We start from the raw sequence: 115343 nt of genomic DNA, 5'->3' as shown, positions 1-115343 counted from the left end.
CCGACCAAGGCATCGCAGGTCTTCTCCACCGCAGATGACAATCAATCGGCGGTAACGGTGCACGTGCTCCAGGGTGAGCGCAAGCAGGCGGCGCAGAACAAGTCGCTGGGCCAGTTCAACCTGGAAGGCATCCCGCCGGCGGCGCGCGGTGTGCCGCAGATCGAAGTGACCTTCGATATCGACGCCAACGGTATTCTGCACGTGAGCGCGAAAGACAAGGCCACCGGCAAGGAGCAATCGATTCAGGTGAAAGCCTCTTCCGGGCTCTCGGATGAAGAGATCGAACAGATGGTGCGCGATGCCGAAGCACACGCGGACGAAGACAAGAAATTCGAAGAGCTGGTGCAGGCGCGCAACCAGGGCGATCACCTGATTCACGCCACACGCAAGACGCTGGAAGAAGCCGGCGACAAGGCCACCGATGACGAGAAAGCAGCCATCAACACTGCCATCTCCGAGCTGGAAGCCGTATTGCAGGGCAATGACAAGGAAGCCATCGAAGCGAAAACGAAAGCGCTTACCGAAGCATCCGGCACTCTGGCGCAGCGTTTGTATACCGAGGCGGCCCAGCAGCAGGGGGGCGCCGAGGGCGGGCAAGCCGCTGGCGATCAGGACAGCGATGTCGTGGACGCCGAATACGAAGAAGTGAACGACGACACCGACAAGAAATAAGCGGTGCCGAAAACAGCGCAGCGGACGCGTGGCGCCGGGCATTGCCCGGCGTCAAGCCGTCTGGGCGGTGCTCGCCGGGGAGCGCAGATGCCGGCAATCATGGCGTGATATCCGGTGGCTGTCGGTAGTCGTTTGGCGAAGTGGCGCGAACAGCGCAGACAACGAACGCAGACAACGCAGACAACGAAAGCAACGAAGGCTCAACCATGTCAAAGCGGGATTACTACGAAGTGCTGGGCGTCGAACGCAATGCCGACGCACAGGACATCAAGAAAGCCTACCGGCGGTTGGCCATGAAATATCATCCGGATCGCAACCCGGGCGATGAGGTGGCAGAGGAAAACTTCAAGGAAGCCAAAGAAGCCTATGAAGTGCTTTCCGACACCGAGAAGCGTGCCGCGTACGATCAGTTCGGCCACGCCGGCGTCAACAATCAGGGTGGCTTTGGCGGTGGCGGTGCAGCAGGCGCCGGCTTCTCGGATATCTTTGGCGATATTTTTGGCGATATTTTCGGTGGCGGTGCAGGTGGCCGGCGCCGGGGGCCAGCCCGTGGCGCAGACCTGCGCTACACGCTGGAGCTCACGCTTGAACAAGCGGTGCGTGGCACCGAAGAAAAGATTCGCGTGCCCACCTGGGCCGCGTGCGATACCTGTCACGGCAGCGGCGCGAAGAATGGCGAAAAGCCGGTCACGTGTACCACCTGTGGTGGCATGGGCCAGGTGCGCATGCAGCAGGGTTTTTTCACCGTGCAGCAGCCGTGCCCGGCGTGCGGCGGCAACGGCCAGGTGATTCGCAACCCCTGTGGCAGTTGCCATGGCCAGGGGCGCGTGCAATCCACCAAGACGTTGTCGGTGAAGATTCCGGCGGGTGTCGATACCGGTGATCGCATTCGTCTGGCAGGGGAAGGCGAGGCCGGTGCCAATGGCGCGCCGGCGGGCGATCTGTATGTGCAAGTGAGCGTGCGCGAGCACGATATCTTCCAGCGTGACGGCACCGATCTGTATTGCGAAGTGCCGTTGGCATTTGTCGATGCCACCCTTGGCGGCGAGCTGGAAGTGCCGACCCTCAGCGGCAAGGTGAAATTGAAAGTGCCGCCCGAGACACAGACCGGCAAGCTGTTCCGGTTGCGCGGCAAGGGCGTGACCTCGGTGCGTGGTGGCCCGCCTGGCGATCTGCTGTGCCGGGTGGTGATCGAAACGCCGGTCAGCCTGACCAGCGAGCAGAAGGATCTGCTGCGCCAGTTCCAGGCATCGCTGGAGAAGGGCGGCAAGCGCCACAACCCGCGCAACACAAGCTGGTTCGAAGGCGTGAAACGGTTCTTCGACGGGCTGTGAGCCGGCCAGCAAGAGCCATGCTCAACGACGGCGCCAGAGGGCGCCGTCGTGCTTTTACCGGGCTAGCTCCGGCTGTTAAAGATTAAATATGTATTAAAAAATTCCCCTTTGTGCGATAGCGTTATATGCGATAAAGTGCGCAGGCATCGTTTCCCGCAGGCCGTCATGATATGAATCAATCACCGGCTTGCGGATGACGGGTTCGCCCGCTATTTCTTTTGTCGCGCGTCGCGCGCGCCCATATGCCTTGGCGGCATGGGGCTTCGGGGCTACCCGCTGAAAGGGTCACGCAGACCCACCATCCGACATGTGAACAGACAACCGTAGGCTCCCTCGCCTGGAACAGGGGGTGCTGGTGCCGAGGGTGTGGAAATCCCGTTGTCTGGTAGTTGCGCCAAACGGTGTGCTGCCGAAAAGCAGAGAGAGGCCGAATGTCGCTGGTTCTGATCGTACTTTTGCCCTTCATTGGTAGCTGTCTGGCGGCGCTGTTGCCGGCCAACGCCCGTAACTGGGAAGCCTGGCTCGCCGGGTTGATAGCGCTCGCCTGCGTAGCGTTGTCGTTGTCACATCTCGGCGTTATCTCCGAAGGCGAGGTGGTGCGTTATCAGCTGGCCTGGGCGCCGGAGTACGGCCTCGATCTCTCCTTCAGAATGGATGCCTTTGCCTGGCTGTTCTCGCTGCTGGTGTCCGGCATCGGTGTGCTGGTGGTGCTTTATGCCCGCTATTACATGTCGCCGGAAGATCCGGTGCCGCGCTTCTTTTCGTTTCTGCTCGCGTTCATGGGCGCCATGCTCGGTGTGGTGCTCTCCGGCAATCTGATTCAGCTGGTGCTGTTCTGGGAACTGACCAGCCTCACCTCGTTCATGCTGATCGGTTACTGGCATCACCGTGCCGATGCTCGCCGTGGTGCCCGCATGGCGTTTACCGTCACCGCCACTGGCGGCCTGGCGCTGTTTGCCGGCATGGTGATTCTCGGCCAGGTGGTGGGCAGCTACGAGCTGGATGATGTGCTGGCGGCGGGTGATCTGGTGCGAGCCCACAGCAGCTATCACTGGATTCTCGGCCTGGTGGCGCTGGGCGCGCTGACCAAAAGTGCGCAGTTCCCGTTCCACTTCTGGCTGCCCCGTGCGATGGCGGCACCGACGCCGGTTTCGGCTTACCTGCACTCGGCGACGATGGTGAAGGCTGGCGTATTTCTACTGGTGCGTTTCTGGCCGGTGCTGGCGGGCACCGAAGCCTGGTCGCTCATTATCGGCGGAGCCGGGCTGGCAACCCTGGTGATCGGTTCGTTTCTTGCCATCTTCCAGCACGACCTCAAGGGGCTGCTGGCGTACTCCACCATCAGCCACCTTGGCTTGATTACGCTGCTACTGGGCATCGGCACACCGCTTGCCGCCGGCGCGGCCATCTTCCACATTCTCAACCATGCCACCTTCAAGGCGTCATTGTTCATGGCGGCGGGCATCATCGATCACGAAACCGGCACCCGGGATCTGCGCCTGCTCGGCGGCCTGTGGCGATCCATGCCGATCACCGCTTCGCTGGCAATGGTGGCGGCCGGTGCCATGGCGGGCGTGCCGCTGCTGAACGGTTTTCTTTCCAAGGAAATGTTTTTCGCCGAAACAGTGCAAGTCAGCGGCGGGCTGAACTGGGGCCTGCCGCTGTTGGCAACGCTGGCGGCTTTGTTCACGGTGATTTATTCGCTGCGTTTCATCCACCAGCTGTTTTTCGGCACGCTGTCGCCGGAGCTGCCGCGCACGCCGCACGAGCCGCCGCACTGGATGCGCCTGCCGATCGAGTTGCTGGTGCTAGTGTGCCTGGTGGTGGGGGTGCTGCCCGCACTCACGGTTGGCGCACCGTTGCATCTGGCGGTGGTGTCGGTGCTGGGCGATGCCACGCCGGATTACAGTTTGTCCGTGTGGCACGGGTTTAACCTGCCATTGATAATGAGCCTGATCGCGCTCGGGGGCGGCGTGCTGGTATACGGGTTACTGGAACGTTTTCGCCCCATCAATACGCTCGAAAAAGTGCCGTTGCTGCATCGGTTTGATGGCCAGCGCGGCTTCGAGCGAGTGCTGATGGGGCTGACCGCACTGGCCGGGCGCATCAATCGCCGGCTGACCAGCCGCCGGTTGCAGGTACAGCTCATGTGGCTGGTGCTGGCGGCACTGGTGGCCGGGTTGCTGCCCTCCTTGCGGGGCGTGGCCAATTTTCGCGAGCTGCCGATCGCGATTGATCCGGCCTTTGCCATGTTGTGGCTGATCGGCGGTGTGTGTGCCGTAGCGGCTGCCTATCAGGCGAAATACCATCGCCTTGCGGCACTCGCGCTGCTCGGTGGCGCCGGGCTGGTAACGTGCGTGACCTTCGCCTGGTTCTCCGCGCCCGATCTGGCGCTGACGCAACTGGCGGTGGAAGTGGTGACCACGGTGCTGATTCTGCTCGGGCTGCGCTGGCTGCCGCGGCGGCTGGAGCCGCAGGAGCTGGGCATCCGCGCCTCCCTGCGGGATCGTGTGCGCCGCTTCAGAGATTTTCTGATCGCGCTCGCCACGGGTGGCGGCATGGCGCTGTTGGCCTATCTGGTGCTGACGCGGGAAACCGGCGACAGCATTGCCGAATTCTTCCTGCAACGGGCACTGCCCGAGGGCGGCGGCACCAACGTGGTGAATGTGATTCTGGTGGATTTCCGTGGCTTCGATACGCTGGGGGAAATCGCCGTGCTGGGGATTGTTGCGCTCACGGTATATGCCTTGCTGCGCCGCTTTCGTCCGGCACCGGAAAGCATTCTTCTCCCACAACAAAAAGACGACCCGGATACTTATACACCGGCCGAGGATGCCTTGCGCGGCGACACGATGGTGCCGGGCCTGTTCATGCGTGCGCTGATGCCGGTGTTGATGGTGATGGCGATTTATCTGTTCATGCGCGGCCACAACCTGCCGGGTGGCGGCTTTGTCGCCGGGCTGGTGATGTCGGTGGCGATCATCCTGCAATACATGGTCGGCGGCACCGTCTGGGTGGAAGAAAACCTGCCCATCCGGCCGCACATATGGATCGGCAGCGGCCTGCTGCTGGCGCTGTTCACCGGCCTGGGCGCCTGGGTGTTCGGGTTCCCGTTCCTGACCAGCCACTCGCCACATCCGGTGCTGCCGCTGCTGGGTGAGGTGCCGCTGCCCAGTGCTTTCCTGTTCGATCTGGGCGTGTTCCTGCTGGTGGTCGGCGCTACTGTGTTGATGCTGATTGCGCTGGGGCACCAGTCGGTGCGCAGCCATCGCACCTGGCTCACATTGAAGGCCAGTGAAGGCGCCGCCGACAACAACCGAAAAGGAGCCCTGCCATGGAACTGATTCTGGCCCTGGCTATTGGCGTGCTGGCGGGCGCCGGCATCTGGTTGCTGCTGCGGCCACGCACCTTTCAGGTAATCATGGGGCTGTCACTGCTGTCCTATGCGGTCAACCTGTTCATTTTTTCCATGGGGCGATTGAACCAGAACATGGCGCCGGTGATTGTTGATGGCGTGTTGCTGGAAGTGGCCGAATATGCCGACCCGCTGCCACAGGCACTGGTGCTCACCGCCATCGTGATCAGCTTTGCCATGACCGCGCTGTTTCTGGTGGTGCTGCTTGCGGCCCGTGGCCTGACCGGCACTGATCACGTGGATGGCGAGGAGGGCAGCGACGGATGAGTGGCTGGCTCCAGCATCTGATAATCATGCCGATCTTGCTGCCCCTGCTGATCGGGGCGGCGCTGGCGCCGGTGGATGAACAGCGCCGTGGGCTGAAGCTCGGCATCGGCCTGGTCGGTACGGTAGGGCTTTTGGTGATCGCGATTGGCCTGTTGTGGCAGGCCGATCAGGTGAGCGGCGCGGCACCCAGTGCCACTTACCTGCTGAGCAATTGGCCGCTGCCGTTCGGCATCGCCCTGGCGGCGGATCGGCTGGCAGCGCTGATGCTGCTGCTGACTGCCGTGTTGGCCTGCGCAACGCTGCTGTTTGCCGCGGCACGCTGGGATCGCGTCGGGGTGCATTTCCATGCGCTGTTCCAGTTTTTGCTGATGGGCGTGAACGGCGCCTTCCTGACCAACGACCTGTTCAATCTGTTTGTGTTTTTCGAGGTGATGCTGGCGGCGTCCTACGGCTTGCTGCTGCACGGCTCCGGCAAGCAGCGGGTGCGTGCCGGCTTGCATTATGTGGCGGTGAACCTGGCGGCATCGTCGGTGTTTCTGGTGGGGGTGGCGCTGATTTATGCCGCCTCCGGTTCGTTGTCGATGGCTGATATCGCGCTGCGTATCCCGGCCATGTCGCCGGCGGACACACATTTGCTGGAGACGGGCGCGGCTATTCTCGCTGTAGCCTTTCTGGTGAAAAGCGCCATCTGGCCGCTGAACTTCTGGCTGCCGGCCAGCTACGGCGCGGCCACGCCACCCGTGGCGGCGATGTTCGCGATCATGACCAAAGTGGGCATCTATGTGATCCTGCGGCTGTGGCTGCTGCTGTTCTCCGACGAGGCGGGCGCCTCGGCCGGGTTCGGCACACACTGGTTGCTGTACGGCGGGCTGGTGACGCTGGGCATCGCCAGCCTGGGGATGCTGGCGGCACAGGATTTCCGCAAGCTCGCCGGCCATAGCGTGATTGCGTCCTGTGGCACGTTGCTGGCCGGCATGGCCATCGGCGGCACCGGTGCCACCGCAGCGATGCTGTATTACTTGCTCGGTTCCACGCTGGCACTGGCGGCATTTTATCTGCTCACCGATCTGCTGGATCGCATCCGCGATTTCGGTGCCGATCTGCTGGCCGTCACTGTCGAAGCGTTCGAGGCCGAAGGCATGGTACTGCCGGAGCCGGAAGAGATCGGCGTCATCATTCCTGCTGCGCTGGCGTTTCTTGGGCTGAGCTTTGTCGCCTGTACGCTGATGTTGACGGGTATGCCGCCGCTGGCCGGTTTCGTGGGCAAGTTCGCGCTGATGGCGGCGGCGCTGGAGCAGGGTGCGCTGGCAGAGGTGCCCTGGAGCACCTGGGTACTGGTGGCGTTGCTGATCTTGTCCGGGCTGGCGGGCGTGGTGGCATTGATGCGCCTGGGCATCCGTCTTTTCTGGGTGCCGGAGCAGCACCGCACGCCGCGCCTGCGGGTGATCGAGGCGGCACCGATTGCCGGCTTGCTGTTGTGCTGCATCCTGCTGACAGTGTATGCCGGGCCGGTGCTGGATTATTTACAGCGCACCGCCGAGGCGCTGCTGCACGGCCCGGCCTTTGCCGAGGGCATATTATCCTCCGAGCCGGTCTTGAGGGAGGGCCACTGATGAAACGCTGGTTGCCCTTCCCGATCATCTCGGCGCTGCTGCTGATCATGTGGCTGCTGTTGAACGAAACGCTGGCGCTGGGCCATTGGCTGCTGGGTGGCTTGCTGGCCTGGGGCGTGCCCTATGCGACGCGGCGGATGCAGCCGCTGCGTGCAAAGAAAGTGCGCCGGCCCTTGATGGCGGCGCGGCTGGTCGGTGTAGTGCTGGTGGATATCTGCAAATCCTGTTATCAGGTCAGCAAGGTGATTCTGGGCGGCGCGCACCGGCGCCGCAATTCCGGTTTCATGATGGTGCCGCTGGATATCAAGGCGCCACACGGGCTGGCGGTACTGGCATGCATCATTACGTCGACGCCGGGCACGGCCTGGGTCGAGCTGAGCGCGGACCGCCGTTGGCTGATGATCCACGTGCTGGATATTCACGATGAGCAGTGGTGGATAGATACCATCAAAGGCCGCTATGAAACTCCACTGAAGGCGATTTTCGAATGATGACGATATCCATCGCCCCGGTACTGACGTTTGCCTTGCTGAGCATTTGCCTGGGCATGTTGCTGGCGCTGCTGCGCCTGTTGCGCGGGCCGACCGCGCAGGATCGCGTGATCGCGCTGGACATGATCTATGTCAGCGCCATGCTGCTGATGCTGGTGCAGGGGATGCGCTACGGCAACACGCTGTATTTCGATATTGCACTGCTGATCGCGCTGCTGGGCTTTATCGGCTCGGTGGCGATGGCGAAGTTCCTGCTGCGCGGCGAGGTGATCGAATGAGCCCGATGGAGCAGGTGCCGTTGTGGCTGGCGATTCCGGTATCCGCCTTGTTGATCCTGGGCAGTTTCCTGTGCGTTACCGGCGCACTTGGCCTGTTGCGGCTGTCGAATTTTTTCCAGCGCGTGCACGGCCCCTCGCTGATCAATACGCTCGGCGCCGGCTGTATGCTGATCGCCTCCATGCTGTTTTTCAGCGTGATGCAATCGCGGCTGGTGATCCATGAGCTGCTGATCACACTGGCGGTGTTGTTGACGGCGCCGGTCACCACCATGATGCTGACCCGAGCAGCGCTGGCACGGGATCGCCGCTCTGGCCGGCCGGATGTGCCGCCCCGTGCCGGCGAGAAGGGCGGCGACGTACACACCGGTGATCGGATCGAGTAACCCCGGGCGGCTTTGCCCGCCTTGCCGTTTCCCTGTAGCCTTCCCAGCCCATCAATCTGCAACGGAACCCTGTCCATGAAAGTAGGCATCATCGGCGCCGCCGGGCGCATGGGGCGCACCCTGATCGAAGCGGTGCAGGCGTTTGACGGCCTCGTTCTCGGCGCCGCGGTCGATGTGCCCGGCAGTTCGCTGATCGGTGCCGATGCCGGTGAACTGGTAGGGCAGGGCAAGCTGGGCGTGTTGCTGGCGGACGACATCAACAAGGTCATCAACGACGCGGATGTGTTTATCGACTTCACCATTCCGGAAGCAACCATGGTGAATATTCGCGCCTGCCGCGCTGCCGGGCGCCGCCTGGTGATCGGCACCACCGGCCTGACAGACGAGCAGAAGGCGGAGCTGCACGCCGCTGGCGCGGATATCGCCATCTGCTTTGCTGCCAACTATTCAGTGGGCGTGACGCTATGCCTGAAGCTGCTCGACACCGCAGCCCGCGTGCTGGGCGACGAGGTGGATATCGAAGTGATCGAGGCGCACCACCGACACAAGATCGATGCGCCGTCCGGCACCGCCCTGGCGATGGGCGAAGTGGTGGCCAGTGCGCTCGGCCGCGATCTCAAGGATTGTGCTGTTTATGGCCGCGAAGGCCGCACCGGCGCCCGTGATCGGAAGACGATCGGCTTCGAGACCATCCGTGCCGGCGATATCGTCGGCGAGCACACGGTGATGTTTGCCGGCGAAGGCGAGCGCATCGAGATTACCCACAAGGCCAGCAGCCGCATGAATTTCGCCCGCGGTGCAGTGCGTGCCGCCGCCTGGCTGGCAGAGCGTGAGCGCGGCGTATTCGACATGCAGGACGTGCTTGGCTTACGGGACTGACGTCTCGTATTTCAGCCCGATGCCCTGCCAGTGTGTCCTTGCGCTGGCGCCCGGCGGCGATTGCCCCTAAAATACCGCGATCCTGAAGGGCCGGTGACGCGGCTGGCGGCCAAATGAGCCGAATTCGAGCGAGATGGATCACTCCATCTCGCTTTTTTGCGCACGCGATGCACGGTGCGGGCCCTTTCCCGCAAGACACAGTAATGAATTCTGGAGGTTGCGTTGACGGTACCGGCCATACTGGCGCTGGAAGACGGCAGCATCTTCCGGGGCGTCGCACTCGGCGCGTCCGGCAAGACCGTTGGCGAGGTGGTGTTTAATACAGCGCTCACCGGCTATCAGGAGATCCTGACCGATCCTTCCTATGCCCAGCAAATTGTCACCCTCACCTATCCGCATATTGGCAACACCGGCATCAATGCGGAAGATAATGAATCCTCCAAGGTATGGGCTGCGGGTCTGGTTATCCGCGATCTGGCCCAGACGGTCAGCAACTGGCGTGCCGAGCAAAGCCTGCCCGAGTACCTGCGCCAGCAAAATATCGTCGCCATTGCCGAGATTGATACCCGCCGCCTGACCCGCATCCTGCGGGAAAAAGGCGCCCAGAGCGGCTGCATCATCGCTGGCGAAGGCGTCTCGGAAGACGACGCCCTGGCCGCCGCACGCAGCTTTTCCGGGCTGGCGGGCAAAGATCTGGCCCGCGAAGTCAGCACCAAAGAAGCCTACAGCTGGACAGAAGGCACCTGGCGGCTGGGCGAAGGCTACCGCGAGCAGGCCGACGCCCGCTTCCATGTGGTGGCCTACGATTTTGGCGCCAAGCGCAACATCCTGCGCCTGCTTGCCGAACGCGGCTGCAAGCTCACCGTGGTGCCGGCGCAGACGCCGGCCAGCGAAGTGCTGGCGATGAAGCCTGATGGCGTGTTTCTTTCCAACGGCCCCGGCGACCCCGAGCCGTGCGATTACGCCATCCAGGCGATCCGGGAAATTCTGGATACCGGGCTGCCGATGTTCGGCATCTGCCTTGGCCATCAACTGCTGGCGCTGGCCTGTGGTGCCAAAACGCGCAAGATGAAGTTCGGCCACCACGGCGCCAACCATCCGGTGAAAGATCTGCAACACAGTACCGTGATGATCACCAGCCAGAACCATGGCTTCGAGGTGGATGGCGACTCGTTGCCGGCAACGCTGCGAGCTACTCATGTCTCGCTGTTCGATGGCTCACAGCAAGGCGTTCATCACACGGAAAAGCCGGCCTTCAGTTTTCAGGGCCACCCGGAAGCCAGCCCAGGGCCGCACGACCCTGCCTCGCTGTTCGATTACTTCGTCGAGCTGATGGCGGCTCGCGAGGCGAAGTGATCCCGGTAAAGCCGGTAAAAGGAAAGCACCGCGCCGGCGGGCCAACAGGGCCGCCAGCGCCACGTCCGGCGTTTGACGCCAGACGCTAAACTCTCAGTGGGCCAGGGCGGCACGCCCCCGCGGCGTCCGAAATTCGACGTCCGGCCCAGTAGCAAGCACCCATGCGGACGGTTACTCGACCATGCCAAAACGCACAGACATACAAAGCATCCTCATCATCGGCGCAGGGCCTATCGTGATCGGCCAGGCCTGCGAGTTCGACTACTCCGGTGCCCAGGCCTGTAAAGCGCTGCGCGAAGAGGGATACCGCGTCATCCTGGTGAATTCCAATCCCGCCACCATCATGACCGATCCGGCCATGGCCGATGCCACCTATATCGAGCCGATCACCTGGGAAACCGTCGAACGCATCATCGCCAAGGAGCGCCCTGACGCGCTGCTGCCCACCATGGGCGGCCAGACCGCGCTGAACTGCGCGCTGGATCTGGAACGCCACGGTGTCCTGAAAAAATACAACGTGGAAATGATCGGCGCCAACGCCGATGCCATCGACAAGGCAGAAGACCGCAGCCGCTTCGATCAGGCGATGCGCAAGATCGGCCTGGAATGCCCGCGCTCAGCGCTGGCGCACTCCATGGAAGAAGCCTTCGCAGTGCTGGAAGATATCGGCTTCCCCTGCATCATCCGCCCCAGCTTTACCATGGGTGGGTCAGGTGGCGGCATCGCGTACAACCGCGAAGAGTTTCAGGAAATCTGCGAGCGCGGCCTGGATCTTTCACCCACCAAAGAGCTGCTGATCGATGAATCACTGCTCGGCTGGAAAGAATTTGAAACCGAAGTGGTGCGTGACAAGAACGACAACTGCATCATTGTCTGCACCATCGAAAACCTTGATCCGATGGGCGTGCATACAGGTGATTCCATCACCGTCGCGCCGGCGCAAACGCTGACCGACAAGGAATACCAGATCATGCGCGACGCCTCCATCGCGGTGCTGCGCGAGATCGGCGTCGAGACCGGTGGTTCCAACGTGCAGTTCGGCATCTGCCCGCAAACGGGCCGCATGGTCGTTATCGAAATGAACCCGCGCGTCTCCCGTTCGTCCGCACTGGCCTCCAAGGCAACCGGTTTCCCGATTGCAAAAATCGCCGCCAAGCTGGCCGTTGGTTATACGCTGGACGAGTTGCAGAACGACATTACCGGCGGCAAGACGCCGGCCTCGTTCGAACCCTCCATTGATTACGTTGTTACCAAGATTCCGCGTTTCAACTTCGAGAAATTCAGCGCTGCTGATCCGGTGCTCACCACGCAGATGAAATCCGTGGGCGAAGTAATGGCGATCGGCCGCAACTTTCAAGAGTCGCTGCACAAGGCACTGCGGGGCCTGGAAACAGATTCCTGCGGTTTTGATCCGAAGCTCGATCCGAAAGATGGCGATCTGCGCCAGCAAGTGATCGAATCGCTGGCTTCGCCAGGCCCGGATCGTATCTGGGTGCTGGGCGATGCGTTCCGCGCCGGCCTCACCGTGGAGGAACTGTATCGCTTGACCAAGATCGACCACTGGTTCCTGGTGCAGATCGAAGACCTGATTCGTGACGAGCAGCGCCTGGCCGACATCACTTTTACCGGCCTGGATCGCGACACCTTGTATCGCCTCAAGCGCAAGGGCTTTTCCGATGCGCGGCTGGCACGCCTGCTGGGCGTGAAAGAGGCCGATGTGCGTGGCAAGCGCCATGAATTCAATATCCGGCCCGTGTACAAGCGCGTCGATACCTGCGCGGCAGAATTTGCCACCAGCACCGCCTATATGTATTCCACATACGACGAAGAGTGCGAGTCGCTGCCGTCGGATCGTGAAAAAATCATGGTGATAGGCGGCGGCCCGAACCGGATCGGTCAGGGCATCGAATTCGACTATTGCTGCGTGCACGCCGCGCTGGCAATGCGCGAAGACGGTTACGAAACCATCATGGTCAACTGTAACCCGGAGACCGTCTCCACCGATTACGACACATCAGACCGCCTCTATTTCGAGCCGGTGACACTGGAAGACGTGCTCGAAATCGTTGCCAAGGAAAAACCGAAAGGCGTGATCGTGCAGTACGGCGGTCAGACACCGCTGAAACTGGCCCGCGCACTTCAGGGCGCTGGCGTGCCGATCATCGGCACCAGCCCGGATGCCATCGATGAAGCCGAGGATCGCGAGCGCTTCCAGCAGATGGTCAACAAGCTTGGCCTGAAGCAGCCGCCGAACCGTACCGCACGCAGCATTGAAGATGGTGTGCGGCTGGCCGCCGAAATCGGCTATCCGCTAGTGGTACGGCCTTCGTATGTGCTTGGTGGCCGCGCCATGGAAGTGGTGTTCAACGAAGACGAACTGCGCAGCTACATGAAAAACGCAGTGTCCGTTTCCAATGAATCGCCGGTGCTGCTGGATCGCTTTCTTGACGATGCCATCGAAACCGATGTGGACGCCGTATGCGACGGTGAAGACGTGGTGATCGGCGGCATCATGCAGCATATCGAGCAAGCTGGCGTGCACTCCGGTGACTCGGCCTGCTCCCTGCCGCCATACAACCTGCCGGACGATGTGCAGAACGTGATGCGTGAGCAGTCGGCGGCGATGGCCAAAGAGCTGGGCGTGATCGGCCTGATGAACGTGCAGTTTGCCGTCAAGGATGGCGACGTGTACGTGCTGGAAGTGAACCCGCGTGCCTCGCGCACGGTGCCCTATGTGTCCAAGGCAATCGGCGTGTCGCTAGCTGCCGTGGCGGCCCGCTGCATGGCCGGCACCTCGCTGAAGTCACAAGGTTTTACGCGAGAGATCGTGCCACAACATTACTATGTAAAAGAGGCGGTGTTCCCGTTCGCCAAGTTCACCAAGGTCGATCCGATCCTGGGCCCGGAAATGAAATCCACCGGTGAGGTGATGGGCGTCGGTGCAACCTTTGCCGAAGCGTATGGCAAGGCGGCGCTGGCGGCCGGCGAGCGCTTGCCGCGTGAAGGCACGATCTTCATTTCCGTGCGCGAAGCGGATAAAGAGCCGGCGGTGGAAGTGGCGCGCAAGCTGGTTGCGCTCGGCTTCAATCTGGTCGCCACCGACGGCACCGCGAAACGTATCGACGCGGCGGGGATTCCTGTCACGCGAGTGAATAAAGTGATGGAAGGCCGCCCGCACGTGGTGGACATGATCAAGAACGATGAAATCGCCATGATCATCAACACCACCGAAGGCAAGCAGGCGGTGCGCGATTCGTTCGCCATCCGGCGTTCGGCATTGCAGCACAAGGTGTATTACACCACCACCATCAGCGCCGCCTGGGCAGTGTGCCAGACACTGAAACTGGAGGACGACTTGCAGGTACGACGCCTGCAGGATCTGCATGCGGCACTTGAAAATGCCGTTAATGGAGGTAACTGATGCAGCGATTCCCGATGACTGTCGAGGGTGCTGAAGCGCTGCGCGCAGAATTGCAGCGTTTGAAAATGGTCGAGCGCCCGCGCATTGTGCAGGCGATTGCCGAAGCCCGCGAGCACGGCGATCTGAAAGAAAACGCAGAGTACCACGCGGCGCGTGAAGAGCAGGGCTTTTGTGAAGGCCGGATCAACGAGATCGAATCTCGGCTGGCAGCAGCACAGATTATCGATGTGAGAGAAATTCAGCCCACCGGCAAGGTGTTGTTCGGTACGACCGTGACCATCATCAACGTCGATACCGACGAAGAGCGAGTCTACAAGATCGTGGGTGATGACGAAGCGGATATCAAACAGCAGAAAATTTCGGTCAATTCTCCCATTGCCCGTGGCCTGATCGGCAAGGAAGAGGGCGACGTGGTGCAGATCGAAACACCCGGCGGGGTGGTCGAGTACGAAATCGACAAAGTGGAGCATCTGTAACAAGGCGAGCCTTTGAGGCGCGCACCCCGCCGCTCCCTTTTTTAGTGGCGAAGCGAGCCGGGCGCAGAGGTGCGCCTGGTGAAGGGTCAGGTAGAAAGAACAGTGTAGAAAGAACAGGCCAGCCGCCGTGCCTGGCCGCGCCGCGTCAGGCTTCGCTAGTGCAGGCCGGTTAATGCAGGCCCGCTCACAGGTCTGCTAATGAAGAATGGCGCCGCCGGGCTCAGCCCTGTTGGGCGCGCAGAATGTTGGAGAGCTTGGGGTTGGGCTTTTTCGCGGCCCGGTAAAGCAGCGCGACGTTACCGACTCGCTGCACCAGCTCGGCAGCAGAAGCCTCCAGCAGGGCCGCGATTACCGCGTTGCGATCATCCCGGTTTTCGGCATTGATGCGTACCTTGATGAGCTCATGGTCCTCCAGTCGGGCATCCAGCTCGCTGGTGAAGGCATCGCTCAGGCCGTTGCCCCCGAAAATCAGGATCGGCTTGAGATGATGGCCGATAGCGCGGAAGCGGCGAGTGTCCTGGGCGGAAAGAGGCATGGCGGATCTCCGGAAAAGGGCGCACATTCTAACCGGATCTGCGCCCGCTCGCGAGCAGTGGCGCCCGTAGCAAGCAAGGCAGGTCAAAAGCAGATGGCACGATCAAAAAGCAGCGGCCGCTGGTTGCAGGAGCATTTCAACGATCCCTGGGTGGCCAAGGCGCAGGCCGAGGGTTATCGCTCCCGCGCCAGCTACAAGCTGCTGGAAATACACGAAAAGGACAAACTGTTCCGGCCCGGCATGCGGGTGCTGGATCTCGGTGCCGCCCCCGGCGGCTGGTCACAGGTGGCCGCCCGGCTGGTGGGCAGCAGCGGCCGGGTGGTAGCCAGCGACATCTTGCCGATGGACGCGATCCCCGATGTAACCTTCATTCAGGGCGATTTTCACGACGAAAGCGTGTTCGAGGCGATCCTCGAAGCGCTGGGCGGGAACAAGGTTGACCTTGTAATGTCCGACATGGCCCCCAATATGAGTGGTAACCGGGCGGTGGATCAGCCACGCGCCATGTATCTGGCGGAGTTGGCGCTGGATATGGCACGGCGAGTGCTGTCCCGCGAGGGCCGTTTCCTGACCAAGATATTTCAGGGCGAAGGGGTGGATGAGTACCGGCGCGAGCTCCAGCAGGGGTTCGACAAGCTGGTTACCCGCAAGCCTGCGGCCAGCCGCCCGCGCTCCCCGGAGACATACCTGCTGGGGACCGGCCTGAAAATGGTGTAAGTTCTATGGTGTGTGGCGAAATGCCATGCACGCAAATCGGCGTCAACGGGAAGAGGTGTCCCTTGAACGACATGACCAAGAATATCGTGCTCTGGTTGGTGATTGCCGGCGTCTTGTACGTAGTCGCCCAGGGCATCAGCCACGAGCCCGCCGTGCAGACGGTGGAATACTCCGAGTTCATCAAGCGCGTGGAGCGCGGCGATGTGGCCCGCGTACAGGTGCAGGATTACCGGATTCGCGGCGAAGACCGCCAGGGCAACGGCTTTGAAACCGTGAAGCCGGCGCTGCCCGATCTCGACCTGATGCCGACGCTGATCCAGAACAACGTGCGCGTGGAGGGCAAGGAGCCGGAGCGGCAGGGCTTCATGACCCAGCTGCTGCTGTCGATCCTGCCGATCCTGCTGATCCTCGCCATTTTCATCTTTTTCATGCGCCAGATGCAGGGCGGTGGCAAAGGTGGCGGCGGGCCGATGACATTCGGCAAAAGCAAAGCGCGGCTGCTCTCCGAAGACCAGATCAAGACCACCTTCGCCGATGTGGCCGGCGTGGAAGAGGCCAAGGAAGAAGTGCAGGAGCTGGTGGAATTCCTGCGTGATCCGGGCAAATTCCAGCGCCTTGGCGGGCGTATTCCCCGTGGCGTGCTGATGGTCGGCTCGCCCGGTACAGGTAAAACCCTGCTGGCCAAAGCGATTGCCGGCGAGGCGCGGGTGCCGTTTTTCTCCATCTCCGGCTCCGATTTTGTGGAAATGTTTGTCGGCGTGGGCGCCTCCCGCGTGCGCGATATGTTCGAGCAGGCAAAAAAACACGCGCCCTGCATCATCTTTATTGATGAAATCGACGCCGTGGGCCGCAGCCGTGGTGCCGGCCTGGGCGGCGGGCACGATGAGCGTGAACAAACGCTGAACCAGCTGCTGGTGGAAATGGACGGCTTTGGTGCCAACGACGGCATCATCGTCATCGCCGCCACCAACCGCCCGGATGTGCTCGATGCGGCGCTGCTGCGGCCGGGCCGTTTTGACCGTCAGGTGGTGGTGCCGCTGCCCGACGTACGTGGCCGCGAGCAGATCATCAAGGTACACATGCGCAACGTGCCGGTGGCCGATGATGTCAACCCGAGCCTGATTGCCCGTGGCACACCCGGTTTCTCCGGTGCTGATCTGGCCAACCTGGTGAACGAAGCGGCGCTGTTTGCGGCGCGGGGCAACAAGCGCCTGGTGAGCATGGAAGAATTCGAACGCGCCAAGGACAAGATCCTGATGGGCGCGGAGCGGCGCTCCATGGTGATGAGCGAAAAAGAGAAGCTCAACACCGCGTACCACGAAGCCGGCCACGCGATCATCGGCCGCATCGTGCCGGAGCATGATCCGGTGTACAAAGTGTCGATCATTCCCCGTGGCCGCGCCCTGGGTGTGACCATGTACCTGCCCACCGAAGACAAATACAGCCAGTCCAAGCGGGCGCTGGAAAGCATGATCTGCTCGTTGTTCGGTGGCCGTATTGCCGAAGAAATGATCAATGGCTTCGATGGCGTCACCACCGGCGCCTCCAACGATATCGAGCGTGCCACCAAGCTGGCGCGGGCGATGGTGACCAAATGGGGTCTGTCGGAAAAGCTCGGGCCGTTGGCCTACGAGGAAGAAGAAGGTGAAGTCTTCCTCGGCAAGACCATGTCTCAGACCAAGCATGTGTCGGAAGAAATTGCCCAGGAAATCGACCGCGAAGTGCGCGCCATCATCGACAGCTGCTATGCGCGTGCAAAACAGATTCTCGAGGACAATCGCGACAAGCTGGAAGCCATGGCACAGGCGCTGATGCAATACGAAACCATCGACGCCGAACAGATCGAAGACATCATGAGTGGCCGTCAGCCGCGGCCGCCGAAAGACTGGCAGGACCCCGGCCCCGGCAGCGGCTCGCCGGCCAGCGAAGGCGGCTCCGAGCCGGCCGGCCCACGGAGCGAAGGCCCGATCGGCGGGCCAGCCAACACCCACTGACTATGGCAAGCGATTACCTACTGCAATGCGGGGCGCGGACACTGGCACTGTCCGCGCCTGTCGTTATGGGCGTGCTGAACGTCACGCCCGACTCCTTCTCCGACGGCGGCAAATATGTGCAGCGCGACGCAGCGCTGGCGCAGGCACGGCGCATGGTGGAAGAAGGCGCGAGCATCATCGATATCGGTGGCGAATCCACCCGGCCAGGTGCGGCCCCCGTCACCGTCGAGCAGGAGCTTGAACGAGTGGTGCCGGTGGTCGAGGCCATCGCCGCCGAGCTGGATGTGGTGATCTCACTGGATACCAGCACGCCGGACGTAATGCGCGAAGGTGCCCGCGCTGGCGCCGGGCTGATCAACGACGTGCGTGCGCTCACCCGCCCCGGCGCGCTGGCGGCGGCGGTGGACACCGGGCTGGCCGTATGCCTGATGCACATGAACGGCGAGCCGGGCGTGATGCAGCAGCAACCCAGCTACCCCGATGATGATGTGATCAGCGCCGTGGAAAATTACCTGCGCGAGCGTGTCGAGGCGTGCCTGGCGGCGGGTATTCCCCGGCAGCGGCTGGTAATCGATCCCGGCTTCGGTTTTGGCAAGACCCTGGCGCATAATCTGCGCCTGCTGCGTGAAATGAACCGTTTGCAGGCATTCGAGCTGCCGATCCTCGCCGGTATGTCGCGCAAATCCATGATCGGCCACGCCCTCGGGCGGCCGGTGGATCAGCGGCTGGCGGCGGGATTGGCGCTTCATGTCATGGCATTCGAGCGCGGCGCGCATATTATTCGCGCCCACGATGTGCGTGAAACCGCGGATGCATTGAACATCGCCCAGGCGGTGCTGAGCGCCTAGGCGCACGCAACGTCGCCGGCGTTACCCGCCGGCGGCCGGCAAAGGGCAAGAAAGAGGACGAGACAGGATGACCCGCAAATACTTCGGCACGGATGGCGTACGCGGCACCGTCGGGCAGTTTCCGATCACCCCGGATTTTGTACTGAAGCTGGGCTGGGCCGCCGGCAGCGTGCTGGCCGAATCCGGCCAGAGCAAGATTCTGATCGGCAAAGACACCCGCATCTCGGGTTACATGTTCGAATCCGCCCTGGAAGCAGGCATCTCCGCCGCCGGCGTGGATGTGCTGCTACTCGGGCCCATGCCGACGCCAGCCATCGCTTATCTGACGCACACCTTCCATGCCCAGGCCGGCATCGTGATCTCCGCCTCGCATAACCCTTACACCGACAACGGCATCAAGTTCTTCGGCGCCAATGGCCGTAAGCTGCCCGATCATATCGAAAGTGAAATCGAGGCGCGTCTTGATGAGCCGATGCAAATGGCAAACGCCGATTCGCTCGGCAAGGTGCGCCGCATCGTGGACGCACGCGGGCGCTATATCGAATTCTGCAAAAGCACCGTGCTCGGCCGCCTGAGCCTCAGAGGCATGAAAGTCGTGGTGGATTGCGCCAATGGCGCCGCTTATCACATCGCGCCGGACGTACTGGAAGAGCTCGGCGCAGATGTGATCGAGCTGGGCACCGAGCCGGACGGCGTGAATATCAACCTGAACTGCGGCAGCACGCACCCGGAAGCCTTGCAGCGCGCTGTTGTCGAGCATGGCGCCGATCTCGGCATCGCGCTGGATGGTGATGCTGATCGAGTGCTGATGGTTGACGATCAGGGCAACCTGGTGGACGGCGATCAGCTGCTGTATATCCTCGCCATGGATCGCCACCTGCGCGGCACGCTTCAGGGCGGCGCTGTCGGCACGCTGATGTCGAACTTTGGCCTGGAGCTGGCGTTGAAGGCGGTGGATATTCCGTTTTGCCGCGCCAAGGTCGGCGACCGCTACGTGATCGAAAAACTCGATCATCACAGCTGGCAGCTCGGCGGCGAATCCTCCGGCCACATCATTTGCCTGGATTGCACCACCACCGGCGACGGTATCATTGCCGCCCTGCAAGTGCTGGCGGCGTTGCAGCATCGTCAATGCACATTGCGCGACGCCTGCGCCGGCATGCAGAAATTACCGCAGACAATGATCAATGTACGTGGCGAGCGCCGCGACGGCGTTGCCGAGCGCGACGACGTGAAACAGGCCATCAGCGCCGCCGAAGCGCGTCTGGCCGGCAAAGGGCGCGTATTGCTGCGCCCTTCCGGCACCGAGCCGCTGATCCGCGTGATGGTGGAAGGCGAAGACGAAGCGCTGGTGGCGCAGGTATGCGGCGAGCTGGCTGAAACCGTCCAGAGCGCCATCGCCTGAAAAGCGGCAACTCTGAACCACACGGGCAAGTGCGCGCCACTTGCCCGAAAGAAGGCGCCTGACCTGTTCCCGGCCCAGGCCGAGCCATCCGAGAATTGAAAAAAGGCAGACGAACCATGTCCACCCCTCGTACCCCCCTGATCGCTGGTAACTGGAAAATGAACGGCCGCCTGACCATGGCCCGAGAATTGGCCAGCGCCATTGCCAAAGGCGCCCCAGCTGGCGTCGAGGTGCTCGTGTGCCCGCCGTTTCCTTATCTTGCGCCGGTGGCGGTGACACTCCAGGGCAGCGCCGTGCATCTCGGCGCACAGGATCTGGCAGCCAGCGAAGACGGCGCTTTTACAGGCGAAGTCTCCGGCGAAATGCTGGGTGATCTGCAATGTGGCTATGTGCTGGTGGGCCATTCCGAGCGCCGCACCGTGTATGGCGAGAGCGATGACGTAGTCGTCGCCAAGTTCCAGCGCGCCCAGGCGGCTGGCCTTGTGCCAGTATTGTGTGTGGGCGAAACTCAGGCTGAGCGCGAGGCCGGCGAAACGGAAGCGGTGGTCGGGCGGCAGCTGGATGCAGTGGTTAAAGCCGCAGGAATACAGGCACTTGAGCAAGCTGTGGTGGCATATGAACCGGTCTGGGCCATCGGCACCGGGCTCACCGCAAGCCCCGCCCAGGCGCAAGCCGTGCACCATTTTATCCGTGCGCGCCTCGCCGCTATCGACGCGAAAATCGCAACCGGCATTCGTATCCTTTACGGCGGCAGTGTAAAGGCGGATAATGCCGCCTCCCTGCTGGCCGAGAGTGACATTGATGGCGCTCTGATCGGAGGGGCGTCACTGGACGCGGACAGTTTTCTCGCCATTTGTCAGGCGGCAACAGCGCAATAAGCGGACGTTATGGATATTGTTCTTCACGTTGTTCATGTGTTGACGGCACTGGCCCTGATTGGCCTGGTGTTGATTCAGCACGGCAAAGGCGCCGATGCCGGTGCATCCTTTGGCGGTGGCGCATCAGCCTCGCAAAGTGTGTTCGGCAGCAGCGGCTCCGGTTCTTTCCTGACCCGGGCCACCGCGATCCTGGCGACCGTCTTCATGCTGACCAGCCTCGGCCTGGCCTGGTATGCCCGTCAGGCGGTGGACAACATCGGCAGCTTGCCGGTGCTTGAGCGCCTCCAGCGTGAAGAGTCCGATGTGCCCGGCTGGTCGAACGACCTGGTGATCCCGCAAGCGCAGGACGCCGAAGCGGGCGATGTGCCGCAGCCGATGGAAAACACTTCTGAGGTGCCGGCAGGTGATGTAGAATCGCCGGCCCCGGCCGAGGACGTTCCGGAAGCGCCGTAAGGCACGCAAAAATCAGCCGAAGTGGTGGAATTGGTAGACACGCTATCTTGAGGGGGTAGTGAGCCTAGCTCGTGCGGGTTCAAGTCCCGCCTTCGGCACCAATTAGTGAAAGGGCTGGCGCCCGCTTTTGTATCTCGGGCGGGCCTGCCGGCCAGCGCCGGGACGCGGCGAGCGATATCTCGCCGCTGCGCTGGCGCGAGAAGCGGGGCTTCTCGCCCCGCCTTCGGCGCTAATCAAGGAAAGAGCTAGCACCGTTCTTGTGCCTCAGGCGGGCTTGTGTGCGGTGCAAATTTCAGCAAATAGTTTATTTCGCGCAATGCGGGAAATTGGTTTGACAAAAAGCACTTAGGTGCGTAGGATTTGCGGCCAGTTTTGGTGTGATTGAAAGGCTTCAGGCAACAAGGCGAAGCGGCAATTACAACCGCAAAGGAAGCGACGAGCTTCTCGGTAGCGCAGCCAAACGTAGGGCTTAAAACAACGTAAGATTTGGTTGCGACTGAAGTGCTTTTTAAAATTGAGCTTTCAGACGTAACAAGCCGAAGGGAGTCCAGACGACCTTCGGGTTGTGAGCCCAGTGCCGGGGTTTACAACGGGCATAAAGGTTTAGTTGCGGGGTGGAGCAGTCTGGTAGCTCGTCGGGCTCATAACCCGAAGGTCGTAGGTTCGAATCCTGCCCCCGCTACCACAGAGAAGAATCTACGGCTGCTCGTGGATTCTGTAACAAAAAGCCCCTCTAGCAGGGGCTTTTTGTTTGGTGCGCCAGTACCCTGAGAGGGCTGGCAACTGACAGGCCACTCTCTTGAGGGGGCGGCCGGAGCTGAGGTTACGATGCGTAAAGCCGATCAGCTGGAGGCGCTACTGGCGCCAACAGTGGAGAGCATGGGATTCATGTTCTGGGGCCTGGAATATATTCAGGGCCGCGGCGCTGTGCTACGCGTTTTCATCGACCACGAAGAAGGCATCACCGTGGATGACTGCGCCGACGTCAGTCACCAGATCAGCGGGGTGCTGGATGTGGAAGATCCGATCACGGGCGAGTACACGCTTGAGGTGTCTTCCCCCGGTATGGATCGCCCACTGTTTACGCTGGAACAATGGCAGCTCTACATTGGCGAGCAGGCGCAAGTGCGGCTGTTGGCGCCGGTGGAGAACCGCCGCAGAATGACGGCTGAGATTACAGCTGTAGACGGCGACAACCTGCATCTGACCGTGGATGGTCAGACTCTGGTGGTCCCATTCGCGCAGGTTGATCGCGCCAATGTGGTGCCACAGTTCGATTGAGCCGCTCGCGGCCGCGCACTGTGTTCAACCTGAAAACTGAATTTTTGTCTTTGTAAAGGCCTGGCCATGAACAAAGAGATCCTGCTGGTTGCGGAAACCGTATCCAACGAAAAAGGCGTCAGCCGCGAAGTGATTTTCGAGGCGATCGAGCTGGCTTTGGCCGCTGCGACCAAAAAGCGCTTCAAGGAAGATGACGTCGAAGTGCGGGTTCACATCGACCGGGTGACTGGCGACTACCGCACCTATCGGGTGTGGCATGTGGTGCCGGACGAAGAGCTGTACGAATTCGGCCGCCAGCTGACTCTGGACGAAGCACACGAGCAGGATCCGTCGCTGCAAATTGGCGACACCTGGGCCGAGGAAGTGGAGTCGGTAGCGTTCGGCCGCATTGCGGCGCAGACCGCCAAGCAGGTGATCGTGCAGAAAGTGCGCGAAGCCGAGCGCGCCCAGATCATCGAAGAATACCGTGATCGCATCGGTGAGCTGATCAGTGGCAGCGTCAAGAAAGCCACCCGTGACACCATCATTCTGGATCTGGGCGGCAATGCCGAAGCGTTGATTACACGCGAGCACATGATCCCGCGTGAAACAGTACGCCAGAACGATCGCATCCGTGCTTACCTCTCCGGCGTCAACCCGGAGAACCGTGGCCCGCAACTGTTTGCCAGCCGCGCCGCACCGGAAATGCTGATCGAGCTGTTCAAGATTGAAGTGCCGGAGATCGGTGAAGAGCTGATCGAGATCAAAGGCGCTGCCCGCGACCCCGGCTCGCGCGCCAAGATCGCCGTAAAAACCAACGACCAGCGCATCGACCCCGTCGGCGCTTGTGTCGGTATGCGTGGCGCACGCGTGCAAGCAGTCTCCAACGAACTCGGTGGCGAGCGCATCGATATCGTGCTGTGGGACGACAACCCGGCGCAGCTGGTGATCAACGCCATGCAGCCCGCAGAAGTGGCCTCCATTGTTGTGGACGAAGAGCGCCACGCGATGGATATCGCGGTGGAAGATGAATCCGCGCTGGCCCAGGCAATCGGGCGCGGCGGCCAGAATATCCGGCTGGCTTCCGAGCTGACAGGCTGGGAGCTCAACGTGATGACGCTCGAAGCCGCACAGGAAAAACAGCAAGCGGAAACCCAAGAGGCGCTGGAGCGCTTCATGAACGATCTGGATGTCGATGAAGATATCGCCGTTGTGCTGGTAGAAGAAGGCTTCAGCACACTGGAAGAAGTGGCTTACGTACCGATGGAAGAAATGCTCGCCATCGATGGCTTTGATGAAGATATCGTCGAAGCCCTGCGCCAGCGCGCCAAGGATGCGCTGTTGGCGCGTGCCTTGAGTGGCGGCGAATCGGAGCATGCCCCGGCAGAAGATCTGCTGAACATGGAGGGTATGGATCGCGCCCTGGCCATGCAGCTGGCCGCTCGTGGTGTGGTGACCATGGAAGATCTCGCCGAGCAGGCGGTAGATGAGCTGCTCGATCTCGAAGGCGTGGACGAGGAGCGCGCAGCGCAGTTGATCATGACTGCACGTGCGCCCTGGTTTGCCGACGAGGCTTGAACAAGACAAACGCTGAACGGCCCTGCGGGGCTGTTTCAGTACCAGGCGCCGGGCATAACGACAAGGCCCACGACAGGCGCCGAAACAGGGCAGGTGGGCTCAAGGCCAGCCTGCAGGCAGGCAAAGCTTGCCAGGCGAGGTGCGCCACCAGCATGGCGCCTCGCAAGAGCGGACAGGAGAAAGGTTGGCTGACATGGCAGATACGACCGTTAAGAAACTCGCGGATATCGTCGGAACCCCCGTCGATACGCTGCTGAAGCAGATGAAAGAAGCGGGCCTGAACCACCAGGGCGCGGATGATCCCGTGTCGGCGGAACAGCGCCAGCAGTTGCTCGACCACATCAACCGCACCACCGCCGCCGCCCCTGGCAAAATTACCCTCAGCCGCAAAAGTACCGGCACCCTGAAGACTACCGGTGCATCTGGCAAGGCCAGAACAGTCGCGGTGGAAGTGCGCAAGAAACGCACCTATGTAAAGCGTTCGGTGATCGAAGAACAGGAGCGCGAGCGTCAGGAAGCCGAGCGCCTGGAGGCGGAGCGCCTGGCAGCCGAAGAGGCAGCACGCAAAGCGGCCGAGGAAGCTGCACGCAAGGCAGCTGAAGAAGAGGCTATTCGCAAGCGTGAAGCCGAGCTTGCCGCACGCGCCGAAGCCGAGCGCAAGGCGGCCGAAGCGGCCGGTGGCGACGCGGACGACGACAAGAAGTCCGCCGAAGACAAAGCCAGGCGCTTGTCGGTGCCGAAAGGCGGCGTCAGGAAAGCCGATGCCGTGAAAGAGGAAACGGCAGAAGAACGCGCCAAGCGGGAAGAGGAAGAGCGCCGCAAGCGCGAAGCCGAAGAAGCCCGCCGCAAGCAGGAGGCCGAAGCCCGCAAGAAAGCGGAAGAAGAAGCTGCACGCCGCACAGCAGAAGAAGCGCGCCGTATCGCCGAGGAGCTGGAGCGCCGTGGCGGCGAGCAGCCGGCCAGTACCGGCAGCGAAGAGATCGAAACCAGTTCGGGCATCGTGTCCGAAGCGATGGAGGCCAGCTGGCGAGACGAAGAGCGCACCACCAAGCGCCGCCGTCGCCGCCCGCAGGCGCAGGTGCGCAATGTCGTGGCGCACGGCCAGATGAAGAGCTCCTTCCATAAAGAACACGGCTTCAAGAGCCCGACTGAAAAAATGGTATATGACGTGGAAGTGCCTGAGACAATCACCGTCGGTGATCTGGCTCAGCGCATGAACATCAAGTCGCGTGAAGTGATGCGCACCTTGATGAAAATGGGTGAGATGGCCACCGTCAATCAGCATATCGATCAGGAAACGGCGATGCTGCTGGTAGAAGAAATGGGCCACAAACCGCGTGCCGTGAAAGGCCAGGAAGAAACCTTTGCCGACGATCTGGCCAGCCTGGTGCAGTACACCGCCGAGCCTCAGCCGCGCCCGCCGGTGGTGACCATCATGGGCCACGTTGACCACGGTAAAACATCACTGCTGGATCACATTCGCCGCGCCAAGGTAGCTGCGGGCGAAGCGGGTGGTATCACCCAGCACATCGGCGCCTACCACGTGGAAACCGAGAAAGGCATCATCACCTTCCTCGATACCCCAGGCCACGCCGCCTTCACGGCGATGCGTGCCCGTGGTGCCCAGGCGACGGATATCGTCGTGATCGTGGTGGCCTCCGACGACGGCGTCATGCCGCAGACCGAAGAAGCCATCAACCACGCCAAAGCGGCCGGCGTGCCGCTGATCATTGCCGTCACCAAGATGGACAAAGAGCAGGCCGACCCGGAGCGCGTGAAAAACGAACTGTCGCAGCGCGACGTCATTTCCGAAGAATGGGGCGGCGACTATCAGTTCTGCTACGTGTCGGCACACACTGGCATGGGCATCGATGAGCTGCTGGATTCGATCCTGCTGCAAGCCGAATTGCTGGAGCTGAAAGCCGCACCAGAAGGCCCGGCGCGTGGTGTGGTGATCGAATCACGCATCGAAAAAGGCCGTGGCCCGGTGACCTCCGTGCTGATCCAGGAAGGCCGCCTGAACGTGGGCGACATGATGCTGGCCGGCGCCAACTTCGGCCGCACCCGCGCCATGGTGGACGAGAACGGCAAGCCGATCGATACCGCCGGCCCGTCGATCCCGGTAGAGATTCTTGGTCTTGACGGTGCGCCGGAATCCGGCGAGCAGTTCCTGATCGTGGCGGATGAGAAAAAGGCGCGTGAAGTGGCCGAGTTCCGTCAGCACCGCGATCGTGACCTCAAGCTCAAGCGCGCACAGGCGTCGAAACTGGAAAACCTGTTCGAGACCATGGGCGAGAAAGAAGCCAGCCAGGTCAATATCGTGCTCAAGACCGATGTGCGCGGCTCACTGGAGGCATTGATCGGCTCGTTGAACGAACTCGCCACCGATGAAGTGAAAGTGAACATCGTCACCTCCGGTGTGGGCGCGATCAACGAATCCGACGTGAACCTGGCGATGACATCCGAAGCCGTCATCCTCGGCTTCAACGTGCGTGCCGATTCCGGAGCAAAGAAACTGTGCGAGCGCGAAGGCATTGATCTGCGCTACTACAGCGTCATCTACGAATTGATCGATGACGTGAAAGCCGCCATGAGTGGCCGGCTGGAACCGGAGCGCCGCGAAGAGATCGTCGGCGTGGCGGAAGTGCGCGACGTGTTCCGCAGCTCCAAGTTCGGTGCCGTGGCCGGTTGTATGGTGGTCGAAGGCACATTGCGCCGGAACCTGCCCATCCGCGTGCTGCGCGACGATGTGGTTATCTTTGAGGGCCAGCTCGAATCGCTGCGCCGCTTCAAGGAAGACGTGCAGGAAGTGCGCAACGGCATGGAGTGTGGCCTGGCAGTGAAGAGCTACAACGACGTCAAAGCCGGCGACAAGATCGAAGTGTTCGAAGTGCGCGTTGTGGCGCGGACTCTCTGACGGGTTTTTGACGAACCCCGAGCAGGTCTGAGTAGAGACGCCCCGCAGCCTGCCTTGCCCCACCGCAAGGCAGGCTGAATACAAAGAGGTTTGGTGTTGCAAACAAACGACGCTTGGCGCATCGCCTGTGCCAGTGAGTTTCTCTGGCACAGCCAGAGGCTGCTACCACAACGCCGGCTGGTGAATCGCCGGCGTGGCAATGCCGCAGCCGATGCGCTGAATGCGCCCCATGCAGCCAGAGGCTACGCATCATGACCAGACATCGCCGCCCGCAGGGCTTTCAGCGCACCGACCGGATCGCAGATCACATCCAGCGCGAGCTGGCCTCGCTGATCCGCTTCGGCATGAAAGACCCGCGTTTGGGCATGGTCACCATTCAGGCCGTGCGTGTCGCACGCGATCTGTCCTGGGCCGATGTCTATTTCACGTTGCTGGGCGAGGGCGAAGAAGCGGGCCGCGAAGCGGAAGAAGTGCTGCGTAACGCAGCCGGCTTTCTGCGCAGCCAGCTGGCCAAGGATCTGAACACGCGCACCACACCCAAACTGCGGTTCCATTATGACAAGCTGCCGGAAGAGGCCAGCCGCCTCTCCGCGCTGATCGACCAGGCGCGAGCGGAAGACCGCGACCTGCTCGGCGACGACAACGACGGCACGGACAGCCAGTAACGATTCAGGAGCACGCACAGTGGCCAAGCGCCGTCATCGCGGGCGGGATATCAACGGTATCCTGCTGCTGAACAAACCCGCCGGCATCACCAGCAATGGCGCCTTGCAGATCGTCAAGCGGCTGTTTGCCGCCGCCAAGGCAGGCCACACCGGCAGCCTCGATCCGCTGGCGACCGGCATGTTGCCGATCTGCTTTGGCGAAGCCACCAAATTCAGCCAGTTCCTGCTGGATGCGGACAAAAGCTATCGCGTTACCGCCCGGCTCGGCATCACCACCGAAACCGGCGACGCCGATGGCGAGGTGGTGGAAACCCGCCCGGTGAATGCCACCGAAGCGCAGATCGAAGCCGCGCTGATGGGCTTCCTCGGCGCCATCGAGCAGGTGCCGTCGATGTACTCCGCCATCAAGCACGAAGGCCAACCGCTGTACAAACTGGCGCGGCAGGGCATCACCGTCGAGCGCAAACCGCGCCAGGTGACCATCCACCGCCTGGAGCTGCTTGGTGTCGAAGGCGAGGATGTCACCTTCGAGGTAGACTGCACCAAAGGCACTTATGTGCGCTCGTTGGTGGAAGATCTCGGCGCCGCGCTGGGCTGCGGTGGCCATGTGATCGCCCTGCACCGGCTCTCCGCCGGGCCGTATCCGGCCGGGCAGATGCTGACCCTGGACGAACTCGGTGCCTTGAAAGACGAAGGCGGCTTCGATGCCATCGATAAAAAGCTCTTGCCTTTGTACACCGCCGTGGCAGACTGGCCGCGCGTGGAGCTGGGGCAAGATGCCAGCTATTATCTGCAACAGGGCCAGCCGGTCATGGCCACTCAGCGGCCGAAAGAAGGCTGGGTCACGCTGTATCGCACCGATACCGAGGAATTTCTGGGTGTCGGAGAGGTCCAGGAAGACGGTATGATAGCCCCCCGTCGCCTGGTAACGGCCCACTGAGGCCGGAGTTTACCGGGGCTTGAACTGGCGGCAGCTATAAATATGCATGGCTGACCGCGTCATCAATCGCGCATATTGGAGAGCAATACCATGGCACTGAGCCCGCAAGAGAAAGCACAGATTCTGAAAGATTATGGCCTGAAAGACGGTGATACCGGTTCCCCGGAAGTTCAGGTGGCCCTGCTGACCGCCAACATCAACGGCCTGCAAGACCACTTCAAGGCCCACAAGAAAGATCACCACGGCCGCCGCGGGCTGATCCGCATGGTAAACCAGCGCCGCAAGCTGCTGGACTATCTGGCCAAGAAAGATCAGAGCCGCTATGCACAACTGATCGAGCGTCTGGGCCTGCGTCGCTAAACGCGCCGGATCGCCGCAACATGCTCAATGCAACAGAAGCTCGGTAGCACCGGGCTTCTGTTGTTTTGGCGTTTCTGCGCCAGAGCCAGCGGCGGCACGCAATATTGTTGTTGAGAAGAGAGAAGAGACGAGAGATATGTTCAATACTGTACGCAAAGAATTCCAGTATGGCCGCGACACCGTCGTGCTTGAAACCGGCCGCATCGCCCGCCAGGCCTCCGGCGCAGTCATGGTCACCATCGGCGAAACCGCCGTACTGGTCACCGCAGTAGGCAAGAAAGAAGCCGACCCGAACAAAGGCTTCTTCCCCCTGACCGTCAACTACCAGGAGCGCACCTACGCAGCCGGCCGCATCCCGGGCGGTTTCTTCAAGCGCGAAGGCCGCCCGTCCGAGAAAGAAACCCTGACCAGCCGGCTGATCGACCGCCCGATCCGCCCGCTGTTCCCCGAAGGCTTCATGAACGAAGTGCAGGTCATCGCCACCGTCATGTCCGCCGACAAAGACAATGATCCGGATATCGCCGCACTGCTGGGCACCTCCGCCGCACTGGCCATCTCCGGTATTCCGTTCGCTGGCCCGCTGGGTGCTGCGCGTGTCGGTTTCATCGACGACATGTACATCCTCAACCCGCGCTACTCCGAGCTGAAAGATTCCGCACTGGATCTGGTGGTTGCCGGCACCGAAGGCGCCGTGCTGATGGTAGAATCCGAAGCCAAAGAGCTGACCGAAGACCAGATGCTGGGCGCGGTGCTGTTCGGCCATATGGAACTGCAAGCTGCCGTCAAAGCCATCGGTGAATTTGCCGCCGAAGCCGGCAAGCCGCAGTGGGAATGGCAGGCCGCCGAAACCAATAACGCGCTTTACGGTGAAATCCAATCCCGCTTCGGCGCCGGTGTGGCAGAAGCCTACACCATCACCGACAAGCAGCAGCGCTACACCCGCCTGGGCGAACTGAAAGCCGAAGCCATCGAAGCGCTCGCCACCGGCGAAGAAGGTGCGCCGGAGAAAGCGGAAGTGGCCAGCCTGTTCGGCAGCCTGGAAAAAGCAACCGTGCGCGAAGCCGTTGTTTCCGGCAAGCCGCGTATCGATGGCCGTGCGCTGAACACCGTGCGCCCGATCAACATCGAAACCAGCTGCTTGCCCAAAGCCCACGGTTCAGCCCTGTTCACCCGTGGTGAAACCCAGGCCATCGTCGCTGCCACCCTCGGCGGCATGCGCGACGCACAGCTGATCGACGCCCTGGAAGGTTCACGCCAGGATCGCTTCATGCTGCACTACAACTTCCCCCCGTACTGCGTGGGTGAAACCGGCATGGTCGGCTCACCAAAGCGCCGTGAAATCGGCCACGGCCGTCTGGCCCGCCGCGGTGTGCAAGCAGTGCTGCCAACCGAACAGGAATTCCCGTACGCTATCCGCGTGGTCTCGGAAATCACCGAATCCAACGGCTCTTCTTCCATGGCCTCCGTGTGCGGCACCTCGCTGGCACTGATGGACGCCGGTGTGCCGATCAAAGCGCCGGTGGCCGGTATCGCCATGGGCCTGGTGAAAGAAGAAGACGGCCGCTTCGCCGTACTCTCCGACATCCTCGGTGATGAAGACCACCTCGGCGACATGGACTTCAAAGTAGCCGGCACCGAGAAAGGCGTGACCGCCCTGCAAATGGATATCAAGATCCAGGGCATCACCGAAGAAATCATGGAAGCCGCGCTGAACCAGGCACGCGAAGGCCGCCTGCACATCCTCGGCGAAATGAACAAGGTCATCAGCCAGCCGCGTGCGGAGCTTTCTGCCAACGCACCGACCCTGATCACCCTGAAAATCAACCCGGATAAAATCCGCGACGTCATCGGTAAAGGCGGTGCTACCATTCGCGCCCTGTGCGAAGAATTCAGCGCCAACATCGATATCGAAGACGACGGCTCCGTCAAAGTGTATGCCGAAACCCGCGACCTGGCCGCTGCCGCAGCTGCCAAGATCGAAGGCATCACCGCCGAGCCGGAAGTGGGCGAAATTTACCAAGGCAAAGTGACCCGCACCGTCGATTTCGGCGCCTTCGTCGAAATCTTCCCCGGCACCGAAGGCCTGCTGCACATTTCGCAAATCGCGCAAGAGCGCGTCGAGAAAGTCACCGACTACGTGAAAGAAGGCGACGTGATCAAAGTGAAAGTGCTGGACGTGGATCAGCGTGGCCGCATCAAGCTGTCCATGAAGGAAGCTGTTGAAGCGTAAGTGACGCTTTGATGGGTTGCAGAGACGCCACCTTCGGGTGGCGTTTTTGTTGGTGGCTGGCGTTAAATGGCGGATTCCCTGCTCAGAAGTAGAGCACGGTAAAAGTCATAGTGATGACATGAACTAATTTTCTTGGAGGCCTGGGATGAATTTTTCGACGCATGACAAAAACGTACCGCACGCGGTATCTGTGAAATGCACGGATACCAAACTCATCGTGTCTCTGGTGGACGGAAGAGAGCTGTCCGTGCCGCTGGCCTGGTTCCCCCGGCTGGAAAAGGCAACCGATGGGCAGCGCGCAAGCTACGAGTTGCTCGGCGAAGGGCAGGGCATTCATTGGCCTGAGCTGGATGAAGATGTTTCTGTGGAAGGGCTATTGCATGGTCGGCGGGCTGCCCATTGAGCAAGGCGGGTATCTACTTGTGACTGGTTTGGGAGATCGATCAATGAAAGCGAGAGCCCGGTATCAATAGCGGCTGGCCGCTTTCAGAGCTTCTGTTCATATCTCATTCATCCCACCTATGCCCGGTAGACTTGCACCCGAAATGTGAACTGTGCACACTCTGTGCCATCACAAAATAAAAAGGGAACACATCAGGCCAAGGATCATGGCTGCGCCGGCGCTGCAGCATATCCTCTGAGTCTGTTCCCACTAATGGCATATCAATTTAAGTGGCTGTTTACTTCGGCGCGCGTGCGCTTTGGCTATCCGTTCGCGTTGCCTCCGGGGTTTTGAAAAACAACAGGTTACTGGGGATTCCATTTTTATTCTGGTTTTCCCGTTATTAAATCGAGACTTTTTTGACGTTAAGCGAGCTGTTTTCGTTTGAGAATTGTTCGCGTTTGACGGGGCGGTAGCGTGCCTGGTGAATAGTGGTGCTGGCCTCGGGGTGCGATGGGACGGCCGCTGATAGAAGGCATGAATGTGTCTATCAGTCAGTTTTGCACTGACTTGGCCCGTCCACTGGCTTTTACTGCCCCGCTGAGTGCGATGCCGCAGGCCAGCTTGGTCTCTGGCCGAGTTGGGCCAGCTTGGGCCGTGTTGTCGGATTGGGGAAAGAAGAAGTCACGCGAACAGGATCTGGTAAATCAGGCCTCTTCCTAACTCCTTGATAGTTATGGCTTATTTTAAACCGATGTCGTGATAGGTCGCGTGCGTCGTTATTGGATATAAGCGCGTGCGTCCTAATCTCTGTTATAGATAAAAATGGGAGTACCCACTTGGCTGTACCTGACTTTCAATCATTGATGTTGCCATTGCTCAAGTTTTCCGCTGATGGAAAAGAGCATACGATGCAAGAAGCGCGTGATGGGCTCGCTAAGGTAATGGGCCTTTCCGAAGACGATCTACGGGAAAGGCTGCCAAGTGGTCGGCAAACGACATACGCAAATCGCGTGGCATGGGCAAAGGTCTACCTCACACAGGCAGGTGTCTTGGAGTCACCAAAGCGGGGGCGCTTTCATATTTCTGAGCGAGGCCGAAAAATTCTCGCCGAAGCACCTGAAAAAATTGACATTAAATATCTGGAACGGTTCGAAGAGTTTCAAGAATTTCGGCAGGCGAGCAGCAAGAACAGAACCGAGAAAGTTACCAGCAATCCTGAGGGCGGGCCGTCATCCGCGACCCCTGAAGAAACATTAGAGCAAGCATATCAGCAATTGAGAGATGAAGTGGCGAATGAGTTACTTCATCTGATTAAAGGCAACACGCCGGAATTCTTCGAGAAATTAGTCGTCCATCTCATTGTTGCAATGGGATATGGCGGTTCTGTTAAAGAGGCTGGCAAAGCCACGAGAAAAACCGCAGATGAAGGTATTGATGGCGTCATAAAAGAAGATCGCCTGGGCTTGGATGCAATCTATTTGCAGGCCAAACGATGGGAGGCTGTTGTTGGCAGACCAGAGATCCAGAAGTTCGTTGGCGCTCTTCACGGACAGCGTGCCAAGAAGGGAGTTTTCATTACAACCAGCCGGTTTTCAAAAGAAGCTTTAGACTATGTGGGGCAGATTGACCCTAAAGTGGTTTTGATCGACGGTACCGATTTAGTCCAGCTAATGATTGATCATGGTGTCGGTGTGAGTTCTGCGGCGGTATACGAGGTTAAAAAAGTAGATACAGACTTCTTCATTGAAGATTGACCGTAAGACCTATAACAACCGGCTACACAGCGACTGGGTTTCCGCCGCGTCGCGGCTCCAAACCGGCGCGTGAGCCGGGCGTTAGGCAATAAAACACAGGAGTTTATAGTAAGTGTCATCATTAACTGACTGGATTATCGCCGGCTCAAGTATCATTACGGCGGCTGGTGTTGTCTTTGTGGCGTTTCAGGCCCTCTTGGCTCAAAAGTCTTTAAAAGCAGATCATGAAAGATCCAGAAGAGAAAAGGCTATCAAGCTCCTTATGCATATGGATGTTATTAGACAAAGGCAATCTTCCATTGCTAGGAAATTTGCGGAAACACTAAGTTTTGAACAGTCAAAAGCCCTTTTGAATCAGGAGAGCTTTACGGTGGACTCGAAGCATAAGGAATTATTGCTGGGTTGCGTTTCGAAAGAATCGAGCCTCCACGAGTCCTCCAAAAATTCAAACGGCCCAATTGAAATCCCAGTATCAGACTGTGCTGATATCAGGTGGCAGATCGTATCTTATCTAAACAATCTTGAAAGTACGCTCTCAGCTTGGAGACACAACGTGGCTGATAGAGATATGTTAGAGGAACAATATCACTTTTTGGTTTCCCCATCAGATGGTCACTACCTGCTTAAAGAGTTCCGTAAAGCTGCAGGTGGGCCAAGGCACTTTCCATCAATAGAAGAATTTGTGTTGCATATCCAGAATAAATCAAAAAATAGCAGTGGAAAGGCACAGGTTGCCTAACAAGGCATTGCAGCGGACAAGCCGCTGAATGCGGCGTTAGGGCGAGTTCAGAATCATGCCATACATGGGGCAGATCATCGAAAAGGAGCGCTTATGCCTAGTATCATTAGCGAGATTGCGTGGGATTCCTGTCAGTTCTGCTCAATGCAAAGGATTGAGATAGCCAAGATCATTGCTGATTCTGAAAGGTGGAAGGAAATACCGATCCAGTACAAATGTGCATGGGACAGAGTTTGCCAGGTTGGATTTGGCCGATTCCGAAAAAAGAAGATATGGAAAGACCTATGTAAGTATAGGGGCGAACAGAATAACTTGCCTTCGTCAGAACCATATCAGGAATCCGAGTGGCTCGAGACAGAATGCGAGTGCTATAAGAAGGCCAAGAAGGAAATCGGCCTTTAAGTTTGCTCATGGTAACTTTTGGCCCTAACAAGAAAATTAACTTCGCGCTTGCGGCGCCGGACGCAGCAAAGCTGCGCCGGTTATTTAGGCGTTAGGCATCACGCAAAGATTGGAGTATTACTAGGATAATGGGAAACATTTCTTTTCTAACTGGAAGCAATCAAAGCCCGTCCAAGTCCATTGGTGAATCCATTTATCAGCTAGAAAATACTTCAGTGGTCTTTCTCAACGCTTGGCAGAGAGTAACTCCAGACTTTCAGCGGGCTGCACGTGCCAGCCAAGAGGCGATGCTTCATCTGGACCATATCGTTAATGAAATAATGAGAAATCGAGATCAATTGCAAGCCGATGGAACCTACGCAGGCTCGCAACTAGAAAGCCAGCTCAATATACCAAGAGCCGTATCGGTATCGCCGGTAACACGTACAGAGCAAGATGATCTTGCGAGCCAAGGCCCTGGTAACGGAGTACTCCCGTCTGCGGGCTCTTTTATCTCTATGGAAAAGCTTCTAAATAAAATAAAACATCGAAGAACTAATTCCTCCAATTTTAGAGTCGGTGCTTCCGGAGAACACATTTTTCTAATTGGCGTTGATAAGCCAAATCGGCAGCCTGATTCCATTGTTGAATTTGTTGTTGGCGATTTTTGTCAGCACTGTAGTGATATAGCAGCACTAATTTAAAAATGCCTAACAAGTCAATCAACTTCGCGCCTTTCAGGCGCCGGACGCAGCAAAGCTGCGCCGGTTATTGAGTCGTTAGTTCTTAAGCCCATATTCACTTAGTTGCCCAAACTAAAATAAAGGAATTGAATTAAACAATGAACGTTCGTAAAGAGATTACCGAGGTATTCACACCGAGACAGGGAGAGGTGAATACAGAGATGTACGTTGATAGGCCTCTACATGAGAAATCCTTAGCTAGGTCCTTGAAAAGAAATTCCCATACGCTGCTTTTCGGCGACAGTGGAAACGGAAAATCATGGCTTTACAAAAAAGTTATGAAAGAGAATGAGATCCCGTATGTCGTTGCAAACTGCGCTAATGCATCTAGGCTGAAGTCAATTACGCAGGAAATATGCAATTGCTTGATAGAACCAGGAACGGTTACAAAATTAGGGTTCAGCGAAGAGAAGGCAGCGGAGGTAAGCGCATATTTTGCCAAAGGAGGCTTGAAGCACAGTGGCAACTATAATGTTAGCCAAGAAGAACCTTTGCTAAAAGCGTTTAAGATGTTTGCTGACACTACACCAGATAGAAAAATAATTGTTCTAGACAACCTCGAATCCATATTTTACTCAAAGGAGCTAATGGATGAACTGGCTGATATCGTCATATTGTTAGATGATGACCGCTACGCGGCATGTAATATAAATATTCTTATCGTAGGTGTTCCCAACGGTGTCCTTCAATACTTCAGTGAAACGAAAAATCTAGAATCGGTCTCCAACCGAATACAGGAGGTCGAAAAAGTTGCTAGCCTAGACTCTGGGCAAGTCATGGAAATTATAAGGAAAGGCTTCGATCAGTTATCTATCAAGATCACCGGGCAAACATTGATAGATCTGTCGGATCATGTGTGGGATGTAACCTTGGGCATTGCTCAGCGCGTTCATGAATACTGTGAATGCCTAGCTTATGAGGTAGAGGATAATGAATGGAAGTTTGAAAAAGCACTTTTACAATATGCTGACTTGTCGTGGTTGAAGCAAGGTCTTCGGCAAAGTTACCAGGTAATAGAGGCTCACCTCAACAGCAGGGAAACAGCCGTCGCAAGAAGAAATCAGGTTATCTACTGTATCGCAAAGATCCGACAGCATCAGTTTGACTCTAACGACATCGATGCACTAATACGAAAGGAGTTTCCTTCGACTATCCCAGTAACAAACATGGGTATTGGATCGATATTGGGAGAGCTGGCAAAAGGGGGTTCTCCGCTATTAAATAGGAATGAAAAGAACAATTCATATTCGATACGAGACCCCCGCTATCTAATGTGCATTAGAGTCGCCTTGTATAAAGATCAGGTTTCCGAAAGGGTTATTAAGAAGCAATTTTCGAGATAATGAACTAACAAGTCAAAGCACGCGGACGCAAAAAAGCTGCGCCGGTGTTTGAGGCGTTATGCCTCAAAGGAATCGAAGTGCGTGATCAACTGAAAGGCCTTACCGAAAAACAATACTGGGTCTATGGCATCACAGAATCCGACTTTGATCATGCAGTCGAGCTAGTCAGAGAGATGATTGATGCTCGAACCGAGCAATATGAAAAAGAGGCAGCAAAGGTAAGAAAAGAAAGCCCAGACGTAGCGGACGATATTCTCGATGATGTAGCTTACTACCGATATACGGACAACCAGTATCTGTGGCAATTCGCTCTGTGGCGACTGCAAGGACTAATTGAGGCTGTAATAGCTCATCAGCTAATAATTGACGGAAAGAAGTTGTTCGGTTTGAAGGCGAAGCTAGAAGCCCTTCAAGCGGGCGGCTACACCATTGAGCCTAAAGAAATACAAGAACTTCTGTTGTGGGCCAATCTACGAAATGCTCTCTCACACGCGCCTCCAGAACAGTTTAGGCCGGCACCGTTAAGGGAAGAGGATATAGTGGATTACTTGGCATTTGTAAAGGGGCTTTATCTTCGGTGGGAAAAGGAGAGGCGAAATGCTCCAAAGGCATAACCAGGCGCACCAATACGCCGCCACAAGTGGCGGCAGGACGCTCGCAAGCTCGCGCCTTTGTGCGCGGCGTTAAATTCCTAATTCAAGTTTTGAGTAAGTTCACGAAGGAAAGATCATGTCTCATGGAGTAACTCCTCCTCATCCCGAAAAGTTTTTAGAAGTAAGGTGCCAACAATATGAGGCTGAACCTTGGTTAGTTGCAATGTGTGCGGGATATGAACTTGGGGAGTGGAGAGGTGAGCAACTTGCAGAGCATGTAATGGAATGGTTGCCTGAATTTGCTTTGAAATATAGTGAATGGAAATCACTTGGCCCAAGCAACGCTGTAAAATTGATTAAGAAGGCGGCAAAAGCAATATATAAAACAGAGAAATATGGAAGTAGAGGTGAATTTGGTGAACTACTTCTTCACATTGTTATACGCCATGTATTTAGAACATTTCCCGCTATAAGTAAGATGCATTATAAAGATTCAAGGAATGACACAGTAAAAGGATTTGATTGTGTTCATACAATTGCAAAAGAAGATAAGCTGGAGCTTTGGCTAGGAGAGGTTAAATTTTATAAGGATATTGGGAGTGCAATTCGAGATGTCATAAAAGAATTAAATGACCATACGAAGCGTGACTATCTAAGAGATGAATTTTCAGCTATTACAAATAAAATAGATAAAAGCTGGCCTAGCTCAGATAAATTAAGCAAGCTTTTAGATAATAATACTTCACTAGATGAGATATTTGATTCAGTCACCATTCCTGTTCTTTTGTCGTATGATAGTGGCACTGTAAACAGCTATGATCGAGTTACAGATGACTTCAAGCGGGACTTTGCGTCTGAAGTAAACGAGCACTGGAATACTTTTAGAAGTAAAAACCTCCCAAAATCAGTCAACATAGTTCTAATTTTATTGCCCCTGAAGTCAAAGAAAGACCTCCAGGATAAACTTCATGGAGAGCTTCAAAGATGGAACTAGTAGAAGTTGAAAATCATCTTAAAGATGACGACTATATTTCACGAAACTCATTCGAGCTTGCAAAAAATCTTTGTACTTTATACAACAATGCGGACTCCCAATCAGTGAGTAAAGTGCAAAATTTAGTGATAAGGTCGTTAGAAAAATATGAGTTGTTCGGTTCAAGCAAAATAATAATTGATAATTTGTTGAGGGAGTTAAAGCTATTCCCATACTTAAATTCAGATGAATTATCCCTTGCGGATGCATTAGCGTACTTTGCACATACAACAGACATTGGAAATGACTCAGAAGCTGTACTGCATGGCCCTCAGGCTGAAATTTTCTACAAGCTTTTGTCTGGAGTTAGTGTTGTTCTTAGTGCTCCAACAAGTTTTGGTAAAAGCTTGATCATTGATGCGGTAATAGCGAGTCAAAAGTTTAGCAATATAGTAGTTGTTGTTCCTACTATATCTCTAATAGATGAAACAAGACGCCGGCTTTCAAAGTTCAAAGAAAACTATAAGGTGATTACCCATTCCTTACAGGAAGCGTCTGACAAAAATATATATGTTCTAACTCAAGAGCGAGTGATAGAAGAAGATTTTGTTGGTGATGTTGATTTTTTTGTGATTGATGAGTTTTATAAATTAAGTACTTGGGCCGACAGTGGAAATAGGTGTGCATTGCTCAATGAGGCTTTTTACAGGCTTTATAAAAAATGCGAGCATTTTTATATGTTAGGGCCAAACATAAATGGTGTGGCTGGTGAATTTGTTGAAAATGTAAAGTTTGAATTTGTCAAATACAATTACAATACAGTTGTTACTGAGATACATGACTTCACAGGCTCTGATAAAGAGGGCTCACTAATTGACATATGTGAAAAAGTCGAAGGGCCAACTATTGTCTTCTCAAGTTCACCTGATAGAGCAAACAAAGCAGCTGAGTTAATCTATGAGAATATTAGAAAAGAACCAGGCAATAAAGCTAGGGAGCTAGCGGCATGGGTTTCTGAAAATTATCATGAAGAGTGGATTCTTACCAAAGCACTAAAAAATGGTGTAGGCATTCACCATGCGAGAATTCCAAGAGGAATTTCTCAGTATATTGTTGATTTATTTAACTCGGGTGAAATCAAATATTTAGTATGCACGTCAACGCTTATTGAAGGTGTTAATACATCAGCAAAAAACATAGTCTGTTATGATGATTCGATTAACAGGAAGAAGCTAGATATATTTACATTTAATAATATCTCAGGAAGAAGTGGTCGAATGTTTAAGCATTTCGTTGGAAATGTGTATATATTATCTCCACCTCCAATAGATCAGCTCCCCCTTGTAGAGCTGCCTTTATACAATCAAGATGAGAATACACCTGACTCTTTGCTATTAAATATTGATGAAAATGACCTCACTGAAAAAGGCAAAGAGAAGATCAAGAAATACTACGAGCAAGATTATTTGTCGCTTGAAACAATAAGATTAAATAAGACGATAGATCCAAGTGATCAAGTCAACTTTGCTAAAGCTCTTGAGACAAATTTTCAGAACTGGAGTCATATGCTGCTCTGGAGGGGATACCCTGACTATGAGCAGTTGTCCTTCATCTGTACACTGATTTGGAACAACTTTAATGGTAAAAGTCTTGGTAACAGAAGTATTAGCTCAGCTAAACAGCTTGCTTTCAAAATAAACCAGTTAATGTCTAAGCCCACTATCCATAACATAGTTAATGACAGGCTCAATTATAATGCAGACTCAGATATTACAAGCATAATTACGAAAGAGCTCGATTTTAAAAGGCTTTGGGCGAATTTTCACTTCCCTAGAATAATACGAGCAATTGAAACTATCACGAATGAGTACTTGAGAAAGCACAAAATTGATTACGAGTGCGAATACACAGCTTATGCCTCCTCAGTTGAGAACTATTTCTATGACTCATCCATAGTCGCTCTAGAAGAGTATGGGCTTCCAATAGAAATATCTGCATTAATTGAGGATTATCTGTCCACCGATGGAGACTTAGATGAAGCTCTAAATCGCCTATCAGCGGTTGACACTTCAAAAATAGAAGATCCTGTAATCAAAAGCTTCTTAGAGAGAGCCGCATACGGAATATAACAAGTGCATCCAGGTGACGCTTACGGCGCACCTGATGCAGGCGTTATGCAATCAAACCAACGGAGAAACACCCATGAAAAAAGTAATATTAGCAATATCGGCAGTAGTAGCATTTTCAGGCGTAGCGCAAGCGCAAGACTATTTACATGGTCAGTCTGGCACTACATATCAAAATATTGGTAACACCACTTACGGGTCCAATGGCTCTACTTCGCAACAAATTGGAAACACCACATACGGCAGCAATGGCTCAACATCGCAACGTATTGGTAACACTACATACAACTCAGACGGTTCCACATCTCAGCAAATAGGCAACACGCTATACAACTCTGACGGGAGTACTGTTCAGCGTATAGGCAATACAACCTATGGCTCTGATGGCACAACTTGCCAAAAAATTGGCAGCCAAACTTACTGCAACTAAATGCATAACAAGGCCAGCCAGAGGGGCACGAAAACCGCCGCTTCGCTTTGGTTTTCGTGCCCCTGCTGGCAGCGTTAAGCGAGCAGTAACTATGACTGAGACAAGCCCACCCACCGTTGCCCCGCCTTTTCAGTGCATTTTTTGCAGTGGCTTGGGACCATTCGTTTCAGAAGAACATATTGTGCCTCATTCCCTTGGGAATGACCTCTTGGTACTTGCTCCGGGCTGGGTCTGCGAGGAATGTAACAACACTTGCTCGGGCTTCGAATCTAGAGTATTGAACAGTTCGATTCTTGGCTTAGAACGTTGCCGATTGGGTGTTGTCACGAAGAAGCGTAAACCTGCCCGTTCAGATGTGCACAGAATTACTTGGTTCTCGGAGTCTGACCTTCCATCCAACATTTTGTCAGCTGAGGCTGAGTGGGGAAAGATTCCTATGCTCCTTTCCCCCGATGGGAGTTCAGGCAAGATTGTGTTTCCTCTTCATGACGATTCCTGCTATGCCATAGCCCGCTTGTTGCTAAAGATGGGCGTCGAGATTATGGCTCCGTGCCAACCGTCAGGCTCAATTGCATTCCAAGCTGCCTCACAACACGTCCTTGGGATTGAGTCAGATCCTTGGCCTTACTTCGTGGTTCGATCTGAGGCTGTGGATAACCACCTTGTCAGTGTGCTTGCTTCGCTACCAGAGGAGCACAAATATGCTTTGTCCTGCGGCTTCGATGTATTCATTCTAGAAGTGGAAGAGGAGGTTGTGTTCTTCTTCCGCTATGGCAATTTCAGGGTAGGAATTTGCCTTTCCTCAAGGAGCACCGACTGGCGGCACGTTCTTGTTGATTGGGATGTTCCCCATGTGGGCTGTCCTATCGAGTTTTCGAAAGAGAGCGCTTAACAATGCCATGCACGCGACTGGCGCGTGATGGCCGGCGTTAGCTGGCACACATTGAGCTGCGCAGGAGGCCGCCGCTAGATTGCAAATGAGGCTTGCAATTCCTGGTTGAAATGAATACTATGAGTAGCATTTGGCTCATGGGAAAAACATGTCTACTGCTGATCAAGCCGTTTCGGTATCACGCTACTCTTCCGTCACGGAGGACAAGTCTGCTGGTGCCACCTATACTCCGAAGTTGCTGGCGGATTTTGTAGCCAAGCAGATCGTCCAGGGTGTCGGGAAGCTTTCCGGTAAGGGGACCCTTCGAATTCTTGATCCGGCCGTAGGGCATGGAGAGCTACTTGTAAGCTTGTTAGAACAATTGCCGTCCCAAAGAGCTTTAAAGCTCGAAGTTTATGGCTTTGAGACAGACCTAAACGCGCTCAATATCGCAGCCGAGCGACTTCAGAAGAAATTCCCCTTAGTATCATTCCATTTTGAATCAGTTAGCTTCCTAGATTATGTGCTCGAGAATTTTGGGATTCACGACTATGGGGATCTTTTTAGCCCTTCTGTCCCTGAGGCCTACGATCTTATTATTGCCAATCCACCCTATGTCCGCACTCAAATTCTGGGGGCAAAGCAGGCAAAGCTTCTAGCAAGTCAGTTCGGCCTTTCTGGTCGTTTAGATTTGTACTACGCCTTCATTCTTGGCATGTCACGAGTTTTGAAACCAAAGGGTGTTGCTGGACTTATTGTTTCTAACCGCTTTATGACCACAAAGTCGGGCGCCTCTATTCGCCAAGCTATTTTCGACCGTTTCAATATTCGGCACGCTTGGGATTTTGGTGATACCAAGCTATTTGAAGCGGCTGTGCTTCCTGCGGTTCTTCTCGTAGAAGGGAAGAACGGCCATAGTGACGTTAAGCCTGCGTTTTCTACGATTTACGAGACCAAAAATCAGGAAACTGATGAGGCTTCAAATCCAATCGAAGCGCTTTCTAAAAAAGGGATCATTAAGATCAATGATGGGCGGCGTTTCCATGTTCAACACGGAAAGCTCCATACCAATGATACCCCAGATGGGGTTTGGCGCGTTGCTACAGAAGCTGTTGATTCATGGTTAAAGAAAGTAAATTCTCATACTTGGGGGACCTTTCGCGATATTGGAAAAATTCGTGTTGGGGTGAAAACCTGCGCAGATAAAGTGTTCATCCGGAAAGACTGGGAGAACTTGTCTTTAGAGGATCGCCCCGAGCTGCTCAAACCCCTGACCACTCATCATATAGCGCACCGTTTCAAGCCTCGCGAACTCGCCCAGAAAACGGAAATCCTTTACCCTCATGAAATCGCACAGGGGCGTCGGCGCGCAGTAAATTTAGATAATTATCCGCAAAGTCAAGCCTATCTTGAAAAATACCGAGATACCCTAGAAGGGCGCAAATATGTGATTGAATCTGGGAGGGAATGGTACGAAATATGGGTTCCCCAAGACCCTAGCTCCTGGGATCAACCTAAGCTTGTCTTCCGAGATATTGCCGAGGAACCTACCTTCTGGATTGACTTGAGTGGCTCAGTTGTTAATGGCGATTGTTACTGGCTCATATGCGAAAAAATAGATCAGACAGATCTTTTGTGGCTGGCATGTGCTGTCGGCAACTCCACTTTTATTGAAAAATTTTACGACCTTAGCTTTAACAATAAACTTTATGCAGGCCGCCGCCGCTTCATTACTCAATATGTTGAAAAGTTTCCTATTCCAGATCCATACAGCCATCTCGGACAAAAAATTATAAATTTGGCAAAGCAAGTATATGATTGCAGCCCTTCGCCAGAAGCTGAGCAGCTAGTAGAAAAGTTGGACGCCTTGGTATGGGGCGCCCTTACAGGTGATGAAGAAGGTTGACGTGGAATACTATTTCCAGTTAATCGAGGAGTGGCAGCATTCCTAATCGTCGAAAAATCCAGCAGGGAGAGGTATCTGAAGTTTTTTGTTAAGCACTTTCCCTTGAAATTGCGGAAAGCGGGTAAAAAAGTCTTCGCCAGTAGTCAGGAACAACTTTGTTAATGTGACGTCTTGGCCGTTCGTGAACGCATAAAATAGGGCATAACGCACATCACAGTGTCGGATTTGTCTTCCCTCGATCATCGGGACATCCAAAGCTTCAGTGCTATTCGGACAGACTAGACCAAGGTCAATGGTCGGTGAAGTTTGCAGCTTAACTTCTAAAAGCTGATGGCGAACGTCGGGGAACTGCCCATCATCCCGATAGTCTGCGTACCCTAAGCTTTGACAAACAAGTCGGTGGAGCGCTGCTCCTCGATTGCGCTCTTGGTCATAGCCGCTATCAGCAAAGCTTTTTCCAACCAGTGATTTTAGCCGATCGAATATTTCCCCAATAGGCAGCAGCTGATCCGCCTGTGGCTGATTGACCGGGCTAGCTACGGCGGCTAGATCCAATGTCGGCCGAACAAATCCGCGAAGGAGTTCTGTGTCCTTGTTGCTGATGAGTTCTAACTCGGTCTCTCCGGGGTTTAGCCTAGCTTGGTATTTTTGTGTCAAAGTTCCAGTGGTATCCAGCATGGCCAGCGTGTCACCCGTCACAACTTTTACCTTGACGACAATATCTTCGTCATTTAAACGAATGATTACATAGCGCCGCGAAGGCGCAAGCTCTTCGTTCCAAACCTGAAGGTTGTTAGATTTTTGAACATACGTGTCGAAGAACTGACCTTGAAATCTTGGCTGCGTCTTTTTAAAGCTGGCGGGGACAGGATATCCAAGAGCCCGACAAACATGTTCTTTCACTACCTTTGAGCGTGTTCGAAGAGGTAGGCCAGTAAGGGAAAGTCCCTGCATTGCAGTGTTGAGTAAATGCTCCAGCTCTGGTGTTGGAATCCAAAGATCAGGATCACCAATTTCAATGGCATCATAAATCGTTAGGCCGCTCTCTTTTATCATGGTAGCGTAATGATTCGGCTCAAGAGAGTCATACTTCATCGCTTATATCTCGCTTACTCAATAGTTCTATGATGCTAACGTCGAGGGCTAAGGCCAAAGTTTCCAGCGTGCTCAGGGTTACATTTCTCTCGCCTCTTTCCACTGAGCCGATGTATGTTCGGTGTAACCCACAGCGCTCGGCTAGCTCCTCTTGAGAAAGCCTCTTGGCGTGTCGAAAGCCACGGACATTTGCTGCAAGCATTTGCATCAAACCGTCACTGGGTTTTCTCAAGCTGCTTTGTTTCATATCAATTGCAACCGATCATGGAAACATGCTACTTGTACGTCAAAGATGATTATGAGTCGACCGACTATAAGTAGCATTTTTATCGATCGCCTAGTGGAGGGTGAGTGGGGAGAGGCAAGCCAGCTAACAAAAGCGTCAACACGGACCGGCTTTTCCGCTGGCGCTCCAAAGCCGGCCGGTTACGCTAAGCGTTATGCGCTTTCGCGAGTAAATAAGGGACACCCACCAATTTCAGGGGCGTTATTCGCCGAGACTTACAAGTGGCTAGTTCGATATCTTAGTGAATTGGTGGGTGTCCCCGATCTATCATCCTGGCGCTGGCTGGGCACGGTGTTCAATATCCAGAACTGACACAAAGCAGGCAACCCAATGGCCACAATCATCCCCAACCTAAGCACCATCCGAAACATGACTAGCGGCGAGCGCCGGCTGGGTCGTCGTTTGGAAAGTCTACTAGAGGATGATTACACCGTCTGGTACGACATTCCGCTGGGCAAACAGCGGCGGTATCCTGATTTTATCGTGCTGCATCCAGGGCGAGGTCTGCTGTTTCTGGAAGTAAAGGATTGGAAGCTCGATACCGTCAAGAGCATCAATCCTCAGTCGGTGGTAATTGAGACGAGCTCGGGTAGGAAAACGGTCAGTAACCCGTTGGAGCAGGTGCGGCAGTATGCTTACGTGGCCGTGAATCAGCTATGCCGCGATCAGCAGCTTGTTCACGCAGCGGGGCGTTACCAGGGGCAGCTGTGCTTCCCTTACGGGTATGGTGTTGTGTTTCCTAACATCACCCGGAAGCAGTGGAACGAGGCGATCTCTGAGGGAGATCAAGAGCTGGTGCTGCCGCCGCACCGCGTGATCTGCAAGGATGAAATGACGTCGGTTACAGATCCAGAGACATTTCAGACTTGCCTGTGGGATATGTTCGAATACGCCTTTGGAAGCAAGCTGAGCGTGCCGCAAATTGATCGCATTCGTTGGCAATTGTTTCCCGAAGTCAGAATCAACCCGTCGCAGGGCGGCCTGTTCGGTGCAGAGGAAGACGAGCCAGATCAGGAGCGCGCGCAGATAGCCTCCTATGCTGCGATACCGGATATCGTGAAGGTCATGGATCTTCAGCAGGAGCAGATGGCCAAAAGCATGGGCGATGGCCATCGGGTCATTCATGGTGTGGCTGGTTCCGGGAAAACTCTTATCCTCGGATATCGCTGCCTTCACCTGGCACATGCGGTGCAAAAGCCGATACTGGTGTTGTGCTTCAACGTGACGTTGGCCGCCAGGCTGCGTGGTTTCATTGCTGAAAAAGGGATTGCAGAGAACGTCAAAGTGCATCATTTTCATGAATGGTGCAGCCTGCAACGGAAGACCTACAACGTCAGTTTGTTGCCGGGCGATCAGCCTGTCTGGGAGCGCGAAGTGCTCAGCGTTATCGAGGCGGTGGACAAGGGGCGAATTCCGAGGGCTCAGTACGGCGCGCTGATGATCGATGAGGGCCACGATTTTGAGCAAGAGTGGTTGAAGTTGGTGGTACAGATGGTCGATCCAGACACCAACTCCCTCCTGTTGCTCTACGACGATGCGCAATCTATATATAAGCGAAAGTCGCTGAAGTTTCCGCTGTCCAGCGCGGGAATACAGGCTCGTGGCCGTACGACGATCCTGAAACTGAACTACAGAAATACACGCGAGATTCTCGGCTTTGCCTATGAATTCGCCAGTGACTTCCTCAAGGCAGAAGAGGCGGATGAAGATAACGTGCCGCTCATTGCGCCGGAAGTCGCTGGTGCGAGCGGGCCGGCGCCTGCGTTTCGGAAGTTCGCCACGGCAGATCAAGAAGTGAGCTATATCGCCCGCTGCATTCTAAAATGGCGCGCACAAGGTTACCCAATGAGCGATATCGCCGTGGTTTATGTGTACAGCTGGCAAGGCGATAAAATTCAGAGCGAGCTGACTGCCGCCGGCATTCCGTGTGCTTGGCTTAAAGGGAAAGAAGCCAAGAGAGCCTATAACCCCAGCGACGACAAAGTAACTATTCTGACGCGACAAAGTAGCAAGGGCCTTGAGTTCGATACGGTAATACTCGCTGGCGTGGGCGGCATCAAAGGCGATCCGGAAAACCGGGACCAGGAAGTGCGCTTGCTCTATGTGGGTATGACGCGGGCCAAGAAGCAGCTGCTGATCACTGGAAGTGGTGCCAACTGGTTTACGGAACGCTTGGAGGCTGTGGCGAGCTAAGCTGGGTATCCCGATAACAAAGACCCGTGGCAAGATTAATTTGTCACGGGTTTTTTATTTCCTCAAGCCTATTTAGAATCAGTAATTGCTTTTTTGGAATCCACATTGAAAGGTTTTAAACGTCTGCGCGGTCTCCGTTTATCTGATGCCGGAATTTTTGATTTGCATCTTGACGGTAAGATAATCGAGCCGAAAGTTCGCAGGTTATAAGTATGATAAGTTTATTTGTCCCTTAGTTATCGACGCCGACGCGGCTTTCCTTGATACACTCCCAAACTAGCATTTGATAGAGAAGACTGAGCCCTTCCGAAGACGGATCTTCTGAGTACATCTCTGCGAATTCTAGTACGCTTTCTGCGGCCTGTCCCGGCGTCTGCTCTTCGATCGGGAATCCCAATTTTTTAAAGTACTGCGAGTACTGGCGGTCTAACCTAGCGACTCGTCTTTCAATCTCAGTGCGAGACAGTGATGACGCTACGCTTTCCTTTGATAGGAGGTCGACCACTTTCTTGGCCGTAATTTGGCACAAGCCGAACACCGTATTGGTATAAAAGGCTCCTGATGCGTCTCTGCTCTGGTCATAAGCTGAAATCGGGAGCGGGAGAGTTAAGAACAGAAACAAAATTATATTTTTCATGGCCTATATTCTCCGATTTCTGTGCTTATACAGTATGTGCCAATTAGCGAACCATATTCTTGGGAAGGCATGTGGGCGGCTCGATACTCTTCGTAAAGGGAGGCCGCCTGACTCTCCAGCTCATGGTTGAAAGGACGCCCATGTGCTTGCCAAAAAAACTGCATCGCACGCATAAAACTATGCATATCCTCGCTTATATACTCTGAGATTGTACTTTCGAACGCTCGGCAGAGAGAGGTTAGTTTTTTTAAATCCTCGGCCCGCTTTATTCGTGCTCGAATATTGTTGCAATCCTGCTCAGGAAGCAAAAATACATTTGGCATGTTCCCTGTGAGGATCTGAAAGGCTGCCGCGGCCTCGCTTTGCGATGCCAAACGCGCGGTGACTTTTACGAGTTCTTCATATTGTGCCAAGTCTGAAAGGTATTCGGAGACAAGCAAATCGTAATCCTGGCCGACCCTAGCGAGGATGGCGGTGGCAATGGCCGCCCTGATATGCGTGGCTTTTGCTCGCGTCGTCAGGCGGAACTCGGCTTCTTTGCTAGCTTCTTGGGCAGCGTAGGTCATGTAATCGCACTGAAGCGGTCGATGTTGGGCATGTGCGAAGGAGGCGACTGTCACAAGGAGCATTCCCAGCGCGACGCGGAGTACGTTAAGACTTACCATCCTTGACGCTCCATTTCATCAATTAGTGTCCGGAACTGCTGTCGCGGTTCATCTTTCCGTTCTTCCAGCATCACAATTGTCGAGCCCATGCTGAAAACAAAAAAGAGAGTTACGCATAGCCCAGCCCATAGGCGCTTGCGGTAGCCGTATTGATGGCGTTTCCAAGCATAGAGTGGGTAGGCGATACCCCAGATCAGGCATGTTGCAAGGAACCAGACGAACGGGTGCGTGCCTTTAGCGGATGGCTGTAGAGCGCGGGCTTTTCGAGCCTCCAGAGCAATGAAGAGGGCTGTGAGCCCGAGACAGAGGAAGATCATTGTGTTGGCAAGTATTAGCCCGGCTTCAATATCTGGCAGGCCGCTGACGATGACCAGGGAGATCAATCCGATGATGATGGGAGTAAACAGTATGCTCCCACCAAGACCTTTCGTTATTGTCACTGGTGAATCCAGTGACGAACCGCAATGTTTGCATTTTTGCGCGACAGCGAGGATTTCCTCGCCACAGAAATGACAGGATTTGGTTTCTTTGCTCATTCTTCCCTCTCGTTCCTTCGAATTAGCGACTCCGGCGCGGTGTCTTGGCACCGCTTTTCTCGGGTGTGGTATACCTGAAGCTGCGAAGTATCGTATTGCTGTACTTGCAAAGTCAACATAGCCCGTACGACACAGGTCTGGCATTTCCTTAGCTTGGCGGGGTGAATACCTTGTTGAGGCTCCCAATGTCAGGATTTCCAGAGCGTTTGAAGGCGGCTCGGCTCCGCCTTGGGATGACCCAAGAGCAATTGGGGTTTGAGCTGAATGTCACTAAAGCGTCGGTGTCGGCGTGGGAGAATGGTCGCGAGGCGCCTGGGTTCCGTCTGTTGCCGAAGCTACGGGAGGTGGTGGGGGTATCGCTGGATGAACTGCTTTGTGGTGCTGACTCTGCCGGAGCGCTGGCTGAGCCGTACCACGCATACGGCGCTGAGGTGCGCAGTGAGACAGAGGCTGCTTTACTGCGGGCATTTCGCCGATTGTCAGTCAAGCGTCGTCAAGGGTTGCTCGACTTGATCGAGTAGCGGTCGCCGCTCTGCCATCTAAAGAATGCATAGGTGCTGCGGGATGCACTGACTGTTTAGCCAGCACATCCGCACAGCACTGCAATCAACTCTCCAATCACCTCTCCGGCACCACCCGCCAGATCGTATTCGACAAATCATCCGCCACAATCACCGCGCCACGTGGATCGACGGTCACGCCTACGGGACGGCCGCGTGTGGTGCCGTCGTCGTCGCGAAAGCCGTACACGAAATCCACTGGCGGGCCGGAGGGCATGCCGTTGCTGAAGGGCACGAAGATTACCTTGTAGCCCACCGGGTCTTTGCGGTTCCAGCTGCCGTGTTCGCCCACAAATGCACCGTCGGCGAATTCCGCGCCCATCGCCGGGTTGGAGAAGTCGACGCCGAGGGCGGCGACGTGGGAGCCCAGCGCGTAATCCGGGGTGATGGTGGCGGCTACTTTCTCCGGGTTTTGCGGGCGCACGCGCTCATCTACTCGTTGATCCCAGTAGGCGTAGGGCCAGCCGTAGAAGCCGCCGTCGCGCACGGAGGTGAGGTAGTCGGGCACCAGGTTGGGGCCGAGTTCGTCGCGTTCGTTGACGACGGCCCAGAGTTGCTCGGTGTCCGGGTTGATGGCGAGTGCGGTGGGGTTGCGCAGGCCGGTGGCATAGGGGCGGTAGGCGCGGGTTTCGGGGTTGATTTCCCAGACCATGGCGCGATTCACTTCGGCCTCCATGCCGCGCTCGGTGATGTTGCTGTTGGAGCCGATGCCCACATAGAGCAGGCGCCCGTCGGCGCTGGCGGTGAGGGCTTTGGTCCAGTGGTGGTTGATCATCGAGGGCAGCTCGACGATTGTTTCCGGTGCGCCGCTGGCCTGGGTCTGGCCTTCTTGATAGTCGAAGCGCACCAGTGCGTCCTGGTTGGCCACGTAGAGATTATTATCGACCAGTGCCAGGCCGTAGGGCGCGTTGAGGTCTTCTGCGAATACGGTTTGCAGTTCGTAGACGCCGTCGCCGTCGCTGTCGCGCAGCAGCGTGAGCCGGTTGCCGCTCTCGACGGAGGTGGTGCCTCGGGCCTTGATGAAGCCGGCGATGATGTCTTTCGGTTTCAGTGCCGATGCGCTGCCGCCTCGGCCTTCGGCCACGAGGATATCGCCGTTGGGCAGTACCAGTGTCTGGCGCGGAATTTTCAGATCGGTGGCGATGGCGCTGACGCTATAACCTTCCGGCACGATGGGGAGCCGGTCGCCCCATTCGGAAGGCTGGGCGATGGTCATGTCGGGGAGCAGGCCGCGATAGGGTTCGGGCAGCTCCGGGTTGGCGCCGTATTGTGTCGGGTCCGGATCGCTACCACATGCGCTCAGCAGGGCAGTGGAAAGTGCGATGATGGCGAGTGCGCTTGAGTGTTTCATTGTGCACCTCCTGCGCGGGGGCTACAGAAACCGAAGGCGGTGGCCGCGCAGGCGAGCACGGCGACGATAACGGACAGCACCAGGGCGGTCGGCATGATCGCCCACGCATCGCGGGCGTGCACCAGCGCATTGAAGAAGCCGAGTACCCAGGTGGCCAGCAACAGCAGGAAAGAAAACGTGGCATGCCGCTCGCGACGTTCGCTGCGGATCAGCCCGATCAGGCCGCACAGCAGCGCAAACCCGGCCAGCACAAGCGCGCCGGCAAGGAGCCAGGAGGCGAAATTGCTCCACTGAATCTGGTAACTTGAGGCGTAGGCGATATCGCTGAGCAGTGCGCCCAGGAAGAGCGGGAGAGACCCGGCAAGCAAGATCGCATGAACCGGGTGAAGCGTCCTTGAATAGATTCTTTCAACAGTGACAGCCACGACGGTTTCCTCGTTGTTGATGGTATGAGGCCCCTTTTTGCTGGCTTCGGCGCGCCAAACGATAGAGGGTAGTCCGATCCTAGCACTTATCAGGAGGGTCACACCCCATGCTTTATACCTGCTTTTACAAGTGCCGATCGCGAACAGAGCCGTGGCTCGCAAGCAGGTTGCACGCCAAAATGAATGCTGATTCGGAAGCAGGGCCTCGATGATTCAACTGAACGTGACGCAGAAATTGTTCCGGCAGCTGCCGCTGGACCAGTTCGGCCAACTGGCGCCCACGCCGGCCACCAAGGCGTTTTATGGGCAGCCAGCGCAGGGCGGCAATCCACTGAGCGGGTGGCACGCTAATCTGATCGCGTTGGAGCATTATAGCTGCCTGTTGTTTGCCCATGACCGCACGCGCTTTCCGTTAGTCATGCTGTGGGCGGGCACGCCTGATTTTGCTCAGTTGAATTATTACTTTGTCGATGCGCTGATGAACGTGTTGCTTGAATGCGGCGCTAATGAGGTGCAGCTGGAGGCCGCTCAGCGCTATCTGCGGCCGCTGCAAGTCGGCTCCCGGTGCGATCGCTCCACGCTGGGCACCTTGAACCAGATGAAGGACGAGCTGGAGCAGTTGTTGTGGTACGAGCGGTGAAGCGTGAGCGAGTTGGATGGTTACGGGGCTGCTGCCTGGCTATCTGAGTCGCCGCGTGCGGTCAGAGGCCAGCAGGGCTTGTGGCCAAGGAAGGAAATGCTGGGGATATTGACGAAGCTGGCGGATGAATAACGAAATTGCTGCCTCGCAAAAGGCTGCGGTGTGAGGGCTGCTGATCTGCCGCAGGAGTGGCTGATGGGATCGGGAGGAAGGCGGGCTTGTTTGGCCCGCCTGCTGCGACTGCGATCGTGCTTGTTACTGCGGCAGTCAGCGGGCCACTTGTTTCAGGGTATCCAGATATTGTTGGCCGGCACTGCGCACGGTAGCAGGGTCGGACGTTTCTGACGCAACGTGCACCGCTTCCAGTGCTTCGGCGGCGGCTTCCAGTTCGTTGCGCAGGGTTTCCAGTGCGTTTTCCAGGGTGTAAGTCAGCTGATGCACGGCGTGCATGGATTGCGGATCGAGCGTTTCTTGCTGGATCAGCTCGGCCAAGCGTGGGTTATGTTCGGCCAGATTGCTCAGTGCGATATCGAGGGTCGGTGCGGCTTCGCCCTTGAAATGCGCGACACGGTCGGCCTGCGCCAAAGGTGCGCCTGCGACCAGCAACAGGCTGAACACACCAGCGATCAGGTGACGGCTCATAGGGATCTTCCTACGGGTAAGAGGATAGGTGTGTCGATGTTAATGTAAATCAATATCATTGGGAAGGATGGACCGCGGATCTGCGCTCGGGCGGTGGTGGGGTATGGTCGGCCGGTCTTGCCGGGGCAGGCGTGCTCTGATCTGAGGTGGTTGCGGCTCGTGCTGGCTGGGCTCCCGCACAGCTGGGCCGGCCGGTGGCCATGCTGGGCAAGCCAAGTAGGGTAAGCCAAGTAGGGTAAGCCAAGTAGGGTAAGTCTCGCGGGGCAGGCGGGGTAGAGTGTATCCGGCAGGGCGAGGCAGGGAGATGGATTCTGGCGCGTATGGGAAGGAGCTGGGCGCGGGCGGCTGAAGCTGGCACATGGCGGGTGACGGGTCGTCTGGTGCTGAAACCGGCACCGGAGCTGGCCAGCTTTGCTGGCCGACGAAGGGAGGTATGGCCTATTCGATTGCGCGACTGCGAAGCAGGGCGGGCGCTCAAGTATATTCCCCACCTCTCGGCACTGGCGCTATTATCTCCCTTGACTGGCCGTTTCCGTTTATTCATCTGAGAAGGATTTTTCCAATGGCCCTTTATCGCTTGCTTGCCATATTTGGCGCTGGTCTGTTTTTGCTGGGTGGTTGTGCGACGAATCTGCCGACCACAACGGAAGAGATCACCTGGAATATCAAGAATAATTATCGACAGTCGATCATGGTGGAATTTTATTCCCAGCATCGCAATGCGGCCTGGCCCGGCGGTGGCCGGGCTTATGTGCTGGAGGCGGGGGAAAGTGGCAGTTACGACTTGCCGTGCCGCTCAACGGAAAAAATTTGCTATGGCGCCTGGGTGCGGGCTGATTCCAATATTTATTGGGGCTCCGGCATGGATGATCAGGAGGGGTGCCAGGAGTGTTGCATGATTTGCAAAAAAGGCAGCACATTCAGTTTGACGCTGAAATGAACTTTCCACACTTGATTTTCTCGTCCTGAACTCTTCCGCTCTGGGCTTTCCGCACTGAATTTTCCACGCAAAAAAAGCCAGCCCCACACTTTTGCTCGGGGCTGGCTGGTTTTCTGCGTGGTGCAGCTGGATCAGAAGCCGGATACCGGCTGTGTGAAGATGGCTCGCTCACCGGTTGCCAGATTTGACTGAAGGTGGCGGAGCGAATGCGCCTGGCGAGTGTCCACGGCGACAACTTCATAGCTGTTATCGTGCTGAACTTGCAGCAAGCGGTGCGGGCCAGTGCCGAGGCCGAACATCTGCACGTTGGTAACGGTATTTGGCAGATCACCGAGCAGCACACGGCCCAGCTCCGGGGTGGCGGCGCTGACGGCGGATAGCTCGCGGGTGCTTTCGTTCCAGGCAAATACTTCGCTGGCGTTAAGGGTTCTCAGGTTGCCTTCCAGTGTGCCGGTGCCATCCGTCGAGGCGCCCAGCCAGCGGGTGTGGCGCAGCATGATCTGCGGGCGGCCGTCGGTGTGGGCGGCGAACGCACGATATTCATCGCTTGGCATCTTGCGGTTGAAGAACAGCCAGCCATCCCGGTATGCGACCAGCTCGGGGGCGTCGAAGTTGTCGTCTGTGCCGCCGACCAGAACAGTGCGCTGGTGTGGTGCTGCTTTGGCAACGCGCTCGATCTGGCCATTGATAGACCAGATAAGGTGGTTGCCGTCATCCAGCAAGAACTCACCAAGCACTGCATGGTTGTTGAAATCCAGAACCTGGTCGGTGCCCAGCGATAGCATTTCTGCCCAGCCTTGCGGGCCGATCCGGTACAGCTGGGTGTCGGTAGATAGTAGCAGGCCGGGCGAGGTGGTCGCGATAAAAAGGGTGTCGCCACTGGCAACCATGCGATCGGGAGATGGCAGATGGAGCGTGTCATTCCACATGTTTTTCGGGAATTCCAGGGCTTCGTTCTGCGCATTTTTCAGCTCTGTTAGCGTGGCGGCCTGCGCGGGAGTGGCGCCAGGGCTGAAGCGCCACAGGGTGCCGTGATCGTCGCCCAGATGTGCAATGATGAGCAGCTGTGAGCCGTCGGCAAATGTCTCCAGCGGGGCTACGTGCTCCACGTCGGCCAGCAGCACACCACCGACCAGCGCCTGGCTCATGCTGACTTGCCGCAGGTCGCCGGATGCAACCACCAGCCAGCCGCCGGGGCCTATGAGCTGAGGATCAAGCACGGTGCCTACCACCCTTTGGCCTGCTGTAAAGGCAGGGGCTGCTACGCCAGCGCCTGTGCCACTGCGAATCTGGAACCAGGCGTGGTTGGCGCCATCGTTACCGCGAAAGGCGTAAGCAGTATTGAGCGGATCGGCCAGATCATATTGCAGCACCTGAAGATTGACGACAGCGGAGCCAAGTTTCTGTGCGCTGTTTTCTGACGAGACTTGCGATCTGGTGACGGTGGCCGGTGCGGGGTCGGTGGAGACACGCGCAAACTGGTCGGGAAGCATCATGTTGTTCTCATGACGAAAATAAAGCAGGTGATCAATCTGGAACTGCGACACGCCCCTGCCATCGTTGCCGACCGTGGCGCGGTGAATCGGGTGAATGCTGGTGACATGCCCGTTTACATAAGGCGTGGGGTCTACCAGAACTCGCTCGTCTCTATCGGGGTGATAAGCAAACAGGCCGGTGTTGTTTGCTTCCGTGGAAATATAAAAGCGCCGCCCCTGGTCACCGGCATCGCTGAACAGCCCTGATAGTTCGGGGAGTGCTGTGGAGGAGCCGCCGCCGGTATTGCCGCCGCCAGCGTTGCCGCCGCCGCTGCTACTGCCACCGCCGCCACCGCATCCAAGTAATACCAGGGTCAACGCCCAGGCCAGACCGCCTTGCTGTCAGCTTCTCATCTCTGATCCTCTTCCTGATTGGTATGTGCTCGCGTGGCTCGCGCCGGGCGAGCGCTCACCAAGGCGGGCGTCACGGGGGGCGGTCACGAACGAGGTAAGATTCGAGCCACGCGCAGGGAGGGCGCATGGGCTGCTGCATAGGCACGATAGAGAAGGTCGGTGGGTTCACCTATCCCCCAAACGGAGCGCTTCATTGATGACCTTGCAGCTTGCTCGGTTGTGAGAGAATTTCGTGATTTCCCTGTAAAGAAATGTGTCATTTTTGTGGTGCTGTACAAACTGTATTTGTGCGCGCGTTCAGTTTTTACAGGGGCAGGCTGGCCTCAAGCATAAAGCGCGCCGGTGGGCCGGGGTGGATGGTAGTGCGCAGCTCGCCTGAAAGCTCGGCCATGCGGGTTTTCATATTGCTCATGCCGCGCCCCGGCAGGCGGTCTTGTTCATCGAACACTGGTTCGGTGCGCAACGGGTTGGATAGAATGATTTCCAATCGCTCCTCAGTGAGGGTTACCTGCAATCGGATGCCGGTGCCGCAGCCATGTTTCAGGGCATTGGAAACGGCTTCATCGAGCACTCGGCGCAGGTTGACGTACTGGCGCGGTGTCAGTGTGTAATCGGCCAGCTGCTCCGCTGGCGGTAGCACAATATCCGGCAGGCTGGTCAGTGGTGCCAGGCGCTCGTGCAAGTCTGCGCACCAGTCCTCCAGCATATCGTGCAAGGCGTGGCGCCGTGTGTGGTCGAGCACGTAAATGGTTTCGCGCAAGGCTGCCAGCGCTTTGCGGGAAAGCCGCTGATACTGTTCGTCCGGTGCGGTAAGGATCAATGAAAGCAGCCGTGCGCCGACTTCGTCGTGCAGATCGCGCATGATGCGTTGGCGTTCCTGGCGGGCGCCGTGCTCGCGTGCTTCGCGCACCTGATTGATGCGCGTGGCGGTGGCGGTCAGTGCGCGGGCGATAGCTTCGTCGCGCCGATTGAAGAGCCGCCGGCCGCCGTGGCTGTAGCGCAGGCTCAAGCCTTGCAACGGGTTTTCCAGATCCGGCACCAGCAACCGCGCTCCGTTTTGCGCGATGCGGGCTTCCGGCAGTGCTTGTTGCACCGGCTCAAGGCTCAGTGGTCGGAATGCCTGTTGCAGCAGTTGCTCCCACAAGGGGCGCACCTGATCGGCTTCGCAGTCGTACAGCGCCGCAACGAATGCGGGCATGTATTGCTCCATGGATGCGGCAGGCGCGGCAGACATCCGGCGTAGCACCCACTGCCGTGCCGGAAAGTAGCCCCAGCCGACCAGCACCACCGATAGCCCGAGCGCTTGCGCCGGGCGCAGCCCGAACCAGGTGATCACGGCGACATCCACCAGCAGCACGCTCAGCCCGCCGAGAAACCACATCCAGGCAATAAACCACCAGCGCTCCAGGTCGAACAGTCGGTAGCGCAGGATGCCAAGTGCAAAGCCGAGATACAGGGTGACCACCACGCCCACCATGGCCGAGGGTGAGGCCACTGGCGGGATATCCAGCATCACCGGCAGAAAATACACCACCATGCCCATGCTCAATGTCAGCAGGGTTGATAACAGTACCCAGCGCAGCGCACCGCGTTCCTCCGGCATGCACCGGGAGCGCTGCCACTGTAGCCATGCCGCGCGGGTGCCCAGCACATAATAAAAAAGCAACGGCAGGTAGAAGGTGTGGAAGGGTAGCTGTAGCCATTCCAGATTTTCGTTCACCAGCAGGGCGGCCACGCCGCTGCAAGCGACCACGGCCCAGCGGCGGAAGTGGGGCAGCGGGCGCGGGTAGAGCACCAGCAATAATAATAGCGACAACAGCAGGCCGTGCAGTGCCAGGTGATTGCCGCGCATGAGCAGATCAAACAGCGTCGCCGGCAAGGCCAGCTCACGGGCTTCCCACAGGCTGTGCTGCCAGGTGGCGATGAACATACCGACGCCGGAAAGGGCGAGCAGCCGGGGCGGCCATTGGCGCGGCAAAAATACCCAGACGGATACGCCGATCATGCAGGCCAGCGTGCCGTAGAGGTGCAGCAGCCAGAAGCCGACGGGCAGCGATGCCAGTGTTCGGTCGCGGGCGGGGGCCACGGTGTAGTGGCTGCCATCGGCACGCACCAGAGTGATTTCCGGGCTGCGCAGGGCGTTTGCCACGGCGCCCTCGCGTTGCAGGAAGGCGTGGTAGCCGGCGAGCGTGGGTGCCGCGTGGGGCTGCGAGGAAAGCGGATAGCCGCGCAGATCCAGATGGCGCCCCTCGGCGATCAGCGTGGAGACGATATCGCCCACCTGCGCATGGGCGGCGGCCGGCCCGCCGGCGGCAACGCGTTCGACACGCAGCCCCTCGCTGTGGCCATCGCTGAAGGTCAGCCCCAGCCAGGGTGGCTGGAGCGCAAACACGATCGCCAGCATCGTTGCCAGGGCCAGTGTCAGCAGAACAAACAGCAGGCTCTGTAAAGGCGCCAACGCGAAGCGTGGGGAGTGATTAATGTGGTTCGCCATCAACTACACCGAGGCGCACTGCATACAAGGTCGCTTCTGCGCGCCCGGAGACATCCAACTTGCGATAGATATTTTTCACGTGGCCGGCGACGGTATTGGGTGTGATGCCGAGTGCTTGCGCGATATCACCTCGGGTAAAGCCGCGCGCCAGAAAATGCAGCACCTCGGTTTCCCGTTCGCTCAACGCTTGCGGCAGTTCGCTTTTCGGTAAGGCGGGCGGCGGCGTGGCGCGAAAATGGCGCAACATGCGCCGGGCAATGCTGGGCGAGAGTGGCGGCTCGCCACGGATGATCCCCTGAAGGTGGGCAATCAGCCGCTCCCGTGGCTGATCCTTGAGCACATAGCCCTGCGCGCCGGCTTGCAGCGCTGCAAACAGATGTTCGTCGTCATCGAAAATCGACGCCATCACCACATAAGTGTTGGCATTGCTTTCACGCAGCCGCCGGACGAGATCAATGCCGGAGCCATCAGGCAGGCTGATGTCCAGCAGTGCCAGGCAAAAATGCTGGTGCTCTACGCAGGCCACGGCGTCGGCCAGCGTGGTGTGCACAACGATGTTGATGCCGGGAAAAGCTTCGGCAACAAGCTCGGTCAGCCACGCACGGCTTTCCGCGTGGTCTTCCAGTATCAATGCTGTATTCATGCTATCCCTGCCAGACGGCGCGCCTGATTACCGCGCCTCTGCCCCGTTCAAGAGTCTTTTTTTAACCGGCTGTGCGCAGCAGCATCCTGTGCAGCGCCCGGCGCAGTGGAAAGGATACCACGGGCAGCGTCTTGGCTGATGGCGGTTGGTCACAGATTGAAGCCGGACTGATTGATGAGAGGGGCGCTGGTGGTAGGCAGGTTACTCGCCGCAGACCTCGACAGACGTCACGCCAACCAGCCCAAGGAGGCCTGTATGGGCGATGTCCACGGAGTCTACGCGGCGAATGCCGGCTTCTGCTTTGGCCGAGGCGACACTGGCATCGCCAAATGCCACCAGGCCGAGCAAGTTAGTGCTGGAACCGGTGCCTTTCTTTGCACAGCTGGTGCTTTGGTTGGGCGTATCCAGCGGCATTTTCTGCTGGGAAAACAGCAGCCCGCTCTGGAAAGGATGTACGGCACAACCGGAAAGGGTTACTGCGCAAGCCATCAATACAATGATTCCGACGTTTCTCATTATTTTCTCCATTGGAAGAGTAAGCCCCATGCTTCCGTGAGGCGGCCGCATGATAAGGCGCTTTGTCGCGCATTTGCCATCGCAGGCGGCTGGATGGTGGCGGTTGGGCAAGTGGGAGCAAGCAGAAGGGCCCGGATACAGTGCTCCGGATGCAGTGGGGCTGTCGGCGCCGGTGGCTCAGCCGGCAATTGCACGCTCGGCGGTTAATGCCGGTGCTCGCTGTCGAATGCCTCGATCAGGTAATCCACCATGGCGCGCACCTTTGCCGGCGGGCGCCGATCTGGCGGGTACAGCACATGAATGCCACCGAGCTCCATCGGTGGCTTGTCCAGTTCCAGCGCCACCAGTTGCCCCGTCGCCAGCGCGTCATCAACGATAAATGCAGGCTGATAAATGATGCCTTGCCCGGCAATGGCGGCGGCAAGCAGGGCATCACCGTTGTTGGCAGCCAGATTGCCGCTGGCAGGCACGCGGAATTCACCCTTGAGGCCGAACGCCCACTGGCCTGTGTTCTGGAGTGCGCTTTGGGTATAGCTCAGGCAGTTGTGCTGGGCCAGATCGGCAATCTGGCGAGGGATACCGCGCTGCCTCAGATACGCGGGCGCGGCGCATACGCGCATCGGGCTCTCGCCCAGACGCCGGGCTTGCAGGGCGCTGTCGGCAAGGTGGCCGATGCGAAGGGCCAGATCCCAGCGACCATCGATCAGATCCTGCTGCGCATCGCTCAAGCCCATTTCCACACGCACCTCCGGGTGGCGTTCGCAAAATACCGGAATCAGCGGGGCGATAAAGCGGCTGCCGAATGACAGCGGCACTGTCATGCGCAACAGGCCGGTGGCCTTGATGCGTTGCGAGGTGGCGGCTGCTTCGGCGTCGTCGATATCGGCAAGGATGCGCTGGCAGGCTTCCAGGTAGTCGCCGCCGGCGTCAGTCAGCCCCAAGCGGCGCGTGCTGCGGTGAAAAAGCTTTACGCCCAGCCGCGCCTCCAGTGCGTTGACATGCTTGGTGGCCATGGCGGGCGACATGCCGAGGCGCCGGCCAGCGGCGGAAAGGCTGCCGGCCCTCGCAGCTTCAACGAATACCCGCATGCTTGTTACCCTATCCATGCTCATCTCGCACTAAGGGTGTTAAGTGTTGGTCCATTGTGCCCGGTTCTCACACTGAGGGCACGGGCGCATACTGGTATTCATCACTTATTCAGGGAGCACCCACCATGCAAACGGATACCCAGGCCGCCGTGCCGATGCCCACGCTCTTCATTCCGCACGGCGCCGGCCCCTGTTTCTTCATGGACTGGAACCCGGCCGATGCCTGGGATGGCATGGCTGCATTCCTGCGCGGGTTGGCGGCCACGCTGCCGCGTCAGCCGAAGGCGATCGTGATGGTGTCTGCGCATTGGCGCGAGGTAGAGGGGTTCCGAGTCACAGGCCAGGCACGGCCGTCGTTGTTTTATGACTATTACGGCTTTCCGCCGCACACCTATGAGCTGAAATACCCTGCACCGGGGCAACCTGAGCTGGCGCAACAGGTGGCGGAGCTGATCGCACAGCGTGGGTTGGCCGTGAGCGTTGATGGCCAACGGGATTTTGATCACGGCATGTTCATCCCGCTGAAGCTGATCTACCCCGATGCAGAAGTACCTGTGATTCAGTTGTCGTTGCGCAGCGATCTGGATACGGCAGCGCATCTGGAGGTTGGCCGTGCCCTGGCATCCCTGCGTGAGCAGGATGTGCTGATCATTGGCAGCGGCATGAGTTTTCACAACATGCGTGCCTACGGCGACAAGCGCTACACGCCGATTTCGCAGGAGTTTGACCGCTGGCTCACGGCGGCGGTCGAGGCGCCGCCCGCAGAGCGCGAGCAATTGCTGCGGCAGTGGGAAAGCGCACCGCAGGCGCAGCAGTGCCACCCGCCGGGCGATGAAGAACACTTCACCCCGCTGCTGGTCGCGGCGGGTGCCGGCCACGACGCGCCGGGCAAGAAAATCTATTCCGAGGTGGTGATGGAAACGCAATTGTCGGCCTACCAGTTTGGCTGATTGAACCGGAGAGCGCAGGCGAGCACAGGAGGGCACATATGATTTCTACCCTCCTTCAATTGCCCACAACGAGAAAGGGAAAAAAATAGTTCATCGTCACTTTCAGCGAGAGCACTTTCGATGGACTATAGCTTTATTTGATCGCACTTTTTGGGGTGTCAGTGTCCGGCGTTGTGCAAGGCCGCGATCAATTCTGCACGGTTCATTTTGCTGCGCCCTGCAAGATTGCGCTCCTGCGCCAGCGCATAAAGGTGCGCACGTGTGGCGTTGGCGTAGTTTTCTCTGGCGGGTGCAGTGCTGGCGGGTGCGGAATCGGGTTCGGTCACCGCGAGGCTCTGCTTCAGAATGGCCATCAGATCAGGCGGGGCTTCGCCGGGCTCTTCTTCGTCGGACGGGTCGTCCGGGGCGGTTTGAAGGACGTCGCGATTTTTTTTGAGTTTCTCGCGCGCCAGCGATTCGATGGCGGTAATGTTCGGGTTATGCAAAGGGGCGTCGTCGGGCGCTTCGGCGCGCAGGGTCTTGATGGCGCCTTGCAAGCGCTGGATATCCTTGGCGCGAGGTTTTTCCGGCGACGGCAGGCCGATATCGCCGGGGTTGCGCAGGGTGTCGGCGAAGCGCAGGGTTTCCGCTCGCAGGATGCCGCCTTCGGCAACGATGGCGATGACGTACTCGTGGCCGCGCATCACGAAAGTGGCGATGCCGGCGCGGTCAGCTTCTTCCATGGCGCGGGCCAGCAGGCGGTAGGCTTTGATGGCGCCTTCTTCCGGTGTCAGGAAATAACCGCGTAAAAAATAGGCCGGGTCGAGTTCATCGCGCTCGACAAATTGCCGCAGGTCGATTTCGCGGGATTTCTTTGGTGCGAGCGCCTCCAGCTCTTCATCTTCGACGGTGATGTATTTGCCGTCTTCGGTTTCGTAGCCGCGTATCAGATCGTCTCGTTCCAGCAGTTTTCCATCGCGGCTGCATCGGTAGCGGCGCCGCAGGCGCTGGCCTGCTTCGTCGACCATACGCAATGAAACGGCGCTGCCGCGGTGGGCGGGGTAAAGGCCCACCGGCAGGCTGACCAGGCCGAAGGACAAGGTGCCCGACCAGAACGGACGTGGCCGCTGTGGTGTGCCCGTATCATTATTGTCGTTGGCGGCTTGTTGTCGGGCGGCCCGCGTTTTCGGCGCGCTCTTGTCACGAGCCTTTCTGGTTTTGCGAGCCTTGCTAGAGGCTGCCTTGCGTTTAGCCATGGCGACGTGCTCCTTCGAGGCTGGCTTGCAGGGCCTGCGCCAGATCGGTTTCGCTGCGGCGCCGTTGTGCAGGCATTGATTTGCGTGCGCGGCCACCGCCGGCTTTGCGGCGCAGCATGGCGAGCACGCTTTCCCGGTAGTCATCCTGATACTGAGCGGGATCAAAGGGCGCGGCGAGCATGTCCATCAGTTGTGCTGCCATTTTCAATTCGCGGGCATCCAGTGCGCGGCCAATGGGTGGTGTGAGTGCGTCCTGGCTGATGATTTCCTCGCTGTAGCGCAGTGTGACCAGCATCGGGACGCTCTGGTGAAGACGCAGTGCGCCGAGATAGTGTTTGTCGCGCATCACCCAGCTCACCAGCCCTTCGCGGCCCGAGCGGGCCAGGGCGGCGGCGAGTGCTCGCCAGGCGGCATCGCCGCCATCATCCGGGCCAAGGTAATAAGGGCGGTCGTAACGCCGATGATCCAGCGCGCCGGCGGGCAGAAAGCATTGCACGGTGAGGTCGCGGCTTTTTTGCGGCTTGAGGTTGTCGAGTTCGTCTTTCCTGAGTAGCACCATATCGCCTTCGTCGTTGGCCCAGGCGCGCTGGGCCTCTTTATAGGCGACGATTTTGCCGCTCTCGGGATTCACAAGAATTTGCTCGACCGGTGCTTTGTCGCGGCGGTGCAGCAGGCGAAAGCGCACGGTGCGATCGGTCACGGCGGAGTAGAGCTTTACCGGCACCTTTTCGTCAGCGAGGCGTAGCACGCCTTTGAAAATGGCGCGGGCGCTCATGTGGCCTCCTGTTCCCGGCACTGTTCGCACAGCAGCACTTCGGTGATGCGTTGGTAGCGGATGCAGGCGGGGCACAGCGGCGCGTCGCAGGCGCTACAGTAATAGCCGGTTTCGATCTGGTAATAACTCTCGCAGCCCTCGCATTGGCCGGGGCCGCTTTCCTGCCACCAGGGTTGCGGCCGGTTCATGAGGGTGTCGCGCCCACGGCGCGCAGCAGGGTGGCGGTGAGCGGCTGGCGCGCCTTGTCGAAACCCGCCCAGGGTTCCTGTTTCAGCGCGGCCAGGCGGCGGCGCAGGTTATCGACGGTGTAGCGATCCGGCGCCATGGCAACGGTCAGCTCGTCCCAGCGGATGGGCACGGCAACAGGGGCGCCGGGGCGCGCACGCACAGTATAAGAAGCGACAGCGGTAGCGCCGCGCCCGTTGCGCAGGTAATCCAGAAAGATGCGCCCACGGCGTTTTGCTTTCAGCAGATTGGTAGTGAGCTGCGTGGGCTGGTCATCGGCCATGCGCTGGCACAGCGCACGCGCAAAGGCTTTGCTGTCATCCCAGCCTGCCCGTGGTACCAATGGCACCACGATGTGCAGCCCCTTGCCGCCCGTGGTGCGTACGAACGGTGTGAGCTCGAGATCGGTGAGCCGTTCGGCCATCTGGTGGGCCACGGCAACGGTGCGGCGCCAGCTGATGCCTTCGTCCGGATCAAGGTCGAACACCAGCTGATCGGGATGCTCCAGATCATCTACCCGGCTGCCCCATGGATGCAGCTCCATCACGCCGGCTTGCACCAGAGCAATCAGATCAGCCAGCTCTTGCACATACACATAATCGCCCGCGCTGGTTTTGCCTTTGATATGAATACGCGGCACGCGCTCGGCCAGCATCTGGCGCGGATGTTTCTGAAAAAAACATTCCGTGGCCAGGCCCTCCGGGCAGCGCAACAGGGAAAGCGGGCGCCCGATCAGGCCCGGTAGCACGACGGCGGCGATGCTTTGATAAAACTGTGCCAGCGCCAGCTTGGTCATGCCCTGCTGCGGGTACAGTACTCGGTCGGGGTGTGTCAGACGTACGCCTTCCACTTCGGCGTTTTCTGTTTTGCGCCGGGCGGGGGCGCTTCGGCGGCCGGCCGTGGCAGGCGTTGCGGTGCTGCGTTCGGGATGAGTCATCATGATCCCTCCGGCGTTACGATCTTCGCGCACGCCACGGAAGCTGGGGTGGCGTAGCACGCCGTCGCGGGTGCGTTCGGCATAGGCCACTTCTACCACCAGGGCCGGTGTGACCCAGGTGGCGCCTTTGCTGTCGGGAGGAGTGGCCAGAAAGGGGCTTTTCGGAATCTGGAACTTGCTCAGCCGGGTATGCAGTGACTTCAGTTGCTTGCGGCTGAAGCCGGTGCCCACGCGGCCGGCATACACAAACTGCCCCTGGGCGTTCCAGGCGCCGAGAAGCAGGGCGCCGAAGGCGTCGCGCTGGCCGTTGGGCGGCGTAAAGCCGCCGACCACAAATTCATCATGACGTGCACATTTCAGTTTCAGCCAGGAGCGGGTGCGACGCTGTTGATAAGTGCTGTCGGCACGTTTCGCGATCAGGCCCTCAAGCCCCAGTTCGCACAGCCGATCCAGTAGCGGGGCGCCGTCGCCGTGCAGATGATCGGTGTAGCGGACGCGGCCGCCCGGCATGTCACCCAGCGCGCTCATGACATCGGCCAGCGCCTGTTTGCGGGCCAGGTTGGTGCAGTGGGTCAGTGATGTGCCGTTCAGGTAAAGCAGATCGAAGGCGTGATAGATCAGCGCATCGGTGCGCTGTTCGGCCAGTGCCTGCTGAAGCTTGGCGAAGCTGGTCACGCCGTCGGCCTGGAGGGCGACGATCTCGCCATCCAGAATGGCGCTCTGCACTGGCCAGGCCGCAAGCTGCCGCGCCAGAGCGGGGAAGCGGTCGCGCCAGTCCTGGCCGTTGCGGGTCATCAGTTGCACGCGGCCCTGCTCCAGATGCACGAGGATGCGATAGCCGTCCAGCTTGATCTCGTGCAGCCAGTCACCATCGGGCAGGTTATCGGCAAGGGTGGCCAGTTGCGGTGTCAGCGTGCCAGGCCAGGCCGCTCGGCGAGCGCCGGGCAGTTTGGCGACGTCCGGCATGGGCTGCGGCCCGGCCCATTCCCTGTCGTGGTCAGCGGCGATCTCGGCCATGGTACGGCCGCTGGCGATGCTGCGGTCATCGGGCTCGGGCAGCGGGCCGTCGTCATCGCTGCGTTTGATGAACAGCCACTGGTTTTGCTTGCGTTTGCCTTTGTCGCGCATGCGCGTGAGCGTCCAGCGGCCGCGTAGTTTGTTGCCGTGCAGTGCCAGGTCGATGCGGCTCTCGCTCTGCTGATGGCAGATCCAGTGCCCGGCGTCCCACAACATGACAGTACCGCCGCCGTACTCGCCGGCGGGGATCACGCCCTCGAAATCACCGTACTCCAGCGGATGATCTTCCACTTCCACCGCCAGTCGTTTTTCCCCCGGTGCCATGCTGGGGCCGCGTGGTAATGCCCAGCTGCGTAACACACCATTTTGTTCCAGGCGCAGGTCGAAATGATCGTTGCGTGCTGCATGATGATGCATCACATAACGGCCAGACTGTGCGTCGTCAGGTGCGGCGCTCGCGTTCGCGCCCTGGGGTTCGGTAGTCACGCGGAAGTCCCGCTTCTGGCGGTAGCGCTCGAGCCTGGTTTCAGCGTTGCTTCTGCTCATGCCTGCCATGCTTGTCGGCAACTTGTCGCGGGGCAATGGGCCGGCCGTGTGGCAATGTAAAAGCTGGCGGATGTTGTGATTCGATGCACGGAGCACCACAGCCAGAGCGCCAGGCTGGAGGGTGCAAAACGCTCGTTGAACACCCCATTTTGGGGGTGGCGCGCCGGTGGTAGTGCTGCGGATGATGGCTCCCTTCTCGGTTGTGAGGCGTTAGCTCGAAGGGAGTCATGGGAATGAAGACAAGAACATGGTTGATTGCCGCTGGGGTGATACTGGCTGCGGTGCTATCCGGCTGTGGTGGCGGTGGCAGCAGCAGCCGGTCTGGTCCGGCGGTGACGGATGTCCAGGGCGCCGCAGTGAAGGGCATTCTCAAATTTGCCGATGTTACCGCTTACGCTCTTGTTGATGGCGCTGTGGAAGCGAGCCCGTTGGCGAGCACATCCACGGATGCCAGCGGGCGCTATCGGCTGAAGGCCACCCATCGCGGCCCTGCCCTGATTCGCATCAGCGGCAATAGTGATGCGCGCATGGTCTGCGATCTGCCTGACGGTTGCGACGATGGTGCTGGCGGCACGGCGGATTTTGGCGAAGAAGTTCCTTTCGGCAGCGATATGGCCTTGGAAGCTGTCACTGTGCTGGAAGGGCGCGGCACCTCGGTGAATGTGACGCCGCTGACCCACCTGGCGGCAGCGAAAGCGCGCGCCGCAGGGCTGAGCGAGGCAGCTGTGTTGCTGGCCAACAGCCACGTAGCCAACCTGTTTGACCTCAGTGATGATCTGGTGGCCTTGCCGGTGATCGATATCACGGACAGCGGCGCGCTTGAACGTGCCACCGCCACTGCACAGCGAGCCGCCCTGCTGGCGGCCGCGCTTTACGGTGCCGCAGTAGAGGAAGGGCAGACGCTGGATGAGCTTGCCATGGCGTTCCTGAATGACGCGGGGCAGTTCCGCGGTGAGAGTGCGCTGCCGGGTGTGGACCTGGCCTCGATCTACCGCATCGCTCAGGACGCCCGGTATGCGTCCGGTGCCGATCTGCCGGCTATTGCGACGGGTTTTGATACGGCCCTGGCCGCGGCCGAGCAGCTGGGTGACAGTTTTACTACTGCTGCGCCCTCCGATTCGGCGACGCTTGCCGCGCTCGACAAGGCAAAGGCGCTGGTGGCGCAGGTGCGGACTATTGGCACGTCTTTCATCTCCGAACAGGGTGTGCAGCAGTTCATCGACGAGCTGGATGCCGCTGCAACGCTTGTCTCGGATGATGTGGAGCGGTTGGCGGAGGCGCTCGGGTACGCCATGGAGGCCATCATGCTTGTCTACGGCGAGCTTCAGGCTGGCGCAGGGGAAGAGGGCCAGATCGAGAGCCCGGTGGTGATCCCGATGGGTGCGGTCGAGGTCGAGCTGACCATCGACGGCGACGTTGTGACGGTGACGCGCATCAGCGGCCTCGGCGATGACTTGACGATTGCCCTGACGACCACCTTGAAGAGCGAGTTTGGTTGTGACTGCGACGCGCTCGATGTGGAGGATGGGTACGCTTCGTCGGATCAGGGCAGTCTGGAGCTGGGGCTGCAGGGCAGCCTGGGTGTGCCGGCGCTGACGTTGAACATTGCCGAGGGCAGCGCCTCGTTCGCCGCTCGCGTCGATGTGGCCGGCAACTGGCACGAGGAAGATCTGCCGAACGGCGATTATTCCTTCGAGGATTTTTACGAGCAGAGTATTCAGGGTGCCGTGGACTTCGTGCTGCACGCTCGCCTTGCCCAGACCGATGAGACGACGGGGGTTGAGCTACCCTTCGGGGCGGCTCTTGAGGGGCGTCTCGAACTGTCACTGACAGGTTTCCAGGCGGAGAGCCGCAATCACTACGAGGAGCTTTGTGGCGATGAGGGATGCGAGGAAACAGAGCTGGACGAGGAGCTGCTCACCTTTGGCCTGGCTCGCGTGGCGTTTCTCGGGGCAGTTGATTCCGGCAGCAACGAGGTCGCGCTGAACTTTGCTTTCGAGGCAGATGGGAAAGGCCTGACGCAACGGGAATGGCGGAAATATCAGGAGCGCTGGTGCTATTCCGGCCCTTGTGATTACGAGTACCACGATAGTGGCTGGCAAGACGAGCCGTTGGAAGAAACCGCGAGTCGATTTGTCGAGGGCAGTTTCTCGCTGGTGTTGCAGATCAATCTGGACGGCATTGCCGAAGCAAGCCGGATTGAGCTGGCCGGGAGCCGGCAGGCACTGACCACAGGTGATGTGGCCCTGAAGATCAGCTACCCGGGCAAACAGCTGCTGATCAATGCTCCGTTGGAAGCTGCGGAGCAAGGTGGGATATCGCCGCCGGTCGTGACCGTCACCAATCAGGATGGCGTGATAGCAACTTTGTGGGTGGATGAGCGGGGCGAGACGCGTGGAGATATTCGGGTCGCGGGTGTGGTCTATGCCACGATCACCGAGCCGAACGTCATCAAGATCACCTACGCGGATGGCACGTTCGAAAGCCTGCAATAACGGGGCTGCCGGGAGCCCAGTCCGACACACGGTGGCTGGCGCAAAATGTCTGCCGCAACGCCTGGCCCGAAGTCAGGCCCAAGGCCAGACATGAGTGCCTTGTATGGCGCGCTGGTGGGAAGGGCTAAAGGTGCCTCGGACAATGGCGGCTTCGGCCGCCATTGTCATTCTTGAGAAACGTTGGGCGGTGACACAATGATCCCGAGTTGCACGCGCACGCTGCTGGTGTTGATTCTGCTGCTGGCAGGCTCGCCTGTGCACGCCGGGCCGGTGCCCTATGGGCTGCTGCATGTTGAAACGCACAGTGATGCGTTTCCTGTCCGTGATCTGATACGTGGTATCGGCCGGCAGTTCCGCCCCGGTGAGCAGCATGTGGGCTTTGGCCGTGCAGAAAGTGGCGTGTCATTTGGTCGTGCGCACTTAGGCCTGCTATATCGCTATGAAGTGTTCGCGCACAGCTCGCGCGGCGCTAGCGAACTGATCTGGCGTAGTGAAACAGATCAGGATATCCCGGCCGGGAGATACTGGCCGCTACGGCTGGCGATCAATCAGGTTGCGATGCACGGTGTGACTGCCGGATATTTGTTCAGGCCCACTGCCAGCCTGACGCTCTCGGGCAACATGCAGTTGCTCAAGGCCACCGAAATGATAGATGGCCATGTGAATGGCGCTATCGCCACCGATGCAGCGGATTATCAAGGGCAGGCCAGGCTCCAATATTTCTATACGCGGGATGCGCTCTGGGAGCGGCCCACCAACCGTCGCTATGGCACAGGGCTGGCGCTGGATATGAAGTTGCGCTGGCGGCCCAATGCCAGACATGAGGTGTCGCTGGAGTTGCTCGATGCGCTCAATGGCATTTACTGGCGGCAAATGTATTACACCCGGGCGTGGCTGACCACGGATCGCATCAGCTACGACAGCGACGGCCAGCTCGATGTGCGTGCTGCAATGACTGGCTATGAAGGGAACAGCAGCCACTGGCAGCGGTTACCCGTCAAAGCCTATCTGCGCTGGCATGGCGGCCTGGCCGGCCGTCGGCTCGGTGCGGAAGTGTTGTGGGTGGATGACTACCGCGACGTCCGGCTGCGCTACTATGTAACGCGGTGGCCGGGCGCTTATGTGGCGGCCACTGCCGAAGGCGCAGTGGGGTTGGGGTACCAGCGAGGATCGCTGGCTCTGGCGCTGCAACTGGATGCTGCGCCAAAGCAGGCACGGACATTCACGCTAGGCATTGCCTGGCAGCCCCCTGGCCGGTGACATGCGCGTAGCGGGGCATGGCTGCACGGGGCGCAGAAGCAGCGAAGCTATGTCATAATGCCCGCCCATTCCGCGCTGCGGCCTTCCGCCTTATCCGGTACCTGACTTTGCTGACCACCGCCAATCTCACCATGCAATTCGGCCCCCGGCCGCTATTTGAAAATGTCTCGGTCAAGTTCGGCGATGGCAATCGCTACGGACTGATCGGCGCTAATGGATCCGGCAAATCTACCTTCATGAAAATTCTTGGCGGTGATCTGGTGCCGTCCTCCGGCAATGTGTCGAAAGCGCCGGACGAGCGCATCGGCAAGCTGCGCCAGGATCAGTTCGCCTACGAGCAGTACACCGTCATTGATACCGTGATCATGGGGCATGACGAGCTTTGGCAGGTGAAAGCGGAGCGTGATGAGATTTATGCCAAGGCCGAGATGAGCGAGGAAGATGGCATTCGCGCTGGCGAATTGGAGGGGGAGTTTGCCGAGCTGGATGGTTATACCGCGGAATCTCGTGCGGGCGATCTGCTGCTTGGGCTGGGTATTCCCGTGGAGCAGCATTTCGGCCTGATGAGCGAAGTGGCGCCGGGATGGAAGCTGCGCGTGCTGCTGGCGCAAGTGCTGTTCTCCGACCCGGATATCATGTTGCTGGATGAGCCCACCAACAACCTGGATATTCATACCATTCGCTGGCTGGAAGATATTCTGAACCAGCGCCAGTGCACCATGGTGATAATCTCCCACGATCGCCACTTTCTGAACAGCGTGTGCACCCATATGGCGGATCTGGATTATCGGGAATTGCGCGTTTACCCCGGCAATTATGATGAATACATGACGGCCGCAACGCAGGCGCGTGAGCGGGTGCTGGCGGACAACGCGAAAAAGAAAGCACAGATTGCCGATCTGCGAACCTTCGTGAGCCGCTTCTCGGCCAACGCTTCAAAATCGCGGCAGGCAACCTCGCGCGCCCGGCAGATCGACAAGATCAAGCTGGAAGAGATCAAGCCGTCGAGCCGACAGAGCCCTTACATTATTTTCGAACAAGACAAGAAACTGTTTCGTAATGCACTGGAAGTTACCGGCCTGACCATGGGCTACGATGGCAAGCCGCTTTTCAGTGGCCTTGATCTGACGGTGGAAGTGGGCGAGCGAATTGCGATCATCGGCGCCAACGGCATCGGCAAATCCACCCTGATGCGCTGCCTGATGGGCGAGATCACACCCACGGCCGGGACCGTGAAATGGTCGGAAAACAGCGCCATCGGATATTACGCCCAGGATCATGCGGCAGATTTCGAGCAGCGGCAGCCGTTGGTGGAATGGATGAGCCGCTGGGGCAAGCCCACCGATGACGAACAAGCGATTCGTGCCACGCTGGGGCGGCTGCTGTTTTCCCAGGATGATCTGGCGAAAACAGTGGATGTGCTTTCAGGAGGCGAGCAGGGGCGGATGCTGTTCGGACGTATCATGCTGCAACGGCCCAACATCATGCTGCTGGATGAGCCCACCAACCACCTGGACATGGAATCCATCGAATCGTTGAACCTGGCGCTGGAAAACTATGCCGGCACGCTGCTGTTTGTCAGCCATGATCGCGAATTCGTTTCTTCTCTGGCGACGCGGATCATTGAGCTGACGCCTACCGGCATCGTCGATTTCCGTGGCAACTATGATGATTACCTGCGCAGCCAGGGCGTAGCCTGAGCCATGCGCCTGCGGCCGGCGCAGGCGCAATGGTTGTCAACTCAGGCGGGTGTGATTTCCACCAGCATTTCGCCCGGCGTCACGCGATCTCCCTTGGCGACAAAGATGCCCGACACAGTACCGCTGATCGGCGCCTGTACTTCAGATTCCATTTTCATTGCTTCCGTCACCAGCAACGGCTGGCCGGCCTGCACCTGATCGCCCTCCTTGACCAGCACGGCGACGATGTTGCCCGGCATGTTGGTGGTGACATCGCCCTCGCGGGTGGCCTGCTTGCGGCCGCTTTTGCTTTCCGCCTGATATTCGTTCAGCGCTTCGAAAACCACTTCCTGCGGCATGCCGTCCAGCGTCAGGAAAATGCGGCGCTTACCGGCGCCTTTCAGGCCTACGCCGGTGACGGCCACCTGGTAGCTTTCACCGTGCACATCAATGACGAATTCGGTGGGCACGCTGGTGCTGGCTTCCGCACTTGAGGTGTCGGCGGGCAGCAGTGGCTCGGGCTTGAGGGTGCCAGCGGCGCGCTCTTCCAGAAAGCTGCGGCCGAGATCGGGGAACATGGCAAAGGTGAGCACGTCTTCTTCGCTCGCTGCCAGCTCGCCGATTTCATCACGCAGCTGGTCAAGCTCGGGCGCCAGCAGATCGGCGGGGCGAACGTCGATCACTTCTTCGTTGCCCACTGCCCGGCGGCGCAGCTCTTCGTTGACGGGCGCGGGCGGTGTGCCGTACTGCCCCAGCAGGTAGCGTTTCACTTCATTGGTGATGGTTTTGTAGCGTTCATCGGAAAGAATATTCATCACCGCCTGGGTGCCCACGATCTGCGACGTAGGCGTGACCAGCGGCAAATAGCCGAGATCGGCGCGCACGCGGGGAATTTCGGCAAACACGTCGGCGATGCGATCCAGCGCGCCTTGTTCCTTCAGTTGGTTGGCAAGGTTCGACATCATGCCGCCCGGCACCTGCGTGATCTGCACGCTGACATCTTCGCGGGTGAACTCACTCTCGAACTGATGATATTTCTTGCGCACTTCCCAGAGATAGTGCGCGATCGGTTGTAGCGCGGCGAGATCAATGCCGGTGTCGTAGGGGGTGTCTTTCAGTGCGGCAACCAGTGACTCGGTGGCCGGGTGGCTGGTGCCGCCGGCAAATGCCGAGATGGCGGTATCCACATGATCGGCGCCGGCTTCGATGGCTTTCATCTGGCACAGCGCCGCCAGGCCGGCGGTATTGTGCGAATGCAGGAACAGCGGCAAATCCACGGCGGCTTTCAGCGCGGTGACCAGCTCGCTGGTGGCATAGGGCGTCAGCAGCCCGGCCATATCCTTGATGGCAATGGAATCGCAGCCCATGGCCGCCATCTTTTTTGCCAGCTCGACAAAGGATGCCGTGCTGTGCACCGGGCTGGTGGTGTAGGAAATAGTGCCTTGCGCATGCTTGCCGCTGGCCTTCACGGCACGCACGGCGGTTTCCAGATTACGCACATCGTTCATGGCATCGAAGATGCGAAACACATCAATGCCATTGGCAGCGGCGCGCTCGACAAATGCTGTTACCACATCATCGGCGTAATGGCGGTAGCCCAGCAGGTTTTGCCCGCGCAGCAACATTTGCAGGCGCGTGTTGGGCAGCGCCTGGCGCAGCTTGCGCAACCGTTCCCATGGGTCTTCTTTCAGAAAACGCACGCAGGCATCAAAGGTGGCGCCGCCCCAGACTTCCAGTGACCAGAAGCCGATGGCATCCAGCTGGGCACAGATCGGCAGCATGTCTTCCGTGCGCAGGCGGGTGGCGATCAGCGATTGATGGCCGTCGCGCAGGGTGACATCAGTAATATAAATTTTTTTCGGCTGGCTCATATTATTTCTCCTGCGCGTCTTCAAAGGCCGGCGTGGGCAGCAATAGCCGTGGCAATGGCGATGGCGATATCTTCCGGGCTGGATTTGTCGGAATATTGCAACAGCTCGGGATGTTCATCGACAAAACTGGTGTCGAATTCGCCGCTGCGGAACATCGGGTCTTGCAGAATGTTCTGGTAGTAGGCGGTGGTGCTCTTGATGCCTTGCAGGCGCATATCGTTCAATGCGCGGCTGGCGCGGTTGAGCGTTTCTTCCCAGGTCAGATTCCATACCACCAGCTTGAGGCACATGGAATCGAAATAGGGTGGAATGGTGTAGCCGGTGTAGATGGCAGTATCCACGCGCACGCCGGGGCCGCCGGGGGCGTAATAGCGGCTGATCTTGCCGAAGCTGGGCAGGAAATTGTTTTTCGGGTCTTCCGCGTTGATACGAAACTGCAAGGCAAAACCCTGATGGCGGATATCCTGCTGGCGGTAGGTCAGCGGCTCGCCAGCGGCAATGCGGATCTGCTCACGCACAATATCCACGCCGGTAATCTGCTCGGTGATGGTGTGCTCCACCTGGATGCGGGTGTTCATCTCCATGAAATAGACCTGGTTGCCGGTCACCAGAAATTCCACCGTGCCGGCATTTTCGTAGCCCACTGCTTCTGCTGCTCGCACCGCCAGATCACCCACATAAGCACGCTGCTCGGGTGTCAGTTGTGGCGAGGGGGCAATCTCGATCAGCTTTTGATTGCGCCGCTGGATCGAGCAATCGCGCTCGAACAGATGGATAGTGTTGCCGTGCCGATCGGCCAGCACCTGCACTTCGATGTGGCGCGGGTTGACGATGCATTTTTCCAGAAACACATCGGCGCTGCCGAAGGCTTTGGTGGCCTCGGAAATCACTCGGTGGTAGTTGTGTTCCAGCTCGCTTTCATCGTCGCAGCGGCGGATGCCACGGCCGCCGCCACCGGAAGTGGCCTTCAGCATGATCGGATAGCCGATGCGGGCGGCTTCCGATTTTGCTTCATCGAGGCTGGCAAGGTTGCCTTCGCTGCCGGGTGTGACCGGCACGCCGGCCTGTATCATGGCCTGGCGGGCTTCGGTCTTGTCGCCCATGCGGCGGATGATCGACGCCGACGGGCCGATGAAAATGATGCCGCGCTGGGCGCAGATTTCTGCCAGCTCCGGGTTCTCGGCCAGAAAGCCATAGCCGGGATGCAGCGCATCGCAGCCGGTCTCCACGGCCACGTTCACGATGTGGTGCGGGTTCAGATAGCCCGCCAGCGGGTCGTCGCCGAGGCTGTAAGATTCATCGGCGCGCTTCACATGCAAGGCGTAGCGATCCGGCTCGGTATACACCGCAACCGAGCGAATGCCCATCTCCGCGCAGGCGCGGACAATGCGCACTGCGATCTCGCCACGGTTGGCGATCAGGATCTTTTTGATGGTCACGGTCACGTTCTCCTGCTGCGCTGGCGTTTGCCGAGGTATGCACACTATTGCCGAGGCGCCCGGTTTTAAAATTGATATTTATGTTAGCATCCATAACTAATTGGTTATGATTGGCCGCCAGGCCCGGTGCTGTCTATGGAACCGTCCCATCTCCGCCGCCTCACGCTGCGCCAGATCCAGATCTTTCTCGCCATCTGCCGGCACGAGAGCCACTCGCGGGCAGCGGAGGAGTTGGCGCTCACCCAGCCGGCCGTCAGTGCGCAGGTGCGCAACCTGGAAGAGCTGGTGGGCGAGCCGCTGTTCGACTATCTCGGCAAACAGCTTTATCTCACCCCGGCCGGGCAGGCGCTGCGCCGGGCCGGGCAGGAGCTGCTGCAACGGCTTGGCCACCTTGAGATGGAGCTGGCGGAATTGCGCGGTGTGATAAGTGGTGCGCTGTCGCTGGCGGTGGAGAGTAGTGCGCAGTATTTCCTGCCGGCGGAGCTGGCTGCGTTTTGCCGCCAACACCCGGCCGTGACGGCAGATATGCAGGTGATGAATCACGATCAGGTGCTCAAGGGGCTGTTGGAAAATCGCCATGAGCTGGTAGTGATGGGCCGCGTGCCGGAGGATCGCAGCCTGCGCTTTATTCCGTTTCGCGACAACCACTTGCTGGCGGTGTGCGCGCCGGACAATCCATTGCGCCATGGCCCGCCGCTCAGTCTGGTGGCGCTGGCCGAGCAGCCGCTGCTGGTGCGGGAGCCGGGTTCCGGCACGCGGGGCATTCTGGAGGAGCATTGCCAGGCGCAGGGCATCCGGCTGGGCGAGCGGCATCAGTTCGGTTCGCTGGAAGCATTGAAGGGAGCGGTGGCGGCCGGCCTGGGCGTGGCGGTGCTACCGGAGGATGCCTGCCGGCGTGCGCTGGCGGCGGGGCATCTGGCTGCATTACCCGTGGAGGGATTTCCTCTGCGACGCTCCTGGTGCCTGGTGCATCGCCGCGCCCGGCACCTTTCTGCCGTGGCCGAGGCGCTGATCAAGCACCTGCTGGCAACGCCCTGAGCTGCCTCAGATCACGCTGCCCTGAGCGCGGCTGCCGGCTTCGCCGGAGGCGGGCAGCTGCGTGGGCAGGATGATGGTCAGCCGGGTGCCGCTGGGCAGCGGCTCGATCAGAATCTCGCCATTGAGCTGGCGGATACGGCGGCGCATGTTGTTCAGGCCGGTGCCGCCACGGGGTGGCACGGGCGGGAACGGAATGCCGTCGTTTTCGACACTGAGCAGCGCTCGCCCGTCCGGCCCGACCATGCCGTGCACCACAATGCGGCGGGCATGGCCGTGTTTGACTGCGTTGGTGATCGCCTCTTGCAGAATGCGCAGCAGGTTCAGTGCCTGTGATGGCGTGACGCCGCTGATGTCGGGGAGCTGCGAGGTCGACCACGCAAGCTCGATACCCAGCCGCTTCAACTGCCGCTCGATGCGCTCACGAAATCCACCCAGCGCCATGCCCAGCTCGCCTTCACACACGTCCAGCGACAGGATCACCACGCGCAGATCATCCAGCGCCTCCCGTGCAGTGCGCTCGATATGAGTGGTCTGATCGCGCTCCGCCATGGCGATGATCGAGGCCAGGTAGCCGCTGAGGCCGTCGTGCAGATCCACCGTCAGCCGCTGTCGTTCTTCGCTGCGCACCAGGCGCACCGCGTCGCGCTGTTCTTCTTCGTGCAGCCGCGCCAGCTCGGCTTCACGTTGCGCCAGGCGCCGGGTCAGGTAGCTGTTGACGTTGTCCAGCTGGCGCAAGCTCAGGGCCAGCCGCCGCATCAGGATCAGTGCGATACCGATCATCAGCAAAGGCCGGTAATAGATGGACAGCAGCACCGGGCCTTCCATCCAGCCGGCAAGCACCATGATGTCGTGCACGGCGGCGCTGACGGCGAGCAACAGCGGCACCAGCAACAGCCGCGCATCACTGTGGCCTTTTAATGCACCCCAGCTGCTGATCAGCAGGCTGGCGAGCAGGCCCAGCAGGCCCACCGGCAGGCTCACGCCGATCACCAGCCATTGCGTGGGAACACCGGCGGCGGCCAGTGCCAGCGTCAGGGCAGGCAGCGCCACCACACTGGCCTTGAGCCAGCGCGGCGGCGCCAGATCGTGGATCAGCAGCGTTACCACAGCCAGTGCCGGGCCGGCGCCCATGCTGACCATGAACAAATACGGCAGCCAGTGTTCCAGTTGCGGGATCAGATCACCCAGCAGCCCGGCGTAGTTGAGCAGCGACAGCGGCAGCAGCAGCGCCAGCCAGCTGAACAGCGGCTCTCTTGGGCGATACAGCCAAACACCGAGCACCGCTATCGCAATCAGCAATTGCCCGGCGGGCACCATCAGGCGCAGGTATTCCAGCAAGAACACTTTCAGGCGGTAATGCGGCGCCAGCTCGGTGGCGCCGCCCAGATAAACCGGCGATAGAAAGCCATGCAAGATAGGCGGCGTCAGCAGGTGCATATCCACCGTCAGCCGGCCCTCGGCCAGCAGCGCCGAGGGCAGCGGCACCAGCATGGTCGCGCCGCTTGACTGCCCCGACATCAATACGCGGGTTTCGGAGTCCGCCAGCCGATAGCCGCCGGCTTCGATAACGGCCCGCTGGCTGAGCATGGGCACATACAGATACAGCGGCCGCTGTGGCGGCAGCTCGGCAAAATGCAGGCGGTAGTGTGTCCAGCCACCGGGCGTGGGGCGCAAGTGGGGCAGGCCGAGCAACGTGACACGGCCATCGGCTTCCACGCGCTGAGCCTGCTCGGCGACGGCCGCCGCAGGGGGCGGCAGGCGCAGCCAGAACGGCGCGCTGGCGGCCAGCGTCACCAGTGCCCAAAGCAGCGCCCACAGCAGACGTGTGCTGAGGCGGTGCCTTGCCGTGGCGCGGCTGAGCGGCGCGCCGCTATCGCGGCGACCGATATCGTCATGCCCTGCCGCGCCGGGCGGTTGCTGCGCGCCGCTGGCGTGACCGTGGCCCTCGCGGTGATCCATGCGCCGGCTCGTATCGGTTGAGGTTGGTTGAATGTGGCTCTGGTTTTTTTACTTCTATGCATGCCGGCGCGGGCGTGTTGCAGATGTGCTTGCGGTTCGCTGCGCGGCTATGCACCACAGGCCGCCGCCCTCGTGAGTGGGGCTGGCCGGCTCGTTCCCAGCCGCTAACCTAGCACATCAGGCGGGCTGGCCGACACGATTATGATGCGCGGCGCGCCCTTGCCTGATGTGCCGCCGCCCCAGGCAAGCCGAGCGGGCCGGGAGCGCACGATTGTGCGCAACGTTATTGCAGTGCCAGCGCCATCAATCCGCGCTGGCATCGAGGCGGATAAAGCCCTAACCTGCACACCTTCGGTGGTCTGCCCCGCCGAGCACAACGCGGGCTATTCTGATTCCGCGCCTGCCTGCCTCTGCTGTGTGCAGGGTGTTGCACGGGCGGTCAACAGGGCAGCTGGCCCCGCCGATTCCAGAGCGGGCATGTCGGGGCGCCGGCAGGCCCGGCAGTAACAGGGACCCGGCATGATCAGATTCAACAAAGACTATGTATGGCCCGTGATCGGGCTCGCCGCCGTGGCTTTCTCGGCCTGGCTGCTTATTCACCAGCTGCGTGACATCTCGCTGGAGGATGTGCTGCGCAGCATCGAAGCGATCCCCTTGCATCGCTGGCTGTTGGCGGCAGCGGCGACTGTGGCGGCGTATGTAGCGCTGGCAGGTTACGACCGGCTGGCGCTGATGCATTTGCGCAAAGCGGTACCCTGGCGCTTTATCGTGCTGTGCTCGTTCACCACTTATGCGTTGGCACACAATATCGGTGCCTCGGTCGTCTCCGGCGCGATTGTACGCTATCGCGCCTACAGTTCTCGCGGGCTGGGCGCGGCGGAGATCGGCGTGCTGGTGGCATTCTGTTCGTTCACCTTTGCTTTGGGCACTATGGTTCTCGGCGGCCTGCTACTGCTGATCGAGCCGGAGCTGTTCACGCGCTTTTTCGAAGACATGCCGCTGTGGATGCCGGTAAGCCTGGGTGCGTTGCTGCTGGTGCTGGTGGCGCTATATGTGTTGTGCAGCTGGCTGGGTTTCCGGCCCATGCGGGTGCGGAACTTCGAGATCCAGTACCCGCGCTTGCCGATCGTGGCAAGGCAGCTGCTGATCGCACCGCTGGAATTGATCGGTGCAGCAGCCATTATTTATTTTGCCTTGCCGGCCAGCAGCAATCCGGGTTTCCTGATCGTGCTCGGTATTTTTCTGGCGTCGTTTACGGCGGCGCTGCTATCTCATGCACCGGGTGGGCTCGGCGTGCTTGAGGTGCTGTTCCTGCTGGCGCTGCCGGATGTTGATCCGGCGGATGTGATTGCCGCGCTGCTGGTGTTCCGGCTGTTTTATTTGCTGATCCCCTTTGCCGTATCGCTGGTCGTGGTGGTGCTGTTCGAGCGCTCCCAATTGCTGTTACGTTTGCCGGGGAAGATCAAGGTAGGGTTGAAAAGATAATGGGGCTGGAGTGGCAAGCGCTCTAATCCGATTCTCTCTGATCAGGCGCCCCTTGGCCTGTCTTCTGCCTGAAACTGTATTTTCTTCCGCGCATCCTGCGCGCCACCGCCTCCGCCACCGCCGCTTGGCCGCAATAACCAAACCCATCGCTGTGTCATCACGGCAGAAACTTTCGCTGGCATGGCGGTGACGGCGGGATGCTCCCGGCCGCCCCGCTGTGGTAGGACGGCGCCGCGCCCGCATGAAGCGGCGGTGCGCGGCGCGATGGTTATTCGGCCACCGGCTGGTGCAGCAATTGCAGGTGTTCGCTGGTGTAGGCGCGGCGGCCAGCCCTTCAAGCCTTGCGCAGCAGGGGGCTGGAGTCAAAACGAATTTGCGCTCGGTGTGAAAAATATTTCAGGGCACATGGTGTGCGGCGTGAAGGGCGCCAGCGGTGGTGCAACAAGTTCCGTCATTAGTTACGGCAGGAGCCACAACCACGTTACAGGAAAAGCCACACCAGAAGAGCGCCGCCCCGGATCAGAGCCGGGGCGGCGAGCAAGCCGAGCAAGTATCGCGCTGTGTCGCTCAGGGCGCGATGGTGAACTGGTCGGCGTCGCGCCAGGCGGGGAAGCGCTCACGGTAGCTGTTGAGCTCGCTGGCCGACAGTGTGGTATGAAACACGCCGTCTTCCTCGCCTGCATCCAGCAGTGCTTCACCGTTGAAATCGAACACAGCAGAGTCACCGGGGTGTGGCGCGCCGCGGCCATCGTCGCCGATGCGATTGACGCCGGCGCAATAGCACAGGTTTTCGATGCCGCGTGCGGCCAGCAGGCGTAACCAGTGCAGCCGTCGTGGCGTCGGCCAGTTTGCAACATAGAGCAGCAGATCGGTATCGGTGGCGCGGCTCCAGGCGGGGAAACGCAGGTCGTAACAGATCAGCGGCCGGATGCGCCAGCCACGAAACGTCAGCGCCAGCGGTTCTTGCCCGGCGGCATAGTGTTCGTGCTCGCCCACCATGCGAAACAGATGGCGCTTGTCGTAGTGCAACAAGGTGCCGTCGGGCTGTGCCCAGTAAAGCCGATTGACGAACTGACCGTCGTCCTTGCGCACAATGACGCTGCCGGTGATGGCAGCATCCAGTTGTCGCGCGTGGCCGAGCATCCAGTCGGTGGTGGGGCCGTTGGGCGGCTCTGCAAAGCGTTCCGGCGTCATGGAAAATCCGGTGGTGAACATCTCCGGCAGAATCACCACATCGGCACCCTGGCCGGCAGGTAGCAGCGCATCGAAATCCTGCAGGTTGGCGTCACGGTCTTCCCAGTGCAGCGCGCTTTGCACCAGCGCCACGGTCAAATCTTTCATAATGCACACAGCCTCTCGGCGGCCTGTTGCAAGGTGCTTTCCTGCTTGGCAAAGCAGAAGCGCACCAGGCGCAGGCCGGGTGGGGGGTCACGGTAAAAAACAGAAATCGGAATGGCAGCTACGCCGGCTTCATGCGCCAGCCATTCGACCATGGCCACATCGTCCAGATCGGCACGAATGGCACTGTAGTCCGCCAGTTGGAAATAGGTACCCGGAGTGGGGGTGAAATGAAACTTCGAACTGCCCAGCAGGCGGCAGAAAAAATCTCGCCTTGCTTGATAAAAGCCGGGTAATTCCTCCAGATGCTGAGGATGGCTGGCCATGAATTCCGCCAGCGCATGCTGGATCGGTGTTACACCGCAGAAGCTCACATATTGATGCACTTTGCGCAGTGCGGCGGTCAGCGTCGGCGGCGCGGCAACGTAGCCTGTCTTCCAGCCGGTCACATGATAGGTTTTGCCGAACGAGCTGATCACCAGCGCTCGCTGGTAAAGCTCATCGTGTGCTAGCACGCTGGCGTGTTGCCGGCCGTCATAAACCAGATGCTCGTAGACCTCATCGGATAGCAGCCAGACATTTTTGCCGCGCAGCAGGGTGGCAAGCTGATCGAGATCATCGCGGGTAAACAGGGCGCCGCTGGGATTATGTGGCGAGTTGATGATCAGCATTCGCGTGCGCACCGTGAAGGCATCGGTGAGGCGTTGCCAGTCGATGGTGAAGCCTGGCTGTTGCAGCGGCACGTGCACGCAGCGGCCCCCGGCAAGCTGCACCGAGGGCGCATAGCTGTCGTAGCTCGGGTCGAGCAGGATGACTTCGTCACCGGGATGCACCAGCGTTTGAATAGCGCAGAAGATCGCTTCGGTAGCGCCGGGTACGATGGTGAGCTCGGTATCGTGATCAAGCGTGCGCTGGTAACGCTGGGCGATTTTCAGGGCCACTTGCTGGCGTAGCGGCTCGATGCCGGCCATTGGCGCGTATTGATTATTGCCGTCGCGCAGGTGCCGGGCAGCGGCCTCCAGCAACGCCGCCGGTGGTGCAAAATCCGGGAAGCCTTGCGACAGATTGATGGCGCCGGTTTGCTGCGCCAGTTGTGTCATGTGGCTGAAAATGGTCAGGCCCTGATCGGGCAACTTGTCGGAAAGCATGGCGCCGGCACCGTGCGAGATAATGAAGCAGCGAGCGTGCCTGTTTTGCTGCGCTGCTTCAAGCGTGCGGGCTGCTCAGTAGCGCCAGAGCAGGCCGACAATAAGGTAACTCAGCACAGTGATCAGGATGACGCCGAAAATATTCAGCGCCAGGCCGGCACGCATCATTGCCGGGAGCGCAACATGGCCGGTACCGAACACCAGTGCATTGGGCGGCGTGGCGACGGGCATGATGAACGAGCAACTGGCGGCGATGGCGACCGGCACCGCAAGCAGCTCCGGTGGCAGGCCCTGAGCCACGGCAAGGGCTCCCATGAGTGGCAGAAAGGCGGCTGCCGTGGCGGTGTTGGAGGTCACTTCGGTGAACAGGTTGATGACCAGCACCACCAGCCCGATCATCAGGATGACTGGCAGCGCGCCGAGGCCGCCCAGGCTGCCGGCGATCCACTGCGCAAGCCCCGAGGAAGTGATCACGCCCGCCAGAGACAGGCCGCCGCCGAACAACAGCAGCACCCCCCAGGGCAGTTTCGCCGTGGCCTCCCAATCCATCAGAAACACGCGTTCCTTCCAGTTTGCCGGTATGAGAAACAGGGCGATGGCCATGATCATGGCAATGCCGGCATCGGTCAGCCCCGGCAGGTAGCGCGCCAGCAACGGCCGCAGCACCCAGGCCAGGGCCACGGTGACAAACACCAGGCTGATTCGTTTTTCGCCGGCCGACATCGGGCCCAGCGCCAGCAGCTCGCGGCGCAGCAGTGCGCGGCTGTCCTGAACCGGGAAATCGAAGCCGCCGCGAGTGAGCCACCACCAGGTGAACAGCATCATGCCGGCGGCAACGGGCATGCCGATGCTCATCCATTGCACAAAGCCGATCTGGATATCGTGATGCTCGAACAGATAGGCGGCCAGCATGGCGTTGGCCGGCGTTGCGATCAACGTGGTGATGCCGCCGATGCTGGCGGCGTAAGCGATGCCCAGCAGCAACTTGGTGGCGAAACGTTGCCGTGCCGGCTGCTCGGCGGGGTCGGTGCCGTTGCCCAGAAGTGACACCACCGAGAGCGCAATGGGCAGCATCATCACCGCAGTGGCGGTATTGCTGACCCACATGCCGATCAGCCCGGTGGCCAGCATGAAACCGCCGATCTGATTGCGCGGCTGGTTGCCCACCGCAAGCAGCGTGAGCAAGGCGATGCGGCGGTGCAGCTGCCAGCGCTGCATGGCCAGCCCCAGCATGAAGCCGCCCATGAACAGAAAAATTACATGGTTGGCGTAAGGGGCGGCCGCGCTGCTGATGGTGCCCAGCCCCAGCAACGGGATCAGCGCCAGTGGCAGTAGCGAGGTGACTGGCAGCGGGATGGCTTCTGTTGCCCACCAGCAGGCCATCATCAACAGCAGGCCCAGCGTCACCCAGGTGTCGCGCGCCAGCTCACCGGGCGGCGGCACCAGTAGAAATGTCAGCAGCAATATCGGGCCAAGAAAAAAGCCGATGCTGGCAACGCGGGTGGTCAGGGGTGAGCGTATGGCGGGGCGCGGTGTATCGGTCATGAGCGAGCCTTGCGAGTCAGTCGGGGTGAGCCGGTGGTTTGACATTTGCCGGGCAGCTGCGCCGCCTTGCTGAAGGAGCCGGCCCCGGAAAAAAGCCAAGTATAAGGGGATTTTCAGCCCGGCGGCGCCCTGAAGAAAGTACTTTCGTGCCATGTGTTGCAGGCGCTCAAGCCTGAGCAGGATGCAGCGCTGCAACCGCAGGGCGGCATCCATGATTAATCCACTTTTCAACCCACGTTTGGGAGGCTCCCTGCCGAGGCGTTGCGGAGTACACTTCACGCGAGAAGTCCGACAAGAACTGGAACTGATAAAGGAAGGGTGCGATATGCGTTTGCGCGGATGGTTGGCCCTGGCGGCCCTTTTGTGGTGCCTGCCTGGCTGGGCGGCGGATTATTATATCAAGATCACCAACAATACCGGCTATGCGATCTATTACATTTATGTCAGCCCGCAGTCTTCGGATGAGTGGGAAGAAGACGTGCTCGGGGCCGATATCCTGCCCGACGGCGAGACGCTTCGTGTCAACCTGAATGGCTACGATTCACCTTACTTTGATGTGAAGCTGGTCGATGAGGATGGCGATTCCTATACCTTCATGGGGGTTAACGTGGCCAGGCGCGATTTGACCGTCACGCTGGATGATCTGGACTGGGGGTATTGAGGGCTGGTGGACAAGGTGAAGGATTTCAAGGCACGAGAAACCCTGATAACCGGCGCCGGGAGCGGGATTGGCCGGGCGACGGCACTCGCGTTTGCACAGGCTGGCGCCCGGTTGTGGGTGGTGGATATCCGGCTGGAGGCGGCCCGCGATACGGCGGCGCTGATCCAGGCGCAAGGCGGCGTTGCGCGGGCGCTGCAATGCGATGTGGCGGATGTTGATGCGGTGCAGGCGATGGCCGCTCAGGTGCACGACGAGATCAAGGCGCTGGATATCCTGATGAACAACGCCGGCATCGGCAGCGGCGGGCGGTTTCTGGATACCACTATTGAAGCGTGGCGCAAAGTCATGGATATCAACCTGATGGGTGTGGTGCACGGCTGCCATGCGTTCCTGCCCGCCATGGTTGCCCGAGGTAAGGGCGGGCACGTCATCAACATTGCGTCGGCGGCGGCGTTTGTGGCAGCGCCGGAGATGCCGATTTATGCGGCGAGCAAGTTTGCCGTGCAGGGTTTCACCGAATCGCTGCGCGGTGATATGGCCGCGCACGGTATCGGTGTGAGCGCTATTTGCCCCGGCATTATCAATACCGGCATCGTGGCCAGCTCCTTGATGCAGGGCGCGCTGGGAGAGCAGGGCCGCCAGGGCCGGGTGGAAGCTTTTTATAAAAAGCGCAATTACACGCCAGAGCAGGTGGCTGCCGCGATCTTGCGCGCCGTGCGCCGCAATGTGGCGGTGCAGCCGGTATCCCCGGAGGCATGGGGCATGTATTACGCCAAGCGCCTGGCGCCGCGACTGGTGGACAAGCTGGCGGGGGTGCAGTTGCCGTTTCTGAAATGAGGCCGCACTTGCCTCGGCGCGCATGGCCCGGCTCAGAACATCCGGGAAAGCTCGCGCAAGGCGGCCAGCGCCAGCGCGATGGCGCCCGCTATTACCAGCGCCAGTGTGATCCCGCTTGTGACGGCGGCCGCTTGAGCAAGACGGCGCTCACGCGGAGCTAGACAGGTGTACGCCGGCGCGGCGTGACGCAGGGCCGTTATGCGAACCTGCGCAGTGCCGCGCCGGCAGCAGCGGTCACAGTGCGATGATCACGCCGTAAAACAGCACCAGAAAGCCACCGATCTCGCCGGCGATCAGCGCCAGCATAAAGCCACCCATCAAGAAACCGGGCAGATGAAACCGGCCGAGCTTGAACGGCCGGCGCAGCTGGTTGTCGGTGTCGGCCAGCCAGCCGTGCAGCACATAAGAGCCGACAGCGGCGGCAAAAAACACCACTTGCACCGCCACGGCCCAGAACTCCAGCACCGGATCAAGCTGGCTGAGCGTGGCGAAGTGCGCCAGCAACAGGCAGGCAAAGCTGTAAAGCAGCGCAGTGCGGTGGGCGATATTGACATAGGGATGCGCTTCGCCTGCGGCGCTGCCGTGAATCTGGCTGTACTTCCATACGCCGGTGAGCAGGCCGGTGAGAAAAAATCCCCCGGCGGCGAGTGTGGCCAGGTGTTCTGCTGGCATCATGAAAAATCCCCCGTGATCGGTGTTGATGGCGTTGCAGTGCCGCGCTCAGGCGCACGCTCTGGCGGCTGATTATGCCGCGATCAGTCGCTGCTTTCCTGACCGGAGAGCACCAGGCTGGCGGCGCGCAGCAAGCTGACGATGCTTTGATCCACTTCGCGGATCACATTCAATGCCGTGGATTGCAGGTAGCCGCCCCAGCCGCCGGGCAGCGCCATAGCCTGATGAATGGCTTGCTCGTGCGCGCTGGCCAGGTGTGCCAGGGTCTGCGTGGCCACGCCGCTTGCGGCATCGCCGGGGGCATCTTCCTGCTCGCCGGCAACGTGAGCCACCAGCAACGTTTCCAGAGTGGTGGCGGTGGCCAGTACATGCCCACCGAGATCAGTGATCCAGCCCTGGGTAGCGGGCCGGATGCGCATGTCTTCCAGATTGCCGAGCACATCCTTGATGGATTTTGCTGCATACACCGCCTCGCGCACGGCATTGGTGAGCCGGTTGTCGCGTGCCACGGTCGCCTCGCTCAAGGTCGCGGTGTGCATGCGCGTGGCGAAATCGAGAATATCGCCTTCCAGGGTTTTCAGCGCGGCATAATCTTCAAGATGCCCCGGCCGACTGGCCAGCCGGTGGCGCGCTGGCTGCGGGGGGCGCAGGGCTTCTCCGGCCTGGCCGCCAAAAGGGCGCACCACCAGATCCAGGGCGCGGCCCAGCGCGTGCAGGCTTTCCCTGGCCAGCGCGGTCTGGGCCGCCTCGCTCACCAGCGGCGGCACCTTGCTGATGTAATGCCCCAGCTGATCGCGGCGGGCGCCGACGTAGCGCTCCAGCAGCGGTGCGGCGCGCACGATAAAGGGGTAGAACAGCAGCACGCCGAGCAGCGTGAAGGTGGTATGAAACCCCACCAGCATATACAGCGGATCGGTCACGCCGAGCCGTGCCTGCATCGGCGCCAGCCAGGGCAGCAGCAGAAAAAGCGCCAGCAGTGCGGTGCTGGTGCTGTAGATGACATTGAAAGCCGCCACGCGCCGGCTGCTGGCATCGCCGCGCAGCACGCCCAGTACCATGGTGCCGGTGGTGCCGATATGAGCACCGGCGGTGATCGCGGCAGCCATGGGCAGCGTGATGACACCGCCATGCAGCGCCGAGAGACTGATCATCATGGTGGCGGTGCTGGATTGCAGCACCGTGGCCAGCAGCAGGCCCAGCAGCGCAAACATCTGCACCGGGTAATTATCGAACAGGCTGATATCCACCTGCTCGGCCAGGCCATCGACGGCGGTCTTCATGAAGCCAAGGCCGAACAGCAACAGGCCGAAACCAAGCAGCAGCCGGGCGGCGGCCGCGATGCGCCCTTGCGGCGCCAATAATGCGGTGACGAAACCGCCAATGCCGATCAAAGGCAACGCCAGCGTGGTGAGATCAAGCTTGAAGCCCAGTGTGGCCACCAGCCAGCCGGTCAGGGTGGTGCCGACGTGGCTGCCCGCGACCACGCCCAGCGCGTTTTGCATCGGCATCACGCCCGCGCCGACAAATGCCAGCACCAGCAAGCCCACCAGCGTGCTGCTCTGCATCAGTGCGGTCGCGCTTGCGCCCACCAGCACCCCCCGCCAGGGCGTGACGGTGCTGCGGCGCAGCACGCGCACCAGCAGCTCGTTGCCGAGCCCTTTCAGGCCGCGCTCGATGTAATCCATGCCCAGCAGGAACAGGCCCAGCCCGGCCAGAACCTGCCACACGCTTGTCATTTTGTGCGCCTTTCCCCGACACGATGAGAGAGCAGATTAGGCGGGCGGCAACGCCACGGCAACTATTGCGATTCGCGCTCCGTTTGTTGCTCGAACCAGGGCTGGTAGGCTTCGACGAAAGCATTGCGCAGCACACCGCCAATGGCGCGAAGGATGCTGGTTTCGGTTTGCTCCAGGCTGCCTTCGATGGGCACGCGGGTGGCGAACTGTCGTTGCGGCTGGTTGCGAAACACGGTGGCCACCAGATCCACCAGCGCTTCCCAGCCGGCGCGTATCAGCGGTTTGTCGTCGGTTGTCACATCCTGTTCCCAAGCGAACACGCGTACGTCGCGAAACAGTGGTTTGGCATAGCCGGAGAGGCGCCCCTCATCCGCATTTAGTTCCATCACGAAATCCCCCTCGCCGCCGGCGAAGTCGAATTTTCCGTAAGCGCCGGCCAGCTCGTTCAGTGCTGTGAGGGAGAGGTCGGTAATGCGCAGCTGAAGGTCGAAATCGTTTAACTCGCCGAACGGATCAAGCTGCGCCAGCGCTTCGGTGGGGGCTTGATCCTGCAACAGGCCGGTGGCTTCCACGGTGGCGACGCGTGTGCCATCGGCATCGCGAGTGTTGCGCAGGTTGAGGATGTCCATATCAAGTTGAGTGAGATAAACATCCACCGGCGGTTCGCTGTGAAAATTACGAAAGTGAACCTGGCCATCGCGCACACTGAGTTCGTCAATGCGAATCGGCACCAGCTGCTCCAGCCGCACGCGCCAATCCACGCCTTCGCCGGCCTGGCCCTGTGCGCTATCGCCGCCGTCGACGAAATTCAGCGACGGCGAACGAAACTGCACTCTGGCGACAACAGCACCGCGCCACAGCGCTCGCCAGCTCACCGCCAGCAGAATCTGCGGCGCATCAAGGAACGGCACCGGCATCTCGGTGTCGGTGCGTTCCACCATCAGGCCGTTGATGCGGTAGGCGCCCCGCCACAGTGCCAGATCCACATCCTCGATATGCCCACGGTAGGCGCCCATATCGGCAAATTGCCGGTTGAGATAATCACGAATCAGCAATGGTAAAAGCAGGTGCAGCAATACCAGAGCTGCCGCGAGCGTGGCAAAAATAATCAGGCCGAGGCGACGGCGGCGCATGGGAGGCCCTCCTTGCCTGGGTGGTGTGTGGCCGCATGGGCCGTGGAGTTTTATCGTCGCAGCCGGGAGCTTCGATGCAACGCGCGCTGGCTTATTGCTCTGTGCGCTATGCCACAGCGGGGCTGCGCTTTTACAGATTGTTGCGGGTAAGCGAACGAGCCCTCGCTGTGGAACCGTTGCTGGTGTTACAGGGCGGCTTGTGTAATGGCGTGGGGCAAATCGGATCGACTTGAGTACAGGTATTTGGCAAAGGGAGCGGCATGAAGACACGACGCAACGCCGTGGCAAACCGGCAGGGCCGGGCGCTGGTGTTATTGCTGGTGGTGCTGACGTTGGCGGTGCTGATCGCTGCCCGGCCCTGGCGGCTGCTGCCGCCGCAGTGGAGCCCTTGGGCGCCGCTGTCGGTGGCGCACCCGATGACGCCTGTGACGCGCTGGAAACTGACGCGGCTGAAAAGTGCGCCGGCGGCACGCTGCCAGGCGGTGCTGGCGGCGGTGCCAGCGGCAGAGCTGGATTATCTGCCGCTGGAGGATTACACGCCCGTGGCCGAGTGCCCGCTGACCAACGTGGTGCGCTTGCGCGGCAGCAGCGTGACGTTCAATACCCCCTTTACCGCCCGCTGCCCGTTGGTGGTGGCGTGGCTGATGTACGAGCGCCATGCCTTGCAGCCGCTGGCGCAGCGTCGCTTCGGGCAGCCGATCCGGATGGTGGAGCACTTTGGCAGTTTTTCCTGCCGTAATATTTATCACCGCACGGATGCCCGGCGCAGTGAACATGCCACCGCCAGTGCGCTGGATGTTGCTGCCTTCAGGCTGGCGGACGGTCGGCGTATTACGGTGCTGGAAGGATGGGACGGGCACCAACGGGACGCGGCGCGTTTTCTCCGCGAGGCGCATCAGCGCGCCTGTGGTTATTTCGGCACCGTGCTGGGCCCGGATTACAACGCACCGCACGCCGATCACTTTCATTTCGGCACACGCGGATTACGGTTTTGCCGGTGATCCGGCGTGCTTTTGGCAGAGCGCTGCACAGCAAGCACGCCGGGCTGGAACCGGAGCGGCACTCGCCGGTCGCAGCGAGAACACTCTTTGCGCATTCTCTATGCATTCTCGACACACTCTCTGGACAAGGAGCCGAGCCATGCCCCGCACGGGATCGTCCGCCAGTAGCAAGGGCAGCAACAAGCGTGAACGCATGTATGAACATGTGCGTGAAAGCTATCGCGAGCGCGGCCGCTCGCCAGCCAAGGCGAAAGAGATCGCGGCACGCACCGTCAACAAGCAGCGGCGGCAGGAAGGCGAAACGCCCAACCGAAAAACCCAGGGCACCGGCAATCCCAATACGCCATTGGATGACCGTAGCCGCGACGAGCTTTATAACCTGGCGCGGGAGCGGCAGATTTCCGGGCGCAGCCGCATGACCAAGCAGCAGCTGGTCAATGCCCTGCGTGGCCGCTGACGCGCCATGGAAGTGTGGGATGCGTTGCTACTGGCGCGAATCCAGTTTGCGTTCACGGTATCGTTCCATTTTGTTTTCCCGGCGCTGACGATCGGGCTGGCCAGCTATCTGGCGGTGCTGGAAATACTCTGGTTGTGGCGTCGCCAGGATATTTATCTGCAGGTGTTCCGCTTCTGGCTCAAACCGTTTGCGCTAATGTTTGCCATGGGCGTGGTGTCCGGCATTGTGCTGACGTATCAGTTCGGCACCAACTGGTCGGTGTATGCCGATCGTGTCGGGCCGGTGCTCGGACCGCTGATGGCTTACGAAGTGCTGACGGCCTTTTTTCTGGAGGCGGGGTTTCTCGGGTTGATGCTGTTCGGTATGGATCGCATCGGCCGTGGCTTGCATTGCTTCGCCACGCTGGCAGTGGCGGTGGGCACGGTGCTTTCCGCATTCTGGATTATCGCCGCCAATTCCTGGATGCATACGCCAGCGGGGTTCGGCATCAACGAAGCCGGGCAGTTTGTGCCGGAAAGCTGGTGGCAGATCATCTTCAATCCTTCACTGCCGTTTCGGCTCGGGCATACGGTGCTGGCGGCCTACCTGACCACGGCCTTGCTGGTGGGCGCCACCGGCGCCTGGCATCTGCTGCGTGACAATACCGAACCGCGTGCCCGGCTGATGTTTTCCATGGCCATGGGCATGGTCATCGTGACAGCACCGATACAGATTCTGGTGGGCGATTTTCACGGCCTGAACACGCTTGAGCATCAGCCGGCGAAGGTGATGGCGATGGAGGGGCATTTCGACAGTTACCCGGATGGTGCGCCGTTTTATGTGGTCGGCTGGCCGGATCAGAGCGCTGCCGAAATCCGTTACGGGCTGGCGATTCCCGGTGGTTCCTCGCTGATATTGCAGCATGACTGGAACGCACCACTGGAGGGTCTGGAAACCGTGCCACGGGAAGAGTGGCCGCCGGTGGCGATTGTGTTCTGGAGTTTTCGGATCATGGTGGGCCTGGGGGTTCTGATGTTGCTGTTGGGCGCCTGCGGCCTGTATGCACGGCTACGCAAGCGGCTGTATGACACTCGCCCGTTGCACCGGTTTGCGCTGGCGATGGGGCCAGCGGGGGTGGTGGCGGTGATTGCCGGCTGGGTGACAACAGAAGTCGGGCGGCAGCCGTATACTGTATACGGCCTGCTGCGCACGGCGGATTCGGTGTCGCCTTTGGGAGCTCCGGCATTGTGGGTGTCGCTGACGATGTTTGTGCTGGTGTACTGCCTGGTGTTCGGTATCGGCGGCATGTATCTGTTTCGCATGTTGCGCAAGCTGCCGCTGGTGGGCGCGCAAGATGACGACGAAGGCACGCCGATCCGCACGGCCGGGACCACGCCGGCAGCCGCCATTGATCCGGCTCGGATGTTTGGCCGGAAGGAGCCACGCCATGAGTAGCCTGCCGGTAATCTGGGGCGCGTTGATCGCTTTTGCGGTGTTCGCCTATGTGGTGCTGGATGGCTTTGATCTCGGTATCGGTATTCTCTATCCGCTGCTGAAACCGGGCGAGCAGCGCGACCGGGCGATGAACTCGGTGGCGCCGTTATGGGATGGCAATGAAACCTGGCTGGTGTTTGGTGGTGGCGGCTTGATGGCCGCCTTTCCGCTGGCTTATGCGGTGATTTTGCCGGCGTTGTATGCACCCATCATTGCCATGTTGCTGGCGCTGATATTTCGAGGTGTGGCGTTCGAGTTTCGCTGGCGCGATCCGGCCCACCGGCCGGCCTGGGATCTGTCGTTCACGCTGGGCTCTGTGGTAGCGGCGCTGGCACAAGGCATTACGCTGGGCGCCTTGCTGCAAGGCATCACCGTGGAGGGCCGAGCTTATGCAGGCGGCTGGTGGGATTGGCTGACGCCATTCAGCCTGCTTACCGGGGTGAGCCTGGTGGCGGGTTACGCGCTGCTGGGTGCCACCTGGCTGATCATGAAAACGGAGGGCGCCTTGCGCGAGCGGGTGCGTGCGCTGGCCCGGCGTGCGGCGTGGCTGACGCTGGGTGCGCTGGTGCTGGTGAGCCTGGCCACGCCGCTTTTGTCGCTGGAGTACATGCATCGCTGGTTTGACTGGCCACGAGTGTTATATACGGCGCAGGTACCGCTGGCCGTCACTGTGGTGGCGTTGCTGCTGTGGCTGGCATTGCGCCGTGGCGCAGACTGGCAGCCGTTCGTGCTCACCATCATTCTGTTTGCGCTGGGCATGGCGGGGTTGGGCGTCAGCATGTTTCCCGAGATCGTGCCGGGCAGCCTGACGCTTCACGAGGCAGCGGCGCCGCCTGAAAGCCTGATCTTCATGCTGGTCGGCGCAGTGATACTGCTGCCGATCATCCTGACTTATTCCGGTTACGCTTATTGGGTATTTCGCGGCAAGGTGGGCACTGACGGCTATCATCGTTGACGAGCCGCCAGTGCTGCCAGTGTCGAGTGCGCTGCGTCACGAATTTTTCACGCCGAGTGCTTCGCGCAACCAGATGCGTAACGTGCCGAGGTGATCCTGCTCCTGGCGCAGTGCCTGCTCGAAGGAAGGCACCATGTCGCTTTGGCCGGCTTCACGGGCGAGATCGATAAGCAGGTCCCAGGCGGCATTGTCGGTCAGTTCTGCGGTCAATAAAGCATCCAGCGATTGCGCCATATTGGTGCGAGGATCGGTAATCACCTGGAGCACACCGAGGCCGCTGACACCAGCCACGTCGGCGGAGGGTGTTTGCGCTGTCGGGTCGGCGCCAAGCGATTCCATCGCCTCTTTGACGCGCTCCATATGTTCGGCTTCTTCATCCCGAAAATGTTGCAGACGATCGAGCTTGTCCTGGGGTTCGCCAAGCGCCTGTGCCTTGGCGATCATGGCATCGTAAAGCCGCACGCCGGTACGCTCGAATGCCAGCCGTTCGCCCAACTTGTCGATCAGTATGGCCGGGTTATGGCCAGATATTTTCTGCGCTACGGTTTTGACAGCACCTTTGATCGAGCCGGGAATCGGCACCGAGCCGACCGGCTCGGCGCTGGCAACTGCCTCCTGCCGTGCTTCGGCCAGCTGCCGGGCAGAGCCGGGTACGGTGGGCCGCACCTGTTCGGCCGCGGCTTTTTGCTCTGGCGTGTGCAGCGGCGACATTTGCGCACCGGTGCGGTTCATGCCTGTGTGGGCGGGCTTGTCCATGTGTCGTCCTCCTGAAAAAAAGCTTCGGGCTGTTACGGTGCCGGTCGGTTCAACTCGGTGCCGGGGTGCCAGCTATAGCCGGCGGAAACAATATCGGCGGGAATGCCTTGCGAGTGCAGATGCTGGCGGTAATCGAGAGTGAGCTGGCCTTCATCCTCACGCGGCACGAAGTTGATGCCGAGCGCTCGCAGGTCCACCTCTTCGGAAATCACTTTGCGAATGAAGTCGCGCTGGCTCTTCAGTTTCATCAGCCGCGGCATCGGCCCGGCGAGCACTTCTGCCGGATCACGCCGTTCGTGCTTCTTGAACAGCTCCATGACCAGGTTCATATGGCCGAGCTCGTAGTCGAGAAAGCGCTCCCAGATGGCACGGATACGCGGGTTGTCTTCCTGTTCCACGCAGCTCAGATAGTTGTAGGCTTCCATCACTTCGTGGATCAGCCATTTCTCCAGAAAGCTTTCGTTCGGGTCCATCAAGGAGCCGTACTGGGTGACATGCTGCTCTTCCACCGAGGCGATCTCGGCATACAGGGCGCGCGCTAGCGGATCAGCAAACAATGGCCCGATATTCATGTAGTAATCGTGGGTCTGGTATTCCGCGGCGGTAATCATGGCCGCGTGAATCTTGGTGATCAGCGCCGCATCGCTACGGTCGTAGTGTTCGCGCAGATCGTCATCGGGGTGGCGGTGGTGATCGGCGGTGGGGCGGGCCGGGATGATATCGGTGTAGCCCTGCAGGATATTGTTGGCGTCCTTGCCTTCCAGCCGATCCAGCATGGCGGCGTAACGGTACAGGTGATCGAAATCTTCCAGCAAGCCAAAGCGATAAGTTTGCGCCTGATAGGGGTCAGGTTCGTTCTGGGCTACCGCAGCGGTAACTTCGATCGCGACCTGTTCGTAGGCCAGTGTGGTTTCCAGCGGCGAGTGATCCGCCGACAGCAGCCAGTTGATCTGGGTCTGCTGATGCTGCTCCACGCGCCGCACCTGTGCCAGCGGCTCGCGCAATTCACCGAACATGCGCGCGCCGATATGTTTAAGGCGCAGGGCATCGGTTTCGATGCCGTTCATGAGGATCACCCGCACGCGTGTGAAGGCATCGTCATCGAGCTTGCTGATCGGTGCGTTGCTCATTTCCCGCCAGGTGAATCGCTGCCGATCAAGCGGCGTTCCTTTTGCATCCAGTAGATTGGTAATGGTGTCCATGTGGCCTCCGGTCAGGCGCGGAAATAGGAAGGCCGGCAGCGCGCCGGTTATCAGATGGACTGGGAGAGGAGGAAGACGGTTCAGGCGAGCGGCTTGCTTATGTGATGCTGATAGCAGCGATCAGCAGCGAAGTTTGTTTGCCGCGGCGACAGTGTTGCCCGCCCGTGCGCTGGCACGCGAAAAGCAACCGCGCCGCGAACCATGCCTGCGCTGCTGCCTCGAAGAGCAATGGATGGCATCGGGAGTCAGCGATGAACAGCAACAGGCCGGTGACATATTCAGGCCGGAAAGTGCTTACGCCAAGCTGGCGTGCTGCGGCGCTGGTCGGTGCCGGCATGATGGCGGCGGTCGATGAAATCGTGTTCCACCAGATATTGCAGTGGCATCATTTCTACGACCGGGGCACGCCAGCGCTCGGGTTGCTGGCGGACGGCCTGTTGCACGCGCTGGAGCTCATGGCAATCGCTGGCGGCGGCTGCATGTTGCTGGCGCTGGCGCGCCGACATGCGCTGCACGGGCGCGCGGCATGGTCGGGCCTGTTGTCGGGAGCCGGTGCTTTTCAACTGTTCGACGGCATAGTGGTGCATAAGCTGTTGCGGCTGCATCAGGTGCGTTATGGCGTCGATCTGTTCTGGTACGACCTGACATGGTGCCTGAGCGGGCTGCTGTTATTGTTGGCGGGTCTGTGGCTGCTGGCACGCGCCAAGCGTGTGCAGGGGCGCTGAGATGGAATGGATTGCGCCGCTGATCGGCACTGGCTATCTGCTTGGCTGGGCGGCGCAGGCTAACGCACGCAGCGACGCATACAAACGCTGGCCCCGGCAGCGGCTGCTCTGTGCCAGCGTGGCGGTAGTGTTGCTGGGGTTCTGTTTTTCCGAGTGGGTGATGCATCAGGCGCACGGTGATTACCGCTGGCACATGGCGCAACATGTGCTGATCGGCATGGTGGCGCCGTTGCTGCTGGTCTGCTCGGCGCCCGGTACGCTGCTGCTGCGGGCATTGCCGGTTGCCATCGCTCGCAGGCTGGTGCGCTGTTGGCACAGCCGGCCGCTGTGTTGGGCCTGGCATCCGCTGCCTGCCAGCGTGCTGCATATCGGCGGCATGTATCTACTGTATCTGACGCCGTTGTTTACCTGGGGCATGGCACACCCGGCCGGCCACGTCTGGCTGCATCTCCATTTTCTACTGGCGGGCTATCTGTACTGCCAGGCAATTCTTGGGGGGCCGGATCGGCTGCCCGGCACCGCCTCACGCCGGACGCGCGGCATGTGGCTATGGTGCTCGGCAGGGCTGCACGCATTGCTCGGAAAATTGATGTACGCCGGCCCCTGGCCGGATGGGGCAGGCATTGCCAGCGACAGCCTGCGGCAGGGCGCGATGCTGATGTATTACGCCGGGGACCTGGCCGAGCTGATGCTGATGGTGGTGTTCTTCGCTACCCCGCATTGGGCTGCCGCTGGCAGGCCGATACGGCGTCGGGCTTACGGCAAAGTTGCGCGGTGGCGATCGTCGCCGGGCTGTGTCGGCTGCCGTCATGGCGGGCCGATCTCTGATCTGCCAACATCTGCCGCTTCCATGTCTGGCCGCACGGCCAGCGGTGATCGCGCATTTCGAGGGCCCGCAGGATGAGCACCATTTTGAACACGCCGCCGCCAGATACTTCCCTGAACGATAATCTGGGCTGGCTGTTGCAAACATCGCACGCGGTCGCGGCGCAGCCCTCGCTGCATACGTGGCGCGCCGTGTGGCAGGGGCTGGCAAGCGAGGCCGATGATCCGGTGGCGCTCGCGCTACGCGGCGGGTTCATGGCGGATCGTATCGGCTGGGCATTTGCGGCGGGTTATCAGGCGGCGCTGCGTGCCCTGGTGCCGGGTGTGCGGCCGGAGGAGATTCTGGCGTTGGCGGCCACCGAGCCAGCGGGCAACCGGCCACGGGATATTGAAACCCGCTGTGCCGAGACGGTAGAAGGCTGGCGACTGGATGGCCACAAGAGCTGGATCACGTTGGGTGGCGACTGCACGGCAGTGCTGGTGGTGGCCCGGCTTGCCGACGATGATGAGAAGGCGCGGCCACGGTTGAAAGTGCTACGGGTGCCGGCGATAGCGGCGGGGCTGGAATGGCCGCCCTCGCCGCCGCTGCCGTTCATCCCCGAGTTGCCTCACAGCCAGTGTCTTCTGAAAGCTGTGGTGGTGCCGGCAGCGGCGATGCTGCCCGGCGACGGCTACAGCGATTATGTGAAGCCTTTCCGCACCATCGAGGATGTGTTTGTAAACCTGGCGGTGCTGGCGTATGCGCTGCGGGAGGCGCGCGCCCGAGGCTGGCCGCAGGCGTTGCAGGAGCGGCTGGTGGCGGCGCTGTGCAGTTTGGCTGCGCTGGCCGGGCAGCACCCGGCCTCGGCGGCGACGCATGTGGCGCTGGCGGGTGCGCTGGCCGTTGCGGGAGCGCTGTATCAGGAGACCGGCGTGCTCATGCAGCAGGCGGATGATGCGGCGGCGGCGCGCTGGTGCCGGGATGCGCCGCTGTTCGGTGTCGCCGGCAAGGCGCGTGCCGCGCGCACGGTGCGCGCCTGGGAGCAGCTGGCTGGCGCGGGCTGATACGCCGTTGCGCCGGGCGAGCGTGCGGGGCAGCATGGCAGCTTCGCTGCTTTTTCTACCGGAGGTTCCGATGAAGCCCACAGCCACAGCCACCGTGTTCGCCAGCGGGCCGGCCTATCGTCATGAGGTGCATACCGGCTGCCATCAATTGCTGGCGGATGAGCCGGCCAGTGCTGGTGGCCAGGACGCCGGGCCGGCGCCTTATGATCTGGTGTTGGCCGGGCTGGGTGCCTGTGTGGCGATTACGCTGCGCATGTATGCCGAGCGCAAGAGCTGGGATATCGGTGATCTGAAGGTGGAGCTGCAACTGTTCAAGGATGCCGACGGCAAGGCGCGAGTAACGCGGCGGCTGCTCACGCCCGCTGTGCTGACGGCCGCACAGCAGGCGCGGCTGCTGGAAATAGCCGGCAAGACTCCAGTTACGCGCACGCTGGAGGCCGGGCTGGCCATGGTGACCGAATGGGGTGCGGCACCGGAATAAGGTGCGCGTTTGGTCACGGCCGCTTGGGCAGCCGTGACGAGCGGATTTACTGCGTATCCTGCGGGGCAGCCGCGAGCAGCAGCGGATTGTGCTGGCTGATGTCGTGCAGATCGGCACCGCTGGGCTGCTGGAAGACGCGCAGGCCGAATTCCGGCAGGATCGCCAGCATGTGATCGAAAATATCCGACTGGATACCTTCATACTGCGCCCAGGCGACTGTGTTGGTGAAGCAATACAGTTCCAGCGGCACGCCGGTGGGGCCTGGTTGCAACTGGCGCACGAGCAGGGTCATTTCCTGGTGGATGCCGGGGTGGTTGCGCAGATACTGGTTCATGTAGGCCCGGAATGTGCCGAGGTTGGTAACACGGCGGCTGTTGATCGGGTCTTTGCCCTGTTCGATCAGTGAGCTGTTCCATTCTGCCAGCTCGGCGGCTTTTTCATCCAGATAGTTGTCCAGCACGGCAAAGCGGTGCAGATGGGCGATTTCCTCATCGGAGAGAAAACGCACACTGGTTTGATCCAGGTACAGCGAGCGCTTGATGCGGCGGCCACCGGACTGGCTCATGCCGCGCCAGTTCTTGAATGATTCGCTGACCAGCTTGCGGGTCGGGAAGGTGGTCAGCGTTTTGTCCCAGTTGCTCACTGTAACGGTGTGCAGGGCAATGTCGACCACGTCGCCATCGGCATTCACCTGCGGCATTTCGATCCAGTCGCCGACGCGCACGGAGCCGTTCGAGCTGATCTGCACGCTGGCGACCAGCGATAAAATAGTGTCCTGAAATACCAGCATCAGGACCGCTGCCATGGCGCCCAGGCCGGACAGCAGGATCAGTGGGTTCTGGTCCACCAGCGTGGCGATGGTCAGCAGCGCGGCGATGATGTACAGCACCAGCTTCAGCACTTGCAGATAACCCTTGATGGGTTTGTTCGGCGCATCGGGGCGTCGCTGATAGACCAGATTGGCATAATCCAGCAGATGACCTGCCGCAACAGCAATGGTGACGATGATAAAAGCACCGCAGACGTTGCGCGTGATGGTGACAATGATTTCCGGTAGCCCTGGCACTGCGCCAATGCCCGCCGCGATCACCAGCGCTGGCGCGATATTGGCAAAGCGCGCGATGGCACGCAGCTGCGGCATGCGCAGCTGTGCACCGCGCTGTTGTTCATCTTTGCTGAGGCGGCGGCTGAAAATCAGCCGGAGAATGGCACGTGCGATCCAGTTGACGAGCCAGGCCAGTAGCAGCAGGCCTGCGATGGCGAGCAGCGTTTCTGCCCACGGGTAAATGGCCAACGTGTCGGTGAAGGACGAATACAGCTCCTGCACAAATCTCTCCTTGGAATAGTGCTCGCGGGGGGAACGCCCTAGGGTAGAGAAGCGGGCGCTGTGGATCAAATGCGCATCGGAGGGTTATGGCGGCGTACGCCGGGGCTCCATCTGCGGTGCCAGCGGGGACGGGCCGCCGAGCTGCCCGGTAAGCAGTGCACGGGTGATCGCTTGCTGGCGGTTACGCGCACCCATTTTGCGGCAGGCATTGGTGATGTGATAAATCGCTGTGCGATCACTGACGCCGAGTGTGGTGCCGATTTCCGCATTGGTCAGGCCGTCGCTGGCAAGTGCCAGGCAAGCACGCTCGCGATCGCTTAACAGCGGTTGCCCGGCGGGCAGAAGCGGCGCCAGACGCAAGGCGCAATCCTGAAGAGTAAATGCCAACAGCACAGCTTTAGGCAGGAAAGCATGTAGCAGCGCCTGGCTTGCTTCGTTCTGCTCGCTACAGGCCAGTGTGAGCCAGGCGGTAGCGCCGCCGTGGCTTCTCAGCGGCAGGGTATAGCCGCTACGCAAGCCATGTTGCTGATGCTGCCGCAGCACCGGCAGCGTGTCCGGGCCGGCGCAACAGGACATTTCCTGCAATTGCTGCCAGGCAATCGGCTGGTGATGGGCGTGTGCGTAGCGCACAGTGGGATCGAGCTTGAACAGTTCATCGGAAAAATATTGCTGAGCCCACGGCAGCGGCAGGTTATGCAGCGCCAACAACTGCATACGCACCAATGACAACGAACGGTCGAGGCCAAAAAAGAAATAACGGATCTGATAATCATGCAGCAGATTGCCCACACCCAGGGAGAGACGCTCCAGGGTCGTCAAGCGCTTCAGCAATTCAATCCGTCGGGTTAGCGGCTCTCGGGGGAACATGCTGCGGGTGCCTCTCGGGTTCGCCGCGTAAACGGGCGTTTGCCGAGAAGGGTAATCTGCGTTGGTGTCAGGCACATGACAGAAAAATGAAAATGGGGTGCGCGGTCGGAGAGCGTTTTTTTTAGCCCCTCTCCCCTTGTGGGAGAGGGGTTGGGGAGAGGGGGAGATTATGGCAGGAAATATACACTCGGCACTTGATCTGGAACGAAACTGACTAACTCTCGAGATTTTTTGGCTGTGGGATTTTTATAAAAATTTCTACTGAAGGTAAGTGAAAGTAGTGAAACATGTAGCAGGTGTCGTGACAGCTGAAATTTCGTCGCCCCCTCTCCCCCAGCCCCTCTCCCGCAAGGGGAGAGGGGGCAAAAAGCTGATTCGCTTGCCCTTCGGGCCAGCCTGCGGCTGTTCTGCGCTTCGCTTGTCCCACGAGGGAGAGGGGCTAAAGAGATCGGTATTTTGGACAACCTCGTAGGTGCTTTCATAGATATCGAAAATGCCTCCACAGAAATCAATGCTGAATCTTTCTTTAGCCCCTCTCCCCTTGTGGGAGAGGGGTTGGGGAGAGGGGGAGATTATGGCAGGAAATATACACTCGGTACTTGATCTGGAACGAAACTGACTAACGCTCGAAATTTTTTGGCTGTGGGATTTTTATAAAAGTATCTACTGAAGGTAAGTGAAAGTAGTGAAACATGTAGCAGGTGTCGTGACAGCTGAAATTTCGTCGCCCCCGCTCCCCCAGCCCCTTATTCGCTTCGCTCACCCTTCGGGCCAGCCTACGGCTGTTCTGCGCTGCGCTTGTCCCACAAGAGACGAGGAGAGTAAGAAGCTCGGTATTTTTGACAACCCCGTAGGTGCTTTCACGGATATCGGGAATGTCTCTACGGAAATCGACGATGAACCTTTTTTTCTTGTATCCAGCCGTCAGAAGAAAAGAGGCCGGTAATGCCGGCCTCTTTCTCTGGTCCCGGGCATCAGCGGTTCAGGCGTTCCTCAATCAGTTGTTCCACCACTGAAGGATCGGCCAGTGTGGAGGTGTCACCCAGGTTGTCCAGCTCGTTGCAGGCAATCTTGCGCAGGATGCGGCGCATGATCTTGCCGGAGCGGGTTTTCGGCAGCGCCGGGGTGAACTGGATCATGTCCGGCTTGGCGATGGCACCAATTTCTTTCCCCACGAAATCACGCAGCTCGGCCGCGAGCGCGTCGCTGGGTTCAAAGCCGGCCATCAGGTCCACATAGGCGTACACGCCCTGGCCCTTGATGTCGTGCGGGTAGCCGACCACGGCGGCTTCCGCCACGGCCTCATGCAGCACCAGTGCGGATTCGATTTCCGCCGTGCCCATCCGGTGCCCGGAAATATTCAGCACATCATCCACACGGCCGGTGATCCAGTAGTAACCATCTTCGTCACGGCGCGCACCGTCGCCAGTGAAATAAACACCTTTGGGCGTGGCGAAGTAGGTTTCCAGCATACGTGCGTGATCGCCATACACGCCACGGATCTGGCTCGGCCAGGAGCTTTTGATGATCAGGTTGCCGGCGGCGGCACCATCAAGCTCTTTATCGTTCGGATCGAGCAAGCCCAGTTGCACACCGAACAGCGGCAGCGTGGCAGAGCCGGGCTTGGTTTCGGTTGCGCCGGGAATCGGAGCGATCAGGATGCTGCCGGTCTCGGTCTGCCACCAGGTATCGACGATCGGGCAGCGGCTGTCGCCGACCACGCGGTGATACCACTCCCAGGCTTCCGGGTTGATCGGTTCGCCCACGGTGCCGAGCAGGCGCAAGCTGCTGCGGTCGGTTTTCGTCACCGCCTCATCACCCAGGCCCATCAGGGCGCGGATAGCGGTCGGCGCAGTATAGAAAATATTGACCTTGTGTTTGTCCACCACATTCCAGAACCGTGACGCATCCGGGTAGGTCGGCACGCCTTCGAACATCAGCGTGGTAGCGCCGTTGGCCAGCGGCCCGTAGACGATATAGCTGTGGCCGGTCACCCAGCCCACATCGGCGGTGCACCAGAAAATATCGCCATCTTGATAATCGAACACGTATTTGTGCGTCAGCGCGGTGCTGAGCAGGTAGCCGCCGGTGGTGTGCAGTACGCCTTTGGGTTTGCCGGTGGAGCCGGAGGTGTACAGGATGAACAGCGGATCTTCCGCGCCCATCGGCTCCGGCGGGCAATCGGCGCTCGCTGTGGCAACGGCTTCGTGATACCACAGGTCGCGCTTGTCGTCCCAGGCCACATCCGCGCCGGTGCGGCGCACCACTACGCATGTATGCACGCTGTCGCAACCGGCCAGCGCTTTGTCGGCATTGGTTTTCAGCGGCACGTTACGGCCACCGCGCACGCCTTCATCGGCAGTAATGACAGCGCTGGCTTCGGCGTTGAGAATGCGGTCTTTCAGTGCTTCCGGGGAAAATCCACCGAACACCACCGAGTGCGCCGCGCCGATCCGTGCGCAGGCCAGCATGGCGTAGGCGGCCTCGGGAATCATCGGCATGTAAATGCAGACGCGGTCGCCTTTTTTGACGCCGCGCTGTTTCAGCACGTTGGCAAGTTTGGAAACCTGTTCGTGCAATTCGGCATAGGTGATATGCCGGCTGTCATCCGGCTCGTCACCTTCCCAGATGATAGCCGTCTGATCGGCGCGCTCTGGCAGGTGGCGATCAATGCAGTTGTAGCTGGCGTTGAGTTCGCCGCCGACAAACCAGGCAGCGGTGCCTTGGGCAAAATCGCCGTCGCGCACCTTGTCCCAGGGCTTCGACCAGTGCAGGAATTCTTGTGCTCGGGCGGCCCAGAATGTGTCCGGGTCTTCGATTGAGGCACGATACCACTCTTGGTACAGCGCTTTATCCATCAGCGCGCGCTGACGAAATGATTCCGGCACCGGATAGCGTTTCTCATCCGACATCTATGGCCTCCTAGGGTTTGTTCTTATGTCGTCGTGATAGGCCGTGATAATGGCGGCCGCAGTTATATTCCAGCGCAACACTATCGCGAATCAATGACGAGGCGTAAAGGCCGCGGTGGTCGTTGTCATTGCACCCTCCGTCTCGGCACAGTGAGTGAACAGCGCGACACTGACTTGGCGCTGGCCGGAAAAGGCTCAGTGTGCGAGCTGTTCCAGCGCCGTCGTGGTATCGGCAAGGTGATACCGGCCCCGCGTGTCACGGGCGATACGGCCGCACGCGATCTCGGGATCATGCGTGAAAACCAGCCGCCCCTGTTGCGGCAGCAGCGCCTCCAGCAAGGCTGTTTTTTCGTCGATGACAGCTTCGGGGAAACGGTCGTAGCCCATGGTGATCGGCGCGTGCACCCAGGCTGCGCCCGGCACCAGATCGCCGCCGAACACCACCGGGCCGCCCGGCATGTCGATTTGCGGCAGCAACTGGCCCGGTGTGTGCCCGTCACTCCAGTGAAAATGCCAGCCTGCGCCCAACGGGCAGTCGCCATCTGCCACCAGCGCCAGCCGGCCGCTGGCCTCAAGCAGCGCCAGCAGTTCGGGAATATACGAGGCGCGATCACGGGGGTGCGGTGCGCAGGCGCGCTGCCATTGGCGCCGGCCGGTGATATAGCGCGCATTGGGAAACAGCAGGCGCGCAGGGGTATCTGGCTGCCAGGCGGCGAGCAGGCCGCCGGCGTGGTCAAAGTGCAGGTGGGTGAGCAGCACGATATCAATATCGGCGTCACTCAGCCCGGCGCCGGCGAGGCTGTCGAGCAGCACATGGTGCGATTCCTGCACACCGAAACGCTGCTTCAGTTCGGGTGAAAAAAATGCACCGATGCCGGTTTCGATCAGGATATTGCGGCCCGGCTCGCGCACCAGAAGTGCGCGGCAACCCAGTGCAATGCGATGCTCTTCATCGGGGGGCAGCCAGCGCTGCCAGAGCGCTCTGGGTGCATTGCCGAACATGGCGCCGCCATCAAGCCGTTGGCTGTTGCCGAGCAGCGTGGTGAGCGTGCGAGCCGTCATGGCCGCTCGACGACCAGCGCCACGCTCTGGCCGTCGCCGATGCACGGTGTGGCCAGGCCGCGCCGGGCATCGCGCTGCGGCCTTTCTGGCAACAGCGCGATGATCGGCACGCGGTAGCCGGAGGCGTCAATGAGGACAACATCTTGCATGGTCTGCTCCACTCAGAATTGCTCGGCGGGCAAGGCGGTCAGCGATGTGCTGCCGCTGCGCAAGGTCGCTTCCAGGCTCAGGATGCGCGGCAACAGGCGCTGGAAATAGAACGCAGCGGTGTCTTGCTTTGCGGCCCGGAATGCCGGGTCGCCCTGCTTGGCATCGGCGGCGGCAACATCCATGCGCGCCCACAGCCAGGCGTAGGCAACGTAGCCGAGCAGATGCAGGTATTCCACCGCACTGGCGTTCACCAGCGCCGGGTCAGTAGCTGCTTGCTCGATCAGCCATTGGCTGGTCTGCTGTAGCCGATCCAGAGCCTCTTTCAGGGGGGCGCGGAAGCGCGGGCAGCTCTCAGCATCGGTGCGCATCAGGTTGATGAAATCCATCAGCGCCGCGCCGTTATCGGCCACGACTTTACGGCCCAGCAGATCCAGCCCCTGAATACCGTTGGTGCCTTCGTAAATCTGCGCGATGCGCACGTCGCGCACCAGCTGCTCCTGGCCCCATTCGCGAATATAGCCGTGCCCGCCGAGCACTTGCTGGCCGTGCACGCAGCTCTCGAAACCGGTATCGGTGAAGAACGCCTTGGCTACCGGGGTCAGCAGGGCCACCCTGGCAGCGGCGGCAGCGCGTTCTTGTTCATCGTCGCTGAATTTCGCCAGATCCAGTTGCAGGCCAACATAAGTGGCGAAAGCACGGCTGCCTTCGGTGAGGGCTTTCATGGTCAGCAACATGCGGCGCACATCGGCGTGCACGATGATCGGCGCGGGGCCGTCGCTGCTGCCAGCGGCGCGGCCTTGCAGCCGATCGCGGGCGTACTCGCTTGCCACCTGCAACGAGCGTGCAGCGCAGCCGATGCCCTGGATACCGATCGACAACCGTTCGTAATTCATCATTGTGAACATGGCGGCCAGGCCACGGTGGGGTTCGCCCACCAGATAGCCGATGGAGTTCTCGAAATGCATCACGCAGGTGGCCGATGCCTTGATGCCCATCTTGTGCTCGATGGCGCCGCAGATGACGCGGTTGTCTTCGGCGGCCCGGCCCTCGGCATCTGGCAGCCGCTTGGGCACCAGAAACAGGGAAATGCCCTTGGGGCCGGCCGGTGCATCCGGCAGGCGTGCCAGCACCAGATGGATGATGTTGTCGGTGAGATCGTGATCGCCGCCGGTGATGAAGATCTTCGAGCCGGTGATGCGGTAGCGGCCATCGTTATCCGGCTCGGCCCGGGTGCGGATCAGCCCCAGATCGCTGCCGGCGTGGGCTTCTGTCAGACACATGGCGCCGGTCCATTCGCCACTGTAGAGCCTGGGCAGATACTGCCGCCGCAGCGCATCGCTGGCGTGCGTGTCGATCGCCAGGCAGGCGCCGGAGGTGAGTGTGGCATACAGGGCAAAGCTGCTGTTGGCGGCGTACAGCATCTCTTCGCACTGCACCGACAGCATTTTCGGCATGCCCATGCCGCCGTAGTCCGGGTTGCCGGCCAGGCCGATCCAGCCGCCTTCACTGTAGCCGCGATAGGCTTCTCGAAAGCCGGGCGGTGTGGTCACGTCGCCGTCATGCCATTGGGCGCCGATTTCATCGCCTTCGCGGTTGAGCGGCGCGATCAGGCCGCTGGTCACGCGGGCGGCTTCTTCCAGAATGGCATCGGCGGTATCGGCATCGACATGCCCCGCCAGTGCCGGCAGGCGTGCCCAGGTGGCAGGGGCCTGGAACAGATCGTGCAGCAGAAAGCGCATATCGTGCAGGGGGGCTTGGTAATCAGACATGTGTTGGCCTCGATACGAACAAAGCCGGCACCGGGCCGGCTGGTAAGCTGAAAGCGGGCGTGGCTGAGCCATCATGGCGCGGCTAGAGTGCGCGTGCCCAGTCCCGCAGGATAAATTTTTGCAACTTGCCGGTGGACGTTTTCGGCAGGGTCGTGAAAACCACCGTTTTCGGCACCTTGAAGGCGGCCAGATGTTCGCGACAGAACTGCATGATCTCGGCCTCGGTGGTGTGTGCCTGATCGGCCTTGAGCGTGATGAAGGCGCACGGCGTTTCACCCCAGCGTTCGTCCGGCCGGGCAACCACGGCGGCTTCCAGCACGGCGGGATGGCGGTACAGGATATCTTCCACTTCGATGGTGGAAATATTCTCACCGCCGGAAATGATGATGTCCTTGGCACGGTCGCGAATTTCCATGTAGCCGTCTTCGTGCATCACCGCCAGATCGCCGGTGTGGAACCAGCCGCCGGCAAATGCCTCGGCGGTGGCCGCCGGGTTCTTCAGATAGCCCTTCATGACGGTGTTGCCGCGCATCAGGATTTCGCCCAGCGTCTCGCCATCTGCCGGCACCGGCGCAAGGGTTGCCGGGTCGGCCACCATGACGCCTTCCAGCGTGGCATAGCGCACGCCCTGGCGGGATTTGACGCTGGCCTGCTCGGCTGGAGGCAAGCTGTCCCAGCGTTCCTGCCAGGCGCACACGGTGACCGGGCCGTAGACTTCGGTCAGCCCGTAAACGTGGGTGACATGAATGCCCATGGCTTCTACCGAGCGGATAACCTGCGCAGGTGGCGCGGCGCCGGCCACCATCGCCTGCACCGGGTGATCGATGGCGGTCTTGTCGGCCTCGGGCAGATTCACCAGCGCATTGAGCACGATCGGCGCACCGCACAGATGCGTCACCCGCTCGTCGCGAATCAGCGTCAGGATTTTTTGCGGGTCAACGCGCCGCAGGCAGACATGCACGCCAGCCAGTGCGGTGACTGTCCAGGGATAGCACCAGCCGTTGCAGTGGAACATCGGCAGCGTCCAGAGATAGACCGGGTGGTGCCCCATGGCCCAGGTCATCTGGTTGCCCATGGCATTGAGAAAAGCGCCGCGATGGTGATAGACCACGCCTTTGGGATCGCCCGTGGTGCCGGAGGTATAGTTCAGGGAAATCGCCTGCCATTCGTCTGCCGGCCATTGCCAGGCGTAGTCGGGATCACCTTCGGCCAGCACCGCCTCGTAATCCAGCGCGCTGTTCGGCTCGCCTTCGCCGTATTCGGGATCGTTCACATCGATGACCAGCGGTGGCTGCTCCAGCGTTGCCAGCGCATCGCGCACTACCTGATGAAATTCGCGGTCGGCGATCAGTACTTTGGCTTCGCCATGGCGCAGCATGAAGGCGATGGTTTCTGCATCCAGGCGCACATTCAGGGTGTTGAGCACGGCCCCCGCCATCGGCACGGCAAAATGCGCCTCCAGCATCGCCGGCGTATTCGGCAGCATCACGGCAACGGTGTCGCCGGCTCCGATACCGCGCCCGGCCAGAGCGGAAGCGAGCTGGCGGCAGCGCCGGTAGGTTTCTGCCCAGGTACGCCGCAGCGCGCCGTGAACCACAGCGGGGTAATCAGGATAAACGCTTGCAGTGCGCTCGATGAAGCTCAGCGGTGTCAGGGGGACGTGGTTGACCGCAGAACGATCAAGCCCCTGCTCGAAAATCGACATTGTGCTAGCCCTGTTGTTGAAATGTTCAGGCAACCGCCGTAAGGAAGGCGGTCCCTATTTATATACATTTTGCCGCAGATATGGAATATCACTGACTCTATATAGTATTTGTACTATATTTATTGGTCTTCGATTCGGGACAGACGACAGCAAAGCCCTATGACCCAGTCCCCACCCGATCCCGCGCCGTTGCCGTGTGCGGCAGCCGACCCGCAGCCGAGCCTGTGGCTGGCAGCCGATGGCCAGCCGCTGATGGCCAATGCGGCCTGCCTGGCCCTGCTTGAAGGCGGCCTGCTCGCCAACGCACCGGCCCTGCTGCCGCCCAATCATGCCCACCTGGCGCGCGCCTGCCTGCACCAGCAGCGGGCGATCGAGGAGGTGGAAGCCTGGTGGGGCACGCGAGGGCTGCTGTGGACGTTCATCCCCGATACCGCGGCTGGTCGCGTGCTGGCGCGCTGCCGGGATGCTACCGAGGCACTGCGCCGGGAACGCGAGGCGGCGCGTGCGCAGCGGCTTTACCGGCTGATCATCGAGAACACCACCGATCTGATCTCACGCCATACGCCGGAGGGCCGGTTTCTGGATGCCTCGCCGGCTTCCTGGCGGTTGCTGGGATACTGGCCGGAGCAATTGCGCGGGCGCTCGCTGGCCGAGCTTCTGCACCCGTCGGAAGTCGCGGCTTTCGGTCAGGCCGAGCTGGAGGCGCTGGAGGATGCCGGTTATCACACCAGCACCTACCGGGTGCGGCACCGTGACGGGCGGTATGTCTGGCTGGAGACATCCAGCCGAGCCATTCGTGAAACCTATACCGGCTCGGTGGTGGAAGTGGTCAGTGTGTCCCGCGATATTTCTTCCCGTATTGCCGCAGAGGCGCAGCAGCGGCAGTTGGAAGAAGAGCTGGCCCACAGCGCACGGCTGGTGACATTGGGGGAGTTTGCCTCCGGCATCGCGCACGAAATCAATCAGCCGCTGGCGGCGATCATGAACTATGCCAGCGCCGGACAGCGTTATTTACAAACCGTCGCGGAAAGCCCGCTGGCGCGCGAGCGGCTGGCGTCAGGCTTGCGCCGCATCAACGAACACGCCAGCCACGCCTCGGCTGTCATCCGCCGCCTGCGTGCGTTCTTGCGCAAGGGGCAGCGGCACATGCGGCCCCTTGCGCTCGATCAGGTGGTGCGCGACACAGTGCAGCTATGTGCCTGGGAAGCGGCCCAGCGGCAAGTGGACATCATTCTGGCGCTGGCGGAGAACCTGCCCGCGCTGGTGGCCGACAAAGTGCTGCTGGAGCAGGTGTTGCTGAATTTGCTGCGCAACGCCATGGAGGCCAACTCAGGGGTGCATCGGGGCCCGTCGCGCGTGTGGGTGTCAGCCGCAGTGGAAGACGACATGCTGGCGCTGGCCGTGACGGACGAAGGGCCGGGTTTGGCCCCGCAAGCGCGGGAGCGAATATTTACGCCGTTTTTTACCAGCAAGGCAGAGGGGCTCGGGCTGGGGTTATCCATGAGCCGCACGATTGTCGAGGGCTTTGGTGGCGAGCTTGAGGCGGTGCCGCAGCAGGGCGGTGGCTTGACTATGCGCTGCCGGTTTCCGCTGCACGCCACCCGCACAGAATAACGATGCAGGAGACAGAGGTGTTTCAACACGATCAATCGGGCCAATTGCCGGCCGGGCAGCAAGTGTATGTGGTGGACGATGATCCCGGCATGCTGGAATCGACAGTGTGGTTGCTGGAATCGGTGGGGTTGTCGGTGCAGCCGTTTACGGATGGCCGTGTTTTTCTGGAGGCGTGCCGACCGGACATGCGCGGCTGTCTGCTGCTGGATGTGCGCATGCCGGGCATGGGCGGGTTGAGCGTGCAGGATGCGCTGCGTGAACGTGGCATCGACCTGCCGATCATTTTTGTCAGCGGCCATGCGGACGTGCCGATGGTGGTGCGGGCGTTTCGTGCGGGAGCCGTGGATTTCATTGAAAAACCGTATAGTGAGCAGCTGCTGCTGGATAGTGTGCAGCATGTATTACGCCACCGGCAGCGCGACGTGTCGCCCCTACTGAAAGCGGTGCACGCACGGCTCGCCGCGCTCACCCAGCGCGAGCAGGACGTGTTGCTGCCGCTGGTACATGGCCACACCAATCGGGAAATTGCCGATCGACTGGGGATCAGTGTGAAAACCGTGGATCTACATCGGGCCAGGGTGATGCGTCGAATGCAGGCCCCGCATTTGCCGGCACTGGTGGGCATGGCCATTGCCGCCGGCCTGGCTGATCCGCTGGCGCTCGGGCTGGCAAAGCGTACTGACGCCGAGGTTGATCCGGCACAACGGTGAGATCGCCGGAGCCGTGTGGCCGCTTATGCGATCGTGCTCGCCGGGCCGGGCAGGTGTTGGGCGCGGGGCGACGATTGCCGCAGAGGGTAGCCATCACGGTGCAGAAAAATTGTCTCGCGCAGGGCAGCCATTGCCTCGCCCGGCCATCGTGTTAACAAGCGAGCTATCGGTGGCACATGATCGTTCGCAGTTGTTTGTCCGCTCGGTGCTCTACTCCTTTGCTTTGCTTTGCTTTGCGATCGGCTCGCCATGGGGGAAGGCAAGATGCTTGAAGATGTTTGTTGCCGCAAGCAATCGAGAAAAGCGTCATTCGATGCATCGTCCTGGTGCTGTGCTGCGGGTATGCGCGGGCGCTCGGCTCTGCCTTCGCACGGCACGAAAAAAACCCTCAAGCTGTTGCAGCTTGAGGGCGCTTTATTGTCGGGCTTTTGGGCTTGCTTGCGGATCGCCTCGTGGCTTTTCCCTGCAACTTTTCTTGCGTCTTCTCGGGCGCTTGCGGTGCCCGTCCGCCGCAATAGAAAATTACGCCACTTGCACCGGGATCGCGTTGCTTGTGCCTTTCACGGCATTACCGTCGGCAAGATAGATCAGGCGCGGTTTGAAATTGATCAGCTCCGCACTGGAGTAATTTGCGTAAGCACAGATGATGATGCGATCACCTGGCTGTGCCTTGTGTGCGGCAGCACCGTTCACGGAGATCATCTTCGAGCCTTCTTCGCCACGAATGGCATAAGTGGTGAAGCGTTCGCCGTTATCGATGTTATAAATCTGGATCTGTTCATATTCCAGAATGCCGGACAGATCGAGGAGCTCGCCATCAATGGCACAAGAGCCTTCGTATTCGAGCTCCGCGTGGGTAACTCGTGCCTGATGCAGCTTGGCTTTCAGCATTGTGCATTGCATAACTTTTCTCACCTCTCTGCGCTGCCCCGGAGGGCCGTTGCAACTGTATGACAGGCTTTCAACCAACCCTGCCAGCAGGTCAACCGGCATTCAGACTGTCAATCAGCCGGGCGCCAGTGCCGAAAATGGCGCGCCAGTATGCCGGAATGCTCAGTCACGTACAATTGCCACTGATATATTGTCTATCAATCGAGTTTTTCCCAGCCTGGCGGCGACCGCGACAACCAGTTTTTCGTTCGCGGGGGTGGCGGGCCTGAGCCGTTCGGCGTCCATGATTTCCAGGTAATCCACCTGAAACCCGTGGGTCTCAAGCGAGGTGGCGAGCTGTGCGGAAAGCCCGGCGAAGTCCGTTTCCCCTGATATGAGGGCATTTCGTGCGGCACACAAGTGCGCGTAAATCTGTGGCGCCACAGCTCGTTCGGCGGCACTGAGGTAGCCGTTGCGGGAGCTCAGAGCCAGCCCGTCGCTTTCCCGTTCGGTGGGCACGCCGATGATGCTCACGCCAAAACACAGATCCCGCACCATGCGCCGGATGATCGCAAGCTGTTGATAATCCTTTTCGCCAAAGCAGGCCACATCGGCCTCGACGATATGGAACAGTTTGCTGACGACGGTGGAAACGCCGCGAAAATGCCCCGGCCGGCTGGCACCGCACAAGTAATCACCCAGCTCGGCCACGTCCACGGTGGTGAGGCCCGGTTCGGGATACATTTCTGCCACCGATGGGGCAAACACCAGATCGTTGCCGGCCGCCGCGAGTTTTGCCTGATCGTCGGCCAGCGTGCGCGGGTAGGCATCGAAATCTTCGTTCGGGCCGAACTGGGTCGGATTGACAAAAATACTGGTGACGACTTTATCCGCATGCTCGCGTGCGGTGGTGACCAGCCGGATATGGCCGGCGTGCAGATTGCCCATGGTGGGCACAAAGGCGACACGCAGGCCAGCGGCTTTCCAGGCACGCACCTGGGCGCGCACTTCATCAATACGATGCAGGGTTTGCATACAGGCTCCGGAAGAGAGCAGCAGCTGCGCCCTGGCAGTGATGCCGGGCGCAGCTGCTGTGGTTCAGAAACAGTGTTCGGCGGCAGGGAATGAGCCGTCTTTGACGGCGCTATCATAAGCCTTGATGGCGGCGGCGATATCGCCGTTGGCGGCAGCCATGAAGTTTTTCACGAAACGCGCCGTCTTGCCGGCAGTAATGCCCAGCACATCCTGAATCACCAGCACCTGGCCATCGCATTCCGGCGCAGCGCCGATGCCGATCACCGGGATGCCCACGGCAGCGGTCAGTTGCTTGCTGACTTCGCGGGGCACGCATTCCAGCAGCAGCATGTCGGCGCCGGCGGCTTCCAGCGCTTGCGCATCGGCAATCATCTGATCGGCCTGGCTTTGCTCGCGGCCCTGCACCCGGTAGCCGCCGAATGCATTTACCGATTGTGGTGTCAGGCCCATGTGCACGCACGTGGGCACGCCGTTGCGCTTGAGCACCTGAACGGTGTCTGCCAGCCAGCCAGCGCCTTCGATCTTGACCACGTTGGCGCCGGCCTGCATCAGTTTCAGCGAGCAATCCAGCGCCCGATCCAGCGTTGCTGCTGCCAGAAACGGCACGTCAGCGATGATCAGCGCGCCCTGGTTGCCGCGTGCCACGCAGGCGGTGTGGTAAACGATGTCGTCCACGGTCACCGGCAGGGTGCTGTCGTGGCCCTGCACCACCATGCCGAGCGAATCGCCGACCAGAATGGCGTCGACGCCTGCGCTGCTGATCTGATGCGCGAAGGTGGCATCGTAGGCGGTGAGGACGGAAAACTTGCGGCCTTCGTTCTTGCATTGCTGAAGGGTGCGGACGGTTACGCTCATAGCAGGTACCCGGGTCGAAGATGGTATGGGCGGCTGGCGGCTATCAGCCTGCCAGCGGCCGGGGGTTAAAGTAGTGCCGGCCCCGGCGGATGTCCAGCAGGTAGCTCAGCAGCTGCTGGTAGTCGTCATCGTTGCTGGCGAAATCGATATCGGCCGCGTTGACGATCAACAGCGGTGCCTGGTCGTAAAAGTGGAAGAAGCGGGCATAGGCGCTGTTGAGCTGATCCAGATACTCGGCGCTGATGGCGCGTTCATGCGCCAGGCCGCGCTTGCCGATACGTTGCAGCAGCACGCTGGTGGGCGCCTGGAGATAGATCACCAGATCAGGCTGTGGTGCGTCGATGATGAGGTGCTGATGCACGTTCTGATACAGCTGGAACTCGTCTTCATCCAGTGTCACTTCGGCAAACAGGGCGTTCTTGTCGATCAGGAAATCGCTGACCCGCACCGGCTCGAACAGGCTGTTCTGTTTCAGATCGCGCAGTTGCTCGGTGCGTTGAAATAAAAAGAACAGCTCGGTTTGCAGGGCATAGCGGCGCGGGTCGCGGTAAAAGCGCTCCAGAAAGGGGTTGGCCTCGGCCTGCTCCAGCAGTGTTTCATAGTTGAAGGTGGCCGCCAGACGCCGTGCTAGCGTGGTCTTGCCCACACCGATCGGGCCTTCCACGGCGACAAAACGGGGTAGCTCGCCGCTGTCGCGCAGGGCTTGCAGTCGTTCTGTGGGCATCGTTTTCTCCCCCGATAAGGCGTGATTCATGCGGCTGGTCGCCGGTATGCGTTACGGGTTGCCTGGGCATCGTCGGTGCAGGGCAGCGGCTAGTGCCTGAGTGCGGCTCCGCGTGGGTGCGCCTCTACGCAAGCGCCTGAGCTGGCCGGCTGAAGCGGGTGGCAGGCGCCCGGTGGGCTGTGCATTGCCCGGCTTCGCCGGTCTGCCTACAGGCTGTTGTTACATCCGGTCATCCGCGGCCACCCCCGGGGCTATCGCGACCATCCACGCGGCCATCATAGTACCAGACATCATCCCGATTGCATTGCGCCAGCCAGTGGGTGATTGGCTGGCCGTCAGGCAGGCGCAGATCGGGGGCCAGAGCGGCCAGCGGCACCAGCACGAAGGCTCGTTCATGCAGGTGCGGGTGTGGGACGGTCAGGCGCGGCGTGGCGATGTGCTGGTCGCCGTACAGCAGCAGATCAAGATCCAGCGTGCGTTCGCCCCAGGGACGCAGGCGCTCCCTGCCGGCGGCTTGCTCCAGCGCCTGCAGCGCATCCAGCAACGCCAGCGGGGGCAGCGAGGTATCCAGTGCGGCCACGGCATTGATGAAATCCGGCTGATCCTGCGGGCCCACGGGCGCGCTGCGGTAAAGCGGTGATTGCCCGGCAAGGCGGCTGTGTGGCAGGGCTGTCAGGGCGCGCAAGGCAGCGCGCACCTGAGCTACGGGATCGGCCAGGTTGCTGCCAAGCCCGATATAGGCGCGGATCATTCGCCGTCGCCGGCCTGATTGCCGGCCCCGCCACGGCGGCGCCGGCGGCGGCGTTTGCGCGGCGCGCCCGGCTCGCTGTCGCGGCGGCTGAGGGAGGCCAGCAGTGTATCGCGATCCACCGGGTGGGCTTCCTGATAGCGCGTCCACCACTCGCCAAGGCCCGGCTTGATTTCGCCGGCTTCCTCGCGCAGCAACAGGAAATCGTAGGCGGCCCGGAACCGGGGGTGCTGCATCAGCTGCTCGGCACGATTGCCGGCGCGGCGCGGCAGGCGCAATTGCAGATCCCACATTTCCCGCACCACGGTGGAGAAACGGCGCGGAATAGCAATCACGGATACCTGCTCGGCCATGATCTGCCCCGCGGCCTTGTTCATGGCCTGCATGGGCGGCATGCCATGATCCAGGTAAAACGCCAGCCGCCGGCGCAGCACGGGCCACAGCAGCACGGCGAACAGAAACGCCGGGGTGACAGGCTTGTCCTGCGCCAGTCGCTGGTCAGTGTTGCGCATGGCGGCGTGGATCAGTTTCAGGTCGCTGGCGCCGTCTTCGTCGGCCAGGGCTTCGGCGGTGGTGGGAAACAGCGCATCAAACAGGCCGTAGCGTTGCAGGATGGCGAAGGTGCGCTGGCCGTGGCCGCTGAGAAACAGTTTGAGCACTTCTTCGAACAGCCGGGCCGGTGGCACCTGTTGCAACAGTGGAGCAAGCCGGGACAGCGGCGCTTCGGTGTCGGGGTCGATGTCGAAATCCAGCTTGGCGGCAAACCGCACCGCACGGATCATGCGCACCGGGTCTTCGTAGTAGCGCTGTTCGGGGTCGCCGATCAGGCGCAGGGTGCGTTGCTCGATATCGTGCAGGCTGTCGGCAAAGTCGTGCAGGCTGAAATCGGCAATATCGTAGTAGAGCGCATTGCAGGTGAAATCGCGGCGCAGCGCGTCTTCCTCGATGGTGCCGTAAACGTTGTCGCGCAAGATCTGGCCGTTGGCGCTGCGGCGGCTGAGGTGGTCGTCGTGGTCATCATCGCCGGCCAGGGCGCGGAACGTGGCCACCTCGATCACATCGCCCTTGAAGCGCACATGCACCAGCCGAAAACGGCGGCCGATAATGCGGGCGCCCCGGAATACGCGCTCAATCTGCTCCGGTGTGGCATTGGTGACGACATCGAAATCCTTCGGCTTGATGCCGGTCAGCAGATCACGCAGGCAGCCGCCGACCAGGTAGGCGTCGTAACCGGCATCCTTGAGGCCATACAGCACATGCAGGGCGGCACGGCTGAAATCCTTGCGTGAGATATTGTGCTGGTCGCGGGGAATGATGCGACGTTGGACTGCGGTGCTGCTCCCTCGCCGGAATGGCCGCATCAGGGATTGGCAGAAGCGTCGCAGAGGCTCAGGGAGCTGAGGCGGCATCGGCAATAGAAACTCGATTTATCAATGAACGAAGCCCGGCATCTTAGCGCAGGCGGGCGCCTGTGCCCACTTTCGCCGATGAAACCCGTGCCGGGCGGAGCAGGTCCGCTGGCGTGGTCGGTGCGGGCAGCCACCGCCAGCTGGCCGGCGGCAAGGCTGGCGGGGTACTGCCTGAGGCCTGCGGCGGGTGGGCTGGCGATGTTGTGGTATCTGGCGACAGTGCCGGAAGCGCTCCAGAGAGCCGCAGCACGGTCACCGTGCCGGCCGCAACGCCGGGCGCGCCTGTGAGGCCGCGTGTGTTGTGCGCCCGTGGTGCGGTGAAGGTTTATCCGACCTGGCTGTTGCGCGACAGGCGCAGCGCGGAGCAGACGGAGCAGACGGAGCAGACGGAGCAGACGGAGCAGACAGGGCAGACAGGGCAGACAGGGCAGACAGGGCAGACAGGGCAGACAGGGCAGACAGGGCAGACAGGGCAGA

Annotated in this window: 101 protein-coding genes and 2 tRNA genes (1 of these 103 running past the window's edge); 61 read left to right on the top strand and 42 right to left on the bottom strand. The window is 59.6% G+C overall.

Translation table 11 applies throughout. From position 1 onward, the window contains the following. The 12 genes from dnaK to greA form a co-directional block, all read left to right on the top strand. Positions 1 to 672, top strand: partial view of a molecular chaperone DnaK gene (gene dnaK, locus MU846_RS10110; RefSeq protein WP_246952306.1) — the 3' end only. It extends 1251 nt beyond the left edge of the window; 672 of the gene's 1923 nt are visible here — the last part of the coding sequence; the start codon falls outside the window, past its left edge; its stop codon occupies positions 670 to 672. Positions 673 to 878: 206 nt separating this feature from the next. Next, positions 879 to 2006, top strand: a complete 1128-nt coding sequence (gene dnaJ, locus MU846_RS10105; RefSeq protein WP_246952304.1) for a molecular chaperone DnaJ — start codon at positions 879 to 881, stop codon at positions 2004 to 2006. A gap of 431 nt (positions 2007 to 2437) precedes the next feature. After that, positions 2438 to 5350 carry a monovalent cation/H+ antiporter subunit A gene (locus MU846_RS10100; RefSeq protein ID WP_246952302.1) on the top strand — a complete coding sequence of 971 codons (2913 nt, stop codon included), beginning with the start codon at positions 2438 to 2440 and terminating at the stop codon, positions 5348 to 5350. Then, positions 5341 to 5688 (top strand): Na+/H+ antiporter subunit C, encoded by a 348-nt coding sequence (locus tag MU846_RS10095; protein WP_246952300.1) that lies wholly within the window; start codon positions 5341 to 5343, stop codon positions 5686 to 5688. The genes MU846_RS10100 and MU846_RS10095 overlap by 10 nt, the downstream gene beginning before the upstream one ends. Continuing rightward, positions 5685 to 7301, top strand: a complete 1617-nt coding sequence (locus tag MU846_RS10090; protein WP_246952298.1) for a monovalent cation/H+ antiporter subunit D — start codon at positions 5685 to 5687, stop codon at positions 7299 to 7301. Before MU846_RS10095 ends, MU846_RS10090 begins: the two co-directional genes overlap by 4 nt. Beyond that, entirely contained in the window at positions 7301 to 7792 is a 492-nt protein-coding gene (locus tag MU846_RS10085; RefSeq protein ID WP_246952296.1) for a Na+/H+ antiporter subunit E, read from the top strand. The genes MU846_RS10090 and MU846_RS10085 overlap by 1 nt, the downstream gene beginning before the upstream one ends. Then, complete coding sequence (locus tag MU846_RS10080) at positions 7789 to 8070, top strand: K+/H+ antiporter subunit F (protein WP_246952294.1); 282 nt, start codon at positions 7789 to 7791, stop codon at positions 8068 to 8070. Before MU846_RS10085 ends, MU846_RS10080 begins: the two co-directional genes overlap by 4 nt. Continuing rightward, positions 8067 to 8453 carry a monovalent cation/H(+) antiporter subunit G gene (gene mnhG, locus MU846_RS10075; RefSeq protein ID WP_246952292.1) on the top strand — a complete coding sequence of 129 codons (387 nt, stop codon included), beginning with the start codon at positions 8067 to 8069 and terminating at the stop codon, positions 8451 to 8453. The genes MU846_RS10080 and mnhG overlap by 4 nt, the downstream gene beginning before the upstream one ends. A gap of 75 nt (positions 8454 to 8528) precedes the next feature. Next, positions 8529 to 9332 carry a 4-hydroxy-tetrahydrodipicolinate reductase gene (dapB, locus tag MU846_RS10070; protein ID WP_246952290.1) on the top strand — a complete coding sequence of 268 codons (804 nt, stop codon included), beginning with the start codon at positions 8529 to 8531 and terminating at the stop codon, positions 9330 to 9332. A 222-nt stretch (positions 9333 to 9554) separates the two neighbouring features. Beyond that, on the top strand, positions 9555 to 10688 hold the full coding sequence (gene carA / locus MU846_RS10065) for a glutamine-hydrolyzing carbamoyl-phosphate synthase small subunit (RefSeq protein WP_246952288.1): 1134 nt from the start codon (positions 9555 to 9557) through the stop codon (positions 10686 to 10688). A gap of 181 nt (positions 10689 to 10869) precedes the next feature. After that, positions 10870 to 14109 (top strand): carbamoyl-phosphate synthase large subunit, encoded by a 3240-nt coding sequence (gene carB, locus MU846_RS10060; protein ID WP_246952286.1) that lies wholly within the window; start codon positions 10870 to 10872, stop codon positions 14107 to 14109. After that, a complete protein-coding gene (gene greA / locus MU846_RS10055; RefSeq protein WP_246952284.1) occupies positions 14109 to 14585 on the top strand; it encodes a transcription elongation factor GreA in 477 nt (158 codons plus the stop codon). The genes carB and greA overlap by 1 nt, the downstream gene beginning before the upstream one ends. Positions 14586 to 14805: 220 nt before the next feature. Here the strand turns inward: greA and MU846_RS10050 are convergent, their stop codons facing one another. Next, on the bottom strand, positions 14806 to 15120 hold the full coding sequence (locus MU846_RS10050; protein ID WP_246952282.1) for a YhbY family RNA-binding protein: 315 nt from the start codon (positions 15118 to 15120) through the stop codon (positions 14806 to 14808). A gap of 93 nt (positions 15121 to 15213) precedes the next feature. Between MU846_RS10050 and rlmE the strand changes: the two genes are divergently transcribed. The 26 genes from rlmE to MU846_RS09920 all read left to right on the top strand — a co-directional run bounded on the left by rlmE (position 15214) and on the right by MU846_RS09920 (position 43609). Further along, complete coding sequence (rlmE, locus tag MU846_RS10045) at positions 15214 to 15837, top strand: 23S rRNA (uridine(2552)-2'-O)-methyltransferase RlmE (RefSeq protein ID WP_246952280.1); 624 nt, start codon at positions 15214 to 15216, stop codon at positions 15835 to 15837. Positions 15838 to 15908: 71 nt separating this feature from the next. Continuing rightward, positions 15909 to 17831, top strand: coding sequence for an ATP-dependent zinc metalloprotease FtsH (gene ftsH / locus MU846_RS10040; protein WP_246952506.1), 1923 nt, complete (start codon positions 15909 to 15911; stop codon positions 17829 to 17831). 2 nt (positions 17832 to 17833) lie between these two features. Next, positions 17834 to 18679, top strand: a complete 846-nt coding sequence (gene folP / locus MU846_RS10035) for a dihydropteroate synthase (RefSeq protein WP_246952278.1) — start codon at positions 17834 to 17836, stop codon at positions 18677 to 18679. A gap of 67 nt (positions 18680 to 18746) precedes the next feature. Further along, positions 18747 to 20084, top strand: a complete 1338-nt coding sequence (gene glmM, locus MU846_RS10030; RefSeq protein ID WP_246952275.1) for a phosphoglucosamine mutase — start codon at positions 18747 to 18749, stop codon at positions 20082 to 20084. A gap of 116 nt (positions 20085 to 20200) precedes the next feature. Continuing rightward, positions 20201 to 20962: a triose-phosphate isomerase gene (gene tpiA, locus MU846_RS10025; protein ID WP_246952273.1), complete on the top strand. Its 762-nt coding sequence runs from the start codon at positions 20201 to 20203 to the stop codon at positions 20960 to 20962. Between the two features lie 9 nt (positions 20963 to 20971). Then, positions 20972 to 21415, top strand: a complete 444-nt coding sequence (secG, locus tag MU846_RS10020) for a preprotein translocase subunit SecG (RefSeq protein WP_246952271.1) — start codon at positions 20972 to 20974, stop codon at positions 21413 to 21415. A gap of 15 nt (positions 21416 to 21430) precedes the next feature. After that, a tRNA-Leu gene (locus MU846_RS10015) sits at positions 21431 to 21516 on the top strand. Between the two features lie 507 nt (positions 21517 to 22023). Further along, positions 22024 to 22100, top strand: a tRNA-Met gene (locus tag MU846_RS10010). A gap of 143 nt (positions 22101 to 22243) precedes the next feature. Then, a complete protein-coding gene (rimP, locus tag MU846_RS10005; protein ID WP_246952269.1) occupies positions 22244 to 22696 on the top strand; it encodes a ribosome maturation factor RimP in 453 nt (150 codons plus the stop codon). 66 nt (positions 22697 to 22762) lie between these two features. Next, positions 22763 to 24253: a transcription termination factor NusA gene (nusA, locus tag MU846_RS10000; RefSeq protein WP_246952267.1), complete on the top strand. Its 1491-nt coding sequence runs from the start codon at positions 22763 to 22765 to the stop codon at positions 24251 to 24253. Between the two features lie 193 nt (positions 24254 to 24446). Beyond that, positions 24447 to 27170 (top strand): translation initiation factor IF-2, encoded by a 2724-nt coding sequence (infB, locus tag MU846_RS09995; protein ID WP_246952265.1) that lies wholly within the window; start codon positions 24447 to 24449, stop codon positions 27168 to 27170. A 251-nt stretch (positions 27171 to 27421) separates the two neighbouring features. Continuing rightward, on the top strand, positions 27422 to 27835 hold the full coding sequence (gene rbfA / locus MU846_RS09990) for a 30S ribosome-binding factor RbfA (RefSeq protein WP_246952263.1): 414 nt from the start codon (positions 27422 to 27424) through the stop codon (positions 27833 to 27835). 19 nt (positions 27836 to 27854) lie between these two features. Further along, entirely contained in the window at positions 27855 to 28775 is a 921-nt protein-coding gene (gene truB / locus MU846_RS09985; RefSeq protein WP_246952261.1) for a tRNA pseudouridine(55) synthase TruB, read from the top strand. Between the two features lie 90 nt (positions 28776 to 28865). Further along, on the top strand, positions 28866 to 29135 hold the full coding sequence (gene rpsO / locus MU846_RS09980; RefSeq protein WP_246952259.1) for a 30S ribosomal protein S15: 270 nt from the start codon (positions 28866 to 28868) through the stop codon (positions 29133 to 29135). A 136-nt stretch (positions 29136 to 29271) separates the two neighbouring features. Continuing rightward, a complete protein-coding gene (pnp, locus tag MU846_RS09975) occupies positions 29272 to 31365 on the top strand; it encodes a polyribonucleotide nucleotidyltransferase (protein WP_246952256.1) in 2094 nt (697 codons plus the stop codon). 145 nt (positions 31366 to 31510) lie between these two features. Further along, positions 31511 to 31768, top strand: coding sequence for a DUF2442 domain-containing protein (locus MU846_RS09970; protein WP_246952255.1), 258 nt, complete (start codon positions 31511 to 31513; stop codon positions 31766 to 31768). A gap of 818 nt (positions 31769 to 32586) precedes the next feature. Further along, positions 32587 to 33504, top strand: coding sequence for a restriction endonuclease (locus MU846_RS09965; RefSeq protein WP_246952253.1), 918 nt, complete (start codon positions 32587 to 32589; stop codon positions 33502 to 33504). Between the two features lie 112 nt (positions 33505 to 33616). After that, a complete protein-coding gene (locus MU846_RS09960) occupies positions 33617 to 34243 on the top strand; it encodes a hypothetical protein (RefSeq protein WP_246952251.1) in 627 nt (208 codons plus the stop codon). A 530-nt stretch (positions 34244 to 34773) separates the two neighbouring features. Then, entirely contained in the window at positions 34774 to 35328 is a 555-nt protein-coding gene (locus MU846_RS09955) for a hypothetical protein (RefSeq protein ID WP_246952248.1), read from the top strand. Between the two features lie 137 nt (positions 35329 to 35465). Beyond that, positions 35466 to 36710: an AAA family ATPase gene (locus tag MU846_RS09950; RefSeq protein WP_246952246.1), complete on the top strand. Its 1245-nt coding sequence runs from the start codon at positions 35466 to 35468 to the stop codon at positions 36708 to 36710. A gap of 77 nt (positions 36711 to 36787) precedes the next feature. Beyond that, positions 36788 to 37324 (top strand): hypothetical protein, encoded by a 537-nt coding sequence (locus tag MU846_RS09945; protein WP_246952245.1) that lies wholly within the window; start codon positions 36788 to 36790, stop codon positions 37322 to 37324. A 115-nt stretch (positions 37325 to 37439) separates the two neighbouring features. Beyond that, the gene (locus tag MU846_RS09940; protein ID WP_246952242.1) at positions 37440 to 38297 is read left to right on the top strand and encodes a HamA C-terminal domain-containing protein; all 858 of its coding nucleotides are present in this window, start codon (positions 37440 to 37442) and stop codon (positions 38295 to 38297) included. After that, positions 38288 to 40405: a DEAD/DEAH box helicase gene (locus MU846_RS09935; protein ID WP_246952240.1), complete on the top strand. Its 2118-nt coding sequence runs from the start codon at positions 38288 to 38290 to the stop codon at positions 40403 to 40405. The genes MU846_RS09940 and MU846_RS09935 overlap by 10 nt, the downstream gene beginning before the upstream one ends. 73 nt (positions 40406 to 40478) lie before the next feature. Then, positions 40479 to 40832, top strand: a complete 354-nt coding sequence (locus MU846_RS09930) for a hypothetical protein (RefSeq protein ID WP_246952238.1) — start codon at positions 40479 to 40481, stop codon at positions 40830 to 40832. A gap of 91 nt (positions 40833 to 40923) precedes the next feature. After that, positions 40924 to 41724 (top strand): HNH endonuclease, encoded by an 801-nt coding sequence (locus MU846_RS09925; protein ID WP_246952236.1) that lies wholly within the window; start codon positions 40924 to 40926, stop codon positions 41722 to 41724. A 148-nt stretch (positions 41725 to 41872) separates the two neighbouring features. Then, a complete protein-coding gene (locus tag MU846_RS09920; RefSeq protein WP_246952234.1) occupies positions 41873 to 43609 on the top strand; it encodes an N-6 DNA methylase family protein in 1737 nt (578 codons plus the stop codon). Between the two features lie 42 nt (positions 43610 to 43651). Here the strand turns inward: MU846_RS09920 and MU846_RS09915 are convergent, their stop codons facing one another. Both MU846_RS09915 and MU846_RS09910 read right to left on the bottom strand, forming a co-directional pair. Beyond that, positions 43652 to 44704: a restriction endonuclease gene (locus tag MU846_RS09915; protein WP_246952232.1), complete on the bottom strand. Its 1053-nt coding sequence runs from the start codon at positions 44702 to 44704 to the stop codon at positions 43652 to 43654. Next, positions 44694 to 44906, bottom strand: a complete 213-nt coding sequence (locus MU846_RS09910) for a helix-turn-helix domain-containing protein (RefSeq protein WP_246952505.1) — start codon at positions 44904 to 44906, stop codon at positions 44694 to 44696. The genes MU846_RS09915 and MU846_RS09910 overlap by 11 nt, the downstream gene beginning before the upstream one ends. Positions 44907 to 45320: 414 nt before the next feature. On the opposite strand from MU846_RS09910, the gene MU846_RS09905 reads away from it, so the two are divergent. Further along, complete coding sequence (locus MU846_RS09905) at positions 45321 to 47183, top strand: 3'-5' exonuclease (protein ID WP_246952229.1); 1863 nt, start codon at positions 45321 to 45323, stop codon at positions 47181 to 47183. A gap of 232 nt (positions 47184 to 47415) precedes the next feature. Here MU846_RS09905 and MU846_RS09900 read toward each other — a convergent pair whose 3' ends face one another. The 3 genes from MU846_RS09900 to MU846_RS09890 form a co-directional block, all read right to left on the bottom strand. Further along, on the bottom strand, positions 47416 to 47820 hold the full coding sequence (locus MU846_RS09900; protein ID WP_246952227.1) for a hypothetical protein: 405 nt from the start codon (positions 47818 to 47820) through the stop codon (positions 47416 to 47418). Beyond that, positions 47817 to 48386 (bottom strand): hypothetical protein, encoded by a 570-nt coding sequence (locus MU846_RS09895; RefSeq protein ID WP_246952225.1) that lies wholly within the window; start codon positions 48384 to 48386, stop codon positions 47817 to 47819. The genes MU846_RS09900 and MU846_RS09895 overlap by 4 nt, the downstream gene beginning before the upstream one ends. Positions 48387 to 48478: 92 nt before the next feature. Continuing rightward, positions 48479 to 49021, bottom strand: a complete 543-nt coding sequence (locus tag MU846_RS09890) for a hypothetical protein (protein ID WP_246952223.1) — start codon at positions 49019 to 49021, stop codon at positions 48479 to 48481. Positions 49022 to 49206: 185 nt separating this feature from the next. Between MU846_RS09890 and MU846_RS09885 the strand changes: the two genes are divergently transcribed. Next, positions 49207 to 49542 carry a helix-turn-helix domain-containing protein gene (locus MU846_RS09885; protein ID WP_306799351.1) on the top strand — a complete coding sequence of 112 codons (336 nt, stop codon included), beginning with the start codon at positions 49207 to 49209 and terminating at the stop codon, positions 49540 to 49542. 97 nt (positions 49543 to 49639) lie between these two features. Here the strand turns inward: MU846_RS09885 and MU846_RS09880 are convergent, their stop codons facing one another. Continuing rightward, positions 49640 to 50932, bottom strand: coding sequence for a PQQ-dependent sugar dehydrogenase (locus MU846_RS09880; RefSeq protein WP_246952221.1), 1293 nt, complete (start codon positions 50930 to 50932; stop codon positions 49640 to 49642). After that, entirely contained in the window at positions 50929 to 51459 is a 531-nt protein-coding gene (locus MU846_RS09875; protein WP_246952219.1) for a DUF2231 domain-containing protein, read from the bottom strand. Before MU846_RS09875 ends, MU846_RS09880 begins: the two co-directional genes overlap by 4 nt. Positions 51460 to 51565: 106 nt before the next feature. Between MU846_RS09875 and MU846_RS09870 the strand changes: the two genes are divergently transcribed. Further along, the gene (locus MU846_RS09870) at positions 51566 to 51997 is read left to right on the top strand and encodes a DUF6933 domain-containing protein (RefSeq protein ID WP_246952217.1); all 432 of its coding nucleotides are present in this window, start codon (positions 51566 to 51568) and stop codon (positions 51995 to 51997) included. Between the two features lie 267 nt (positions 51998 to 52264). Here MU846_RS09870 and MU846_RS09865 read toward each other — a convergent pair whose 3' ends face one another. Continuing rightward, positions 52265 to 52639 (bottom strand): DUF6746 family protein, encoded by a 375-nt coding sequence (locus tag MU846_RS09865; RefSeq protein WP_246952215.1) that lies wholly within the window; start codon positions 52637 to 52639, stop codon positions 52265 to 52267. 433 nt (positions 52640 to 53072) lie between these two features. Between MU846_RS09865 and MU846_RS09860 the strand changes: the two genes are divergently transcribed. Beyond that, a complete protein-coding gene (locus MU846_RS09860; RefSeq protein ID WP_246952212.1) occupies positions 53073 to 53579 on the top strand; it encodes a hypothetical protein in 507 nt (168 codons plus the stop codon). Between the two features lie 131 nt (positions 53580 to 53710). Here the strand turns inward: MU846_RS09860 and MU846_RS09855 are convergent, their stop codons facing one another. The 5 genes from MU846_RS09855 to MU846_RS09835 all read right to left on the bottom strand — a co-directional run bounded on the left by MU846_RS09855 (position 53711) and on the right by MU846_RS09835 (position 60209). Then, the gene (locus tag MU846_RS09855) at positions 53711 to 55432 is read right to left on the bottom strand and encodes a KH domain-containing protein (RefSeq protein ID WP_246952210.1); all 1722 of its coding nucleotides are present in this window, start codon (positions 55430 to 55432) and stop codon (positions 53711 to 53713) included. A gap of 340 nt (positions 55433 to 55772) precedes the next feature. Further along, positions 55773 to 57962, bottom strand: a complete 2190-nt coding sequence (locus MU846_RS09850; RefSeq protein WP_246952208.1) for a sensor histidine kinase — start codon at positions 57960 to 57962, stop codon at positions 55773 to 55775. After that, positions 57946 to 58605, bottom strand: coding sequence for a response regulator (locus tag MU846_RS09845; protein WP_246952206.1), 660 nt, complete (start codon positions 58603 to 58605; stop codon positions 57946 to 57948). The genes MU846_RS09850 and MU846_RS09845 overlap by 17 nt, the downstream gene beginning before the upstream one ends. Positions 58606 to 58806: 201 nt before the next feature. Beyond that, the gene (locus MU846_RS09840) at positions 58807 to 59121 is read right to left on the bottom strand and encodes a TRL domain-containing protein (protein ID WP_246952204.1); all 315 of its coding nucleotides are present in this window, start codon (positions 59119 to 59121) and stop codon (positions 58807 to 58809) included. Between the two features lie 203 nt (positions 59122 to 59324). Then, on the bottom strand, positions 59325 to 60209 hold the full coding sequence (locus MU846_RS09835) for a LysR family transcriptional regulator (RefSeq protein ID WP_246952202.1): 885 nt from the start codon (positions 60207 to 60209) through the stop codon (positions 59325 to 59327). A 125-nt stretch (positions 60210 to 60334) separates the two neighbouring features. On the opposite strand from MU846_RS09835, the gene MU846_RS09830 reads away from it, so the two are divergent. Beyond that, positions 60335 to 61159, top strand: a complete 825-nt coding sequence (locus MU846_RS09830) for a DODA-type extradiol aromatic ring-opening family dioxygenase (protein WP_246952201.1) — start codon at positions 60335 to 60337, stop codon at positions 61157 to 61159. Between the two features lie 158 nt (positions 61160 to 61317). Here MU846_RS09830 and ku (MU846_RS09825) read toward each other — a convergent pair whose 3' ends face one another. The 4 genes from ku (MU846_RS09825) to ligD are packed head-to-tail and all read right to left on the bottom strand — an operon-like array spanning position 61318 to position 65894. Continuing rightward, the gene (gene ku / locus MU846_RS09825) at positions 61318 to 62394 is read right to left on the bottom strand and encodes a non-homologous end joining protein Ku (protein ID WP_246952198.1); all 1077 of its coding nucleotides are present in this window, start codon (positions 62392 to 62394) and stop codon (positions 61318 to 61320) included. Beyond that, positions 62387 to 63169, bottom strand: a complete 783-nt coding sequence (gene ku / locus MU846_RS09820) for a non-homologous end joining protein Ku (protein WP_246952196.1) — start codon at positions 63167 to 63169, stop codon at positions 62387 to 62389. Before ku (MU846_RS09820) ends, ku (MU846_RS09825) begins: the two co-directional genes overlap by 8 nt. Further along, positions 63166 to 63357 (bottom strand): hypothetical protein, encoded by a 192-nt coding sequence (locus MU846_RS09815; protein ID WP_246952194.1) that lies wholly within the window; start codon positions 63355 to 63357, stop codon positions 63166 to 63168. Before MU846_RS09815 ends, ku (MU846_RS09820) begins: the two co-directional genes overlap by 4 nt. Beyond that, on the bottom strand, positions 63354 to 65894 hold the full coding sequence (ligD, locus tag MU846_RS09810; RefSeq protein ID WP_246952192.1) for a DNA ligase D: 2541 nt from the start codon (positions 65892 to 65894) through the stop codon (positions 63354 to 63356). The genes MU846_RS09815 and ligD overlap by 4 nt, the downstream gene beginning before the upstream one ends. A 233-nt stretch (positions 65895 to 66127) precedes the next feature. Between ligD and MU846_RS09805 the strand changes: the two genes are divergently transcribed. The 3 genes from MU846_RS09805 to MU846_RS09795 all read left to right on the top strand — a co-directional run bounded on the left by MU846_RS09805 (position 66128) and on the right by MU846_RS09795 (position 71349). Then, positions 66128 to 68389 (top strand): carboxypeptidase-like regulatory domain-containing protein, encoded by a 2262-nt coding sequence (locus MU846_RS09805; protein WP_246952189.1) that lies wholly within the window; start codon positions 66128 to 66130, stop codon positions 68387 to 68389. 195 nt (positions 68390 to 68584) lie between these two features. Then, positions 68585 to 69649: a hypothetical protein gene (locus MU846_RS09800; RefSeq protein WP_246952187.1), complete on the top strand. Its 1065-nt coding sequence runs from the start codon at positions 68585 to 68587 to the stop codon at positions 69647 to 69649. Between the two features lie 107 nt (positions 69650 to 69756). Further along, positions 69757 to 71349 (top strand): ABC-F family ATPase, encoded by a 1593-nt coding sequence (locus tag MU846_RS09795; protein WP_246952185.1) that lies wholly within the window; start codon positions 69757 to 69759, stop codon positions 71347 to 71349. A gap of 41 nt (positions 71350 to 71390) precedes the next feature. On the opposite strand, the gene oadA is transcribed toward MU846_RS09795, so the two are convergent. After that, complete coding sequence (gene oadA, locus MU846_RS09790; protein WP_246952183.1) at positions 71391 to 73199, bottom strand: sodium-extruding oxaloacetate decarboxylase subunit alpha; 1809 nt, start codon at positions 73197 to 73199, stop codon at positions 71391 to 71393. Between the two features lie 20 nt (positions 73200 to 73219). Further along, positions 73220 to 74638, bottom strand: coding sequence for an acetyl-CoA carboxylase biotin carboxylase subunit (locus MU846_RS09785; protein WP_246952181.1), 1419 nt, complete (start codon positions 74636 to 74638; stop codon positions 73220 to 73222). A gap of 135 nt (positions 74639 to 74773) precedes the next feature. On the opposite strand from MU846_RS09785, the gene MU846_RS09780 reads away from it, so the two are divergent. Further along, the gene (locus MU846_RS09780) at positions 74774 to 75676 is read left to right on the top strand and encodes a LysR family transcriptional regulator (protein ID WP_246952179.1); all 903 of its coding nucleotides are present in this window, start codon (positions 74774 to 74776) and stop codon (positions 75674 to 75676) included. A 6-nt stretch (positions 75677 to 75682) separates the two neighbouring features. Here MU846_RS09780 and MU846_RS09775 read toward each other — a convergent pair whose 3' ends face one another. Next, entirely contained in the window at positions 75683 to 77635 is a 1953-nt protein-coding gene (locus MU846_RS09775) for a sensor histidine kinase (RefSeq protein ID WP_246952177.1), read from the bottom strand. 519 nt (positions 77636 to 78154) lie between these two features. Between MU846_RS09775 and MU846_RS09770 the strand changes: the two genes are divergently transcribed. Next, positions 78155 to 79120: a lysylphosphatidylglycerol synthase domain-containing protein gene (locus MU846_RS09770; protein ID WP_246952175.1), complete on the top strand. Its 966-nt coding sequence runs from the start codon at positions 78155 to 78157 to the stop codon at positions 79118 to 79120. Positions 79121 to 79687: 567 nt separating this feature from the next. Here MU846_RS09770 and MU846_RS09765 read toward each other — a convergent pair. From MU846_RS09765 to MU846_RS09755, 3 genes are all read right to left on the bottom strand, one after another. Next, on the bottom strand, positions 79688 to 80461 hold the full coding sequence (locus MU846_RS09765) for an amidohydrolase (RefSeq protein WP_246952172.1): 774 nt from the start codon (positions 80459 to 80461) through the stop codon (positions 79688 to 79690). Continuing rightward, positions 80458 to 81606, bottom strand: a complete 1149-nt coding sequence (locus MU846_RS09760) for a pyridoxal phosphate-dependent aminotransferase (RefSeq protein WP_246952170.1) — start codon at positions 81604 to 81606, stop codon at positions 80458 to 80460. Before MU846_RS09760 ends, MU846_RS09765 begins: the two co-directional genes overlap by 4 nt. 75 nt (positions 81607 to 81681) lie before the next feature. Next, positions 81682 to 83151 carry an SLC13 family permease gene (locus MU846_RS09755; protein ID WP_246952168.1) on the bottom strand — a complete coding sequence of 490 codons (1470 nt, stop codon included), beginning with the start codon at positions 83149 to 83151 and terminating at the stop codon, positions 81682 to 81684. Between the two features lie 325 nt (positions 83152 to 83476). Here MU846_RS09755 and MU846_RS09750 point away from each other — a divergent pair, with 325 nt between their 5' ends. Both MU846_RS09750 and MU846_RS09745 read left to right on the top strand, forming a co-directional pair. Continuing rightward, a complete protein-coding gene (locus MU846_RS09750; RefSeq protein ID WP_246952166.1) occupies positions 83477 to 83812 on the top strand; it encodes a hypothetical protein in 336 nt (111 codons plus the stop codon). A gap of 6 nt (positions 83813 to 83818) precedes the next feature. Continuing rightward, positions 83819 to 84649 (top strand): SDR family NAD(P)-dependent oxidoreductase, encoded by an 831-nt coding sequence (locus tag MU846_RS09745; RefSeq protein ID WP_246952164.1) that lies wholly within the window; start codon positions 83819 to 83821, stop codon positions 84647 to 84649. Between the two features lie 234 nt (positions 84650 to 84883). On the opposite strand, the gene MU846_RS09740 is transcribed toward MU846_RS09745, so the two are convergent. The 3 genes from MU846_RS09740 to MU846_RS09730 form a co-directional block, all read right to left on the bottom strand. Next, complete coding sequence (locus MU846_RS09740; protein ID WP_246952163.1) at positions 84884 to 85324, bottom strand: hypothetical protein; 441 nt, start codon at positions 85322 to 85324, stop codon at positions 84884 to 84886. A gap of 80 nt (positions 85325 to 85404) precedes the next feature. Then, positions 85405 to 87057, bottom strand: coding sequence for a Na/Pi cotransporter family protein (locus MU846_RS09735; protein ID WP_246952161.1), 1653 nt, complete (start codon positions 87055 to 87057; stop codon positions 85405 to 85407). Between the two features lie 62 nt (positions 87058 to 87119). Then, the gene (locus MU846_RS09730; RefSeq protein WP_246952159.1) at positions 87120 to 88190 is read right to left on the bottom strand and encodes a DUF748 domain-containing protein; all 1071 of its coding nucleotides are present in this window, start codon (positions 88188 to 88190) and stop codon (positions 87120 to 87122) included. A gap of 260 nt (positions 88191 to 88450) precedes the next feature. On the opposite strand from MU846_RS09730, the gene MU846_RS09725 reads away from it, so the two are divergent. The 4 genes from MU846_RS09725 to cydB all read left to right on the top strand — a co-directional run bounded on the left by MU846_RS09725 (position 88451) and on the right by cydB (position 92076). Beyond that, the gene (locus MU846_RS09725) at positions 88451 to 89191 is read left to right on the top strand and encodes an extensin-like domain-containing protein (protein ID WP_246952157.1); all 741 of its coding nucleotides are present in this window, start codon (positions 88451 to 88453) and stop codon (positions 89189 to 89191) included. A gap of 139 nt (positions 89192 to 89330) precedes the next feature. Then, complete coding sequence (locus tag MU846_RS09720) at positions 89331 to 89648, top strand: Rho termination factor N-terminal domain-containing protein (RefSeq protein WP_246952155.1); 318 nt, start codon at positions 89331 to 89333, stop codon at positions 89646 to 89648. A gap of 6 nt (positions 89649 to 89654) precedes the next feature. Next, positions 89655 to 91082 (top strand): cytochrome ubiquinol oxidase subunit I, encoded by a 1428-nt coding sequence (locus MU846_RS09715; RefSeq protein WP_246952154.1) that lies wholly within the window; start codon positions 89655 to 89657, stop codon positions 91080 to 91082. Then, positions 91075 to 92076: a cytochrome d ubiquinol oxidase subunit II gene (gene cydB, locus MU846_RS09710; RefSeq protein WP_246952152.1), complete on the top strand. Its 1002-nt coding sequence runs from the start codon at positions 91075 to 91077 to the stop codon at positions 92074 to 92076. The genes MU846_RS09715 and cydB overlap by 8 nt, the downstream gene beginning before the upstream one ends. A gap of 36 nt (positions 92077 to 92112) precedes the next feature. On the opposite strand, the gene MU846_RS09705 is transcribed toward cydB, so the two are convergent. Beyond that, positions 92113 to 92832, bottom strand: coding sequence for a DUF892 family protein (locus tag MU846_RS09705; protein ID WP_246952150.1), 720 nt, complete (start codon positions 92830 to 92832; stop codon positions 92113 to 92115). A gap of 32 nt (positions 92833 to 92864) precedes the next feature. After that, positions 92865 to 94034 carry a hypothetical protein gene (locus tag MU846_RS09700; RefSeq protein WP_246952148.1) on the bottom strand — a complete coding sequence of 390 codons (1170 nt, stop codon included), beginning with the start codon at positions 94032 to 94034 and terminating at the stop codon, positions 92865 to 92867. A gap of 251 nt (positions 94035 to 94285) precedes the next feature. Here MU846_RS09700 and MU846_RS09695 point away from each other — a divergent pair, with 251 nt between their 5' ends. The 4 genes from MU846_RS09695 to MU846_RS09680 all read left to right on the top strand — a co-directional run bounded on the left by MU846_RS09695 (position 94286) and on the right by MU846_RS09680 (position 97109). Beyond that, a complete protein-coding gene (locus tag MU846_RS09695; protein WP_246952146.1) occupies positions 94286 to 94759 on the top strand; it encodes a DUF2243 domain-containing protein in 474 nt (157 codons plus the stop codon). A 1-nt stretch (position 94760) separates the two neighbouring features. Continuing rightward, positions 94761 to 95663, top strand: coding sequence for a cytochrome c oxidase assembly protein (locus tag MU846_RS09690; RefSeq protein ID WP_246952144.1), 903 nt, complete (start codon positions 94761 to 94763; stop codon positions 95661 to 95663). Then, positions 95660 to 96628 (top strand): acyl-CoA dehydrogenase family protein, encoded by a 969-nt coding sequence (locus MU846_RS09685; RefSeq protein WP_246952142.1) that lies wholly within the window; start codon positions 95660 to 95662, stop codon positions 96626 to 96628. The genes MU846_RS09690 and MU846_RS09685 overlap by 4 nt, the downstream gene beginning before the upstream one ends. A 70-nt stretch (positions 96629 to 96698) precedes the next feature. After that, a complete protein-coding gene (locus MU846_RS09680) occupies positions 96699 to 97109 on the top strand; it encodes an OsmC family protein (RefSeq protein ID WP_246952140.1) in 411 nt (136 codons plus the stop codon). Positions 97110 to 97155: 46 nt separating this feature from the next. Here MU846_RS09680 and MU846_RS09675 read toward each other — a convergent pair whose 3' ends face one another. From MU846_RS09675 to MU846_RS09645, 7 genes are all read right to left on the bottom strand, one after another. Beyond that, positions 97156 to 98436 carry a mechanosensitive ion channel family protein gene (locus tag MU846_RS09675; RefSeq protein WP_246952138.1) on the bottom strand — a complete coding sequence of 427 codons (1281 nt, stop codon included), beginning with the start codon at positions 98434 to 98436 and terminating at the stop codon, positions 97156 to 97158. Between the two features lie 84 nt (positions 98437 to 98520). Then, a complete protein-coding gene (locus tag MU846_RS09670) occupies positions 98521 to 99267 on the bottom strand; it encodes a LuxR family transcriptional regulator (RefSeq protein ID WP_246952136.1) in 747 nt (248 codons plus the stop codon). 1010 nt (positions 99268 to 100277) lie between these two features. Continuing rightward, positions 100278 to 102215: an acetate--CoA ligase gene (acs, locus tag MU846_RS09665; protein ID WP_246952134.1), complete on the bottom strand. Its 1938-nt coding sequence runs from the start codon at positions 102213 to 102215 to the stop codon at positions 100278 to 100280. A gap of 195 nt (positions 102216 to 102410) precedes the next feature. Next, positions 102411 to 103277 carry an MBL fold metallo-hydrolase gene (locus tag MU846_RS09660; RefSeq protein WP_246952132.1) on the bottom strand — a complete coding sequence of 289 codons (867 nt, stop codon included), beginning with the start codon at positions 103275 to 103277 and terminating at the stop codon, positions 102411 to 102413. Further along, complete coding sequence (locus MU846_RS09655) at positions 103274 to 103426, bottom strand: hypothetical protein (RefSeq protein WP_306799350.1); 153 nt, start codon at positions 103424 to 103426, stop codon at positions 103274 to 103276. The genes MU846_RS09660 and MU846_RS09655 overlap by 4 nt, the downstream gene beginning before the upstream one ends. Before the next feature lie 12 nt (positions 103427 to 103438). Then, positions 103439 to 105196: an acyl-CoA dehydrogenase C-terminal domain-containing protein gene (locus MU846_RS09650; protein ID WP_246952130.1), complete on the bottom strand. Its 1758-nt coding sequence runs from the start codon at positions 105194 to 105196 to the stop codon at positions 103439 to 103441. 82 nt (positions 105197 to 105278) lie between these two features. Next, complete coding sequence (locus MU846_RS09645; RefSeq protein WP_246952128.1) at positions 105279 to 106901, bottom strand: acyl-CoA synthetase; 1623 nt, start codon at positions 106899 to 106901, stop codon at positions 105279 to 105281. 159 nt (positions 106902 to 107060) lie between these two features. On the opposite strand from MU846_RS09645, the gene MU846_RS09640 reads away from it, so the two are divergent. Together MU846_RS09640 and MU846_RS09635 are read left to right on the top strand one after the other, a co-directional pair. Continuing rightward, positions 107061 to 108515 (top strand): sensor histidine kinase, encoded by a 1455-nt coding sequence (locus MU846_RS09640; protein WP_306799349.1) that lies wholly within the window; start codon positions 107061 to 107063, stop codon positions 108513 to 108515. Between the two features lie 17 nt (positions 108516 to 108532). Beyond that, entirely contained in the window at positions 108533 to 109225 is a 693-nt protein-coding gene (locus MU846_RS09635; RefSeq protein WP_371738826.1) for a response regulator transcription factor, read from the top strand. A gap of 522 nt (positions 109226 to 109747) precedes the next feature. On the opposite strand, the gene panD is transcribed toward MU846_RS09635, so the two are convergent. From panD to pcnB, 6 genes are all read right to left on the bottom strand, one after another. Beyond that, positions 109748 to 110128, bottom strand: coding sequence for an aspartate 1-decarboxylase (gene panD / locus MU846_RS09630; protein ID WP_246952126.1), 381 nt, complete (start codon positions 110126 to 110128; stop codon positions 109748 to 109750). A 150-nt stretch (positions 110129 to 110278) separates the two neighbouring features. Next, entirely contained in the window at positions 110279 to 111130 is an 852-nt protein-coding gene (panC, locus tag MU846_RS09625; RefSeq protein ID WP_246952124.1) for a pantoate--beta-alanine ligase, read from the bottom strand. Positions 111131 to 111193: 63 nt separating this feature from the next. After that, positions 111194 to 111985 carry a 3-methyl-2-oxobutanoate hydroxymethyltransferase gene (gene panB, locus MU846_RS09620; protein WP_246952122.1) on the bottom strand — a complete coding sequence of 264 codons (792 nt, stop codon included), beginning with the start codon at positions 111983 to 111985 and terminating at the stop codon, positions 111194 to 111196. A 43-nt stretch (positions 111986 to 112028) separates the two neighbouring features. After that, a complete protein-coding gene (locus tag MU846_RS09615) occupies positions 112029 to 112709 on the bottom strand; it encodes a deoxynucleoside kinase (RefSeq protein ID WP_246952120.1) in 681 nt (226 codons plus the stop codon). A 229-nt stretch (positions 112710 to 112938) separates the two neighbouring features. Next, positions 112939 to 113460, bottom strand: a complete 522-nt coding sequence (gene folK, locus MU846_RS09610) for a 2-amino-4-hydroxy-6-hydroxymethyldihydropteridine diphosphokinase (protein ID WP_246952118.1) — start codon at positions 113458 to 113460, stop codon at positions 112939 to 112941. After that, positions 113457 to 114818: a polynucleotide adenylyltransferase PcnB gene (gene pcnB / locus MU846_RS09605; protein ID WP_246952116.1), complete on the bottom strand. Its 1362-nt coding sequence runs from the start codon at positions 114816 to 114818 to the stop codon at positions 113457 to 113459. Before pcnB ends, folK begins: the two co-directional genes overlap by 4 nt. Before the next feature lie 110 nt (positions 114819 to 114928). On the opposite strand from pcnB, the gene MU846_RS09600 reads away from it, so the two are divergent. After that, a partial coding sequence (locus MU846_RS09600; RefSeq protein WP_246952114.1) for a hypothetical protein occupies positions 114929 to 115343 on the top strand: 415 nt, incomplete at its 3' end.

Origin of the sequence: Alcanivorax quisquiliarum, assembly GCF_023051175.1 — a bacterium.
In the GTDB taxonomy this organism is placed as follows: domain Bacteria; phylum Pseudomonadota; class Gammaproteobacteria; order Pseudomonadales; family Alcanivoracaceae; genus Isoalcanivorax; species Isoalcanivorax quisquiliarum.
The sequence above is the reverse complement of the archived record's forward strand: the minus strand, read 5'-3'. Positions and strand labels throughout refer to the sequence as shown.

Excerpts from the sequence above, each read along its gene's own strand:
- dnaJ (WP_246952304.1), top strand. The coding sequence starts at position 879 with ATGTCAAAGCGGGATTACTACGAAGTGCTGGGCGTCGAACGCAATGCC.
- MU846_RS10100 (WP_246952302.1), top strand. The coding sequence starts at position 2,438 with ATGTCGCTGGTTCTGATCGTACTTTTGCCCTTCATTGGTAGCTGTCTG.
- MU846_RS10095 (WP_246952300.1), top strand. The coding sequence starts at position 5,341 with ATGGAACTGATTCTGGCCCTGGCTATTGGCGTGCTGGCGGGCGCCGGC.
- MU846_RS10090 (WP_246952298.1), top strand. The coding sequence starts at position 5,685 with ATGAGTGGCTGGCTCCAGCATCTGATAATCATGCCGATCTTGCTGCCC.
- MU846_RS10085 (WP_246952296.1), top strand. The coding sequence starts at position 7,301 with ATGAAACGCTGGTTGCCCTTCCCGATCATCTCGGCGCTGCTGCTGATC.
- MU846_RS10080 (WP_246952294.1), top strand. The coding sequence starts at position 7,789 with ATGATGACGATATCCATCGCCCCGGTACTGACGTTTGCCTTGCTGAGC.
- mnhG (WP_246952292.1), top strand. The coding sequence starts at position 8,067 with ATGAGCCCGATGGAGCAGGTGCCGTTGTGGCTGGCGATTCCGGTATCC.
- dapB (WP_246952290.1), top strand. The coding sequence starts at position 8,529 with ATGAAAGTAGGCATCATCGGCGCCGCCGGGCGCATGGGGCGCACCCTG.
- carB (WP_246952286.1), top strand. The coding sequence starts at position 10,870 with ATGCCAAAACGCACAGACATACAAAGCATCCTCATCATCGGCGCAGGG.
- greA (WP_246952284.1), top strand. The coding sequence starts at position 14,109 with ATGCAGCGATTCCCGATGACTGTCGAGGGTGCTGAAGCGCTGCGCGCA.
- MU846_RS10050 (WP_246952282.1), bottom strand. The coding sequence starts at position 15,120 with ATGCCTCTTTCCGCCCAGGACACTCGCCGCTTCCGCGCTATCGGCCAT.
- rlmE (WP_246952280.1), top strand. The coding sequence starts at position 15,214 with ATGGCACGATCAAAAAGCAGCGGCCGCTGGTTGCAGGAGCATTTCAAC.
- ftsH (WP_246952506.1), top strand. The coding sequence starts at position 15,909 with ATGACCAAGAATATCGTGCTCTGGTTGGTGATTGCCGGCGTCTTGTAC.
- folP (WP_246952278.1), top strand. The coding sequence starts at position 17,834 with ATGGCAAGCGATTACCTACTGCAATGCGGGGCGCGGACACTGGCACTG.
- glmM (WP_246952275.1), top strand. The coding sequence starts at position 18,747 with ATGACCCGCAAATACTTCGGCACGGATGGCGTACGCGGCACCGTCGGG.
- tpiA (WP_246952273.1), top strand. The coding sequence starts at position 20,201 with ATGTCCACCCCTCGTACCCCCCTGATCGCTGGTAACTGGAAAATGAAC.
- secG (WP_246952271.1), top strand. The coding sequence starts at position 20,972 with ATGGATATTGTTCTTCACGTTGTTCATGTGTTGACGGCACTGGCCCTG.
- rimP (WP_246952269.1), top strand. The coding sequence starts at position 22,244 with ATGCGTAAAGCCGATCAGCTGGAGGCGCTACTGGCGCCAACAGTGGAG.
- nusA (WP_246952267.1), top strand. The coding sequence starts at position 22,763 with ATGAACAAAGAGATCCTGCTGGTTGCGGAAACCGTATCCAACGAAAAA.
- infB (WP_246952265.1), top strand. The coding sequence starts at position 24,447 with ATGGCAGATACGACCGTTAAGAAACTCGCGGATATCGTCGGAACCCCC.
- rbfA (WP_246952263.1), top strand. The coding sequence starts at position 27,422 with ATGACCAGACATCGCCGCCCGCAGGGCTTTCAGCGCACCGACCGGATC.
- rpsO (WP_246952259.1), top strand. The coding sequence starts at position 28,866 with ATGGCACTGAGCCCGCAAGAGAAAGCACAGATTCTGAAAGATTATGGC.
- pnp (WP_246952256.1), top strand. The coding sequence starts at position 29,272 with ATGTTCAATACTGTACGCAAAGAATTCCAGTATGGCCGCGACACCGTC.
- MU846_RS09970 (WP_246952255.1), top strand. The coding sequence starts at position 31,511 with ATGAATTTTTCGACGCATGACAAAAACGTACCGCACGCGGTATCTGTG.
- MU846_RS09955 (WP_246952248.1), top strand. The coding sequence starts at position 34,774 with ATGGGAAACATTTCTTTTCTAACTGGAAGCAATCAAAGCCCGTCCAAG.
- MU846_RS09950 (WP_246952246.1), top strand. The coding sequence starts at position 35,466 with ATGAACGTTCGTAAAGAGATTACCGAGGTATTCACACCGAGACAGGGA.
- MU846_RS09940 (WP_246952242.1), top strand. The coding sequence starts at position 37,440 with ATGTCTCATGGAGTAACTCCTCCTCATCCCGAAAAGTTTTTAGAAGTA.
- MU846_RS09935 (WP_246952240.1), top strand. The coding sequence starts at position 38,288 with ATGGAACTAGTAGAAGTTGAAAATCATCTTAAAGATGACGACTATATT.
- MU846_RS09930 (WP_246952238.1), top strand. The coding sequence starts at position 40,479 with ATGAAAAAAGTAATATTAGCAATATCGGCAGTAGTAGCATTTTCAGGC.
- MU846_RS09925 (WP_246952236.1), top strand. The coding sequence starts at position 40,924 with ATGACTGAGACAAGCCCACCCACCGTTGCCCCGCCTTTTCAGTGCATT.
- MU846_RS09920 (WP_246952234.1), top strand. The coding sequence starts at position 41,873 with ATGTCTACTGCTGATCAAGCCGTTTCGGTATCACGCTACTCTTCCGTC.
- MU846_RS09915 (WP_246952232.1), bottom strand. The coding sequence starts at position 44,704 with ATGAAGTATGACTCTCTTGAGCCGAATCATTACGCTACCATGATAAAA.
- MU846_RS09910 (WP_246952505.1), bottom strand. The coding sequence starts at position 44,906 with ATGCTTGCAGCAAATGTCCGTGGCTTTCGACACGCCAAGAGGCTTTCT.
- MU846_RS09905 (WP_246952229.1), top strand. The coding sequence starts at position 45,321 with ATGGCCACAATCATCCCCAACCTAAGCACCATCCGAAACATGACTAGC.
- MU846_RS09900 (WP_246952227.1), bottom strand. The coding sequence starts at position 47,820 with ATGAAAAATATAATTTTGTTTCTGTTCTTAACTCTCCCGCTCCCGATT.
- MU846_RS09895 (WP_246952225.1), bottom strand. The coding sequence starts at position 48,386 with ATGACCTACGCTGCCCAAGAAGCTAGCAAAGAAGCCGAGTTCCGCCTG.
- MU846_RS09890 (WP_246952223.1), bottom strand. The coding sequence starts at position 49,021 with ATGAGCAAAGAAACCAAATCCTGTCATTTCTGTGGCGAGGAAATCCTC.
- MU846_RS09885 (WP_306799351.1), top strand. The coding sequence starts at position 49,207 with ATGTCAGGATTTCCAGAGCGTTTGAAGGCGGCTCGGCTCCGCCTTGGG.
- MU846_RS09880 (WP_246952221.1), bottom strand. The coding sequence starts at position 50,932 with ATGAAACACTCAAGCGCACTCGCCATCATCGCACTTTCCACTGCCCTG.
- MU846_RS09870 (WP_246952217.1), top strand. The coding sequence starts at position 51,566 with ATGATTCAACTGAACGTGACGCAGAAATTGTTCCGGCAGCTGCCGCTG.
- MU846_RS09865 (WP_246952215.1), bottom strand. The coding sequence starts at position 52,639 with ATGAGCCGTCACCTGATCGCTGGTGTGTTCAGCCTGTTGCTGGTCGCA.
- MU846_RS09860 (WP_246952212.1), top strand. The coding sequence starts at position 53,073 with ATGGCCTATTCGATTGCGCGACTGCGAAGCAGGGCGGGCGCTCAAGTA.
- MU846_RS09850 (WP_246952208.1), bottom strand. The coding sequence starts at position 57,962 with ATGGCGAACCACATTAATCACTCCCCACGCTTCGCGTTGGCGCCTTTA.
- MU846_RS09845 (WP_246952206.1), bottom strand. The coding sequence starts at position 58,605 with ATGAATACAGCATTGATACTGGAAGACCACGCGGAAAGCCGTGCGTGG.
- MU846_RS09840 (WP_246952204.1), bottom strand. The coding sequence starts at position 59,121 with ATGAGAAACGTCGGAATCATTGTATTGATGGCTTGCGCAGTAACCCTT.
- MU846_RS09835 (WP_246952202.1), bottom strand. The coding sequence starts at position 60,209 with ATGCGGGTATTCGTTGAAGCTGCGAGGGCCGGCAGCCTTTCCGCCGCT.
- MU846_RS09830 (WP_246952201.1), top strand. The coding sequence starts at position 60,335 with ATGCAAACGGATACCCAGGCCGCCGTGCCGATGCCCACGCTCTTCATT.
- ku (WP_246952198.1), bottom strand. The coding sequence starts at position 62,394 with ATGGCTAAACGCAAGGCAGCCTCTAGCAAGGCTCGCAAAACCAGAAAG.
- ku (WP_246952196.1), bottom strand. The coding sequence starts at position 63,169 with ATGAGCGCCCGCGCCATTTTCAAAGGCGTGCTACGCCTCGCTGACGAA.
- MU846_RS09815 (WP_246952194.1), bottom strand. The coding sequence starts at position 63,357 with ATGAACCGGCCGCAACCCTGGTGGCAGGAAAGCGGCCCCGGCCAATGC.
- ligD (WP_246952192.1), bottom strand. The coding sequence starts at position 65,894 with ATGAGCAGAAGCAACGCTGAAACCAGGCTCGAGCGCTACCGCCAGAAG.
- MU846_RS09805 (WP_246952189.1), top strand. The coding sequence starts at position 66,128 with ATGAAGACAAGAACATGGTTGATTGCCGCTGGGGTGATACTGGCTGCG.
- MU846_RS09800 (WP_246952187.1), top strand. The coding sequence starts at position 68,585 with ATGATCCCGAGTTGCACGCGCACGCTGCTGGTGTTGATTCTGCTGCTG.
- oadA (WP_246952183.1), bottom strand. The coding sequence starts at position 73,199 with ATGAGCCAGCCGAAAAAAATTTATATTACTGATGTCACCCTGCGCGAC.
- MU846_RS09780 (WP_246952179.1), top strand. The coding sequence starts at position 74,774 with ATGGAACCGTCCCATCTCCGCCGCCTCACGCTGCGCCAGATCCAGATC.
- MU846_RS09775 (WP_246952177.1), bottom strand. The coding sequence starts at position 77,635 with ATGGATCACCGCGAGGGCCACGGTCACGCCAGCGGCGCGCAGCAACCG.
- MU846_RS09770 (WP_246952175.1), top strand. The coding sequence starts at position 78,155 with ATGATCAGATTCAACAAAGACTATGTATGGCCCGTGATCGGGCTCGCC.
- MU846_RS09765 (WP_246952172.1), bottom strand. The coding sequence starts at position 80,461 with ATGAAAGATTTGACCGTGGCGCTGGTGCAAAGCGCGCTGCACTGGGAA.
- MU846_RS09760 (WP_246952170.1), bottom strand. The coding sequence starts at position 81,606 with ATGCTTTCCGACAAGTTGCCCGATCAGGGCCTGACCATTTTCAGCCAC.
- MU846_RS09755 (WP_246952168.1), bottom strand. The coding sequence starts at position 83,151 with ATGACCGATACACCGCGCCCCGCCATACGCTCACCCCTGACCACCCGC.
- MU846_RS09750 (WP_246952166.1), top strand. The coding sequence starts at position 83,477 with ATGCGTTTGCGCGGATGGTTGGCCCTGGCGGCCCTTTTGTGGTGCCTG.
- MU846_RS09740 (WP_246952163.1), bottom strand. The coding sequence starts at position 85,324 with ATGATGCCAGCAGAACACCTGGCCACACTCGCCGCCGGGGGATTTTTT.
- MU846_RS09735 (WP_246952161.1), bottom strand. The coding sequence starts at position 87,057 with ATGACAAGCGTGTGGCAGGTTCTGGCCGGGCTGGGCCTGTTCCTGCTG.
- MU846_RS09730 (WP_246952159.1), bottom strand. The coding sequence starts at position 88,190 with ATGCGCCGCCGTCGCCTCGGCCTGATTATTTTTGCCACGCTCGCGGCA.
- MU846_RS09725 (WP_246952157.1), top strand. The coding sequence starts at position 88,451 with ATGAAGACACGACGCAACGCCGTGGCAAACCGGCAGGGCCGGGCGCTG.
- MU846_RS09720 (WP_246952155.1), top strand. The coding sequence starts at position 89,331 with ATGCCCCGCACGGGATCGTCCGCCAGTAGCAAGGGCAGCAACAAGCGT.
- MU846_RS09715 (WP_246952154.1), top strand. The coding sequence starts at position 89,655 with ATGGAAGTGTGGGATGCGTTGCTACTGGCGCGAATCCAGTTTGCGTTC.
- cydB (WP_246952152.1), top strand. The coding sequence starts at position 91,075 with ATGAGTAGCCTGCCGGTAATCTGGGGCGCGTTGATCGCTTTTGCGGTG.
- MU846_RS09705 (WP_246952150.1), bottom strand. The coding sequence starts at position 92,832 with ATGGACAAGCCCGCCCACACAGGCATGAACCGCACCGGTGCGCAAATG.
- MU846_RS09700 (WP_246952148.1), bottom strand. The coding sequence starts at position 94,034 with ATGGACACCATTACCAATCTACTGGATGCAAAAGGAACGCCGCTTGAT.
- MU846_RS09695 (WP_246952146.1), top strand. The coding sequence starts at position 94,286 with ATGAACAGCAACAGGCCGGTGACATATTCAGGCCGGAAAGTGCTTACG.
- MU846_RS09690 (WP_246952144.1), top strand. The coding sequence starts at position 94,761 with ATGGAATGGATTGCGCCGCTGATCGGCACTGGCTATCTGCTTGGCTGG.
- MU846_RS09685 (WP_246952142.1), top strand. The coding sequence starts at position 95,660 with ATGAGCACCATTTTGAACACGCCGCCGCCAGATACTTCCCTGAACGAT.
- MU846_RS09680 (WP_246952140.1), top strand. The coding sequence starts at position 96,699 with ATGAAGCCCACAGCCACAGCCACCGTGTTCGCCAGCGGGCCGGCCTAT.
- acs (WP_246952134.1), bottom strand. The coding sequence starts at position 102,215 with ATGTCGGATGAGAAACGCTATCCGGTGCCGGAATCATTTCGTCAGCGC.
- MU846_RS09660 (WP_246952132.1), bottom strand. The coding sequence starts at position 103,277 with ATGACGGCTCGCACGCTCACCACGCTGCTCGGCAACAGCCAACGGCTT.
- MU846_RS09655 (WP_306799350.1), bottom strand. The coding sequence starts at position 103,426 with ATGCAAGATGTTGTCCTCATTGACGCCTCCGGCTACCGCGTGCCGATC.
- MU846_RS09650 (WP_246952130.1), bottom strand. The coding sequence starts at position 105,196 with ATGTCTGATTACCAAGCCCCCCTGCACGATATGCGCTTTCTGCTGCAC.
- MU846_RS09645 (WP_246952128.1), bottom strand. The coding sequence starts at position 106,901 with ATGTCGATTTTCGAGCAGGGGCTTGATCGTTCTGCGGTCAACCACGTC.
- MU846_RS09640 (WP_306799349.1), top strand. The coding sequence starts at position 107,061 with ATGACCCAGTCCCCACCCGATCCCGCGCCGTTGCCGTGTGCGGCAGCC.
- panD (WP_246952126.1), bottom strand. The coding sequence starts at position 110,128 with ATGCAATGCACAATGCTGAAAGCCAAGCTGCATCAGGCACGAGTTACC.
- panC (WP_246952124.1), bottom strand. The coding sequence starts at position 111,130 with ATGCAAACCCTGCATCGTATTGATGAAGTGCGCGCCCAGGTGCGTGCC.
- panB (WP_246952122.1), bottom strand. The coding sequence starts at position 111,985 with ATGAGCGTAACCGTCCGCACCCTTCAGCAATGCAAGAACGAAGGCCGC.
- MU846_RS09615 (WP_246952120.1), bottom strand. The coding sequence starts at position 112,709 with ATGCCCACAGAACGACTGCAAGCCCTGCGCGACAGCGGCGAGCTACCC.
- folK (WP_246952118.1), bottom strand. The coding sequence starts at position 113,460 with ATGATCCGCGCCTATATCGGGCTTGGCAGCAACCTGGCCGATCCCGTA.
- pcnB (WP_246952116.1), bottom strand. The coding sequence starts at position 114,818 with ATGCGGCCATTCCGGCGAGGGAGCAGCACCGCAGTCCAACGTCGCATC.